This window comes from Bradyrhizobium sp. 25ACV, assembly GCF_054863005.1.
Map to the genome: position 1 here is coordinate 1 of NZ_JAVAYO010000026.1, position 81,431 is coordinate 81,431.

Below are 81,431 nucleotides of genomic sequence, written 5' to 3' on the forward strand. Positions count from 1 at the left end.
GATTCGGCGGTGGCCCCCTGCATGCCCGTGATATGCGAGGAAATCTCGTCCGTCGCCTTCGCGGTCTGGCTCGCCAGTGACTTCACTTCGCTGGCAACCACGGCGAAGCCACGCCCGGCTTCGCCCGCGCGCGCCGCCTCGATGGTGGCATTGAGCGCGAGAAGATTGGTCTGCTCGGCAATCGCCGTGATCAGTTTCACGACTTCGCCGATCTGCTGGGCGGCATGCGACAGCTTGCCGATGCGGCCATCAGTCTCCTTGGCCTGGACCACGGCAGCTTCCGCAATCCGGCTGGAGTCGCGGACCTGACGGCCGATCTCCTCGACCGAGGCGGAGAGCTCTTCCGTCGCGGTGGCGACCGACTGCATGTTGGAGGACGCCTGCTCGGAGACGCCTGCGACCTGGCTCGACAGGCTCTGGGTGGTCTCGGCAGTGCGGGTCAGCGTGGACGCGGCCGATTCCAGCTGCACGGCCGAGGCCGAAACGTTGGAGACGATGGCGCCGACCGCACTTTCGAAATCATCGGCGAAGCGGATCAGCTCGGAGCGGCGGGCAGCGCTCGTCTCCCTGTTCTGGGCTTCGCTGGCGGCAGCATCGCGCTCGGCTTTGGCCACGGCTTGAACCTTGAACTCCTCGACCGCACCGGCCATCTCGCCGATCTCATCCTTGCGGCCGAGACCGGGCAGCACCACGTCGAAATTGCCCGAGGCGAGCTCACGCATCGCCTTGCACATCGCGATCATCGGACGCGAGATGCCGGTGCCGAGCAGGAAGGCGAGGAACGCACCAAGCAGCGTACCGCCGATGGCGAGCATCAGCACCAGTTGCTCGGTCTGCCCGATGGTCGCTTCCGACTCCGTGTCCAGCCGCTGCTGTTCGGCGACGAGGTCCGCCTTCATGGCGGTCGCGCCTTGCAGGATCGCACTGGCCGAGCCGCTCATGTCGGTGACGAGCCCGTCGACCAACTTGGCGTTGGCGATCAGCTTCTCCAGCGCCTCGCGATAGGCGCCGAGGATGGTCTTGGCCTCCTTCAGGCCGGCGACGATCTTATCGTCCATGGAATAGACCGCGCCGAGCGAGTTCTCGACGAATTTCAGCCGCGCCAACGCGCTGGTCGCGATTGCCTGATCGGACGTCAGCACGAAATTGGTGGCTGCAGCACTCGCGGTTTGGAACTGGGCGTTGACCTGCTTGGTGCCGAACTCGATCGCCTGCGCCTCGGAATCGGACGCGTTGTTGCCGACGTCGTCGAGCTTGTACTTCAGGAGATTGGCTTGGCGCTGCAATTGGTTCTGCACCAGCAACGTGCTGTCACGCTTGGCCTGCAGAACCTTGCCGAAGGTTGCGGAGAAATTCGCGAACTCCTTGGCGAGCTTGTCGAGACTGTCCTTCCGCGCTGCGGTCTTGGCGCTCTTGACGGCCTGGTCGATGGCATTCTTCAGGCTGGCCTCGGCCTCGAGCGCCGCCTTGGCGTCATCTTCCTTGCCGGTCACGACGAAATATTTGACGGCCGAACGGTAGCCGAGCAGCTCGCGGTCGATGTTGCGGGCGAGGTCCGCCTCCGACACGCTGCTGCGGTAGGACCCGACCCCGGCCGAGACTCGCTCGAAGCCGAAATAGGAGAAGGCCATGCTGCCGGCGGAGATCGCCAGCACGACCGCGAAACCCAGGATGATCTTGGCGCGGAACCTCAGGGTGGGAAATATTGTGCGCTTTGACGGCGACGCGATACGCCCGGACATTCCCACCCCCATTATTTATTCCAAACAGCCGAGATCCGAAGGCGCCCCGCCTCCCCGACCGCATGCGCAAAACTAAGGCAGAATCGTCAAGGGGCGGTAAATTCCTCCGGCCCGCAATCCCGGGCTGCGCGAGCCAGACCGGCAACTTCCAGTCCGGACCGGACACCGCGCGACTTGTTGCGGCTAGAATGAAAAAGCCCTACTGTTTTCGGCACTTGGCGGCAGATCTTGGCGACAGACCAAGCCGGTCCTTGAGGAGAGAAACGAAGTGGGGCAGGCCGATCTTCGGTTTGGCGGTTCGTCCGGCGTTGCGGTCGCGAAATCGAAAGCTCCGACCGTCGACGAGGCCGTTGCCGAGCTGGTCGCCCAGCTTCCGTCGGACGAGCTGGCCCTAGTCCTGGTCTTCCTCTCTCCCCGCTACGATCCTCATCGGTTCATCGCCGAGATCACGACACACTTTGCGGACACGCCGGTCTGCGGTTGCACGACGGCAGGCGAGCTGGCGCCGGACGGCTGGGACGAGAACAGCGTTGTCGCGATGACGTTCAGCCAGGCCGACTTCAACGCCGTGGTCCGGCCGATCCTGAATCTCGCCAATTTCCACGTCGAGGACGGCCGCCGGATCGGCAGCGAGCTTCGCCACGAGCTGTTGCGGACGACCTCGGAGGTCGGCGGCCGCAACCCGTTCGGCCTGGTGCTGATCGACGGCATGTGCCGCCGCGAAGAAGCTGTGATGTCCGCCCTCTATGCCTCGCTCGACAATATCCCGATCGTCGGCGGGTCGGCCGGCGACGGCCTGCGCTTCGAAAGGACCTGGGTGTTCTTCGACGGCAAGGCCCACACCGACGCGGCTCTCCTCATTCTCCTCAACACGTCGCTGCCGTTCCGCGTGTTCAAATGCGACAATTTCGAGCCGACCGCACAGAAGTTGGTGGTCACCGAGGCCGATATCGAGCAGCGCGTCGTCAAGGAATTGAACGCCGAGCCTGCCGCCGCGGAATATTCCCGTGCAGTCGGAATCATCGACGCCAAGCTCGACCCGTTCTCCTTCGCATCTCATCCGGTGCTGGTCCGGGTCGGCGGCTCCTATTATGCGCGGTCGATCCAGCGCGTCGATCCCGACGGCTCGCTGCGCTTCTTCTGCGCGATCGATGAGGGCATGGTTCTGACGACGGCAACTTCGTGCAGCCTGGTCGGAGCCACTCGCGACGCCTTCGCGGAGACCCGTGACCAGATCGGTGACGTCTCTCTCTATATTGGCTTCGAATGCCTGCTACGCCGGCTGGATGCCGAGCAGCATCAGCTTTCCCGCGAAATGTCCGAGCTGTACCGGCAGAACCGCGTCGTCGGATTCCATACCTACGGCGAACAGTTCGGCTCGATGCACGTGAACCAGACCTTCACCGGCGTCGCCATCGGCAGGCGGCCGACGTAACGGAGCCGACGTGGCAGAGACCTGGCAGGATGCCGAAACGATCGAGCAGCTTCGGCGGGAGTCCGTCAAGCTGAAGAAGATCAATGCGGCGCTGATGTCCCGCGTCGAGCGGTCGATGGATCAGCAGCTCAATGCGTTCTCGCTGTTCGAAACCGCAATTGCGCTCGACCATCAGATTCGCGACCGGACGCATCAGTTGCGGGATGCTCTGCGTTCGGTCGAACGGGCCAATGAAGGCCTGTACCGCGCCAAGCAGCAGGCGGAAGCTGCAAGCTCGCTGAAATCGTCCGTGCTGATCTCGGTCACCCACGATCTCCTCCAGCCGCTGAACGCGGCGCGCCTGACCCTGTCGGCACTCACCGAGATGATGGAGTCGCAGGAAGCGGGCCTGCTCATCGACCAGGTCGACCGGTCCCTGGTCACGCTGGAAGACCTGCTGCGCTCGCTTCTGGAGATCGCGAAGCTCGATGCGGGCGCGCTCCGGCCCGACGTGCGGCCGACTGCGCTTGGGCCGCTGCTCGACCAGCTCCGCGACGAGTTCGAGCCTATCGCCTGGAGGCAGGGACTGTCCTTACGCGTCCGCACCTCGCCGCTCGCGGTCCTGTCCGACCCGATGATGCTCCGGAGGATCCTGCAAAACCTGCTTGCGAACGCGATCCGCTATACTCGCAGCGGCGGCGTCATCATGGGATGCAGACGTCGTGGCGATCGCATCGCGATCCAGATCTCCGATACCGGACCCGGAATTGCGCAGGCGCAGCAGGAGGCGATCTTCCGGGAGTTCCAGCGCGGCGACGCGAGCGCGACCGACCAGGCCGGCTTCGGTCTCGGTCTTTCGATCGTGCGCCGCTTCGCGACGGCGCTCGGGCACGAGGTGCGGCTGTCCTCGCATCTCGGCCGAGGATCGACCTTCGTACTCGACATGGAGCAGGCCGATCGCGCTGATGTCAGCGACGATCTCCAGGAAATGAAGCCCGCCGATCTGCACTATGGCGCTCTGGGAGGGGCCAAGATCCTGCTGATCGAGAACGACGCCTCGGGCGCGGAGGCGCTGGCCGCCTTGCTGGAGGGATGGGGCTGCGATGTCGCGACCACGAGATCCGCCGCGGACGCCGCCCAGCGTTTGAGTGAGCTAGGCGGCTCGCCGGACGCCATCATCGCCGATCTCCATCTCGATCACGGCGAAAGCGGATTGTCGGCCGTCGACGGAATCCGGCGCCAGTTGAACTCGGACGTGCCGGCGATGATCATCACCGCGGATTATTCCGAAAAGGCTGCGGCGGAAGCCAGCCGCTATGGGCTGGAGGTGCTGAAGAAGCCGATCAGGCCGGCGGAAATGCGCGCGCTGTTGTCGTTCCTGCTGAGCTAGTTCATCCCCTCGCGCCGCATCGACGGCGAAAGAGGGCTGCATCATGCCTGCGGATCGGTCCGGGCGCGGTCGCGCTTCGCGGCCGCTCCCGAGCCCGCCAGCGTCGCGAAATCGATCTTCGACATTTCGACGATCGCCTTGGTGCGGCTCAGCACGTTCAGCTTGCGCAGGATATCCGAGACGTGAACCTTCACGGTGGTCTCGGAGATCTTCAGCTCGAAGGCGATCTGCTTGTTCTGCAAGCCGCGTTTTAGCATTTCGAGGACGCGCAATTGCTGGGGTGTCAGATCGTGAAGGCGCTTCAGGAGCTCCTGGGCCGCGATCGGCGAACGCTGCGGGCGGGCCAGCGCGCGAAAGGCGGCCGGCAGACATACCGCGCCGCGGACGACTTCGCTGATCGAATGCGCCAGCTCCTGCTTGGACGAGGATTTCAGGATGTAGCCGGATACGCCGAGCGACAATGCGCCCGAGATGATCTGCGCGTCCTGGTGCCCCGACACGATGACGACGGGAATGCGCGGAAACGCCTTGCGGATGCGGATGATACCGGACAATCCGGTCGTCCCGGGTATCGACAGGTCGAGAAGAATGAGGTCGACATCGGATCTCGACGCCAATAACTCGAGCGCACCGTCGATCGAGGTGGCCTGAAGCATATCGGCATCCGGCGTCGCCATTTGCAGCGCCCCCTCGAGCGCCTCGCGAAACAGCGGATGATCCTCGACAATCAGAAACCGCATCAGATTTGGGCCGTTCCCAGCTCGTCACCGAAGTCAGCGATCCGAGCGGCGAGCATGCCGTTGCCGGAGCAATCCTGCTTGATCCAGATCAAGTCGGGCCAGCAGCTCATTGTGGCCTCCCGCGATCGATCCTCGCATGGGGCCGCTGCCGCGGATCCGGCAAGTCGACCTTGCCGATCTCGACGATCGCCTTGTTGCGGCTGAACAGTCCGAGCTTGCGCAGGATCTCGGTGATGTGCGCCTTCACGGTCGATTCGGCGAGTTGAAGCTCCTGCGCGATCTGCCGGTTCGGATAGCCGCGGCGAAGCAGATCGAGCACCCGAAGCTGCTGCGGCGTCAGTTCACGAAGCTTGACCCTCAGTGCCTTACTGCTGTCGGCGCGCTTCCGCTGCGGCTGCGCCACGAAATCCTTCGGCACGGACACCGATCCGCCGAGGACGCCTTCGATCGATTGCGCGAGCTCCCGCTTGGACGTGGATTTTGGCAGATAGCCGGCAGCACCCAGCGCCAGCGCCTCGCGGACCACATGCTGATCCTCCTCGCTCGAGACGATGGCAACCGGCAGGCGCGGATAGGTCTCGCGCAGCCTGAGAAAACCGGAGAAACCGGTTGCGTCGGGAAGCGAGAGATCGAGCAGCGCAAGGTCGATCCCCCGCTCGACCGAAAGAACCCGCAAGGCGTCCTCGATCGACATCGCCTCCAGAATGCGGGCCTCCGGCAGCGCCAACCGCACGGCATTGCCGAGCGCCTCGCGAAACAGCGGATGATCATCGATGATCAGGAAGCTGGTCATGGCACCTTCCCCGGGGTCCATCGCGCGGGCGCATCCATCGGACGTTGGTGCCGATGGATGCGAAACGGACCCTAGAACATCTCCGCGATGCCGTCCGGTCAAGTCCATTCAGTCGTTCGATTCGGTCTGAACCGTCAGCAGAAAGGCGTAGATGCTGTCGAACTGGCCGTCGGTGAAGACCTCTTTCCAGGACGGCATGCCCTTGGCCGGACGCCCCTCATGCACCGTGGTCAAGAATTTCTCTCGCATCTCGTCGCCGTAGCGGTGGCGCAGCAGCCTCAGATCGATCTTCCGCTCGCTCTGGATCGCGTCGGGACCATGGCAATGCGCACAGGTGCCGTTGAAGATCTCCTTGCCCTGACCGACAGCTTCGGCATTTGACGCCAGCGCGTCGCCCTTGGTCTCGGTCGCGACGACGTTGGCCACGTGCGCCACGCCGGTCCCGGCTCCGGTCGTGGTTCCCGCCGGCGTCTGCACGGCGCTGAGGCGGAGGGGCTGACCGGTCGGCAGGCCATACTTCACCTTGAGGTCGGCGATGGTCCGCTCGAGGTCTGGCAAGACCGCATCGATCTGGTCGCGCAGCTCTGTCGAGGCCTTCGCGAAGCCGATCGCCGCGTCCCACGACAAACCTTCGCCTTCGGTGAGCTGAACGCGATAGCGATCCTGGTAGACGGTCTTGTTCAGCCAGCCGGCCACGGGCCCCCAGATAAAGGCGACGTCGGCCTTGCCCCGATCGAGCGCCTGCATGCCTTCCTCGGACGACAGCACCGTCACCTTCTGGATCTCGTCACGCGTCGCCAGGAGGTTTTGCGGTGTGCTGGCGAACTGCACGGCGACCCGCTTGCCCCGGAGATCGTCGACCCCTGAGATCGTCCGGTCCTTTGCGGTCACGAGGGCGTAACCTTCACGCGCAACCGTGCTCGAGAAGATGACGGCTGGCCCCATGAAATCCTCGGAGCGCGGCAGGCCGATCATGGCGTCGCACTGCTTGCCGAGCAGAGTGACGCGGACGGTGCGCTTGCCGAAATACGACTTGTACCAATCGTAGGCGATCGGCCGGCCGAGTGCCCGCGCCAGCGCCTGCCCGATCTCGACATAGAAGCCGGGTTGCGAGGGGCTGTTGCTCGAGAACGGAAGATTGGTCGGATCGGCACAGAGCCGGAACGGCTGCACTTCGTCCGCTCGGCCTATGGCGGCCGGCACGATGAGCGCGGAGCCGGCAATGCATGCAAGTAAAGCTGCGATGGCGCGACATCTGCTATTGCCAAGGCCAGAACGAATTGGACGCATCTTCACCTCCCGTGGTTGGGCATCTTTGGCGTGACGTTGCGACAAGGCCTGGCCTCGGCCGCAACGACGCGATCACACTTTGGGAAAAGAGCGCGTGTATCCCGTCACCTCGGGATACACGCGCCAGTGGTCACTGGACGGAGAACACGAAGAGCGAGCCGCCCTCGGGAGCTGCAGCCGTCATCTTCTTGCCAACCTCGCCCAGGAACGCGGGCAGCGCTGCCGTACGGCCGACGACGATGGCGACGTATTGCTTGCCGTCGACCATGTAGGTCACAGGACCCGCACCGATGCCGGAGCCGAGATTCTTGCTCCAGAGCATTTTGCCGGATTTCGCATCGATGGCGCGGAAGTCGCCATGGATGTTGCCGGCGAACACCAGGCCCCCACCAGTGGTCAGCGTACCGCCATTGAAAGGCAGGTCTTCCTTGATGGACCAGACTTTCTTCTGATTGACGGGATCCCAGGCCACGAGTTCGCCGAGGAAGCCGCCGGGGCCTTCCTTGGTCGGAAATTCGGCGCCGAGATAGAACACGCCGCGCTTGTAGGCGACGTCACTGACCGACCAATCCATGCAGACATTGTTGGAGGGAATGTAGACGAGGCCGGTCTGCGGGTTGAACGACATCGGCTGCCAGTTCTTGCCGCCGATCAAATTGGGGCAGATGTCCTTGGCGGGATGACCGGGGCCCGGACGCTTGTCGGGATCCTCGACCGCGCGCATGGTGGCGAGATCGAATTTCTGCGCCCAGTTCGAGAAGACATACTTCTCCGCCGAAAGAACCTTGCCGGTCTCGCGGTTGGCGACGAAGAAGAACCCGTTGCGATCGGCCTTCATCAGCGCCGGAACGTTGCTGCCGCCGATGTTGAGGTCGGCGAGCACGGCCTCGTTCACGCCGTCATAGTCCCAGGCGTCGGCGGGTGTGGTCTGGATATGCCACTTGATCTTGCCGGTGTTGGGGTCGAGCGCGAGCGTCGAGGCCGTGTAGAGGTTGGTCAGCTTGCCGAAATCGCCGTTGCCGGTCGAGCGCACGGCAGTGTTCCACGGCCCGGGATTGCTGGTGCCCCAATACACGGTATCGGTCTTGGGATCGTAAGAGCCGACCAGCCAGGCCGCGCCGCCGCCATGCTGCGCGGAATCACCCTTCCAGGTATCGCCGCCGGGCTCCTCCGGCGTGGGAACGGTATAGGTCTGCCAAGCGAGCTTGCCGGTGTTGATGTCGAAGGCCTGAAGCGCGCCGCGCACGCCGTACTCACCACCGCCGAAGCCGGTGATGACCTTGTCGCGCACGACCAGCGGCGGTGAAGTGATGACCGAGCCCTGCTTGTAATCGACCACCTTCGCCGTCCACAGCGCCTTGCCCGTCGCAGCGTCGAGCGCGGTCAGCTTGCCGTCGAGCCGGCCGACGAAGATCTTGCCGTCGGCATAGGAGACGCCGCGATTGTTCACGTCGCAGCAGGCGTATTGCAGCACGTCGTCCGGAATCTCCGGCTCGTAGGTCCACTTGCGCGCGCCGGTCGCAGCGTCGAGCGCATAGACGTATTTCGGCCCCCATGAGGTCGATACGTACAACGTGTTGCCGATGACGATCGGCGAGGATTCGTTCGAGCGCAGCGATGCAAGCGAGAACGAATAGGCAAGCGACAGCTTGCCGGCGTTCTCGGCGTTGATCTGGTTGAGCGGGCTGAATCGCGTGTTGGCGTAGTCGTGGCCCGCGACCGCCCATTGATTGGAATCGGATTGCGCTTTGAGCAGTGAATCGTTGGCGCGAACGCCTACCGTGCCGGCGCCCAGCATCGCGATCATCGAAATGCCGGCCAAGAAGCCCCTCGTTCCAAAGGTCATTATTCCCTCCGTGATGTTGCTTTGCGCGCCACGTTGGGCGCCGATGCGCTTTGCGCATTTCGATACGCAGTTCACCTGCGAACCATCACGGAAATTACAGCATCGCCTTTTCGCGCTTAGTATAGGCGGAAGGTAGTAGTGCAAATCACTGTCAGGCTTGGCCACTCATCTCGTTGTCGGCACTCGCTTCTTGTCGCTCGTTGGCAGTTCGAAACCGCCGATCGGATTGCGGCAACATCGTGTAGCCATCCGCGCGTTCCGTCGAAAGGCATCAGCCACGACCGCAAATCACGACGGCGGTTCAACCGCGGCGGATGACCGCTGGGCGTTACGATATCCGTCAATGTCGCCGTGTGGTTGTCGCTCGCTGTGAGCGGCAGGCCTTCAGCACGACGGTGGCACTCGGTTCGCGAAGCCATCTCGAGAGTTCGGTTGGCTCTTCGCATCCACTGATCGCCAGGGAGTAGAGGCGGACTTGGGCAGTCCGCCTCTCGGCAGGCCCCGCCGGGTCTGGCCGGCCCTCATGAATCGATGAGCGCTTCAATAATATCAATGGCTTATCGCGCAAAATCCTACTACCAAGATCGCGATTACAAAGTTGCTCGGCCGTGCTCCTATTTGCGGAACGACGACAGGAGTCCCAAGGGAGAGACAATCGGCGGCGCTGGACCGACATCCGCGGGCGAGCAGCCTTCGCGCGATGGCAGAGGAGGACGCCGCGGAAGACGAGAGACCATCTGCCCGCAGGTTTCGGACAGGTCGCGCCATGCACTGGCTGCGGCACGGATCGCTGCTGTCTGATCGCGGCGCCTCGACGACCGTTTCGTGACGCCCGGCGAACCAAAATCCCAGTTGCAAAGTTTCATCGCGCTGTTTCTAATTGGAATAACTACAAACATTCTGGGAGGACGACACCGTGTCTACAGTCAAACTGACAGTGAACGGCAAGGCCGTTGCTGTCGACGTCGAGGACCGCACGCTGCTGGTCCAACTGCTGCGCGATCACCTCAATCTCACGGGGACCCATGTCGGCTGCGACACCAGCCAGTGCGGCGCCTGTGTCGTGCACATGGACGGCCGAGCGGTGAAATCCTGCACCATGCTGGCGGGCCAGGCCGACGGCGCCAGCATCACCACCATCGAAGGCATCGCCAAGGGCGACGAGCTGCACCCGATGCAGGCCGCTTTCCGCGACAATCACGGCCTGCAATGCGGCTATTGCACGCCGGGCATGATCATGTCGGCGATCGACATCGTGCACCGCCATGGTGGCGAGCTCGACGAAGCCACCGTCCGCACCGAGCTCGAAGGCAATATCTGCCGCTGCACCGGCTACCACAACATCGTCAAAGCCGTGCTGGATGCAGCCGGACGCATGAAGGTCTCGCAGGCGGCCGAGTAGAGCGGCACGCCTCGAACGAACAAAATCACCGCTGCCGCTCTCGAAGGAAGGCGCAGCCATAAAATTTCCGGTCGGGAGGACCAGACATGGGTGTTGAAGGCATCGGCGCGCGAGTCGTGCGCAAAGAAGACAAGCGTTTCATTACCGGCAAGGGCCGGTACGTGGACGACATCAAATTGCTGGGCATGACCCATGCCCATTTCATCCGCAGCCCGCACGCACACGCCAAGGTGAAGGGGATCGATTCCTCCGCCGCGCTGAAGATGCCGGGCGTGGTCGCGGTGCTCACGGGCCAGCAGATCGTCGACGACAAGGTCGGCAACCTCATTTGCGGCTGGGCCATCACCTCCAAAGACGGCAGCCCGATGAAGATGGGCGCATGGCCGGCGATGGCACCGGAGACGGTGCGCTTCGTCGGTCAGGCCGTCGCGGTCGTGATCGCCGACAGCAAGAATTTGGCGCGCGATGCGGCGGAAGCCGTCGTCGTCGATTACGAGGAGCTTCCCGCGGTCGCCGACATGCATGCAGCCATCAAGGCCGGCGCCCCGCAGCTTCACCCCGAAGCTCCCGGCAACCAGGTTTATGACTGGGTGATCGGCGACGAGGGCGCCACCGATGCAGCCTTCGCCAAGGCCGCCAATGTGGTCAAGCTCGACGTCACCAACAACCGCCTCGCCCCGAATGCGATGGAGCCGCGCGCGGCGATTGCCGATTACGACGCGGCCGAAGAGCATTTCACGCTCTATACGACCTCGCAGAACCCGCATGTCGCCCGCCTCGTGCTCTCGGCGTTCTACAACATCGCCCCCGAGCACAAGCTGCGCGTGATCGCGCCCGACGTCGGCGGCGGCTTCGGCTCCAAGATCTTCATCTATCCCGAAGAGATGGTGGCGCTGTGGGCCTCCAAGAAGATCGGCCGTCCCGTGAAATGGACCGGCGACCGCACCGAGGCCTTCCTCACCGACGCGCATGGCCGTGACCATGTGACCCATGCCGAGTTGGCGTTCGACGCCAATAACAAGATCACCGGCCTCAAGGTGAAGACTTACGCCAATTTCGGCGCCTACATGTCGCTGTTCTCGTCGTCGGTGCCGACCTATCTCTACGCGACGCTGCTGTCGGGCCAGTACAACATCCCGGCGATCCATGCCGAGGTGGTCGGGGTCTACACCAACACCACGCCGGTCGACGCCTATCGCGGCGCGGGCCGCCCCGAGGCGAGCTATCTGATCGAGCGGCTGATGGAGACGGCGGCGCGGCAGTTGAAAGTCGATCCGGCTCAGCTGCGCCGGACAAACTTCATCACCCAGTTCCCGCATCAGACGCCTGTCATCATGGCCTATGACACCGGGGACTTTAACGCCTCGCTCGACGCTGCCATGAAGGCGATCGACTATGCCGGCTTCCCCGCCCGCAAGGCCAAGGCGAAAGCCGACGGCAAGCTGCGCGGCATCGGCGTGTCCTGCTACATCGAGGCCTGCGGCATCGCGCCGTCGAAGGCGGTCGGAAGCCTGGGCGCCGGCGTCGGCCTGTGGGAATCGGCCGAGGTACGCGTCAACCCGGTCGGCACCATCGAGATCCTCACCGGATCGCACAGCCACGGCCAGGGTCACGAGACCACGTTCTGCCAGCTCGTCGCGGAGCGCCTCGGCGTCCCCATCAGCCAGGTCTCGATCGTCCATGGCGACACCGACAAGGTGCAGTTCGGCATGGGCACCTACGGCTCGCGCTCGGCGGCCGTCGGCCTCACCGCGATCCTGAAGGCGATGGAGAAGATGGAATCCAAGGCCAAGAAGATTGCGGCCCATGCGCTGGAAGCTTCCGAGGCCGACATCGTCATCGAGAACGGCGAGTTCAAGGTCACCGGCACCGACAAGGCGATTGCGCTGCCGATGGTCGCGCTCGCGGCTTACACCGCGCACAATCTGCCTGACGGGATGGAGCCGGGTCTGAAGGAGAGCGCCTTCTACGATCCGACCAACTTCACCTTCCCGGCCGGTACCTATATCTGCGAGCTCGAGGTCGATCCCGGCACCGGCAAGACCTCCTTCGTCGACTTCGTCGCAGCCGACGACTTCGGCCGGCTGATCAACCCGATGATCGTCGAGGGCCAGGTCCATGGCGGCCTCGTTCAAGGCATCGGACAGGCGCTGCTCGAGCACGCGATCTACGATGCCAACGGCCAGCCGGTCACGGCCTCGTTCATGGACTACGCCATGCCGCGCGCTGACGACGTGCCCTCCTTCAACCTCTCCCACACCACGACGCTCTGCCCGGGCAATCCCCTGGGCATCAAGGGTTGCGGTGAGGCCGGCGCGATCGGCGCCTCTGCGGCCGTGATCAACGCGATCACGGATGCGATCGGCAAGAACAATCTGGAAATGCCCGCAACCCCTGACCGGGTGTGGCGCACGATCCACGCGGCTTAAGAGGAGGAACGAAGATGTACCAGACCACCTATCATCGCGCATCCTCGGTCGACGAGGCCGCCAGCCTGTTCGCCAAGGGCAGCGACTCAAAGTTCCTTGCCGGCGGCCAGACGCTGCTTCCAGTCATGAAGCAGCGGCTCGCCAGCCCGTCCGACGTCATCGACCTCGGCAAGATCAAGGAGCTGCAGGGCGTCGAATTGTCGGGCGACACGCTGACCATCAAGGCCGCCACGATCTATTACGACATCATGACGAATGCCGATGTGAAGAAGGCGATTCCCGCGATCTCCTATCTCACCTCGGTACTCGGCGACCCCGCCGTGCGTTACCGCGGCACGATCGGCGGCTCGATCGCCAACAACGATCCCGCCGCGGATTTTCCCGCCGCGCTGCTCGCACTCGGTGCCACCGTGAAGACCAACAAGCGGTCGATCTCGGCCGAGGACTTCTTCCAGGGCCTGTTCACCACGGCGCTCGAAGACGGCGAGATCATCACCGCCGTGTCGTTCCCGGTGCCGGCGAAAGCAGGCTACGAGAAGATGCGGCATCCGGCCTCACGCTTTGCGTTGACCGGCGTGTTCGTCGCGCAGACCAAATCGGGCGACGTCCGCGTCGCCGCGACCGGTGCCTCGCAGAGCGGCGTGATGCGGGTGCCCGCGATTGAGGCCGCGCTGAAGGCAAACTGGTCGCCGGCGGCGATCGACGGCGTCAGCATTTCGGCGAACGGATTGCTGGCCGACATCCACGGCACTGCCGAGTACCGCGCCAACCTCGTTAAGGTGATGGCGCAGCGCGCGGTGGCCGCGGCGCGCTGATAGCGCCTCGACACAAATTTTCCGCGGCGCGCACTTCGGTGCGCGCCGTTTTATTTTGGCGGTGCGGCATCAAAAGCGCTTGCCTCGCTGGCATGAAGGCGAGAAAAGTTAATCAGCCGATTAACTCGCTCCAAGAAGAATGTCAGCGGCAATGGCCGAACCATCGGCATCCGCCCGCGACCCGAGGAAACAACAACGTGCTCGATAAATCAGCGCCCACCTCGACCGTCCGCGCCTCCGGCCCGCTCTCGGGCTTCCGCATCGTCGAATTCGCCGGCATCGGCCCCGGCCCGTTCGCCTGCATGATGCTGGCGGACATGGGCGCCGACGTCGTCACGCTCGACCGGGTGGGCGCGAAGAAGAGCATGAAGTCGGTGGCGGGGCGCGGCCGCAAGGTGATCGAGCTCGACCTGAAGGACAAGGCGGCGATCGCAGAGGTGCTCGACCTGCTTGCCAGCGCCGATGCGCTGGTCGAGGGCTTTCGTCCCGGCGTGATGGAGCGGCTCGGGCTCGGGCCGGACGTCGTCCTCGCACGCAATCCCAAACTGGTCTATGGCCGCATGACCGGCTGGGGCCAGGAAGGCCCGCTCGCGAATGCCGCCGGCCACGACATCAATTACATCTCCATCACCGGTGCGCTTGCCGCCATCGGCACGAAGGAAGCGCCGGTGCCGCCGCTCAATCTGGTCGGCGATTTCGGCGGCGGCGCGCTCTATCTCGTCGTCGGCGTGCTTGCAGCCCTGCTGGAAGCGCAGCGATCCGGCAAGGGCCAGGTCGTCGATGCCGCGATGTGCGACGGGGCGGCCTCGCTGATGTCGTTCTTCTTCGACATGACGACGCTGGGACGCTGGACCGAAGGGCGCAACCAGAACTTCCTCGACGGCGGCGCGCATTTCTATGGCGTCTATGAATGCGCCTGCGGGCACTTTGTCTCGATCGGCTCGATCGAGCCGCAGTTCTACGCGCTGCTGCGCGAGCATGCGGGCCTCACCGATGCCGACTTCGACGCGCAGATGAACCCCAAGGCCTGGCCGGCGCTGAAGGAGAAGCTGAAGGCCGTATTCAAGAGCAAGACGCGCGAGGACTGGTGCGAGATCATGGAAGGCACCGACATCTGCTTCGCGCCGGTGCTGACCATGTCGGAAGCAACCCAGCATCCGCACATGGTGGCCCGCAACGTGTTCGTCGAGCGCCACGGCGTGAAGCAGCCCGCGCCGGCGCCGCGGTTCTCGCGGACACCGTCGGCGGTGCGTGAGCCGGAGGCGGCGGAGATCGGCGCGGTGATGCAGGCGTGGAAGAGATAGACTCTCCGCTGCCTCAAATTCCCCCGTCGTCCCGGGCAAGCGAGCGTAGCGAGCGCTGATCCGGGACCCATAGCCACAGGGAGATGTTTGGCGAAGACTCGGAGTTATCTGCTCGCGTCGCAACTACTCCCTGTGGTTATGGGTCCCCGCCTTCGCGGGGACGACACCGACATTGTGGGTGCAACCCGCGTCTAACGCAGGTGCTTACGCCGCATCCACCTTCAACACCCCGCGCCGGATCTGGTCCTCCTCGATCGATTCGAACAGGGCCTTGAAGTTGCCCTCGCCGAATCCGTCGTCGCCCTTGCGCTGGATGAACTCGAAGAAGATCGGGCCGATTGCGTTGGCCGAGAAGATCTGGAGCAGCACCTTGGTCTGGCCGCCCTCCACCACGCCTTCGCCGTCGATCAGGATGCCGTTCTTCCGGAGACGCGCGAGGTCCTCGCCATGCTCAGGCAGGCGCGCGTCGATCCGCTCGAAATAGGTCTCGGGCGGCGACGGCATGAAGGGCAGGCCGGCGTCGCGCAGGTCTTCGATGGTGCGGTAGATGTCGCGGCAGCCGCAGGCGATGTGCTGGATGCCCTCGCCGCGATAGGTCTTCAGATATTCCTCGATCTGGCCGGAATCGCCGGCGTCCTCGTTGATCGGAATCCGGATCTTGCCGTCCGGGCTGGTCAACGCCCGCGAGAACAGGCCGGAGGCGCGGCCCTCGATGTCGAAGAAGCGGATCTGGCGGAAGTTGAACAGCTTCTCGTAGAAGCCGGCCCAGACATCCATGCGGCCGCGATGGACGTTGTGGGTGAGATGGTCGAGATAGAACAGGCCGGCGCCGGCAGGCCGCGGATCGCGCGCGCCGAGCCATTCGAACTCGGCGTCATAGGCCGAGCCCTTGGCACCGTAGCGATCGACCAGATAGAGCAGGCTGCCGCCGATGCCCTTGATCGCGGGCACGTCGAGCGTCTTCTGCGCCGACGACACATCGGCAGGCTCCGCACCGAGCGAAATGGCGCGGTCATAGGCCGCCTTCGCATCGACGACGCGGAACGCCATCGAGGGGGCGCAGGGCCCGTGCGTGGCAACGAACTCGTAACCGTGGCTACCGGGCTCCTCGTTGACGAGGTAGTTGATGTCGCCCTGGCGATAGACCGTGATCTTCTTGGTCTTGTGGCGCGCGACGGGCGCATAGCCCATCAGCTTGAACAGCGAATGCAGCTCTTGCGGATTGGGATGCGCATATTCGACGAACTCGAACCCGTCGGTGCCCATCGGATTGTCGGCACTGATAGTGGCCGGCGGTGCATCGTGCGGAAACGGTCCCATAGGCGGCTCTCCCAAATTGCTGCTGCGAGGAACTATCCTTCATGGGGCCCGCAATGAGCGTGCAAACGGGACGGTCTTTGGCTATCATATGCACGATCTGTGCATGAAATGGACAAATGACGCATGATTTCGGTTGACGCCTTCGACCTCAAGATCCTGGGCGCGCTCCAGGACGACGGCCGCCTCACCAATCAGGAGCTCGCCGACCTCGCGGGACTTTCGGCCTCGCAATGCTCGCGCCGGCGGATGCGGCTGGAGGAGGAGAAGGTGATCGCAGGCTATCACGCCGATCTCTCCAGCGAGGCGCTCGGCTTCGGCGTGATCGCCTTCATCCAGGTGACGCTTGCGACTCACTCGCCGGATAATTCGAAGCGGTTTCGCGCATTGGTTGGCCGTATCGACGAGATCCAGGAGGCCTATTCGCTCACCGGTGACGCCGACTACGTGCTGAAGGCGGTGCTGCGCGATCTCAAGGGTCTCTCCAACCTCGTCAACGACGTCTTGATGCCGCACCAGAGCGTGGCGCATGTGCGCTCCTCGATCGTGCTCGACAGGCTGAAGGAGAGCTCGCGATTGCCGCTGAGGGAGATCAGGGCCGGCTGAAATCGAGGGAACTACGTCATTCGCGCTTCCCGCGCGATCTGCGATGATCCCAGCCAATCCGGAGATTCAGCCATGGCCCTCCAGCTTCGACCGAACTGCGAATATTGCGACCGCGACCTGCCGCCCGATGCAACTGATGCGCGGATCTGCTCCTACGAATGCACGTTCTGCGCGGATTGCGTCGAGACCAAGCTGTCCAACGTCTGCCCGAACTGCGGCGGCGGTTTCGCGCCGCGCCCGATCAGGCCGACGCAGGAATGGCGGCCGGGCGTCTGCACCACAAAGCAGGCGCCGTCGGACAAGCGGGTGCATTTGAAATACAGCGTCGAGGACGTCGCGGCGCATTGCGCGCGGATCAGGGACGTGCCGCCGGAGAAGCGATAATTTAGGGGCCGTCGTTCCGGGGCGCGCAAAGCGCGAACTCGGAACCTCGAGATTCTCAGGTGCGTAAGTGCGCACCATAGTTCGATGCTCCGCATCGCCCCGGAATGATGGCAACTTCACTCCGCCGCCAAGATCGTCCCCTCGACCTCCCCGAAGCCGACGCGATAGCCGTTGCCCTGGCACCAGCCGCGCATCACGAGGCTGTCGCCATCCTCGAGGAACGAGCGCTTGGCGCCGCCGGGGATCTCGACCGGCTCGGTGCCGTTCCAGCTGATCTCGAGCAAGCTGCCGCGCTGGTTCTTCTCGGGACCGGAAATCGTACCGCTACCCAGGAGGTCGCCGACATTCATGGCGCAGCCGGAGGAGGCGTGGTGCATCAACTGCTGCACCGAGGACCAATACATGTATTTGAAATTGGTGCGGCTGATGCCGGCGGGCGCGTTGGCACCGGCGGCGCGCAATGAGACGTCGAGCTCGACATCGTAATTCTGCGGCTTGCCCTGCCTGAGATAGTCGAGCGGCACCGGCTCCTGCTCCGGCCCCTTCAGGCGGAACTGCTCCAGCGCCTCGCGCGTCACCACCCACGGGCTGATCGAGGTCGCGAAGGCTTTTGCGAGAAACGGGCCGAGCGGCACATATTCCCATTGCTGGATGTCGCGCGCGCTCCAGTCGTTGAGCAGCACGAAGCCGAAGATCATCTCTTCGGCCTGTTGCTCGCTCAGCATGCCGCCCATCGGCGAGGGTTGGCCGACCACGACGCCCATCTCCAGTTCGAAATCGAGCCGTTTGCACGGGCCGAAGCTCGGCACGTCCACATTCGGCGGCTTCAGCTGCCCGCGCGGGCGCTTCACCTTGGTGCCTGACACGACGACGGTCGAGGCGCGACCGTTATAGGCGATTGGCATATGCAGCCAGTTCGGCTGCAGCGCATTGTCCTTGCCACGGAACATCACGCCGACATTGGTGGCGTGCTCTTTCGAGGAATAGAAATCGGTATAGCCGGAGACCGCGAACGGCAGATGCAGTCTTGCATCGCGCATCGGCACGAGCGCGCGGCTGCGCAGCTCCTCATTGTCGCGCAGCTCCGGATGATCGGCCCGCAGCAGCTCGCTGATCCGCGCCCGCGTCTTGGTCCAGACTTTTGGCCCGAGCGCCATGAAGGGATTGAGCGAAGGCCCGGAGAACACGCCGAGCGGGCCGACATCGAGCCGGGAATCCTGCTCGAGCTCCCAGAGATCGAGCACGTAATTGCCGATGGCGACACCAACCCGCGGCGTCGGATTGGCCGCGGTCGAGAACACGCCATAGGGCAGGTTCTGGATCGGGAAGTCGGAAGAAGGATCGACGTCGATGAAGGAGCGGAGGTTGGGGTCGTTGGGGTGAGGCATGGGTTTCCCGTTGCGCAGCGGTGACGGTGTCACCCTCCCCTGGAGGGAGAGGGTCGGCTCATATTGAGCGCAGCGAAATATCAGACGGGGTGGGGTGATCTCTCAACACGGGCAGCGCTCCTCGCAGAGAGACCGTCACCCCACCCCGTTACGCATTCCGCTTCGCTGCATGCGTAACGACCCTCCCCCTCCAGGGGAGGGCAAGAGAGACTACGGCTTGTTCGGGTCGAACCGCTTCTCGAGTCCCTTCCAGCAATCCGCGTAATCGTCCTGCAGCGTCGAGGCATTCGCGGCATGCGCGGTGACGCGCTGCGGGTAGCGGGTCTCGAACATGAAGGCCATGGTCCCCGTCAGCTTCACCGGCTTCAATTCACCATTGCTGGCATGCTCGAAAGCGTCGCGGTCCGGGCCGTGCGGCAGCATGCAATTGTGCAAGGAGATGCCGCCGGGGACGAAGCCTTGCGGCTTGGCATCGTAGACGCCGTAGATCAGGCCCATGAACTCGCTCATGATGTTCATGTGATACCAGGGCGGCCGGAAGGTGTTGTCGGCGACCATCCAGCGCTCGGGGAAGATCACGAAGTCGATATTCGCGGTGCCCGCCGTCTCCGACGGTGAGGTGAGAACCGTGAAGATCGAGGGATCGGGATGATCGAAGCCGATCGCACCGACCGGCGAGAAGGTGCGCAGATCGTATTTGTAGGGCGCGTAATTGCCGTGCCAGGCGACGACGTCGATCGGCGAATGCGGCAAGGTCGTCTTGAACAACGAGCCGCCCCATTTCACGTAGAGCTCGGTCGGCGTGTCCTTGTCCTCGTAATGCGCAACCGGCGTCAGGAAGTCGCGGGCGTTGGCGAGGCAGTTGGCGCCGATCGGCCCGCGCTCCGGCAGCGTGAACGCGCCGCCATAGTTCTCGCAGAGATAGCCGCGCGCCGGCCCGTTCGGAATCTCGACGCGGAACTTGACGCCGCGCGGGATAACCACGATCTCGCCGGGCTCGGCATCGATGCGGCCAAACTCGGTGACGAGGCGCAAATTGCCCTGCTGGAGCACGAACATCAGCTCGCCGTCGGCATTGTAGAAATGCTGGTCCACCATCGATTTGGTGATGAGGTAGACGTGCGCGGCCATGCCGGCCTGTGTATTCACATCGCCCGCCGTCGTCATGGTCTGCACGCCCTGAACGAAGGTCACATCGTCCTTCGGAAGCGGCGTCGGGTCCCAGCGCATCTGCGCGATCGGCAGATCGTATTCGTGGCATGGCGCCGAACGCCACAGGCCGGCCTCGACTTTCTCGAAGCGGCCGGAATGCTTCACCGAGGGGCGGATGCGATAGAGCCAGGAGCGCTCATTGGTGCCGCGCGGCGCGGTGAAGGGCGAGCCGGACAATTGCTCGGCGTAGAGCCCGTAGGCGCAGCGCTGCGGCGAGTTGCGCCCGATCGGCAGCGCGCCCGGCAGCGCTTCGGTCTCAAAGCTGTTGCCGAAGCCGGACATGTAGCCCGGCGTCACCTGCGCCGAGCTGCGGATGATCTGATCGGGCGAGGTGTTGATGTTCATCACTATCCTCCTCCTTGCAGGGCTGCCCACATGTCCTGGTCGCGCTTGTCGGTCCAGATCACGGGGTCGTCGATCCCGGATGCCTCATCATAGGCGCGCGACACGTTGAACGGCAGGCAGTGCTCGTAGATGGCGAAGCTGTGGAATTTCGGATCCATCACCTCGCGGGTCGCCGCCATCGATTCCTTCAGCGTGCGCCCCTTGGCCACCGAGATTTCGGCCGCGCCATAGAGCGAGGTGACGAAATCGCGCGTCATCGCGATGGCTTCGCGCACCGTGGCCGTGCCGTTGAGCGCGTCGCCGCGGCCCGGCGCGATCGCCTTGGGATTGAAGTTGCGGATCTCGTTCAGCGTCAGCGGCCATTCGCGCAAATGCGCGTCGCCGCAATAGCAGGCCGAGTGATATTCGATGAGGTCGCCGGAGAACATCACTTCGGCATCAGGCACCCAGGCGACGATGTCACCGGAGGTGTGGCCGGCCCCGAGCTGCATCAGCCGCACTTCGCGCTTGCCGAGATAGATCGACATCTCGCCTTCGAAGGTCAGCGTCGGCCAGGTCAGACCGGGGATGCTCTGCGCGTCCTGGAACAGCCGCGGGAAGCGGCCGTACTCGGAATCCCAATCCTGCTTGCCGCGCTCCTCGATCAGCCGATAGGTCTCCTGCGAGGCGACGATGCCTTGCGCCTTGTAGGCGGAGGCCCCTAGCACGCGCACGGCATGATAGTGCGACAGCACCACATATTTGATCGGTTTGTCAGTCACAGTGCGGACGCGCTCGATCACCTTGTTCGCCATCGCCGGCGTCGCCTGCGCGTCGAACACCAGGCAACCGTCGTCGCCGACGATCACGGCAGTGTTCGGATCGCCCTCGGCGGTGAAGGCGTAGAGATCGGTGCCGATCTCGGAGAAGGTGATTTTCTTCTCGGAGAGATCGCCGGTGGATGCGAAGTTCTTCGCCATCAATTCGTCCTTTGAGTCTTTTGGGTTATTGTTGTTGCTGCTGTTGTTGCTGCTGACCGTCGATCATGCGGCGCTTGGCAAGCTCGATCGCCTCACGCAGCACATCGATGTCGCCGATATGGTTGGCGAGGATCAGCACCAGCGCCGCATCGAAATCGGCACTCTGCTCCTCGGTGAGCCCGCGGTGCACCTCGACGATGGCGCGAAAGGCATCGTCCGGCCGCGCAAAGTTGGAGCTGGTAGACAACGGCATGCGAAACCTCAATTCAACCCTTGAGCCTGCGACAACGCCGCCGCGATCGCGGCGCGCGTTGGATGGCGGAAGCGCGCGGCGACATAGCCATCGGGCCTGAGCAGATAGGCAGCGCCCGGCGCGGCGCCGTAGCGCTTTGCGACAAGGCCCGTGGGATCGGCAAGTCCGCCCTCGCCACCGATGCGAACATCCTTGACCCCGTTGGGCACATCAATCGCCGCGCCATTGTTGAACGAGAGCAGGGTGAAGTCCGTTCCACCCTTGCGGAAGGCGTCCGTCAGATAGGCCTGCTCGGCAATTGGCGCATCGAGCATGGAGCAGCCGGGAGACGGTCCGCCGCCCCACACATCTGCATCCGGCGACGACAGCGGCGAGGCGTAGCTGCACGGCACCGACAGGCGCCCGCCATTGACCATGCGTTTGCCGAACTCGGTCTCCTTGGCCAGCGACAGCACCGCCTTGCGCAGCCGCGCTTCCTGATGCGAGTTCGGCGCCATGAAATCGGTCGAGCGGGTGGATTCGCGGATGTTCTCGTCGGCCGCCATGCTGCGCTCGGCGTGATAGCTTTCGAGCAGGCTTGCGGGCGAGGTGCCCCGCAGCACGCGGTCGAGCTTCCAGGACAGGTTTTCGGCGTCCTCGAGTCCGGAATTGGCGCCGCGGGCACCGAACGGCGAAACCTGATGCGCGGAATCACCGGCAAAAATCACGCGGCCATGGATGAAACGATCCATCCGCCGGCACTGGAATTTGTAGAGCGAGATCCACTCGAACTCGAACTTGTCGTGGCCGAGCATGCGCGCGATCCGCGGCCGCACGTTCTCCGGCTTCTTCTCGACGACGGGATCGGCGTAGCGATTGAGCTGGAGGTCGATGCGCCAGACGTCGTCGGGCTGGCGGTGCAGCAGCGCCGAGCGGCCGGCATGGAACGGCGGATCGAACCAGAACCAGCGTTCGGTCGGGAATTCCGCCGTCATCTTGACGTCGGCGATCAGGAACTGGTCCTCGAACACCTGTCCCGCGAACTCGGCCCCGACCATCTGCCGCAGCGAGGAGCGCGCGCCATCGCAGGCGATCACATATTGCGCGTGCAGGCGATAGGCGCCCTCCGGCGTTTCGATCGTCAGCGCTACGGAATCGTTGCGCTGCTCCAGCGCCGTCACCTTATTGCGCCAGCGCAGGTCGATCTCGGGCAGATCCTGGATGCGATCGACCAGATAGGCTTCGGCGTAGTATTGCTGGAGATTGATGAAGGCGGGCCGCTTATGGCCGTCCTCGGGCAGGAGGTTGAACTGGTAGAGCAGGGACTCCCCGTGGAAGATCCGGCCGACGCTCCACACCACGCCCTTGGCGACCATGCGATCGCCGACGCCGAGCCGGTCCCAATATTCCAGCGACCGCTTCGAGAAGCAGATCGCGCGCGAGCCCTCGCCGATGCGATCGGCATCATCCAGAAGGACGACGCGCTGGCCGCGCTGGGCGAGGTCGATCGCGAGCGACAGCCCGACCGGGCCGGCGCCGACAACCACGACGGGATGCTCGGCCGGGCTTTGGCCGGCGCGGTCTTGATCGGCATGGCGGCGATAGCCGAACTGGGCTTTGGCCTGATGCGTCTTGACCTGAAGAGTCTTGGCCTGCGCCATACTCGAACCTCGGCTCTGGTCAGGAGAGGACTAATCTGCTAGATAGTCTCACGTGCAACTATTTTGGACCGGAGCCGGCCGGCCGTCAACTGGAATTCGGAGCGCGCTCCTTGGCGAGGACATCCAGCGACATCGCAGAGAAGGCACGCGAAGCCGAAGAGGCCTCCGTGCGGCCAAAGGCACGGCTCGACCTGTTCAAGTTCGTGCCGTTTCGTCTCAACCGGCTCGCAGCGGAAGTCAGTTCCGCACTCTCGGTCGAATATCAGGAACGGCATGGTCTCGACATTCCGGCCTGGCGCGTGATCGCCACGCTCGGGTTCCGCAACGATGCCTGTAGCGCGCAGTACATCGCCCAATGCACCCGCACGCACAAATCCACCATCAGCCGCGCGGTGACTGCGCTGCTCAACGAGGATCTGATCGAGCGGGTGGAGAACGAAGCCGACCGCCGCGAATTCCGCCTGCAACTGACGAAGAAGGGCCGCGCGCTCTACGAAGAGCTGTTCCCGCAGCTGCTGCGGCGGGAAGACGAAATCCTCGCCTGCCTAACCGCACAGGAGCGCAAGCGTCTCTCGACGCTGCTCGGCAAGATCGAGGAGAGTCTCGATCTGATCCAGACCAGCAAAGAGGCCGACGCGAAAGAGGCGTATTAGGACGCGCACTCATAGAGGCGCAGACGTCGGCTTTTGGGAGTCCGGTTGAGAAAGCTTGGTAGGCCCGTGACGGCAGTGGCGTATATAGCGATGCTACTTGTGGCCTTTGCTGCAACTCGCGCATACGCCGTTGACATGGGTTATCTGGCACCCCCCGGAGTGGCTGCAAACGAGTTTCCCTCACCGCAGCGCCCTGTCGCACGAATCGTCAGCCCGCGCCGCTCCGCCGAGGAGCGCCGCGACGCCCTCGATGAGGCCGGTCAAATCGCACGCGTTCTTGACCTGAAACCAGGTATGACAGTCGGTGACATTGGAGCAGGCAGTGGCTACCACACGATCAGGCTCTCGCACCTCGTCGGACCCGCCGGCTCTGTCGTTGCCCAGGACGTCACGCGGGATTACCTCGTCGAACTCGCCAGGCGAACAAAACTTCTGAAGTTGACGAACGTGCAATTCGCGCTCGGCGAACCACACGACGCGCGTCTGCCCGCTTCTTCACTGGATGCCGCAATCCTTGTGCATATGTACCACGAGATAGCCCAACCCTATGCCTTCCTCTACAATCTCGCGCCCGCCTTGAAGCAGGGCGCGCGGGTCGGAATTGTCGATCTTGAGCTTCCGACGTCGAAGCACGGCACGCCAATTGAGCTCTTGCGCTGCGAATTGACTGCCGTCGGCTATCGCGAGATCGTCACATATAAGCTCGCAGGGGACGGAGGATACCTGGCGGTATTCTCTCCCCCGGAGCTAAAGGCTCGAAGATCTCCCCGCGATATCGTTGCTTGTGTGGATCCTGCCGGCACTCGTTGAGTGCCATATCTGCCGCCCGAGGGTTCGCGCTTCGCGCGCCCCGGAATGACGGCTTCGCCCTCACTTCGCAAACGACCGCGACGGCGGCAGATGCAGCGCCCAGGCGTCGACCTTGTCGCTGGCGCGCGGATAGATTTCCGTGACGATCGGATCATGGCCCGGAATGAATCGATCAGGATGGCCGGCAAGACGCTCGATCGTCTCCCAACCTTGTGCCATGTCGCCGACATTGTAGACGATCGGGAACGGGCTCTTGCGCTGCAGATTGGCATAATAATGCGCGGCATCGGACGCCAGCACCACCGGCCCGCGCGCGGTTTCGACCTTGACCACCTGCAAGCCGTCGGAATGGCCGCCGACGCGATGCACGGTGACGCCGGGCGCGACCTCGCCGTCACCCGAATAGAAAGTGACGCGCTCGCCATAGACGTGGCGCACCATCTGCGTGACGTGCTCGACCGAGAACGGATGTCGCAGCAGTCCGTTGCACATGCAGCGCCCGGTCGCGTAGGCCATCTCGCGCTCCTGGAGGTGGAAGCGCGCCTTCGCAAAGCGATCGAGATTGCCGGCGTGGTCGTAATGCAGATGCGTCACGATGACGTCGCGAATGCTTGACGCCGCGACGCCAAAGCGCTCCAGCGCATCGACCGGATTGAGCGTCAGCTTGCGCGCCCGTGCGCTTGCCTCCTCGGCATTGAAGCCGGTGTCGACCAGGATGTCGCGGCCGCCGCCGCGGATCAGCCAGACGAAATAGTCGAGGTCCTGCGCCGCGCTGTCATGCGGATCGGGCTGAAGGAAGTTCATGCTGGGGGTGCGCGGCGACATCGTCGCATAGCGCAGGGCGTAGATCTCGTAGGCGTTTCCCATGGTTTTTGCTTTTCTGAGTGGATCTTCGGCACGATCCTGCGCACCAAGCCATTCTCCGCTGCAAAGGTCAAACGCCGCGCCGCATCACGGCGGCAGGCTTTCAATGTGAGACCAATCACATTTTCGTCGCCATGGAGGCCCTAACGTGCCGCCGGTAAGATCGAGCCGGATCACGTCGAGCACAAACATGACAGCCTGTTTATTCCCCCTGCGGCGCACCCAGGCGTTGCGGTCAATCGTCGCGATAACGCCGAATCTCCAAGCGGTTGACGCCTCCCGTCCCCGGTTTGATAATGCAGGATGCGTAAGTTAAGGTCGCCGCGGCGCAAGCTGGTAACGGCGCCTTTTTGGCTGGACCGCGCTGATTATGAAAATTCGCTTCCTTTTCCTTCTGCCCTTGCTCGTCTCGCTCGTCCCGACTGCCCCATCGCTCGCGGCCGGTGACCGCTTTGCGCTGGTCATCGGCAACGCCAAATATCCGGATGCGGATGCCCCGCTGAAGGAACCGATCAACGATGCCCGTGACGTCGCCGACGAGCTCAAGCGCGACGGCTTTTCGGTCGAGATCGGCGAGAATCTGACCGGCGACGGCATGCGCCGCGCCTTCGACAAGCTCTACGGCAAGATCAAGCCGGGATCGGTGGCGCTGGTATTCTTCAGCGGCTTCGGCATCCAGTCGGCGCGCCAGAGCTACATGTTGCCGATCGATGCGCAGATCTGGACCGAATCCGACGTGCGCCGCGACGGTTTCAGCCTCGAGACCGTCCTCGGCGAGCTCAACACCCGCGGCGCGGGCGTCAAGATCGCGCTGGTCGACGCTAGCAGGCGCAATCCGTTCGAGCGCCGGTTCCGCAGCTTCTCGGCCGGCCTGACCCCGGTCATCGCGCCGAACGGAACGCTGGTGATGTATTCGGCGGCGCTGGCCTCGGTGGTCTCCGACGCCGGCGGCGAGCACAGCCTGTTCGTCCAGGAGCTCCTGAAGGAAATCCGGGTCCCCGACCTGATGGCCGAGGAGACGCTGAACCGGACCAAGATGGGCGTCACCCGCGCTTCGCGCGGCGAGCAGGTGCCTTGGATATCCTCTTCATTGGCCGAAGATTTCTCGTTCAGCCCGGGAGCCGGCGGATCGCGTCCGGCGCCTAGCGCGCCGCCCGCGCCTCCCGCGCCGCCGCCGGTCGTCGCCAACAACCCGCCGCCGGCACCGCCTGCGCCGCCGACGCCGCCTCCTCCGCCGAAGCCGGCCGACACTGCAGCGGCACCCGCGCCGGCTTCTCCACCTGCGCCTGCGCCCGCGCCGGCCCCCACGCCGAAGCCGCAGGTCGAGGCCGCGCTGCCCCCGCCGCCACCGCCGGTAAAACCGATTGATCCCGCTCCGGCACCGAGCATGGACAGCGGGCCGAGCGCTGCCGCGCTGGCCGACGATCCCACGATCAAGAGCCTGACCTCCAAGATCGCCGCCAATCCTGATGACGTGAACGCGCTGTACCGGCGTGGCCAGGTCTATGCCAGCAAGGGCGCCTACAACCTTGCCATCAAGGATTTCGACGACACGCTCCGGATCAACACCAAGGATGTCGAGGCGCTGAACAACCGCTGCTGGACCCGCACCGTGGTCGGCGACCTCCAGGGCGCGCTGAAGGATTGCAACGAGGCGTTGCGGCTGCGGCCCAACTTCGTCGACGCGCTGGACAGCCGCGGGCTCGTCAACCTCAAATCGGGCGCGGTCAAGAATGCCATCGCCGATTTCGATGCGGCCCTGAGGATCAACCCGCGCCTGACTTCCTCGCTCTACGGACGCGGCCTCGCCAAGCAGCGCAATGGCTCCGCCCAGGAAGGCGCGCTTGATATCGCCAATGCCAAGGCGATGGATCCGAACATCGTTCAGGAGTTCGCAAGCTACGGAGTGCGCTAGTATTTTTTTGAATTGAGGCAGGCGGCGCCTCGAACCCCTGGTGGCCCAAGGAAGACTAACGAACGGATGCCGCAAGCAGCCTTCCCCGGGGGGCTCATTGCAGGAATTTTGGCAGGAATTTTGGAACCGCGCGAGCTGGCTGCGCAGGAGGGACTGGTTATGAAATCGGCTGCAAAGGGACTTACCGCGATCCTGTCCATCATCGCTCTTGGCGCTGCGCTGTCGCTGCCGGCCTCGCCTGCCTTCGCCGGCGACGACGGCAACAGCAAGAACGTCACCGAGGACGACATCGTCCGCGCGCTGGCGCCGCCAGCCAAGAAGCCCCTGACCCGCGGCCTCTCGATCGCCCCGCAGGCCGATCCCGCGCCGAACGCCGCTGAGACCAAGCTGATCCAGTCGGTGCGCGGCCGCTCGACGCGTTCGCTGTCCTCGACCGAGCGCGAGGAAATCGCATCGGTCGCCAAGGACAAGCCGAACATCGATCTCGAAATCACGTTCGACTACAACTCCGCCAATATCAGCGCCAAGTCGATGCCATCCGTGCAGGCGCTCGGTCGCGCGCTGACCAGTCCCGACCTGAAGGGCTCCACCTTCGTGGTCGCCGGCCACACCGATGCCGCCGGCGGCGAAACCTACAATCAGGACCTGTCGGAACGCCGCGCGGATGCGATCAAGCGCTACCTCGTCGACAAGTACAGCATCTCCGCCACCGACCTCGTCACCGTCGGCTACGGCAAGAGCAAGCTGAAGAATCCGAGCCAGCCCATGGCGGAGGCCAACCGCCGCGTCCAGGTCGTCAACATGGAAAACAAGACCACCGCATCGAAGTGAGCACGACGCAATCCTCTGAAGTGACAAGTCGTGATGTGGTGTAAAGTCTCGCTTCCAGAGCGCGTCCCGCGGCCTTGCGGGACGCCGCTTTGTTTCAGGGAAACGCTCTCGATGGGCCTCGCGCGGATGGCCGTGAGCCAGGCCAGGATGATCCGGCGATGAACCTCTCCGAATATCTCAAGCCTGCCGGAACGGTGGTGTTCGTCGTCGCGCTCGGCGTCGGCTATTACCTGTTCGAGCATCGCAAGCGCGCCGAGCCGAAGGAGACGCAGAGCGAGGCGCTCGTCATCGTGACGAAGTCGACCAATGCCTGCTTCTCCGACCTCGTGCGGGTGACCGGCTTCTTCGTGCCGCGCCGCGAGGCCGTGGTCATCGCCGACCAGGAGGGATCCAAGGTCACCGATCTCTTCGTCACCGAAGGCACCGTCGTTGCCGACAACCAGGAGTTGGCGCGCCTGACCGCGCCGCCGCAGATCCCGGGGCAGCCGCAGAGACCCGGTCCGCAAGGCCCGATCTCCCTGAAGGCACCTGCGCCGGGCCTCATCACCGAGGTCCGCACCATCGTCGGCGCGCCCGCTTCCCCGCAGGCTGGCCCGATGTTCCGCATCGCCGTCAACAACGAGATCGAGCTCGATGCTCAGGTCCCGGCGGTGCACATGCCCAAGCTCAGTTCGGGCGCCACCGTGCGGATCAGCCGCGACGACGCGCCCGATTTGATCGGCCGGGTCCGGCTGGTTGCGCCCGAGATCGACCGCGCCACGCAGCTCGGCCGCGTCCGCATCAGCGTCACCAACAATCCGTCGCTGAAGGTCGGCGTGTTCGCCCGTGCCTCGATCGACGCCAAGCGAAGCTGCGGCGTCTCGATCCCCAAGACCGCGATCGACCATCTCACCATTCAGGTCGTCAAGGGCAACACGATCGAGACGCGCAAGGTGCGGGTCGGGCTGTCGTCCGACAACGCGACGGAAATCCTGGAAGGCCTCGACGTCGGCGAAATCGTCGTGGCCGACGCCGGCTCTTCGCTCCATGACGGCGACCAGATCAAGACCATGTTCGCCGATGAACTCGATCGCACGCGGGTACGCTGATGGCTCTCAATATCTCGGCTTGGTCGATCCGGAATCCGCTGCCGTCGGTCGTCTTCTCGATCATCCTCTTGATTCTCGGCTGGGTGTCTTTCACCAAGCTCGCGGTGACGCGGCTGCCTTCGGCCGACATTCCCGTGATCTCGGTCGTGGTCTCGCAGTTCGGCGCAGCGCCCGCCGAACTCGAATCGCAGGTGACCAAGACGGTCGAAGACGCCGTCTCCGGCGTCGAGGGCGTGCGGCACATTACCTCACAGATCACCGACGGTGTGTCGGTCACCACCATCCAGTTCGCGCTGGAGACCAATACCGACCGCGCGCTCAACGACGTCAAGGACGCGGTGACGCGTGTGCGCTCGAACCTGCCGCAGAACGTCACCGAGCCGCTGATCCAGCGCGTCGACGTGATCGGCCTGCCGATCGTCACCTATGCCGCGATCTCCCCCGGCAAGACGCCCGAGCAGCTCTCCTACTTCGTCGACGACGTGGTCAAGCGCGCGCTGCAAGGTGTCCGCGGCGTCGCCCAGGTCGAGCGCATCGGCGGTGTCGAGCGCGAGATCCTGGTTTCGCTCGACCCGGACCGTTTGCAGGCAATGGGCCTGACCGCGGTCAACGTCAGCCAGAGCCTGCGCGGCACCAATGTCGACGTCGCCGGCGGCCGCGCCGAGATCGGCAAGAACGACCAGGCGATCCGCACGCTCGCCGGCGCCAAGACGCTGAGCGATCTCGCCGGCACCATGATCCCGCTGTTCGGCGGCGGCGAGGTCCGGCTCGACGATCTCGGTACCGTCACTGACACCATCGCCGACCGCCGCACCTTCGCCCGCTTCAACGGCGAGCCGATCGTTGCGCTCGGCATCAAGCGCTCCAAGGGCGCCAGCGACGTCAAGGTGGCCGAGGCCGTGCAGAAGCGCATCGACGTACTCAAGGCCGCCTATCCCGACGTCGACCTGAAGGTGATCGACACCTCGGTCGAATACACCAACGGCAATTACCACGCGGCGATCTCCACCCTGTTCGAAGGCGCCATCCTCGCCGTCGTCATCGTGCTCTTGTTCCTGCGCGACCTGCGCGCCACCATCATCGCCGCGATCTCGCTGCCATTGTCGATCTTCCCGGCGTTCTGGGCGATGGACCTGCTCGGCTTCTCGCTGAACCTCGTCAGCTTCCTCGCCATCACGCTATCGACAGGTATTCTGGTCGACGACGCCATCGTCGAGATCGAGAACATCGTGAGGCACATGAACATGGGCAAGTCGCCCTATCGTGCTGCCCTCGAAGCCGCCGACGAGATCGGCCTCGCGGTGATCGCGATCTCGCTCACCATCATCGCGATCTTCGCACCGGCGAGCTTCATGTCGGGCATCGCCGGACAGTTCTTCAAGCAGTTCGGCATCACCGTCTCGGTGCAGGTGTTCTTCTCGCTGCTCGCGGCGCGCTTCGTCACGCCGGTGCTCGCCGCCTACTTCCTCAAGCCTGGCACTCACGAAGAGCCGCCGCCCGGCCGCGTGCTGCGGTCCTATCACAGGATCGTGGCCTGGTCGGTAAAACACTATTTCATCACGGTGCTGGTCGGCTTCGGCGTCTTCGCCGCCTCGATCTGGAGCATTACGCTGTTGCCGCAGGGTTTTCTGCCGGCGCAGGACAGTTCGCGCTCACTGCTGGCCCTCGAGCTTCCGCCGGGCACCCAGCTTGCCTATACCGAAAAGGTCACCGAGGACATCGTCGCGCGCCTGCGCAAGCGGCCCGAGGTAAAGAGCATCTTCGTCGACGGCGGGCGCGTTCCACCGGGCACCCAGGAAGTCCGGCGCGCCGCACTGATCATCAACTACACGCCCAAGGATGCCCGCGACATCACCCAGCGCGAGCTCGAATTCTCGATCAGCCAGGAATTGGAGAACATTCCGGACATCCGTTTCTGGTTCCTCGACGAGAACGGCCTGCGCGCCATTTCCCTGGTCGTGACCGGTGTCGACGCCAACATCGTCAACAATTTCGCGAGCGAGCTCGCGACGCAGATGAAGCGGATTCCCACCATCTCCAACGTGATCTCGGAAACCACGCTGGAGCGGCCCGAGCTGCGCGTCGAGCCGCGCGCCGATCTTGCCGCGCGGCTCGGCGTCTCGACCGAAAGCCTGTCGCAGACCATCCGCGTCGCCACCATCGGCGATGTCGGACCCGCGCTGGCCAAGTTCGACGTCGGTGACCGTCTGGTGCCGATCCGTGTGCAGCTCGAGGATGCCGCACGCGGCAATCTGAAGACGCTGGAGCAGTTGCGCGTGCCGCTCGGCGAGCACGGCGAGAAGGGCGGCGTGCCGCTCTCGGTCATCGCCGACGTCAAGCTCGATCAGGGCCCGACCAGCATCAACCGCTACGATCGCGAGCGGCAGGCGACCGTCGCCGCCGACCTCGTCGGCTCCGCCGCGCTCGGCGACGCCACCAAGAAGATCTACGACCTGCCGGTGATGAAGAGCCGGCCGAAGGGCGTGAAGGTCTCTCCCTCCGGCGACGCCGAAAGCCTCAACGAGCTGTCCGACGGCTTCGCCACCGCGATCACGGCAGGCCTGATGATGGTCTACGCCGTGCTGGTGCTGCTGTTCGGCACCTTCCTGCAGCCGATCACCATCCTGTTCTCGCTGCCGCTCTCGATCGGCGGCGCCATCGCGGCCCTGCTCATCACCGGCAAGCAGCTCACCACGCCGGTGTGGATCGGCATTCTGATGCTGATGGGCATCGTCACCAAGAACGCGATCATGCTGGTGGAGTTCGCGATCGAGGCGATCCGCGACGGCAAGCCGCGCGAGGAAGCCATGATCGACGCCGGCATGAAGCGCGCCCGCCCAATCGTGATGACCACGATCGCGATGGCCGCGGGCATGATGCCGAGCGCGCTCGCGGTCGGCGCCGGCGGCGAATTCCGCTCGCCGATGGCGCTCGCGGTGATCGGCGGCCTGATCTTCTCCACCATCCTGTCGCTGGTGTTCGTGCCCGCGATGTTCATGGTGATGGACGATCTCGGCGCCCTGATCTGGCGCTTCGCCAAGCGGCTGATCGTGCACAGCGAGGACGCCGAGACGGACGGTCATCACGGCGCGGCACCCGCACCGAAAGACGTCGCCCACCGTGCTGCGGAGTAAGATTCCAGGCGAGCAGCTGGAGGGGCGCGTCAACGCAGGGCGCCTTCAAGGCGCTATGTTACCCCAATAGCTTTCACGCGAATCACGCTCGGCCCTGCGGTCTGCACCGGCAAGCCCTGCATCGCGGGCTGTGCGGCTGATCCCTACTCGTTCCGCGCGATCGCGGTCAGCTTGGTCATGTTCCTGAGCAGGATGCGGCCGCGCTGGAGATCGAGGATCGCTTCCTTGCGCCAGGCCTGCAGCTGGCGGTTGACGCTCTCGCGGGCGGCGCCGACGAAGACGCCGAGCTGCTCCTGCGAGATGTGCACCTCGGAACCGAAATCGGCGGCCAGCGCGCAGAGCCGCCGCGCGAGGCGCACCGGAAGCGGCTGCAGCATGGATTCCTCCATGCGCTCGCTCTGCCAGCGGATGCGCTGGCACAGCAGTGCGATGATCTTGATCGCGACCTTCGGCTCGCGCTCGAGGAAGCTGAGAAAATCTTCGCGCCGCAGCACGAACAATTCGCTGGCCTCGCCCGCGGTCGCATCCGCGGTCCGATTCTGGCCGTCCAGCACTGCGACTTCGCCGAACAGGTCGCCCGGGCCCATGAAATTGAGCGTCAGCCGGCTGCCGTCGGAGGCACCTGTCTCGATGCGGACCTGGCCGCGGCGCACGCCGAACAGCGCGTTGCCGGCATCGCCCTTCTGGAACAGCACCTCGCCGTTCCCCAGGTGCTGGGTGTGACAGAGATTGGACAGCCGCTGGAGCTCGTCTGCACCGAGATCCGCGAACATCGCGTTCATCTTCAAAATGACCGCAAATTCGGCCTGCTTGCTCATTTCAATGTCCTTGTGAAGTCCTGGTCAGTCATCTTGTCAGACGCTTGGCAAATCGCTTGAAACCATCACGATCAGGATCGCGTAAAACCGCGTCGGGGAAGTGTGTCATAAGTCACATAACTTTGCAGCACCCCCTGACTATTTTTACGCGCTTGGAGCCGCTTCCCGTCCGGGGATAAACTCGGCCGCGAAGGATGGATAACCGGCGGGATTCGACGCCGATTGTCCGTCAGTGGAAAGTCGAGATGAGAGCAGTAAAATTCGCCGGCGCGGCATTGGCCGCCGTCATCATCGTGATCGCAGTCCTGCTGGTGGTCGGAATCCCCTCGGGCTTCCTGACGTCGACGATCGCCTCGCGCGTCGAGAGCGCGACCGGCTATCGTCTGTCGATCGACGGCACCACCAAGATCAGCCTGTGGCCGACGCTGAACGTCACCCTGAACGACCTCTCGCTTGCCGACCCCCGGGATCGCAGCGGCATCACGCGCGTGACGGTCGACAGCGTGCAGGCCGACATGTCGCTCTCCAGCGTGTGGTCGGGCCGCCCTGAGATCCGCGAACTGATCGTCACCCATCCGGTGCTCTACCAGCCGCTGCTGCGTGAACGCCTGCCGAATGCGGGGAACTCGTCGAAGCCGCCCGCGCTCGATGTCGGCGGCGCATCCATCGACCGCGTCAAGGTCACCGACGGCGAAGTCGCATTCTCGCGCGTGCGCGATCGTGTCGAGGGCCGCATCAGTGCCATCAACGCGGAGGCGACCATCGGCCGTGACCGCAAGGTCAATGTCACCGGCACCGCGCGCGTCGGCGACCACCCGACCAAGTTCGACATCAAGGCGACCACGCCGGCGCCGCCGGCCGACCGGCCGACGATCCCGGTGGATTTCGCCATAGACATGCCCGACGTGTTGAAGTCTCAGCTCACGGGTCATGCCGAGATGCGAATGAACGGCGACGTCGTGATGATCAACAGCGTGAATGGCCGGCTCGGCGATGACACATTCAACGGCTGGGCTTCGGTCGACATTGCCAGCAAGCCGCTGGTCAAGCTCGACCTCGACTTCCAGCGGCTGGCGATTCCGCTGGCGAAAACGCCGGAGGGCGCAGCGGGGCAGCCCTGGAGCAATGCGCCGATCGACGTCTCCGGGCTCAATTATGTCGATGCGCAAGTGCGGATCTCCGCGAACGAAGCCGTGATCGGCGATGCCCGCATCGCGCCGCTGGCGCTCGATGCCAAGCTCGCCGGCGGCGTGCTGAAGGCCGGCACCGCCAATCTCGGCGCCTATGGCGGCCAGGTCTCCGGCGAGGTGATCCTCGATGCAACCACCGGCGCGCCGAGTTTTGCCATGCATTCCGATCTCGTCGGCGTGCGTGCGCTGCCGCTGCTTCAGGGCCTTGCCGAATTCGACCGCATCGACGGCAAGCTGCAGGCCAAGCTCGCTCTGCGCAGCGCGGGCACCAGCCAGCGCGCGCTGATGGCCAACATGCAAGGCACGGCCTTCGTCAATTTCCAGGATGGCGCCATCCGCGGCATCAATGTCGCGCAGATGATCCGCTCGCTGACATCGGGCACGCTGTCCGGCTGGCAGGACAACCAGAATGCCGGCCAGGAGCAAAGCACCGACCTGTCGCAGCTCTCGGCCTCGTTCCGCATCGACAAGGGCCAGGCGGTGACGACCGATCTCAACCTGATCGGGCCGCTGGTGCGCGTCACCGGCGCCGGCACCATCGCGCTCGACACCAAGATGATGGGCTTTCGCGTCGAACCGAAGCTGGTGATGACGACCGAAGGTCAGGGCCGCGCCAATGAGCCGGTCGGCTTCGGCATTCCCGTGATGATCCAGGGCAGCTGGTCGCAGCCCAAGATCTACCCGGACATGGCCGGCATGCTGGACAATCCGGATGCCGCCTATGCCAAGCTGCGCGAGATGGGCAAGGGCCTGTTCGGCCCTGATGGCGCCGGGCTCGGCAACATTCTGGGCAGCCTTGGAAGTAATCTTGGTCTCGGCGGCACGCCTGCGCCCGGCGGCAATGCGGCCGGCAATGCCAATCCGCAAGCCCAGCAGCCGGGCCAGAACAATCTGCTCGGCGGTCCCTTGGGCGAAGCCATCGGCAATTTGATTCAGCAGGGGCTGTCCAATGGCGCCGGAAGCAGCACCGGCGCCGCGCCAGGCACCGGCCGCAGCCGCAGCCTGCCGGCAACGCCCTCCACGCCGACGCCGCAGGCCTCGCCCGCGGCTCCGGCCCTTGAGGACCCGCCGGTCGCGCAGCAGGACAGTCAGCCAATGAACGACGTGCTGCGGCAACTTTTTAACCGGTGATTGGCGGGCTGGGCTCCACGGCAATCCCCTTACATCAGCTTCCCCGCCACCGGCTTCCTCCGAACGGATGAGGCTGCGGCAATTCGCCGGCCTTCCGCCGGTCCCCGCGTCCCCAGGGAGTAACCACGCGGGCCGGTCCCCGGCCCGCGCGGCGGTCCTTTGGCCCAAATTGTGATAGAACGGCCGGGAAGGGCCTGCACGGCCCGTGAGCGCCGGCGTCGATGGCGGCGCGAGAGGATCGGGATGGCAGGAGCGAACGACAAGACACGGTTTCTGCGCGAGGGCCTGTTCGCCAAATACGTCGTCTCCCTCGTCGGCCTCGTCGTGTTCGTGCTCGCCGTCAACGGCGCGATGGAGACCTGGATCTCCTACCGCGCCACCAAGACACAGCTGACCGACGGGCTGGAGGACAAGGCGCAAGCCGCCGCCCGGCGGATCGAGCAGTCGATCTCGGAGCTCGATCGCCAGATCAGCTGGGTGACGCGGGCGAGCCAGGACACCCTCGAAAAGCGCCGTGCCGACTACGCGTCGCTGCTGCACCAGGTCTCGGTCGTCAACCAGCTGTTCCAGCTCAACGGCGAAGGCCGCGAGGTGCTGCGCGTCTCGCGCCTGTCGACCACGACCGGCAGCAATGCCGACCTCTCCCGCGACATGCGCTTCACCGACACCGTCGCCCGCGGTGTCAGCTATGCGCCGGCCTGGTTCGCCGACCGGACGCCGTTCATGTCGATCTCGGTGGCGCATTCCGGCTTCAATGCCGGCGTCACCGTGGCCGAGATCGACCTCAGCTTTCTCTCCGACTTCCTGTCCGACGCGCAAGTAGGCAAGGCCGCCTTTGCCTATGTCGTCGATCCCCGCGGCCGCGTGCTGGCGACATCGTCGAAGGGGCCCGATGTCGGCAAGGATTTGTCGAAGCTGCCGCAGGTGGCGGCCGCGATCGCGCCTGGCCATGAGGGCGACAGTTCGGGCACCGACTTCAACGGCCATGCGGTGATGAGCGCCGCGAGCACGGTGCCGAGGCTCGGCTGGAGCGTGCTGTTCGAGCAGCCGACCACGCAGGCCCTGACGCCGATCCGCGACCAGCTGGTGCGCATCGCCCTTCTGATCGGCATGGGCCTCATGGTCGCGATCCTCGCCGGCACGCTGCTCGCCCGCCGCATGATCATTCCGATCACGGCGCTGCGCGACGGCGCCTACAGGCTCGGCGAGGGCGATTTCAATCACCGCATCGAAGTGCGCACCTCGGACGAGCTGGAAGATCTCGCCGGTCAGTTCAACCGCATGGCCGGCCAGATCCAGGAGACCTATTCGGACCTGGAGACCAAGGTCGAGGAGCGCACGCGCGATCTGGCGCAGTCGATCAACGAGCTGAAGGTGCTCGAGGAGGTCGGCCGCGCCGTCGCCTCCTCGCTCGATCTCAACGCCGTGCTGCCGACGATCGCCGCGCGCGCGATCGAGATCACCCATGCCGATGCGGTGCTGATCTACGGCTTCGATGCCGAGACGCGGCGCTTCAATCTGGTCGAGGCCAACGGCATCGACAAATCCGCCGACGGCGCCCATGTCACGATCGACGAAGGCGAGAACATCCTGAGCGATGCCGCCGAAAGCGGCGAGCCGATCGCGATTGCCGAACTTAGCGCGGCCGCCGAGCAGCCGCTGCGCGAGGTCGCCATCGCTGCCGGCTTCCACTCGGTGCTGGTGGTGCCGCTGGTCGACCAGCAGGGCACGCTCGGCTCGCTGGTGGTGCTGCGCCGCGCGAGCGGCGAGTTCGCCGCCAGCATCATCGGCCTGATGCGCACCTTCGCCAACCAGGCCGTGCTGGCGATGCGCAATGCGCGGCTGTTCACCGAGGTCGACCACAAGAGCCAGGCCCTGGAGACGGCGAACGAGACCGTGCGCGCCCAGGCCGACAAGCTGCGCGAGCAGACCGAGCAATTGAAGAACTGGAACAAGTCGCTCGAGGAGCGCGTCAAGACCCAGCTCGGCGAGATCGAGCGCATCCGCAAGCTGGAGCGTTTCCTGGCGCCGCAGGTGGCGCAGCTGATCGCCTCCTCCGACAGCCCCGAAGGGCTGCTCACCAGCCAGCGGCGCGAGGTGACCGTGGTGTTCTGCGATTTGCGCGGCTTCACCGCATTCACGGAAGCGACCGAGCCGGAAGAGGCGATGAATGTGCTGCGCGAATATCACGCCGCGCTCGGCAAGCTGATCTTCAAGTATGAGGGCACGCTCGACAAATATGCCGGCGACGGCGTGATGATCCTGTTCAACGCGCCGATACAGTTCGAGGACCACACCAAGCGCGCCGTGAAAATGGCGGTGGAGATGCGTGACACCATCGGCCCCCTGACCGAGCGCTGGCGCAACCGCGGACACAGCCTCGGCTTCGGCATCGGCATCGCGGTCGGCTATGCCACGCTCGGCCAGGTCGGCTTCGAGCAGCGGCTGGAATATGCCGCGATCGGCAGCGTCACCAACCTCGCCTCCCGCCTCTGCGGCGAGGCCAAGCCCAATCAGATCGTCGTCAGCCGCCGCGTCTACGGCATCGTCGAGCCCTGGGTCGAAGCGCGCGCCCTCGACGATCTCCAGCTCAAGGGTTTCAATCATCCCGTGCTCGCGATGGAGATTTTGAACTGGCGCGAGGAAGTCGAGAACGTGGTGGATGCCTCAGCGGTGCGGCGAAGGGGATAGCTTCCTTGCCTGCCTCAAATGGTGAGGCGTTGCTTGTTATCGCTCACCGACAGCGATTCGCGATCCCGCAGCGCTTAGCGCCCGGGTTTTGCTTGGTCTCGGCACCCTTCGAAGTGGAAGGGCGCAGGGAAGACCGGGCACCGGCTGGCACCCGCAAGACCCCTGTGCATGAGTGCGTGATAGTCGCTCACAGGGGAGAAACAGGTGCGGCCGAATGCCCGGCCTTCCCTGCGCAGTGGTTGAAACGGCTTATGTCGCGCTCTCGCCGGTGAGACGATCCCTTTGCCACCGTCGCCTTGCAGCTTTCAAGGGATGCGCCGGTCCGGTCGGACCAGCGCACCGCTGCAAGATTTGACGCCGGATATTCGGGCGTCACGACCACACGATTTTGCCGTACGCGAGCAACACCGTCGTACACGCGCCCGCTGATCGCTCACGGGGATATCCCGCCCTGCGACCGCATTTGGCGCCAACGCCGCCCGCGTCCACCGCCCCTCACCCCACGAACCCTGACGATCGCGATCCGTCCCTTACCATGGGATGAGTTGGAGGGAAGCATAGGGTGTTTCGTTTTTCTAGTAAAGCGAAATTTGGATTATTCGAAGGTGAGACGAGTGAAGGGCGCGAGGAAACTTGTAAGAATCTCTTACAAGTTGCCCACCCAAGGCGGGCATCCTGCTCAAATGTCGAAAACAACCCCATGCACAGTAGACGGGGCTAGCGAGATCAATGGGTTACGACAGGCGGTCGGATGCCACAATTCAACGCGGCGGATCTTCTCTTCGCTCGGACCGTCACCCGCGTCCTTGATCTCGGCAGCGGCCGCGCTTCCCCTAGTGGCGACGATTTCGAGTTCGCCACCTTCCTTGAGCGTAAGTCGGTCGATCAGCTCCTGGGGAAGAACCGCAGCCAGATCGTCATCCCATTTGAAAACCTTCATCGCGGCCTCCGCGGGAGCGGACTATGCTCGGGGCGAGTGCTGCTTCTCTGCGTCGAGGCGCTCGATGTCTTCCCTGAGGAGGGTGTTCACGAGGTCGTTCAGCGAGGTGCCTTGGGTCTCGGCGAGGTCCGAGAGGTACGTCAGAACCTCGGGTTCCAGGTGCACCGGCGGCACGAGGCGAGCGCCTTTGCGGAAGAATTTGCCGCGCGCAGCGGTCGAGAAATCGTATTCGTCCTTCATCGGATCACCGTTCAACCTTCATAAGACCTGATCTCGCGGCGGCTCGGGTAGCGCGCCGAGATGATGCGGATCGCGGCCCGGTCCGCTGTCAGCTCGACATAGGTATGAACGACCAGAAGCAAATTACCAGCCGGGCTCCGGCCCATGGTAACCCATCGCTCCTCCCCTTCGCCAGACTCATTGTCGAGTAGCGACAGGGCCAGCGGATCGCTGAAAACGCCCATCGCTGCCTCGAAGGCGACCCCATGCTTGCGCCGATTGCTATCCGCCTTGATCGGGTCCCAATCGAACTCGAACTGCATGGTCAGAGTGCCCGGAGAAGACGCGGTGCTGGAGGGAGGCGAAGAGGACATCAATCGTTGCCTCCTCGCAGAGCGTAGGAATAAGCCTTTCCGCAAGAACTTCCAAGCAGCCAGATCAGATAGGAGGAGTTAAAACCGCCTCAGCGTGCCCTCACCGGTCGTCCCGACCATACCGCGTGATCTATCGGTTGCGTGAGGTAGAAGTATCGAACACCTCATCTTCGCCAAACTTCTCCCTGTGGTTATGGGTCCCGGCGTTCGCCGGGACGACAGCGGAGAATCAGGAGACGCCGGTGCCAACAATCCTCCCGAACCACATCCCTGCTCCCCGCGACTAACCCTCGCCTCAACGGCGAGGCGATTCCAATGGAGACCACCTGTGGCGCTTGCCTTGCCTTCGCGTGCTTATGATCTGCAGATGCTGGACCGTCCCGCCGATCGCGCGCGTGACCACGGCTGGGTCTATGGGCTGCCGCCGGGCATCAGCAGCGAGCAATGGCCGCTCGATCCCGTCACCGGCTATCCGCTGATGCACGGCTTCACGCTGCTGCTGCCGGAGGATTATCGCGTCCATGGCGAGGACATCGTCGCAGTGTCGTTCTTTGCCACCGCGCCCGACCACAATGACGGCGGCGCGCCCGACGATCCCGAGATCCGCGAGGCCGTGCAGGCGTGCGCCTCGCATCCGCGGCTGTCGCGCATGACCGACATTCTCGACTACGAATATGCCGCGCTGCTGTTGACCAAAAGCGAATACGAGGGCCCGTTCGCGACACCGCCGGCGCCGCTTGCGCTGGCGACGGCCGACCGGCCGCGCTGGCTCGATGTCGGCGGCGCCAGTGCCTTCTTTGAGACGGCCGCGCCCTTCGCGCAGAAGATGTTCGCCGGCCCGCCGCGTGCCGAACTGGCCGCGAACCTCGCGATCGCGTTGACGCCGCGCGCTGATGATCCCAACGCCGGCAAGGCTCCCCAGGACCCGCACATCCCGCGCAACCCGCCGACCGGCTATCAGTCCTATTACTACTTTGCCGACAATATCCCGACCGCCGACAATTACCGCCTGCACGATTGGTGCAAGGACCACGCCCGCATCCATCTCGGCGGCACCATGCGACCGTGCCAGGCGGTGCCGGAGATGAGCCCGTTCTACATCGAGTTCGAGGAATATTTCGGCGGCTACAATTTCGGCAGCGGCAACGCCCAGCTCGACTTCAAAGATATGAAGTTCGACTGGGCGTGCGACTGATCACGCCCCCCGCTTCGGCCCGATCGCTTCGAAGCCGGCCTTCTGCTCGTCGCTTAAGTCGGCCTCGAAATCGTCGAGCGCATCAGCGACGCCGTTCACCGCTTGCAGCATCGTCTCCAGCCGCGCCTTTGCGACGGATAGGCGCGCCTGCGGAGTCGCGGCGGCTTCCGCCGGGCAGGCGCTCAGCGTCTGCATCGTACGCAGGGTGGTGTCCTGGAGCACCTCGAAGCGGGCGCTGGCGGTCTCGTCGAGGCGGAGCGTGTTGGCGATGTCGCCTGCCGGCCATTGCTGCTGCACGAGCTGCTCATACTGACGCTGCAGCTTTTCGTCATAGCGGGGATCGCTGTTGGGGTCGCAGGCGTTTGAGGCCTGCGCATCCTTGCTTGTATCCTTGCGCTGCATGGCCGCGAGCGCGGCACGGCGCTCATTGCCGAGAGCGTTGAGCCGGGCCTTCTGATCGTCATCGAGCGACCTAGTGAACTTCGCCAGCGGCGCCTCGATGGCGTCGGTTGCCTTGATCATGGCCTCGAGCCGCTCGCGCATCAGGCCGAGGCGTTCCGACGCCGTGGCAGGTGCCTGCGCCGGGCAGGCTGCACGAATTGTGTCGCGCGCATTGGTCCAGGCGGATGCGAGCTCGTCGAGCGCCACGCGCTGCAATTCGTTCGGCTGCAGGGCGGCGGCGATGCGGTCGACCGGCAAGCCGCCGGTGTCGCTGGCCTCGCACAGGGTCTCCGCGGTCGGGACTCGTCGTCCGCGCCGTCCTTGCGGTGCGGTGTAGGCCGCGAGCTCGGTCGCCGCATAGGGCGCGAAGATTGCGGCATAGATATCGCCATAGCCGTAAAGCGAGAGACTGGTCGCATCGCCGAAGACCACGGCATTGGTGAGATCGTCATGCGCGAACGGCCAGAACACCGGGCCGACCCAGCCGTAGCTGCCATCGGGATGGCGCCACCAGCCCTGCGGTCGGCGGCCGCCCTGCCAGCCCGACAGCGCCGCTTGCGCCGTGAGCGCCGCACGCAGGACGTAAGGATTGGACTGTTGTCCGCGCTCGGCCCCGCGCGGATCTTGACGTGGATCTTGCGACCTCAGCGCGGCGGAGCGGTATCGGCCGCCCCGCACCGCCATGCGGGAATGGCGCAAGCGCGACACGCCGATCATGTGGCCGACGGCGAAGCGTGCGACCCCAAGCGGACCGCCGCGCAATCCGAACTGCGCTTCGGCCTTACCAGGCAGCAGCACGGCCGCAATCATGAGGGTCGCGCCCGCCAGCGCCAGTCCCATGCGTCCTGACACGACCGCTGACCTGACCAATTCGGCCTCCTCCCGGCGCAAAGCGCGCACTGCGTCGCATCGAGATGACGCGCCGGGGAACCAAATGTTCCTTGGGGATACAGGGCAAAGCGTCGCGGGGCGATGACTTACCTATTTAGGAGCCCGCGCATGTGACGCTTTGGCGGCGCCCGAGCGCGCGCCTCGCCTTTGAGACGACCGCTCGCGGTCTCCTCAGGATGAGGCTAAGCGGCATCGGCGCGCGTCGAAATTGTCGCCACACACTTCGTCCTCATCCTGAGGGCCCGCCAAAGGCGGGCGTCTCGAAGGATGGCCGCAGGGCCCACTCGACTGTAGCCCTGCACCAAAGACACGAGGAAAGACCGCTCCCTCACTCCGCCTTTTGCGGCATCACAAACGTCTGGCCGGGATAGATCAGATTGGGATTGTGGATCTTGTCGCGGTTGGCCTTGAAGATCACGGCGTAGCGGGCGCCGTCGCCATAAGCGAGCCGGCTGAGCGCCCACAGGCTGTCGCCGCGGGAGATCACCCGGCTGCCGGTCTCCGCCGGCGCGGCGCTGAGGCCGTCCGCCGGCGAGGCCGATGCAACGGTCGTCGCCGCCGGCGCCCGCGCCATGACGCGGGGTTTCGGCGCGGCGATCAACCTCGGCCGGGCCGCGGACCTGTCGGCTGTTGAGGCCAGATGCGGCGAGGCCGACTGCAGGGAAGCCACGACATCCGATTTGTCGTCGGGCCTCTCGGCCTGCTTCACGTCTTGCTTCACATCTTGCCTCGCGACCGGTGCCGGACGCGCGGGCGGCGGCGCCGCCTCGGCGATGGTCACTTGCATGGTCCGGCTGGACTGCGTGACCGTGCCATCCGGCGCCCTGGCGCGGAGCGTCAATTCATAGGAGCCGGCGGGAAGCTGCGGCGGGGTCATGACGAACTGGCCCGACGCGTCGGCGACCACCGTATCGAGCGGCTTGCCGTCGCGCAGCAGCTCGACCTTTGCGCCCGGCGCGGCCTGGCCGGCAATCACCGCGGCCTCGCCGTGATCGTCGACCCGGGCGACGTCGAAACGGGGGCCGGTGTCGGCGACCGCCGGCGGCGGCTTGACCGGTGCCAGATCGGCGAGCGCGGCCGTGACCTGCTTCTGGGTCTCGGCCAGCGCGGCCACCTTCGGCTCAGGGGCCGGCGCGAGTGCAGGCGCAGGCGGCGCGATGGCGGCAAGCTTTGGCTGTTCCGGTTTCTGCTCGGGCTTGAGTTCGGCCTTGGCCTCCACCTTTGGTTCGACCTTGGGTTCCGGCTTGGCGGCGACGGCGGTCTTGGTCCCGTCCGGCAGCAGGCGGCGCAGCTCGGTCGGGCCGATCACCAGCACGGTGCCGACCAGCGCGAGCAGGCAAAGAGCAATGAAGGCCTTGGATGCGGTCATCATCGGAAAAGAACCTTGGATGGCAAATCAGCCGAGGGTGGCAAGGTGCGCCGAATTGGCTGCGGCAGCAAGACGTTCGATAGGATGAGACCGCCGTCCCGGGCACTCAGGGATGAACCGGCGCCACCCCGCCGGCGTCAAATCACGCGAGACCGCATCGCGGCATTTTTTGAGGAATTTTCCCGTGACCGCATTTTGCCGTCCCGCTCCAAGTCTGGCGCTCGGTCTAGCCCTTGGGCTGGCACTTGCCCTGACGCTCACAGCTTCCCCCGCGCTCGCAGCCTCCGGCCCGCCGCCGGGCTTCGTCCTCACCGACAATGCCGACCTCGCCTTCACCTCGCCTGACGGTGCCACCCGGCTCGAGCAATACATGAAGGACAGTGAAGACCTTTTCGGCGTCAAATGGCAGGTCTGGGCGCGACGCGGCGACCAGATGACGGAGCTGAAGCCGGAGCAGGGCTACGGCGCGGGTTTCCGGTTCACCAGCGACTCGCAATGGCTGGTGCGGATGCAGAAGACCGGCTCGGGCTCGCAGGATCTGTTTCTCTACCATGTCGAGAACGGCGCCTTCGTCAGCGCGACGAAGCAATCACTCAGCGATCTCGCCTGGGCCTATTTCCGCAGCCGTCCCGACACGAAGAAGATGAAGCTCGACTACCACATCTCCGCCAATCTGATGAAGGGCACCGAAACTGCGTATCGCTGGCTCGGCGTCGACTGGCCCGACAACCGCTACCTGCTGATCTCGCTGTCGGGCGCAATGGACAAGCATCCGAAGAACGTCGCCGTGAAGGGGCTCGCCGACTGGAAATGCCGCTATGACCTCAAGACCGGCCAGTTCGACGTCCCCAAGATGTTCGCCAAGGCTAACGCGGAAGCGCTGAACTGGGAGATCAAGCGGTGAGCGCACCGCAATCGCCGCGCGCGATGGAACCAACTCTCTGATTCCGTTCCGATTCATAGTTCCCTAACCCTCGCTGGTAACGGGGTCTTGTCGGTTTTGCTGCACCTTGCATCCCACGGGAGGGCTGCATGGGCACATCGATCGGATGGACCGCGCGCGTGCGCGCGCTGCTCCGCCGCTGGCGGGGAGCGCCACTGACATGGCTGATCGTCGGCGGCTTCGTGCTGATGGCCGCGACCGCAATCGGCACCGCGCTCACCGTCGACCGTTTCCGGCAGAATGCGATCGAGAGCGGCCGCGACAGCCTTGAAAACACCGTGCGCCTGCTGGCTCGGCATTTCGACCGCGAGTTCGAGGATTTCGCGGTGTTGCAGAAGAGCATCGTCACCGAGCTCGAGAGCCGCGGCATCGAATCCGCCGACGTCTTCCGCAGCGAGATGGGCACGCTCGCCGTGCACGAGGTGCTGCGTGCGAAAGCCAGCGGCTGGTCCGACGTTGCCGGCGCCAATGTGTTCGATGCCAGGGGCATGCTGATCAACTCGTCGCGGCGCTGGCCGGTCGCCGACGTCTCGGTCGCCGACCGCGGCTACTTCAATCGCCTCAAGAACGATCCGACAGCGCAGGAGGACGTAGAGGTGGTGAACGGCCGGCTCGGCAACGGACCGGCGATCGTGTTCGCGCGGCGCGTGTCCGGCCCGCATGGTGAATTCCTCGGGCTGGTCTCGCGGGCGATCGCGCCCGAGCAGTTCGAATCCTTCTTCGCCTCGACCGGGCTCGGCGAGGAATCCTCGATCGCGATGCACCACCAGAACGGCCAATTGCTGGCACGCGTTCCGCGTGTCGATGCGATGATCGGGCAGAACTTTCGCAAGGGCACGTCGGAGCAGATGGCGGTGTTCGATCGCACCTTCGTCTCGATGCAGATCGCGAGCCCGATCGACGGCAAGGACCGCATCGTCGCCTCGCGCCTGCTCGCCGGCGAGCCGCTGGTCGTGGTCGCGACCAAGTCGCTGGATGCGACGCTCGCGACCTGGCGCACGCAAACGAAGTTCTTCGTCACCGTCGCCGTGTTGTCGATTGGCCTGTTGGTGCTGACGCTGTTCCTGATCTTCCGCCAGGTGACGAACCGGCTCTCGCTCGAGAAGCAGCGGCTCGACACCGCGATGAACACGATGACGCAGGGGCTCCTGATGTTCGATCAGGACGAGCGGCTGATCGTCTGCAACCGGCGCTACATCGAGATGCACGGCTTGTCCCCTGAAGTGGTGAAGCCGGGCGCCACTTTCCGAGACGTGATCCGGCACCGCCATGACACCGGCTCGTTCCACGGCGACGTCGAGGCCTATTGCGACGACATTCTGAGCCATATCGGGCGCACCCAGAGCACCATCGTGGAGACCGCAGACGGCCGCCTGATCGAGATCAAGAACCAGCCCGGCGCTGCCGGCGGCTGGCTCGCGACCCATGACGACGTCACCGCGCGCATCCGCGCCGACGAGCGCATCGCGCATATGGCGCATTACGACGCGCTGACCGACCTGCCCAACCGCGTACTGCTGCGCGGGCATCTGGAGCGGCGCGTGGCGGAGCTCAGCCAGGGCAAGCCCTTCGCCATCCTCTATATCGACGTCGACGAGTTCAAGGGCGTCAACGATTCGCTGGGACACGAGGTCGGCGACGAATTGCTGCGGCAGGTGGCGAACCGCCTGCGCGCCTGCGTCAGCGGCAACGACCTCGTCGCGCGGCTGGGCGGCGACGAGTTTGCCATCGTCAAGGCTGAGACCTGCGATCCGGCCGAGCTGTCGGCGCTCGCGGAAGATATCCTCAAGGCGCTGCGTGCGCCGGTGGACTGCAAGGGCCAGGACATCCCGACCGATGCCAGCATCGGCATCGCGATCGCGCCTGATCACGGCGACAATCTCGACGATCTGCTCAAGCGCGCCGATCTTGCGATGTATGCGGCGAAGTCGGAGGGACGCCGCACCTACCGCGTCTTCACGCCGGAATACGACGCAAAGGCAAGGCTGCGCCGTCAGCTCGAGCTCGATCTGCGTCAGGCGCTGGCTCGCGGCGAGTTCGAAGTGCACTACCAGCCGCTGGTCGATCTCGCGGCCAATGTCGTGACCGGCTGCGAAGCGCTGCTGCGCTGGCGCCATCCCGAGCGCGGCATGGTCTCGCCGGCGGACTTCATTCCGGTGGCGGAAGACACCGGGCTGATCGGCGAGATCGGCGAATGGGTGCTGAAGCAGGCCTGCCGTGAGGCCGCCTCCTGGCCCGGCCAGATTCACATCGCCGTCAACGTCTCACCGGTGCAATTCCGATCGCGGACGCTGGCACTGAAGGTCGCGGCCGCGCTCGCGGAGTCCGGACTTGCACCAGGCCGGCTCGAGCTCGAGATCACCGAGACCGTGCTGATCCGCGACGACGAGGAGGCGCTGACGATCCTGCAGCAGCTGCGCGAGCTCGGCGTGCGCATCGCGCTCGACGATTTCGGCACCGGCTATTCCTCGCTGAGCTATCTGCACCGCTTCCCGTTCGACAAGATCAAGATCGACCGCAGCTTCATCAGCGACATCGGTCAGTCCGAAGATTCCTCGCCGATCGTGCAGGCCGTGGTGCACATGGCCGCGGCCCGCCAAATGGCGACGACCGCCGAAGGCGTCGAGACCGAAGCCCAGCGCGAGGTGCTGCGCCAACTCGGCTGCAGCCAGATGCAAGGCTGGCTGTTCAGCCCGGCGGTGCCGGCGGCGAAATTGAAGCAGTTGCTAGCAGCGCAGGCGGTGGCGGCTTAGCGCGGCGCTCCCTCGTCGGAGAGATGTCCGCGCCCCAAGGAAGCGGACGTCGGGGCCGACGTTGCGTTCTTTCAAAAGCTGAAGGCCGACGTTCCGCGTGATAGCGTCAGCGACGGGCTAAACGCAGACGTCGCCAGTAGTCGCGACAGTTAGCGCCATTCGATTCCGTATGCATCAATCGGCTGCTGAAAGCCTTTGAGATGGTGGGCACCCAAGCTTGACACTTGCACGCGATCCCGGATGCAATCCTGTACAGCCTTTGACACGAGAATGGCATCCGGTTCGGCCAACTGACACAAACGAGCGGCCAGTTGAACGGTCGCACCGAAAAGGTCGTTGCTGTCAGCAATCGGTTCACCGACATCGATGCCAATTCGCACCTGAAGCTTCTCCTTGCTCGCCAGATTGAAGGCTTCAAATGCGCGCTGGATGGCCCGGGCGCATTGCACGGAGGCAGAGGCGTCGGCAAAGGAAGCCATGATACCATCGCCGGTGTGCTTCACCACATGCCCGCCCTCGTCCTTCAAGGCCCGGCGCACCAGCGCGTCATGAGCCCGAACCATCTCCACTGAACGGGCATCGCCAAGGCGCTCCGTCATGCTGGTAGAGCCAACGATGTCGGTGAACATGATAGCTCGCAGCGCCGAATCGAATTTGACATCCTCTGCCGCGCTGCTCGGTGCCGGGTCGGACACCCTCCCCAGAAACGCCTGGACCGCCGAGAGGTCCACTTCGATGACATCTTTCGCTACGTCGCCGTGAGCTTCGTCATGAACCCTCATCGCCGTTCGGATGTCCGGCGCGTCAATGAGACAGAAGCCCGTACCGCGCGATTCATCAAACCAGTACGTTAGAAAACGAACGCCGTATCGATCTTGCACTTCCAAATCTTTGCGATGCGCCTCGGCGATATCGGCAGCGGTCAGCCCCGAGAGATCGTGCCGGTCAAGGAAAATTGGCATTGGCAGCACCTAATCTAATTCTTCGAAATATGGCCTGAAGTCTGCACCAAGCTCGGAGTTCCCGAAAGTGCCAACCCCTGCGTCCTGATGTCAGCTTCGGGTCACTTGCGGACTTTTGACCAAGCATCGATGGACGTCAGCTAGGGGGCCAGTAGCCGACTCATTCGCTACTTGAAGGCCCGCTTGACCAAGGCATCAGTGAACTAGTCGTCGCGTATATTCCTCCTCTTGATGCCAAGCCGAGAGCTCTGCAGACACTCCCACGGCCGGAACGGGACCGTGTACTCGGCACACGCCTGTTGGTGTCTACTGCTTCAGTAATCACCGCGTGTACCGTGGGTCATATTCGCCGGGCTGGATTCCCGATCCGATGGCACAACGACACTACACGAGGCCCGGCTGGCATGTGTCCGCCACTAAGGGCATGCACGGCGGCGGCAAACTCTGCATGCGAGATCGCCTACCTACGACAGAAGAACGAGAACAGGCCCGCGCTCGCTAGATGGCCTGCTCGGCTCACCCCCCGCAAGCGGACGTCGCGACCGTTTGAGCGTACGGCGGCCACGGGCCAGTATGCGACATGTTCATCAAGCAGAGACCGAGGGCGACCCGTAGCTTGGCCGACGGGCCAGCTACACGCGCTGCATTTTGGCAACACTCCACTGGAAATTACAACTCAAAGTACGGCATTCTGTCGCACCTCGAAAGTTCCATGCTATGGACTCTCTTGAAAGCATTGGGTTTTGGGGGGTGGGAATGCGTCGCTTCGCGATCGTGGGAGCTGGATTACTTTCGATTGCCTGGTTTACGGGGGCGGCATCGGGCGCTGACCTTGCATCGCGCCCATACGTCAAAGCACCCCCGATGCAGCAGGCGGTCTACGATTGGACGGGCTTCTACATCGGTGCCAATGGCGGTTACGGCTGGGCGTCATCTAAGCTGACTGCCCCCGGAAATCCTGACACCTCGTCCAGCCCGTCGGGCGGCTTGGCTGGGGGCCAACTCGGCTACAACTGGCAGACCGGAGCTGTCGTGCTCGGCGTCGAGGGGGATGCCGATTGGGCCAATATCCGCGGTTCAACAAGCTGCCCGGGCGCGGCGTTTGTCTGCGCATCGAACACTCGTGCGCTGGCAACACTTCGTGGGCGCATCGGTTGGGCCGCCGGTCCAGTGCTGCTCTACGGGACCGCCGGTGGCGCATACGCCAACGAGCACTACTCGGCGTTGACGCCGGCTGGCGGAGCCTTCGCCGGCACGACCGGAGTGAATGATGCAGACCGCTGGGGATACTCCGCTGGCGCAGGTGTCGAATATGGGTTCACGCCGAACTGGAGTGCCAAAGTCGAATACATGCATTATGGCTTCGGCACGACACGCGCTCCGCAAGGTACGCTGGCTCCGGGACCCGTTCCGGTGGACCTGCACCTGAGCATCGATACCGTCAAAGTTGGCGTGAATTATCGCTGGGGCGGGCCGATAATCGCGAAGTACTGATGTGTACTTCTCTTCGACGTTAAGCCCCGGGACGTCCGCGCTTGCGACTGGAAGATAGCGGGCTCAGAGCTTCTGTTTTGCCGCGGTGATCTCGACGAACTCCGCGTCGGGGTGGCTGACGATGGTGGCGACCATGATGCCGCTGATGATCAGCGACCAGGCGGTGTTCCAATAAATCCAAAACACGAGCCAGCCTCCGTTTTGATCTCTCACGCCCGCGGGACCGGGGTAACGGCACAGCGACGCTGCCGTTCCCAACGCGCGGCGCGGCACGACCATGCCGCGAGGCGCTATTTTGATTTGGTCGGCGGCGAGGCGTGATCGGTTTGACCGGTGTGGCGCTTTGCCACGACGTCCTCATCGTGTTCGCCATGATGCGGGCGCGGCGGCGACTTGGGCTGGCCGGCTTGACCGCCATGCTTGCCGCCCATGTCGGGCTTACCTTCGAGATCGTTTTCACGGGGCATGCCGGTTCAATGCGCTCGCGTGGCATTGGTTCGCCTTGCGCCAGCCGTTTTCGCCTGTGAACGAGTTCATAGGATTGCCGCGGTTTGCAGTGCACGATTCCGGTGCCCCGCGACTTCATGACAGCGACGGATTCGACCAGATGCGGAAACGACTCATCGCCTGGACCATCCTGACGTCCGCTCTGGTTGCGGTCGCCGTCTGGACCGTGCTCGGACCACCCGCGCATCCGTCCAGCCCGCATCTGCCCTCCCGGACCGCGGCGATGCGCTAGCCCCTCTCCGGCGACCGATACAATTTCGGCATCGATCAATCCCAACTGGAATTTGGTGCGGCGGCGCGCCGCCCGCTATCCTCGCCGGCAAAAGACAAGGCCGCGACCGGCCCTCAGGAGGAGCCCATGTTGAGATCGACCCGACGCATCGCATCCAAAAAAGCGCCACGCGCTGCGATCGCCACCACCCTGTTCGCAGCCCTCACTCTCATTTCTGGAGTCCACGCCGGCATGGCCGAGACCTTCGCCTATGTCGGCAACGCCGACAGCAACGACATCAGCGTGTTCAAGATGACCGAGAGCGGCGAGATGATTCCGGTGCAGACGGCCGCCTTCAAGGGCGTCGACAAACCCGGCTCCTCGACGCCGCTCGCGATCACGCCCGACCACCGCGTGCTGATCGCCGGCATCCGCTCGCAGCCATTCCAGGCGGTCAGCTTTGCGATCGATCCCAAGACGGGCCAGCTCAGTCCTATCGGCAACGGACCGCTCGCCGACAGCATGGCGAACATCGCCGTCGACCGCAGCGGAAAATTCCTGTTCAGCGCCTCCTATGGCGGCAACAAGGTCGCGCTGAATCCGCTGGTTGCAAACGGCGTCGCCGGCGAGCCGAAGCAGGTGATCCCGACCGGGCCGAACGCGCACGCCTTCCTGCCCTCGCCCGACAACCGCTTCGCGTTCGCGACCAATCTCGGCTCCGATCAGGTGCTGGGCTTCGCGTTCGATGCCACGGCCGGCACGCTGACGCCGAACGACCCTCCGGCCCACAAGGTGCCGGAGAAGTCCGGGCCGCGGCACTTCGTATTCCATCCCAATGGCAAGTTCGTCTATCTGATCCACGAGCTGAACGGCGACGTCGCGGCGTTCACCTATGAGGCCAGGAGCGGCGCATGGGACGAGATCCAGCGCACCACCGCACTGCCCGAGGGCTTCAACGGAAAAGAGTCTGATAAGAAGCCTTGGGCCGCCGACATCCACATCACTCCGGACGGCCGTTTCCTCTACGCCTCCGAGCGCACCACCAACACGCTCACCGCCTACAAGGTCGATGCAGCCAGCGGCAAGCTCACCACGATCGGCAGCGTGCCGACCGAGAAGCAGCCGCGCGGCTTCCACATCGATCCGACGGGGCGCTACCTCGCCGCGGTCGGCGAGCTCTCCGACAGCATGACGGTCTATGCGATCGACCAGGGCAGCGGCGCGCTGGCCAGGCTGAAATCCTACCCCACCGGCAAGAAGCCGAACTGGGTGGAGTTCCTGACCCTGCCGTGAGGGGGCGCCACCACCGACCTACGTAATCATCCGCAATTTCGGAAAGGCGCGCCTGCCGGCATATCATCGGTCATGGACCGTCATATCGTCTTCAAATGCCCGCAGACCGGCATGAACGTGCAGCATCGGCTCGGCGACGAGGCGGCCGACCGCACGCATGTGTCGGTGTCTTGTCCGGCCTGCACGCGCCTGCATTTGATCGACCGGGCCAACGGCAAGCTGCTGGGTGAGCGCCGCGGCTGACGGGCCGTTTACGGCCGCGCCGCGACCTGTGCCGTTGACAGATGAGAGGACCGTGATCGACGGCACTTTTGGCAGTCGTGCGCCGCCCGGCAGATGCGAACCTGTTCTCCAATCCTGCGACTAATCAAAGACTTGCTGCGACGGCCTGCGGCGGTGCGGCCTTCCTTTTTGGGGCAACGCTGCCATAGTCCGGACGGCTGCCATCTGCTATCGATTGGAGGCATAGCCCCGTGGAATTTCCGATGCGTCATTTGTCCCGTGCCGTTGCTCGAAGCCTGTATCCCGCAGCCGTCACCGGCATGCTCATCCTCGGTCCCTATCCGGCCGGAGCCGCCGATGACGACGCGCCCAAGGGGCCGGCTGTCACGGTGCTGAAAGTCGCAAAGTCCTGCTTCTCCGACATCGTCGAAGCCACCGGCACGATCATCGCGCGGGAGGAAACGTCGGTGCGGCCCGAGCGGCCGGGCCTGAAGGTCACCGACGTGCTGGCGGAGGCCGGCGACACCACCACCGCCGGCCAGGTGCTGGCGCGGCTGGCGCTCCCCGAGGGCGGCACGCTGCAGGTCACCGCGCCGGTGGCGGGCGTGATCGCGACGTCGACCGCGCAGATCGGAAATTTTGCCTCGGCCAAGGGCGAGGCCCTGTTCACGATCGTGGCGCGCAGTGAATACGATCTCGTCGGTCTGGTGGCGACCACCGACATGCGCAAGCTCGCGGTCAATCAGCCGGCGACCGTGCGGATCGCGGGCGCCGGCGACATCGACGGCAAGGTGCGCCGCATCGGCCCGACCGTGGAGCCGAACATCCAGCAGGGCATGGTCTATATCGGCATCTCCTCGCAGAAGCGGTTGCTGCTGAAGGCGAGCGGACGCGCGCTGATCAAGTCCGGGCAGAGCTGCAACGTCGCGGTGCCGCTGACCGCCGTGCAATACTCATCCGCCGGCACCGTCGTGCAGGTGATCCGCCGCAACCGCGTCGAGACCAAGCGTGTCGAGGTCGGATTGATGTCGGGCGGCAATATCGAGGTCCGCGACGGCCTCAACGACGGCGATGTCGTCGTCGCCCGCGCCGGCGCGCTCCTGCGCGAAGGCGATCCGGTGCGCCCGGTGATGGCCGCGGAAGCGGCGAAGTAGTCTCAGCCGCGATCGTGCGCATGCACGCATGCCGTAGGGTGGATTAGCCGAAGGCGTAATCCACCTCTTTGCTATCCGCGCGATGAAAAAGAAGTGGTGGATTACGCTTCGCTAATCCACCCTACAAGGCCAGCGAAAAAACTAGCCGCCGGCTTCGCCGAAGTGGACGTCTTCGAGCAGCGAGGAGGAGACGGTCGGGACCTGATCGCCTTCGCTGGCGCGGGAGATGGCGACGCGGGTCTTGTTGAAGACGCTTTCGGCGCTGCCCTTCGCACTGAGGTTGTTCAGGAACTCGCTGACCAGCACGCTGTGCTCGCCCTTGCCGTCGTCGACGACCTTGCCGGGCGAAGCGGAGGACAGGATCAGCGCGTTGTCGGACGCGCTGATCGGCGCGAGGCCGTGGCTGTAGGAGCGGAAGCGACGCTCGTAAGGATTGCGGCGGGAGGCATCGACGACGACGAGCTTGGCCTTGGCGCCCTGCTCCTTCATCATGTCGATCACGCCGTCGATCGAGACACCCTGGCGGCGGACGTCGCTTTCCTTCCAGATCACGGCATCGACCGGCAGCATGTAGCTCTCGCGTCCGGCCTGCACGCCGTAGCCGCCGAAGAACAGCATGACGACGGTGTCGCGCTTGATCCGGGACTTCAGGCGATTGACGGCGCGGACCATGTCGTCCTTGGTCGCGTCTTCCACCATGTCGACGTCAAAACCGTTCTTGCGCAGGGACGAGGACAGCGCGCGGGCGTCGTTGATCGACTGCGTCAGCGGCGCGCTGGCGTCGGGATAATGTCCATTGCCGATGACGAGGGCGAGGCGCGAGGTCTGGGCGATCGAGCCCGTGATCTGGTCGGTCGAGACGGCCTTGGCGGCGTCGATCGCGCGCATGTTGAGAGCAGCATGGGCGCCGATCACGAGCGACACCGTGCCGATGAGGGCCGCGGCCAACGCGATCGTGCGTCGGGAAATGTCGAGCTGCCTAACATTCATCTCGCTTCATTCCTGTCAGTGCCAAAGACCAGCCAAGCGCGCGCACACTGTTTGAGTAGCGCGATAGCGTCTTTAGGTTTGAGGGATTGGCCGGGGATGTGCCCCCGAATTGCGCGCAATTTGCGGCGCCGCACCAAACAAACCCTTAACCGGATATCGCCTCCCCGGCAATAGATTGCCCAAAAATTGAACTAAGTGGCTGAAGATGTTCGTTAATTCTCCAGGCCAGATTTGTGCGGTTTTGCCCCCGGCACCCCTTTTCGAGCCTCCATCATGCAGCCTTCGTGCCGGCTTTTTCCGTGACCTTCATCACATTTGTATTTCCTGCGAATCCGGGTAGCCTTTTCAACGACTTGGCAGGGGGCGTCGCGCAGATGGGAGCGTGCCGGCCCCCGACCAAGGCCCCGCGACCAGGTATTTCATGAGCCTTCATTATTTTGCCGGCGCCGCCTGCCGGGCGCTGACCGCCCGGAAGGACGGACCCTCGCTTTACGATGTGTGCGACCCCGTATTGTCTGTTACGGCCAGCGGCGATCCGCACCTGGCCAAATTCTACAAGACCGCGCTCGGCAATCCCGCGTTGCGGGTGCTGCTGCGGCGGGCTGGACTGCCCGAGCTGCGCGACGAGGCCAAGCTGACGGCGTTGCGCGAGGCGCTGGCGCGCGCCCGCGACGAGGCCGAGCCCGATTGGGCAGCGGTCGGCCAGCCGGTCGCCGATCTCGTCGACAGCATCGCGCTCGACCATCCCAAGCCGCCGCCGGCGATGTTCACCGGCTCCGCGCCGCCAGAGGCGCAGATCGACGGCGTGATCCGAGACTGCGCGCAGCATCTGCTCGGCTCGTACCGCAAGAACGGTTTCCTGCCGACCTACGCCGCCTTCAACCTGATCGGCGATCCTGATTTCCGCGGCCGCGAGCTGATCATGGCGCTCACGGGCCTCAATGCGCGCGGCTACAAGAATTCCTCGCTGCTGTTCAACCTCGCCCGTGTCTTCATCGCGCGCACGCCAGCGCGTGCCGTCGTCAATCCGCCCTGGCGAGGGGTCGCCGAGCCGATGTGGGAACCGGTGCAGATCCGCCACCGCTCGGCCTATTACGATGCGTTCTTCATCGAGGCACTGCTGAGCTATGGCGAGACCGGACTCGCCTCGCCGGCCGACAAGATCGCGGCCCAGCGCGCCATCGCCGACATGGTGGATTTCTGCGTGAACATCAGCCGCGAGGAGGTCGAAGGCATCGACGGCGCGCGCTTCAACGTCGTCACCGCCTTGGCGCCCCCACCGCATCCGCGCTTTTCCCGCTACTTCGCGCAGATCAAGCAGGATCTCGGTTTCGGCGTTTACGTGCCGGACTGTGACACCACGGCCTGCTCGATCTCCGCTGCGACGCAGGCCGGCTGCCTTGATGAGATCATCAATCAGCCGCTGCTGGATTTCTACGCCGGCTACCAGGTGCGCGCCGGCGTCAACGAACCGCGCGTGACCGTGCCGCTCAACGACAATATCGACTATGAGGGCGGCGTCGCGACCTGGATCGACAACCTCAAGGGCGAGCGTCCCTACGGCAACGATCTCGATCCGACGCTCAATCTCGACATTCTCGAGGTGAGCTTTCGTAACCTCGCGCGCTGGAAAGTCCTGGAGACGCCGTCGCGGCTCGCCACGGTGCATCGCATCATCGGCTTCCAGAAGCGGCTGGCGGCGAGCGGCGCCTTCGCCAACCCGCGCTCGCACATCTATTATCTGCCTGAGCTTTACAGCGCCTATTTCGGCCGCTGCTATGCGGCGTTCCTGGCGCTGCCGCTGGCGGCGCAGGCCGCGATCGATCCCGCCGGCGATTTCGACTTCATCCGCCATCGCGTGCTGTCCTACGTCAAGGGCGAGCTGATGGCGGCGGAGATGAACGTGTTCGACGCGGCACTGGCGCTGATCGCGCTCGGCCATCTCGGCGCCGACCCGCGCGCCTTCGCGCCGGCGCTGAACGTGATCGTCGCTAGTCTGGGCGAAGGCGGCCGCCGCGGCCCGTTCCGCGCCTATGAGTGGAACAAGATGAAGACGCCGACGCGGATCCTGGTGGGCGGGCCGGAGGTGACGTCGGCGTTCGTGCTGATGGGGCTGGCGGTGGCGAAGCGGGCGATGTCGCGGGGGTGAGGGGACACTGTATCCGTGCCCCGGACGCAGCGCAGCGCCCCTTCGGCGGTGCGCTGCAGAGCCGGGGCCTATGCCTCTGCGAGATGTGTCTGTAAATTTCTGGGTCCCGGCTCTGCGGAGCGGCGTTGCACGCCGCACCGCGTCCGGGACACGAGCCGAGTGACCTTCCACGATGACGGGAAGTTGAAAGCCCGTTTGTTAGGCATACGCTGGCCGGGCGGCCAAAAGCCGACCACAATTGCGCGATCTATCGAGATTTTCATCACACGCGGAACGGCATGCTGCGAAAGATCCTGATTGCGCTGTCCTTGCTCGCTCTCCCGTCGCTGGCCGAGGCCGCCGACATCACCGGCACCGCAAAAGTCCGCGCCGGCGATGCCGTCGTGATCGGCAACACGCGGATCCGGCTCGGCGGCATCGACGCGCCTGCGGTCGACCAGCTCTGCCTCAACACCAAGAGCGAGCGCTGGACCTGCGGCGTCGCGGCGCGCGACGAGCTCGCCAAATACGCCGAGGGCAAGAGCTGGGTCTGCCACACCCGTTCGATCGACCGGCGCGGCCGCACTGTGGCGCGCTGCGAGGTCGGCGGCGAGGACATCCAGAAATGGCTGGTGCGCAGCGGCTGGGCGCTGGCCTACACCCGCATCTCCAAGGACTACGAGCCCGACGAGGCCGCTGCGCGTGAGGCTAAAGCCGGGATGTGGCAGGGCGCCTTCATCGCGCCCTGGGACTGGCGCGTCCGCAACAAGAAGACCGCCATCCTCGGCGCCACCAAGCCGCCCGACGGGGCGCATGCGGTGCTGCTCGCCTCGGCCTCGGGACCGGTGGCGCCTTCCCCCGACTGCACCATCAAGGGCAACGTCAACAGCGCCGGCGAATGCATCTTTCACCAGCCGACCAGCCGCTGGTACACCCAGATCAAGATGAAGATCAGCAAGGGCACCCGCTGGTTCTGCTCGGTCGAGGAGGCGGAAGCCGCCGGCTGCCGCGAGACCAAGAGATGAGAGCCCCAGACCTGCGTTTTGCGTGCTTTTCTTGGGGGTTCACGGCGCGTAAAACGTGAATCAGCAAACCCACCAGTCCGTTCTCAAGCAACAAGGACCAACAGCAATGACCGTTCGCGCGGGCCGGGAATTTCTGGCCATCCCCGGGCCCACCACGATGCCCGACGAGGTGCTGCGGGCGATGCATCGTCCGGCGATCGACATCTACTCCAAGGAGATGCTCGACCTGACCGAGAGCCTGCTCAGTGACATCTCGAAACTGTTTGCGACCAAGGGCAAGTCCTACATCTATATCGCCAACGGCCACGGCGCCTGGGAAGCGGCACTGAGCAACGTGCTGTCGCGCGGCGACAAGGTGCTGGTGCTGGAGAGCGGGCGCTTCGCGATCGGCTGGGGCAATGCGGCAGCCCTGATGGGCGCCGAGGTCGAGGTGCTCAAGGGCGACTGGCGCCGCGCGGTGCGGCCGCACGAAGTCGAGGAGCGCCTGCGCCGCGACAAGGAGCACACCATCAAGGCCGTCGTCGTCGTCCAGGTCGACACCGCCTCGGGCGTGCAGAACGACATCGAGGCGATCGGCAAGGCGATCAAGGCGAGCGGCCATCCCGCGCTTTACATGGTCGACACCGTCGCTTCGCTCGGCTGCATGCCGTTCGAGATGGACAAATGGGGCATCGATGTTGCGATGTCCGGCTCGCAGAAGGGGCTGATGACGCCCCCCGGCCTCGGCTTCGTCGCTGCCAATGCGCGCGCGCTCGAGGTGCACAAGAAGGCCAACATGTCGACGCCCTATTGGAGCTGGAGCGAGCGCGAGGGCACCGAGAATTATCGCAAATACGCCGGCACCGCGCCGGTGCATCTCTTGTTCGCCTTGCGCAAGGCGATCGACATGCTGCACGAGGAAGGCCTGGAGAACGCCTTCCGCCGCCACAGCCTGCTCGGCGAAGCCGCACGCCGCGCGGTTGGCGCATGGTCGGAAGGCCAGGTGCTCGGCTTCAACGTGGCGGAGGCCAACGAGCGCTCCAACACCGTGACCACGGTGACCATGAGCAACGGCCACGACCCCGCGGTGCTGCAACGCTATTGCAAGGACAAGTGCGGCGTCGTGCTCGGCACCGGCATCGGCGATCTCTCGGGCCAGGCCTTCCGTATCGCCCATATGGGCCACGTCAACGCGCCGATGCTGCTCGGCACGTTAGGGGTGATCGAGATCGGCCTGAACGCCCTGAAGATCCCGCACGGCAAGGGCGGCCTGGAAGCGGCGGTCGCGTATCTCGGCGACGAGGTGGCGGTGTAGAGGCGCCGCCGCGCCTCACACTCCGCTGTCGTCCCTGCGAACGCAGGGACCCATACCGCGTGATCTCGCGATAAGGCGCGATCACGGTACCGCGCAAGGTTCCTTCACTACTTGCCTTCGCCAAACTCCTCCCTGTGGTTATGGGTCCCTGCGTTCGCAGGGACGACAGCGGAGTGGTTTGCTAAGGCTTCGCCACGCAATAGGCCTCGACCTGCGCCTTCAACTCCTCCAGTGACGCAAGCGGCTGCTTCGGATCGACCCGATGCTCCCCGCTCGCCAGCCACTGCAGCACCATCGCATCGACCACAGGCGAATGGTGGATGACGTCGCCGTAATTATCGAGATCGTGCGTCACCGCCTTGATCGCGCGGAAATCGTGCAGGCGGACGTTGGGTAGCTGCGTCAGGCGCTGCGCCATCAGTGCCGTCAGATCGGTGACGATCTTCAGCGTCTCGGGCGAGGCATCGCGCATCGCGACGAATTGCAGGATCGAATAGGGCGGGAAGTAGATGTCGAAGGTCACGTCGGGGTGACGCGCGATCAGGCCGATGGCATCGCGCTCGAAATGCCTGGCCATGGCCTCATAGCCGTAGCCTTCGCCGAGAAAGCGGCTGCGTACGGGGCTGGTGATGTAGGCGAAGGCGGCGAGCGTCCTCTTCGCATTGTACTCGCGCGCGACGTCGAAATCACGCGGCAGCGCGTAAATGTCGTCGACATCAGCCAGCGCGAACTTGACGGGCAGAAACGGCGCCGCGCGGGTCAGCGGCCCCTGCAACGGCGGGACCGACCGCAGCAGCGTGAACAGGGACTCTTTCGCCATCGCGGCGCTGAACAGATAGGCCGCGATGCCCTTGGCCGTCCCGCGATAGAGATCGACGGACAGATAAGGATCGGCCTCGATGTCGGCCGCATCGACGAAGATGAAATCGTCCATCGCCCAGATTACGCGCCTTGCGCCGCGGTCGATCGCCTGCTCCAGCACGAAACCCTGCTGGCGCGAGTTGGAGCCGGTCATCGCCAGCTTGAGCGAGCGACCGCCGAGCGCGCGGTCGATGTCGCTCTGGCGGAAATGGATCGCGAGCGAGGTGCCCATGAAAACGGTGTCGAAAGACTGGCTGCGGATCAGACCAGCATTCTGCACGCGCGTATCGTCGGAATAGAAGGCGGCGCGCGAGGAGCGGAACAGCTGCAGGGGATCGACGAAATAGGTGAGCACGGCCGCACCAAGCACGAATGCGATGCTCGCGAGCAGAAGGCGATTGAGACTGGTGAACGGCCTGTGCATCAGAACCGGAAATAGATGAATTCGCTGTGGCTCTGGATGCCAAGGATCCCAAATGCAAGCACCAGCGACGCGCCGTAGAGAAACAGCGGCCGCATGCGCCCTGCCCGCAAATTCTCGCCGACCCGGCGGTTGGCATGATCGTATCCCAAGATGCCTTGCGTGTTCGGCGCCAGCCACACCAACGCGGCGTAGATGGAGATCAGCACCAGCGCCGCGATCTCCTCGCGGCCGAAAACGATGTTCGAGGGATCGGCCATGGCGTGGAGCACACGCAGCGCCCAGGCGACGCTCTCGGCGCGGAAGAACACCCAGGCGACGACGACGGCGAGGAACGTCAGCGCTGCTCCGGCGATGCGAGCCGGGCGCGCAAGGGCCGACGGAATGGTTGGCATCAGGGCGTTGAAGGCGTGATTGACGCAGAGATAGGCCCCGTGCAGTGCGCCCCAAATGACAAAAGTCCAGGCGGCGCCGTGCCAGAGCCCGCCGAGCAGCATCGTGACCATCAGATTGACATAGCGCAGCAGGCGGCCGTGGCGGTTGCCCCCGAGCGGGATGTAGAGATAGTCGCGCAGGAATTGCGACAGCGTCATGTGCCAGCGACGCCAGAACTCGACAATGCTGGTCGCCTTGTAGGGCGAGTCGAAGTTGATTGGCAGGAAGATGCCGAACATCAGCGAGATCCCGATCGCCATGTCGGAATAGCCGGAGAAATCGAAATAGAGCTGGAACGTATAGGCGAGCGCACCACACCAGGCCTGGTCGAAGCTCGGCGAGCGCGCCTCGAAGGCGAGCGCGACCAGCGGCTGGATGCCGTCGGCGAGACATGTCTTCTTGAACAGGCCGATGGCAAAGATGATGACACCGCACAACATCAGATGTCCGTCCGGATGCTTCGTCTCCTTCCGCTCGAATTGCGGGATCATGTCCTTGTGGTGGAGAATGGGCCCGGCGATCAGATGCGGGAAATAGGTCACGAACAGCGCGTAATGCGGCAGCGCATAAGCCGCGACCTGCCCGCGATAGGCGTCCACCAGGAACGCGATCTGCGTGAAGGTGTAGAAGGAGATGCCGACCGGCAGCAGGATGTGAGCCGCAAGATGCGAGCCGAACAGCGTGTTGATGTTCTCGGCAGCAAAGCCGGCATATTTGAAGATGCCGAGCACCAGCAGATCGCCGACGACACCAAGCGCGAGCGCCGCCTTGCGGTGCGACGGGCCGAGCTCCGCGACGATCAGGAGATGGCCGACGCCGTAGTTGAAGGCGATCGACAGCAGCAACAGCGCCACGAACTGCCAGTTGCCGATGGCGTAAAAGGTGAGCGAGGCCAGCGCCAGCCAGATCACCGGGGTGAGATTGCTGCGCCGCCCGAGCCAGAAATAGCCGGCCAGCACGACCGGCAGGAACAACAGGATGAACGGGTAGGAGTTGAACAGCATCAGGCTGGACCGGCGGCGGGGATTTTGGTCCGTAAAGCATACAAGGGGCCGGTCAACAACCCGGCAGGCTTGGCGGAGTCGTGCTGGCAATTCGTGGAAGCGGGACGATATAAGATGGAACACGTATTGAGATGAGGACCGAGTGACCCAGGCCAAAACCCCTTCCCAGCCCCCCGTCGCCCCGCGCCGGCCGCATTCCTTCACGCGGCACGGAATCACCGTGACCGACGACTATGCCTGGCTGAAGGACGCGAAATGGCAGGAGGTGCTGCGCGATCCCAAGGTGCTCGATCCCGACATCCGCAAATATCTGGATGAGGAGAACGTCTACACCGAGAGCTTGCTCGGCCACACCGCATCCCTGCAGAAGACGCTGGTGCGGGAGATGCGCGGGCGGATCAAGGAGGACGATTCCAGCGTGCCCTCGCCCGACGGCCCGTTCGCCTATTTCCGCAGGTTTCGCGAGGGGGGACAGCACGAGCTGTTCGGGCGCATGCCGCGCGACGGCGGCGACGGCGAGATCGTGCTCGACGGCGATGCGCTCGCCAAGGACCACAAATATTTCAGGTTCGGCGGCAGCCGGCACTCCTACGATCACAAGCTGCAGGCCTGGAGCGCCGACACCAAGGGCTCGGAATATTTTTCGATCCGCGTGCGCGACTGGGCAACGGCCAGGGATCTCGACGACGTGGTCGAGGAGACCGATGGCGGCGTGGTCTGGGCCGCGGACTGCAAGAGCTTCTTCTATATGAAGCTCGACGACAATCATCGGCCGATGCAGGTGTGGCGGCACAGGCTCGGCACCAAGCAGGCCGACGACACGCTGGTCTATGAAGAGCAGGATGCCGGCTGGTTCACCCATCTGCACGAGAGCACCAGCGGCCGCTTCTGCGTGATCGCCGGCGGCGATCACGAGACTTCAGAACAGCGCCTGATCGATCTCGCCAACCCCGAGGCGCCGCCGCGCCTGGTCGCGGCGCGCGAGGAAGGCGTGCAATATTCGCTGGCCGATCGCGGCGACCAGCTCTTCATCCTCACCAATGCCGACGACGCCATCGACTTCAAGATCGTCACCGCGCCGCTTGCTTCGCCCGAGCGCAAGAACTGGCGCGATCTGATCCCGTATCGTCCCGGCATCTACCTCATCGACCTCGATCTCTATGCCGGCCATCTGGTGCGGCTGGAGCGCGCCAATGCGCTGCCGGCGATCGTGATCCGCGATCTCGCCTCGAACGAGGAGCATGCCATCGCCTTCGATGAGGCCGCCTATTCGCTGGATACGATGGGCTCCTACGAATTCGAGACGACGAATTTGCGCTTTGCCTATTCGTCGATGACGACGCCGTCGGAAGTCTATGACTACGACATGGTCAAGCGCACGCGCACCTTGCGCAAGCGCCAGGAGATTCCGTCGGGCCACGATGCGGCCGATTACGTTACCACGCGCATCACGGCGAAATCGCATGACGGCGCCGAGGTGCCGGTGTCGATCCTCTACCGCCGCGGGCTCAAGCTCGACGGCACGGCGCCGCTGCTGCTCTACGGCTACGGCTCCTACGGCATGGCGATGCCGGCGTCCTTCAACGCCAACCGCCTGTCGCTGGTCGACCGCGGCTTCGTCTACGCCATCGCCCATATCCGCGGCGGCGCCGACAAGGGCTGGGGCTGGTATCTCGACGGCAAGCGCGAGAAGAAGACGAATTCGTTCGACGATTTCGCCGCCAGCGCGCAGGCGCTGATCGCCGCGAAGTACACCAGCGCAAAACGCATCGTCGGACATGGTGGCTCGGCCGGCGGCATGCTGATGGGCGCGGTCGCCAACCGTGCCGGGGAATTGTTCGCCGGCATCGTCGCCGAAGTGCCGTTCGTCGACGTGCTCAACACCATGCTCGACGACACCCTGCCGCTGACGCCGCCGGAATGGCCGGAATGGGGCAACCCGATCGAGAGCGAGCAGGATTTTCGAACGATCCTGTCCTACTCGCCTTATGACAATGTCGCGGCGAAGGACTATCCAGCGATCCTGGCGATGGGCGGCTTGACCGATCCGCGCGTCACCTATTGGGAGCCGGCGAAATGGATTGCGCGCCTGCGCGCCACCATGAAGGGCGGCGGCCCGGTCCTGCTCCGCACCAACATGGGCGCCGGTCATGGCGGCGCCTCGGGCCGGTTCGACCGGCTGGATGAGGTCGCGATCGTCTATGCGTTCGCGCTGTGGGCGGCGGGGATGGCGGAGGCCGGAGTGTAGCCACACCCACAGCCGTCGTCCCGGCGAACGCCGGGACCCATACCGCGTGATATATCTAGATTAGACGGTGCACGTACCGGCGAAGACTTCTGAACTGCAAGTCTTCGCCAAACTGCTCCCTGTGGTTATGGGTCCCTGCGTTCGCAGGGACGACGACTTGAGTGGGGCGAGTTACTGCCCCACAAACACCTCACACCGCCCCGTGCGCCTCGACATACAGCGCATACACCGAATGGCTGCTCGCCATATAAAGCCGGTTGTTCTTCGGGCCGCCGAAGCAGAGATTGGCGCAGCGTTCGGGCAGCTTGATGAAGGCGAGCGGCTTGCCGTCCGCGTTGAACACCATGACGCCGTCGAGATCTTCCGGCTTGGCCCTGAGCTGAAACACCTTGCGGCCGCCGACATCGGTCGGCTCGCCCTGCAGCGCGCCGTTGGAGCCCCAGCCGCACCAGAGATTGCCGTCGCGGTCGACGCGGAAGCCGTCGAGCGAGCCCTGGTCGGCGGCGTCGATCAGCTTGGTCTTGCCGCTGAGCGCGCCGTCGTCGCCGACATTGTAGCTCCAGATGCTGCGATTGGGCGTGCCCTTCCATTCGACGATATAGAGCTTCTTCTCGTCCGGCGAAAAGGCGAGGCCGTTGGGATTGACGAGGTCGGTGAGGACGGCGGTGATCTTGCCGTCCTTGGCGATGCGGTAGACGTTGGTGGTGGCCTGCTCAGCCTTTTCCTTCTTGCCCTCCCACTCGCCGTTGATGCCGAACAAGGGATCTGTGAACCAGACGCTGTCGTCGGACTTCACCACGATGTCGTTCGGCGCGTTCAGACGCTTGCCCTCGAACTTGTCGGCGAGCACGGTGATCTTGCCGTCCTTCTCGGTGCGGGTGATGCGGCGGGTGACGGAATGCTCGCAGGTGACGAGGCGGCCCTGGCGGTCGCGCGCATTGCCGTTGGCGTAATTGGCATTGGCGCGGAACACGCTGGTCTGGCCGGTCTTCTCGTCGAACTTCATGATCCGGTTGTTGGGAATGTCGGAGACCAGCAGATAGCCGCCCTCGGGGAAATAGGCGGGGCCTTCGGCCCAGCGCATGCCTGATGCGACCTGCTCGACCGTCGAGGAGTAGAGCCGATATTTTGTGAAGCTGGGATCGAGGATCTGGACGGCGGGGTCGGGGTAGCGCTGGTTCGGCGTGAACGGGAACGACTGGGCGCCGGCGGCGCGGGCCAGAAGCGTGGACGCCATTGCTGCGCCAGCGCCGGCCACGAGATTGCGTCGCGTGAAATTCATAAAATCCTCCCTGGGTGATAAAAGGCCGGCGCTTGATGTGGCCGGCCTGTTTCTTGACGTCGTTTAGCGCTGGCCTTACCGGCCGTTTTTCTTCCGCCACTCCGCAAAATCGGTGAGCGTCTGCGGATCCGTAGCCGGATAGAGACCGAAGATACCGCGGCCCTTGCCGACTTCCTCGGTGACGAAATCCTCGAACGCCGTCATCTCGAAGGTCTCGTTGGCGATCTCATCAGCGAGATGCGCGGGGATCACGATCACGCCGTCGGCATCGCCGAGGATGATGTCGCCGGGAAATACCGGAGCGTCACCGCAGCCGATGGGAACGTTGATCTCGATCGCCTGGTGCAGCGTGAGGTTGGTCGGTGCCGACGGGCGATGGTGATAGGCGGGGATGCCGAGCCTGGCGATCTCGGCGGAGTCGCGAAAGCCGCCGTCGGTGACGACGCCGGCGACGCCGCGTTTCATCAGCCGCTTCACCAGGATCGCGCCGGCCGAAGCCGCGCGTGCGTCCTTGCGGCTGTCCATCACCAGCACGCTGCCTGCCGGGCAATCCTCCACCGCCTTGCGCTGCGGATGCGAGCGGTCCTTGAACACGTCGATGGTGTTGAGATCCTCGCGCGCCGGCATGTAGCGCAGCGTGAAGGCCTCGCCGACCATGGTCGGCTGGTCCGCACCGAGCGGATGCACGTCCTGGATCATCTGGATGCGCAGGCCGCGCTTGAACAGCGCGGTGGCGACGGTGGCGGTGGAGACGGATTTGAGCTTTGTGCGGGTGGCTTCGGAAAGTTTGGACATCTCACTCTCTCTATTTCGTCATTCCGGGGCGGCGAAGCCGAACTGCGGTGCGCAATTGCGCACCTGAGAATCTCGAGGTTCCGGGTCTGGTCCTTCGGACCATCCCGGAACGACGGTGGGTGGGACTAATAAATCGACGGCTCGCCGATCGGCGCGCCGAAATCGGTCTCGAGGAAGTCGAAGTCGCAGCCGTCATTGGCCTGCTTGATGTGCTTGGTGAACATCCAGCCATAGCCGCGCTCGAAGCGGCGCTCGGGCTGCTTCCAGGTCGCGCGGCGTTTTTCCAGCTCGGCTTCGGGGACGTCGAGATTGATGGTGCGCGCGGCGACGTCGAGCGTGATGCGGTCGCCATTCTGCACCAGCGCCAGCGGGCCGCCGATGTAGGATTCCGGCGAGACGTGCAGGATGCAGGCGCCGTAGCTGGTGCCGCTCATGCGCGCATCCGAGATGCGCACCATGTCGCGCACACCCTGCTTCACCAGTTTCGTCGGGATCGGCAGCATGCCCCATTCCGGCATGCCCGGCCCGCCCTGCGGCCCCGCATTGCGCAGGATCAGAATGTGGTCCTCGGTGACATCCAGATTGGGATCGTCGACCGCCTTCTTCATCGACGGATAATCGTCGAACACCAGCGCCGGCCCGGTGTGCTTGAGGAAGCGCGGCGCGCAGGCGCTCGGCTTGATCACGCAGCCGTCGGGCGCGAGATTGCCCTTGAGCACGGCCAGCGCGCCCTCCTTGTAGATGGGGTTGTCGATTCCGCGGATCACGTCGTCGTTGTGGACTTCGGCGCCTTCGATATTCTCGCCGACGGTCTTTCCTGTCACCGTGATGCAGTCGAGATGCAGATGCGGCTTGATCTGGCCCATCAGCGCCGGCAGGCCGCCGGCATAGAAGAAGTCTTCCATCAGATAGGCATCGCCGCTCGGCCGCACGTTGGCGATCACGGGCACCTTGCGGCTGGCCTTCTCGAAATCGTCGAGGCCGATGTCGAGGCCGGCGCGGCGGGCTTGCGCGATCAGATGGATGATCGCGTTGGTCGAGCAGCCCATCGCCATCGCCACCGCAATGGCATTTTCGAACGCCTTGCGGGTCTGGATCAGTTTCGGCGTCAGATCCTCCCACACCATCTCGACGATGCGGCGGCCGCATTCACTGGCCATGCGGATGTGATTGGCGTCGGCGGCGGGAATCGAGGAGGCGCCGGGCAGCGTCATGCCGATCGCTTCGGCAATCGCCGTCATGGTCGAGGCCGTGCCCATGGTCATGCAGGTGCCGTAGCTGCGGGCGATGCCCGCCTCGATGTCGAGCCAGTCCTTGTCGGAAATCTTTCCGGCGCGGCGTTCGTCCCAATATTTCCAGCCGTCGGAGCCGGAGCCGAGCGTCTTGCCCTTCCAGTTGCCGCGCAGCATCGGGCCGGCCGGCAAATAGATCGCCGGGATGTTCATCGAGGTCGCGCCCAGCAGCAGCGCCGGCGTGGTCTTGTCGCAGCCGCCCATCAGCACCACGCCGTCGACGGGATGGCTGCGCAGCAACTCTTCCGCGTCCATCGCCAGCAGATTGCGATAGAGCATGGTGGTCGGCTTCAGCAGCGATTCCGACAGTGACAGCGCCGGCAGCTCGATCGGCAGGCCGCCCGCCATCAGGATGCCGCGCTTGACGTCGTCGACGCGCGACTTGAAGTGCATGTGGCACGGCTGCGCATCCGACCAGGTGTTGAGGATCGCGATGATCGGGCGGTCCTTCCACTCCTCCGGCGCGTATCCCATCTGCATGGTGCGGGAGCGGTGGCCGAACGAGCGGAGATCGTCGGGCGCGAACCAGCGCGCGCTGCGGAGCTGGTCGGGCGTTATTTTCTTCTTGGTCATGATTGGGTGCCCCATTTCTGCACGGTATTCCGCTCGATGGCGCGGAAGATCAGGTTCTCGACAAAGAGCCCAATGATGATCACCGTCAAGAGGCCCGCGAACACCGCGGGTATGTCGAGCAGATTGCGGTTCTCGAAGATGAACCAGCCAAGGCCGCCCTGCCCCGAGGACACGCCGAACACCAGCTCGGCCGCGATCAGCGTGCGCCAGGCAAAGGCCCAGCCGATCTTGAGACCGGTCAGGATCGAGCCGAACGCCGCGGGGATCAGGATCTTTGCCACGTAAGGCAATCCGCGCAGGCCGTAATTGCGGCCGACCATGCGCAGCGTGTTGGACACGCTCTTGAAGCCGGAATGGGTGTTGAGCGCGACCGGCCACAGCACCGAATGAATCAGCACGAAGACGAGGCTGCCATTGCCGAGTCCGAACCAGATCAAAGCGAGCGGCAACAGCGCGATCGCCGGCAACGGATTGAACATCGCCGTGACAGTCTCGAGGAAGTCGGTGCCGATGCGGGTCGAGATGGCAAGCACCGTGAAGATCGCGGCGAGCGCGATGCCGGCCGAATAGCCCATGAACAGCACTTTCAGCGACGTCCAGGCCCGCATCGGAATGGTGCCGTCCTTGACGCGGTCGAACAGCGTGATGGCGGTATCGTGCAGCGTCGGGAACAACAGCGGATTGTCGAGAGCGACGCCGTAGGCTTCCCAAACCGCCGCCAGGAACAGGATGATCACCGACTTGCGGACGAAGCCGTCGTTCCACAACAGCTCGAGCACGCTCAGCTTGCGCTCGACCTCGCCCGCGGCTGAACTGGCGGCGGCAGGCTCGGCCCGCAGCAATATCTTGGCTTCGCCCATCAGAGGCTCCTCAATGCGCGGTGGCTTCGCCGGCGAACAGGAGATCGTGGATCTCCTTCTCCAGCCGGCCGGCGCTGCCGTCTTCGTTCGAGACCTTGTCGACGTCGATTACCTCAGCCTTGACCCGGCCGGGATGCGGCGACAGCAGCAGGATGCGGTTGCCGATGCGGATCGCTTCCGCGATCGAATGGGTCACGAACAGCACGGTGAATTTGGTCTCGCTCCAGAGCTGGAGCAGCTCGTCCTGGCAGGTCCGGCGCGTCAGGGCGTCGAGCGCCGCGAACGGCTCGTCCATCAAGAGGATGTCGGGCTCCATCGCCATGCCGCGCGCGATCGCGACGCGCTGCTTCATGCCCCCGGACAGCGTGTGCGGATAGGCATCGACCACGCGGGTGAGGCCGACCTTCTCGATATAGGCCCGTGCCTTCGCCTCGGCGTCCCTGCGCGACAGCTTTCGCGCGGTCAGCAGCGGAAACATGACGTTGGCGAGCACGCTCTTCCAGGGCAGGAGCTGGTCGAACTCCTGGAAGATCATCATGCGGTCGGCGCCGGGACCGTGGATCTCGCGATCGCCGATGGTCATGCGGCCCTCGCTCGGGGTCATGTAGCCGCCGACGGCCTTGAGCAGGGTCGACTTGCCGCAGCCGGAGGGACCGAGCAGCACGAAGCGGTCGGATTTGTCGACCGTGAAACTCACCCTCTCGGTGGCGGTGACGACTGCGCTGGAGGTCTTGTAGCGCAGCGTCACGGAGCTGACGTCGAGCAGCGCCATCAGTTGCCCTTCAGATCGTGCGCGACGGGCAGATAGTAGTCCGTCCAGGCCTTGGGCTGGCTCTTCAGCGTGCCAGTCTTGAACAGATGCGCAGCGAACTTCATCGTGCCCTGCGGCTCGAGATTCCACTCCATCATGCCGGGCTCCTTGAGCAGATCGAGCAGTTCCTCGACCGAGGTCTTGTCGCCGGTGATCTCCTTGTAGATCTCGACCGCCTGCTTGGTGTCGCTGCGGATCAGGGCCTGCGCTTCCTTGGTGGCGTCGCGCACGGCCTGGATGATCTTCGGATTGGCCTCGGCGAATTTGGTGGTGGTGAAGAACTGCGCCTGGCTGAGCGGCCCGCCCATCACGTCCGGCGACGACAGCACGATATGCGCGCCCGGCACGTTCTTCAGTTCCAGGAAGGTGAACGGCGGGATCGAGAAGTGGTTGTGCACCTCGTGCTTGGGATTGGACAGCGCCGCATAGGCGTCGGGATGACCGAGTTGAACTGTGTTGGCGTCCAGCTTCGACCATTGATCGGCGCCGAAGGCCTCGGCGGCCGCGATCTGAAGCACGATCGCCTGGGTCGAGACCTTGACGGTCGGCACCGCGATCTTGTCCGCCGGGCCAAAGTCCTTGATCGACTTGATGTTGGCGTCGCGGCTGATCAGCGTCATCGGCTGCGCCGAGGTCGCGACGATGCCCTTCACCCCACCGCGGGTGCGGTCCCACAGCAGCAGAAGATTGCCGGTGCCGGTGTTGAGGATGTCGACGCCGCCCGCGAGCAGCGCATCGGTCTGCGCGCCGCCGCCCGAGAAGGTGATCCATTTGGTGGTGATGCCTGCGAGGCCGAGTGAAGCTGCGTGTTTCTCGATCAGCTTCAGCTTCTCCATGATGTGGCTCGGCATGTAGAAAATGCCGGGCTGGCGCGACAGCGCGATCTCGGACTTCTGCTGCGCACGCGCCGGCGAAGCCGCCAGCACGGTTGCGACGATCAGGGCGATGGCGGCAGCGCCACGCTGGAATTGCTTGATCATAATTGTTCGTTTCCTCCGGCCGCCATTGACGAGCGATCCTGCTGATGCACTAATGCATTAGTGCACCAAAGGCAAGCCTCCCGGAGCTCCTCGCATGGAAACCGCCCATTCCGCGTCCCGCGCGACCGCCCGCCGGGGGGCGCCGCTCGACCGGGCTCGGCAGGCCGCGCCGCAGGTGTTCGAGCGGCTGCGCAACGCCATTCTCGCGCTCGAACTGCCCCCGGGCTCGCCGCTGTCGCGCACCGATCTCGCCGCGCAATTCGGCGTCAGCTCGACGCCGATCCGCGACGCCCTGATGCGGCTCGAGGAAGAAGGGCTGGTGGACGTGTTTCCGCAGCACGCGACCGTGGTCAGCCGGGTCGATGTCGGCCGCGCCGAACAGGCCCATTTCCTGCGCCAGGCGCTCGAGCTCGAAATCGTCCGGCTGCTCGCAGAGCAGCATGACCAGGCCCTGGTCCTCCGCCTCGACCATGTGATCGCGCTTCAGCAGCAATTCGCGAAAGCCGGGGACTTCGAGAGCTTCATCGCCGCCGACAATGATTTTCACGCGCAGCTTTATGCCGCGGCCGGCAAGCAGGAGCTGTGGACGCTGGTGCGCAGCCGCAGCGGACATATCGACCGGCTGCGCCGGCTGCATTTGCCCTCGCCCGGCAAGGCCCAGAACATCGTCCGTCACCACAAGCTGATCACCCGCGCGATCGAGGCCGGCGACGCCGACGCCGCGCAACAGCATCTGCGCAAGCATCTGTCAGGCACGCTGAGCGAGCTCGACAAGATCCGGAGCCATTATCCGGAATATCTGACCGATTGAATCAGGCCGCGTCGCGGCTGCTGCGCCGTTCCGTCGGACCGGTGCGCAGCCGGACGAAGAAGGCCTGGACCTCGGTAGCGAGGTGCTCGGCCGCCCCCGAAACCTGGTTCGCGGCCCCCATCACATCGTCGGCCGAGCGGTTAGTTTCCGCAATGGCGCCGGAGACGGTGCCGATGCTGGTTGCCAGCGTCTGCGTTCCCGATGCCGCCATCTGGACGTTCTGCGAGATCTCCCGCGTCGCCGCGCCCTGCTCCTCCACGGCGCTGGCAATCGCCGCGGTCACCTCGTCGATCCGGCGCATGGCGGTTGCGACCTCCTTGACGGAGGCGACCGCGCTGCCGGTCGAGTTCTGGATCGCGGCAATGTGCTGGGCGATCTCTTGCGTCGCATTGCGGGTCTGGTCGGCCAGCGCCTTGACCTCGGACGCGACCACGGCAAAGCCGCGACCGGCCTCGCCGGCGCGGGCGGCCTCGATGGTGGCGTTGAGCGCCAGCAGGTTGGTCTGGGCCGCAATCGCCTGGATCAAATCGACCACCGAGCTGATGCTTTGCGCGGCGTGCGCGAGCCCCTCGATCTCGCTCTCCGAGCGCGCGGTCACCTCGCCCGCGGAGCGCACGGTCTTGTTGGACAGTTCGATCTGCCGGCCGATCTCGACGATGGAACCCGCGAGCTGCTCGGCCGGCGCGGCGACGGTCTGGACGTTGACCGCGGTCTGTTCGGAGGCGGTCGCTGCGGACGCGGCTTGGCTCGTCGCATGATTGGCGATGCCGCCGAGGCTCTCCGCGGTCTGCCGCATGGTGCCCGCGTTCTCGCCGACCAGCGCGAGCAGGTCGCGCGAGGTCGCGCGAAAATCCTCGACCGCGTCCTCCATGTTGCGGTTGGCGGCTTCGCGCGCTTCCGCTTCGCGCGCGAGAGACGCCGCCGCCTGCTGCTGGGCGATCACATTGTCGCGGAATTTGGCCACCGCCTGCGAGACCACGCCGATCTCGTCACCGCGCTCGGCGGTCCTGAATTCGACACTTGTGTCGCCGCCGGACAGGCGCGCGGAATCGCTCACCAGCTCGACGATCGGACGGGTGATGGAGCGCGCAACCAGGATCGCAATCACCGTGGCGAGCGCAAGCCCCGCGGCGAGCAGGATCCATTGCAGCAGCAGCAACCGCTCGACCGCGTCGGCCACATTGCGGGCGTCGTCGGCGAGCTTCGACTGCTGGTCACTCTTCAGACCGCCCGAGCGCTTGCCGTCGGCATCCTTGCGGCCGTCGAGCAGATCGAGGATGCGGGCGGCGCGCGGCGCGGCTTCGGTCGACAGGATGAAGACCGGCATGTTCCATTGCGGCGTCTGGCGGAGCGCGAAGATCTTCTGCGGCAGCGGGGTGAAGGCCTCATTCGCCTTGACGATGGCCCGGTAAGCGGTCGCCTGCCGTTCGGTGAGCAGATCCGCCTGGGTGCCGACCGATGCGAGCGCGGCCCTGAAGGTCGCCAGCGGCTTTTCGAACTTGTCACGATCGGCGGCCTCGCCCGAGGCCACGTACAGGCGCAATTGCGATCCCGCGGCGGCAAGATTGCCGCGCACATCGGCAAAAGTCTTGAGCAGACGCTTGCGCTGCGGCGTCGCCTCCAGCGCCTCCTCCTCGTCGATCATCGCGGTGATCTCGGCGAACATGGTCGCGATCAGCGGCGCGGCCTCCTTCGCCAGGAGCTCGCTCGCCGGATAGGCCGATGGGGTGAAGGCAGCCAGCTCGGCCTTGTCCTGGGCCTGGCGGAATTCCGCCATCAGCGCCCTGGCTTCGCTCCAGTTGGTCTTGTTCTGCGGATTGGAAAAGCCCTCCGCCATGCGGTCGACCGCGGCGGCCGTGCGATCGAGCTCGGCCCAGACGGCGGCCCGGTCGCGCTTGCCCTGCGCGTCGCCCGTCAGCAGGTAGCCGCGCAGCGTCGAAAGCGTGGAATAGAGATTGCCGACGAGCTCTGTGCTCGCGATCGCGACCGGCGCGCGCTGGTCCACCACCGCCCTGATCCGCGACGAAATGTCCGAGACGGCGGCAACGGTGTAGATCACGGTCGCCGCGAGCAGGCCACAGATCAACGCAAAGCCGCCGAGCAGCCGGGTGCGAATTCCGGTGTTCGCGATCGATTTGAACATGAGAGGTCTCGTGCTGATGGCCGGTTGGGGGAGACGGCTTCGTCGGTTGCCAGAATGCGGAAATGAAATGCGCGAAATACGTTCGGAAACTATCGTAGATTGTAATCCACGGCCTTTAATCCATCGTGAAGGCCGAGGTTACGTACAACTACGGCGAGAGTAATATCTCTCGTTTCCGAAATGGGTTACGGTATTCGGAGCCGAAATTTGAACTCATATGCACGCAAGAGTGCGTATGGTGTTCGACGGCATTGGCTTCCCGGCACGCCATGGAAAGGCAATCGCGGCAGACGCGAGGCGCTTGCGGCGCAGCCAGAATCCGCGCAACAATTTCGCATTTGTTGCTTTGATTTGAGGTCGCGGGAACGTGCCATGCGACCCGGAGGAATTGACGTGGCCAACATCCTGATCGTGGATGACGACCCGGCCGTCCAACTCACGATCCGGCTGCTCCTGGAGAGGGCCGGTCATCACGTCACCGTCGCGGGCGATGGCCACAAGGGACTTGCGCTGTTCGAGGCCAGCCGGTTCGACCTCCTGTTTCTCGACATCTTCATGCCCGGCATGGACGGGCTGGAGACGATGCGTCACATCCGGGTGCTGGCTCCGGCCATTCCGATCATCGTCATTTCCGGCCGTTCGATCACGCCGGATGCCTATGCGGAGCCGGACTTCCTGAAGATGGCGACCAAGCTCGGCGCGGTGGCGAGTTTGCAAAAGCCGTTCCGGCCCGACGCCCTGCTCGCCGCGGTCGATGGCTGCCTGAAAGCAGGCGAGCCGGAGGGGTCCGATGTCAGCTCCGGCCACCGATGACGGCGCCGCTGCTCCAGGCCAGACCAGGCGCGGTCATCCGGGAAGCCCTGCGAGCATCCGCTTGACCCTCGCAACACGGCTGGCGATCGCGATGATCCTGCTGGTGGCGGTCACCGTGGCCGCCGTCGGATGGCTCGGCTTTCGCAACACCACGCAAGCGGTGATTCCGCGCGTCCTGGAGCGGGTCGGGGCCCAGTCACGCCTGCTCGCGGCCAATCTGGAATCCTATGTTGCCGGGGCCCGCGGCGATTTGATCGGCTATCGCTCTGCCGCGGCGATCAATGGCCTGATCCGCGCTCACGTGGCCGGAGGAATTGACCCTTCAGACGGCGTCTCGGAGCAAACCTGGCGCGGGCGTATCGCCACGCGGCTCGCGGCCGAGATCGAGGCCAAACCCATCTACGGGCAGTTTCGAATCATCGGTCTCGACGACGATCAGCGCGAGCTGGTCCGCGTCGACCGCTCTGGCCCGAATGGAACGGCACGGATCGTCCCCAGCGGCGAACTGGAGCGCAAGGGCGAACGAACGTACTTTGAGGACACGATACGCCTAGCGCCGGGCGAGATTTACGTTTCACCCATCGATCTCGCGACCCGCCAGGGAGGCACCACCGCCCTGCACGTTCCAACGCTGCGGGTCGCAACGCCGCTGTTCACGCCGGATGGCAAGCCGTTCGGGATCATCATCGCCAATATCGACATGCGTCCGGCGCTCGACCGCGTCCGCGCGACATCGACGTCGGGGGGCGAGATCTACGTCGTGAATTCGCGCGGCGACTATCTCATTCATCCGGATCGCACGCGAGAATTCGGCGCATTGCATGATCGTCCCAACGACTGGCGCAAGGACTTTCCGTATTTTGGTGCCTTGACCGGTACGCTGGAGGGATCCACGCGCCTCATGACCGACGGGTCGGGCCGGCCGAGCGGGGCGGCGATCGCGCCGGCGCTGCTCGTGGGCAAAGAATGGGTCGCAATCATCGAGACGATCCCCGCGCCGGTGTTCGGCCTCGTACCGGCGGCGATTCAAAGAACGTCCTTACTGGTCGGTATCCTCGCTGTCCTCGCCGCGGCCTTACTCGCGGTGCTGCTTGCGCGCTCGCTAACTCGTCCGATCGGTCGCCTGACCGCGGCGGTGGAGGCCATCGGCAACGGACGGCCAGCCGAAATTCCCGTCGATGCGAGCGGCGAGACGGGCGTGCTGGCGCGGGCTTTCGCCCAGATGGTCGAAGAGACGCGGGCGAAAACGGCAGCGCTCCAACGCGAGATCGAGGAGCATCGCCGCACCGAGGCCGCGCGAAGCCATCATGCGGCACGCGAGCAATTGTTCAGCGCTGCCGTCGAATCATCCGACGATGCGATCGTGATGCAGACGCTCGACGCCATCATCACGGGCTGGAATCCGGCCGCCGAACGGCTCTATGGCTATTCGGCGAGTGAGGCGATCGGAAAATCCACCGCGATCATCGTGCCGCCCGACCGGCGCGAGCATGGTAAGGGCTATCTGGCGCGGATCGCGCGGGGCGAGCCGATCGAGCGGTTCGAGACGGTGCGCCTGCGCAAGGATGGCACGCCGGTCGAAATCTCGCTCAGCCTCTCGCCGATCAGGGGGCCGTCCGGCGAGATCATCGGCGTCTCCGGGACCGCGCACAGCCTCACCGAGGCGCGGCGGGCCGAGCGGCAGTTGCAGCAGCAGCTCGAAGAGCGCCGGCAGATCTTCGACACCTCGCAGGATCTGATCATGGTCATGGACCCGCGGGGCCATGTCGCGCAGATCAGCCCGAGCAGCGAGACCATTCTCGGCTACCGGCCGGACGAGATGATCGGCCGCAGCGGCGCCGACTTCGTTCACCCCGACCATCTGGCGCAATCGCGCGAGGACATGCGCGCGCTGCGGCGCGGCGAGCGCCCCAAGCTCGCCGACACCCGCTGCTTCCACAAGAGCGGGCACGAGGTCTGGCTGTCCTGGCTCGGCAACTGGTCCGAGCAGGCGCAGCGCTTCTTCTTCGTCGGGCGCGACATGACGGAAGCGCGGCTCGCGCAGGAATCGCTGCGCGAGAGCGAGCGACTCGCCCGAAACATCGTCGAGACCTCGCTCGACGCCTTCATCCAGACCGACGAGACCAGCAGCATCCTGAACTGGAACTCACAGGCCGAGCAGCTGTTCGGCTGGCGCCGCGACGAGGTGCTCGGCAAGAGCACGATCGACCTGATCGTCGCCGAGAGCGAACGCGACAGGGTCAGGGCCGGCCTGAAGCAATTCCTGGAGAACGAGGACGGCAGGACACTGAACCGCCGCCGCGAGCTGATGTGCCGCCGCCGCGACGGCAAGGAATTCAAGGCCGAGCTGAGCGTCACCGCGCTGAAGCGCCGCGAAGGCCTGCTGTTCAACGTCTTCTACCGCGACCTCACCGACAAGATCGCCGCCGAGGAGCGCATCCGCCATGCCGAGAAGATGGAGGCGGTCGGCCAGCTCACCGGCGGCGTGGCGCACGATTTCAACAACATCCTCACCGTCATCACCGGAACGATCGAGATCCTCGCAGAAGCCGTCGAGAAGGAGCCGCAGCTTGCGGCCATCACGAAGATGATCGACGAGGCCGCCGCGCGCGGCGCAGATCTGACCCAGCACCTGCTGGCCTTCGCGCGCAAGCAGCCGCTCCAGCCGCGCGAGATCGACATCAACTCGCTGGTGGTCGACACCGCGAAGCTGTTGCGGCCGACGCTGGGCGAGCAGATCCAGATCGAATCGGTGTTCGAGGACGAGAATTGCGTTGCGATCGTCGATCCCAACCAGCTCACCACTGCGATCCTCAATCTCGCGCTCAATGCCCGCGACGCCATGCCCGGCGGCGGCAAGCTGATCGTGGAGACCGGCGCCGCTTATCTCGACGAGGTCTATGCCAGCGGCAACGACGTCCGTCCCGGCCATTACGTGCTGATTGCCGTGAGCGACACCGGCACCGGGATCCCTGCGAACATGCTGGCCAGGGTGTTCGACCCCTTCTTCACTTCGAAGGGACCGGGCAAGGGCACCGGGCTCGGGCTGTCGATGGTCTACGGCTTCATCAAGCAGTCCGCAGGCCACATCAAGATCTACAGCGAGGAAGGCCACGGCACCACGATCAAGATGTACCTGCCGCCCGGCACGACGCCGACTGCCATCGGCGAGGGCGTGACGCCGGCGACGATCGAGGGCGGACACGAGACGATCCTGGTGGTCGAGGACGACCGGCTGGTGCGCGATTACGTGCTGGCGCAGCTGCATGCGCTGGGTTACGTCACCCTGCAGGCCGCGAACGCGGCGGAGGCGCTGGCGATCGTTGCCGCCGGCAAGCCGTTCGACCTGCTGTTCACCGACGTCATCATGCCCGGCAAGATGAACGGACGGCAGCTCGCCGACGAACTGATGAAGACACGCCCCGATCTCAGGGTGGTCTACACGTCAGGCTATACCGAGAATGCGATCATCCATCACGGCCGGCTGGATTCCGGCGTCCTGCTGCTGGCCAAGCCCTATCGCAAATCGGATCTCGCGCGGATCATCCGCAAGGCGCTGAGCGCTTGATTGCTCTTGTGTCCCGGACAAGGCGCAGCGTGCAACGCTGCGACGCAGAGCCGGGCCCCAGAACTATCAGCGGTGAAATTTGAGAGATGGGCCCCGGCTCAGCAGCGCATCATTGCATGATGCGCTGCGTCCGGGGCACGAGACCATTTTACGACGCGCGCTGCGCCGCGGTCATCACGATGCGGATCAGATCGGCGGCGTTGCGCGCGCCGAGCTTCTTCATGATGTTGGCGCGGTGATCCTCGATGGTGCGCGGGCTGATGCCGAGGGTGCGGCCGGCTTCCTTGTTGGACGCACCGGAGGCGAACTGCTCGAGCACTTCGCGCTCCCTGCGCGTCAGCGGCTCACGTCCAGGGAAGTGCAGCGAGCCGAATTTCGGTGAGGCGTTCTCCGCCTGCCTGCGCGCATAGGCGCCGATCGCCTCGTCGAGTCGGCCGACGATCTCGCTGCCGCGGAACGGCTTCTCGATGAAGTCCAGCGCGCCGCTCTTGATCGCGCCCACCGCCATTGCGATGTCGCCCTGCCCGGAGATCATGAAGATCGGCGCCGGATAATCCTCGCCGTGCAGCTCCTTCAGAATGTCGAGGCCCGACTTTCCGGGAATGTTCACGTCGAGCAGGATCGCAGCCGGTGTGCGGTTTCGCGCGACGGAGAGCAGCGCTGCGCCGTCCGCAAAACAGATCACCTCATAGCCCGCCGCCTTCAACACCATCGACAGGGTGTCGCGAACGGCAGGGTCGTCGTCGACCACGAAGATTTCACCGCGAGAGCTTTGTTCGGCCATGTGCCACATCCAGTTGGCATTAAGGACTCGCGTCCGCGCCAAACCGTTATGGCGTTCGGCGCGGATTCGGCCCACCCGTATTTGTACGGGACATGGACTTAACGCACAAGTAGCGGCAGGGTGCCTAATTGCGGGGTACGGAGAATATCCATGCTAAATTTCGCTGGCACACCCCCGCTCATCGCGATGCCTGAAACGGACAGCCGTCAGTTGATCGCTGCCGATCTTCGCGCCCTGATCACACGGATCGAGAGCAGCATGCGCCTGATCGACGCAGCCATGATGGAAGCTGGCCTGTTCGAAATGGGCCTGGCGCACGACGATAACGGCGATCCGGCCGGTTCCGCCGACATTTTCGTGCTCGACGACGTCACGCCGCGCTATGCGACGGCGAGCGCCGCTCTCAACGCCTGCCGGGCGGGCCTTGGCCACGCCCTGCAATGCCTCTCGGAATCCGGCAGCCCGGCATAGATCGCGATCAGCGCGGCGCAGCGGCCGCATGGCAGCTCCGCGGCCTAGGCGCGGTGCCGTTCCACGATCGCGTCAGTGGCGACACCACCCCAGGTGTGGATCGCCGGAAGGCCCATCGCGGTCTTGCCGAGATTGGCGAGGCTGATGCGCAAGGCCGCGAGGTCGAGCGGCTTCGGCAGGCTCTGGAGCTCGATCCCGACGGACCGGGCGAAGCTGCGGGCGGCACTGCGGCGCTTGCCGTCCATGCCGCTGATGACGATCACTGCGCCACCGAACTTCGCCGCCGCCATCTCGCGCAGCACGTCGATGCCGTCGCCATCCTCCAGCACGAGATCGAGCGTCACGCAGTCGAAGCGCGCGGCGCGGAGCTTCTCGATCGCATCCGCCACTGACGGCGCCACGGTGACTTCGTGGCCGGCCTGCTTGGCGGCGACCGTGATCAGGCTGCGCTGCGTGGCGTCGTCATCGACCACAAGGAGCTGAAGCGCACGCCGCTCGGCGCCGTCGGGCAGGTTTGAGGTGATGGGGGAAAGAGAACTTCTGGGCATTTCAGTATCCTGAGATTGGGACCAACAATGGATACACGCTTCGCGCTTAGGCCACGTAAAGTTCCTGGCGCGAATTCATTCGGATGTTTTCAGAAAATGTGAAGCAACGGGCCGGAAAGACGGCGACGGATGGGCAGATCACGCCGCTTCGTCGCGGCCGCCGGCTGCGCCGCGCTTCTTCCTGTTCTTGCCGCGCAGGAACTGAATGTCCATCTCGGCGCCGTTGACGCGGACCAGCTCGCAGCGGCGGTAGGCGAGGCCCGTGGACGACAACAGCAGAAAGAACTCTTTCAGGTTCAATCCCTGGATCGAGCCTTCCACCGTGAGGATGGCGTCGGTATCCGAGATCGCGTTGAGCTTGCAGTCGCGGCGCCAGGTGCCGTCGATGGCCATGATGCAGACATCGTAGCCGCGACTGAAAGTCACGCGTTCCGTACCCTTGCCATCCTCGGCCATGTCTATCGTCCTGCCATGGCCGCCATGCGAGGCGCCGCGCCGGCGAGAGCCGGCTTGGCGGCTGCGGCACGCGGATCGTTCGGCTTGTAGAGGCCGCGCCGCTCCGGAATCGGCCGGAACGTATCGGTCAGGCCGACCACGGTTTCGGCCGCACCCAACACCAGGAAGCCGTCGGGCTCGATCTGGCGCGCCAGCCGGTTGAAGATGTTGATCTTGGTGTCCTGATCGAAATAGATCAGCACGTTGCGGCAGAAGATGACGTCGAAGGTGCCGAGCTGCGCGAAATCGTGCAGCAGGTTGAGCTGCCGGTGCTGGATCATCGCCCGCAATTCGGGATTGACCTGCCAGGTCTCGCCGGTCTGCTTGAAATATTTCATCAGCATCTGGATCGGCAGGCCGCGCTGCACCTCGAACTGGCTGTAGATTCCGGCCTTGGCCTTCTCCAGCACCTCCTGCGACAGATCGGTCGCGATGATCTCGATGCGCCAGCCGGTGAGAGCCGCGCTCATCTCCTTCAGGCACATCGCCAGCGAATAGGGCTCCTGCCCGGTCGAGCCGGCGGCGCACCAGATCCGTATGCTGCGGCGGGCGGCCCGCGCCTTGATGATCTCGGGCATGATGGTGTCGCGGAAATGATCGAACGGGACCTTGTCGCGGAAGAAGAAGGTCTCGTTGGTGGTCATGGCCTCGACCACGTCGGTGATCACCGTGCGCGAGCCGCCTTGCAGCTTCTGCACGAGCTCGCCGATGCCGGAGAGTCCGGCCTTGCGGGCCAGCGGCAGCAGGCGGCTTTCGATCAGATATTGCTTGTCTGCGGAAAGATCGAGACCGGAATTGTCCTTTAGGAACTTACGCAGATACTCATACTCGGTCGGGGTCACGGATGGCCTCTTCGAAGCTGTACTGGAACACTCTGGCCTAAATACGCGGGCCAGACACACTCAGACCATGGCTTGTCCGACCGGGATCAAACCTACTTCAGCGAACTTGTCGGCGATGATGTCTTTGTCGAAAGGCTTCATGATGTACTCGTTGGCGCCGCCGCTGAGCGCCTGGGCGATATGAGCCACGTTGTTCTCGGTGGTGCAGAACACCACCTTGGGCTGGTCGCCGCCGGGCAGGCGGCGCATGTGGCCCATGAATTCGAAGCCGTCCATCACGGGCATGTTCCAGTCGAGCAGCACCGCATCGGGCAGCTGCCGCTGACAGATCTCGAGCGCCTTCGAGCCGTCCTCGGCCTCGGTAACTTCGAATTCCAGGCCTTCCAGGATCCGGCGGGCGATCTTGCGAACGACGCTGGAATCATCAACCACCAAGCAGGTCTTCATTTTGGTTCTCCGGCTTCGATGTTTCGTTGGCTCACGCAGCCATCTGCACTTTGGTTTCGAGATCGAGGACGCGATCGACGTCGAGGACGACCATGAGCTGTCCCTCGAGGCGATGGACGCCGCCGGCGAGCTTGGCCATGCGGGGGTC

General features: G+C 64.6%; 68 protein-coding genes and 1 pseudogene. 33 read left to right on the plus strand and 36 right to left on the minus strand.

The genetic code is table 11. The features are described from left to right. The coding region (locus RAD04_RS36820) for a methyl-accepting chemotaxis protein (RefSeq protein ID WP_461627695.1) at positions 1-1,742 on the minus strand (1,742 nt) is incomplete at its 3' end. Positions 1,743-2,010: 268 nt separating this feature from the next. Between RAD04_RS36820 and RAD04_RS36825 the strand changes: the two genes are divergently transcribed. Together RAD04_RS36825 and RAD04_RS36830 are read left to right on the plus strand one after the other, a co-directional pair. Further along, complete coding sequence (locus RAD04_RS36825) at positions 2,011-3,177, plus strand: FIST N-terminal domain-containing protein (protein WP_461621465.1); 1,167 nt, start codon at positions 2,011-2,013, stop codon at positions 3,175-3,177. Positions 3,178-3,187: 10 nt separating this feature from the next. Beyond that, positions 3,188-4,546, plus strand: coding sequence for a hybrid sensor histidine kinase/response regulator (locus tag RAD04_RS36830; RefSeq protein WP_461627696.1), 1,359 nt, complete (start codon positions 3,188-3,190; stop codon positions 4,544-4,546). A gap of 41 nt (positions 4,547-4,587) precedes the next feature. Here the strand turns inward: RAD04_RS36830 and RAD04_RS36835 are convergent, their stop codons facing one another. The 4 genes from RAD04_RS36835 to RAD04_RS36850 all read right to left on the minus strand — a co-directional run bounded on the left by RAD04_RS36835 (position 4,588) and on the right by RAD04_RS36850 (position 9,215). Continuing rightward, positions 4,588-5,286: a response regulator gene (locus RAD04_RS36835; protein ID WP_461627697.1), complete on the minus strand. Its 699-nt coding sequence runs from the start codon at positions 5,284-5,286 to the stop codon at positions 4,588-4,590. 106 nt (positions 5,287-5,392) lie between these two features. Further along, positions 5,393-6,079, minus strand: coding sequence for a response regulator (locus RAD04_RS36840; RefSeq protein WP_091966513.1), 687 nt, complete (start codon positions 6,077-6,079; stop codon positions 5,393-5,395). Between the two features lie 108 nt (positions 6,080-6,187). Further along, positions 6,188-7,369: a c-type cytochrome gene (locus RAD04_RS36845; RefSeq protein WP_461627698.1), complete on the minus strand. Its 1,182-nt coding sequence runs from the start codon at positions 7,367-7,369 to the stop codon at positions 6,188-6,190. A 130-nt stretch (positions 7,370-7,499) separates the two neighbouring features. Further along, the gene (locus tag RAD04_RS36850; RefSeq protein ID WP_063707628.1) at positions 7,500-9,215 is read right to left on the minus strand and encodes a PQQ-dependent methanol/ethanol family dehydrogenase; all 1,716 of its coding nucleotides are present in this window, start codon (positions 9,213-9,215) and stop codon (positions 7,500-7,502) included. Positions 9,216-10,131: 916 nt separating this feature from the next. On the opposite strand from RAD04_RS36850, the gene RAD04_RS36855 reads away from it, so the two are divergent. The 4 genes from RAD04_RS36855 (at position 10,132) to RAD04_RS36870 (ending at position 15,165) form a co-directional block, all read left to right on the plus strand. Then, positions 10,132-10,617, plus strand: a complete 486-nt coding sequence (locus RAD04_RS36855; protein ID WP_461627699.1) for a (2Fe-2S)-binding protein — start codon at positions 10,132-10,134, stop codon at positions 10,615-10,617. An 86-nt stretch (positions 10,618-10,703) separates the two neighbouring features. After that, positions 10,704-13,046 carry a xanthine dehydrogenase family protein molybdopterin-binding subunit gene (locus tag RAD04_RS36860; protein ID WP_461627700.1) on the plus strand — a complete coding sequence of 781 codons (2,343 nt, stop codon included), beginning with the start codon at positions 10,704-10,706 and terminating at the stop codon, positions 13,044-13,046. Positions 13,047-13,060: 14 nt separating this feature from the next. Further along, positions 13,061-13,861 (plus strand): FAD binding domain-containing protein, encoded by an 801-nt coding sequence (locus RAD04_RS36865; protein ID WP_461627701.1) that lies wholly within the window; start codon positions 13,061-13,063, stop codon positions 13,859-13,861. A gap of 197 nt (positions 13,862-14,058) precedes the next feature. Further along, positions 14,059-15,165 (plus strand): CaiB/BaiF CoA transferase family protein, encoded by a 1,107-nt coding sequence (locus tag RAD04_RS36870; RefSeq protein WP_461627702.1) that lies wholly within the window; start codon positions 14,059-14,061, stop codon positions 15,163-15,165. Positions 15,166-15,369: 204 nt separating this feature from the next. Here RAD04_RS36870 and hppD read toward each other — a convergent pair whose 3' ends face one another. Continuing rightward, complete coding sequence (gene hppD / locus RAD04_RS36875; RefSeq protein ID WP_461627703.1) at positions 15,370-16,485, minus strand: 4-hydroxyphenylpyruvate dioxygenase; 1,116 nt, start codon at positions 16,483-16,485, stop codon at positions 15,370-15,372. Positions 16,486-16,608: 123 nt separating this feature from the next. Here hppD and RAD04_RS36880 point away from each other — a divergent pair, with 123 nt between their 5' ends. Then, a complete protein-coding gene (locus tag RAD04_RS36880) occupies positions 16,609-17,088 on the plus strand; it encodes an Lrp/AsnC family transcriptional regulator (protein WP_461627704.1) in 480 nt (159 codons plus the stop codon). A 72-nt stretch (positions 17,089-17,160) separates the two neighbouring features. Further along, the gene (locus RAD04_RS36885) at positions 17,161-17,472 is read left to right on the plus strand and encodes a DUF1272 domain-containing protein (RefSeq protein ID WP_461627705.1); all 312 of its coding nucleotides are present in this window, start codon (positions 17,161-17,163) and stop codon (positions 17,470-17,472) included. 116 nt (positions 17,473-17,588) lie between these two features. Here the strand turns inward: RAD04_RS36885 and fahA are convergent, their stop codons facing one another. From fahA to RAD04_RS36910, 5 genes are all read right to left on the minus strand, one after another. Next, positions 17,589-18,860: a fumarylacetoacetase gene (gene fahA, locus RAD04_RS36890; protein WP_461627706.1), complete on the minus strand. Its 1,272-nt coding sequence runs from the start codon at positions 18,858-18,860 to the stop codon at positions 17,589-17,591. Positions 18,861-19,070: 210 nt separating this feature from the next. Then, positions 19,071-20,417, minus strand: coding sequence for a homogentisate 1,2-dioxygenase (gene hmgA, locus RAD04_RS36895; RefSeq protein ID WP_461627707.1), 1,347 nt, complete (start codon positions 20,415-20,417; stop codon positions 19,071-19,073). Positions 20,418-20,419: 2 nt separating this feature from the next. After that, complete coding sequence (locus RAD04_RS36900) at positions 20,420-21,376, minus strand: MBL fold metallo-hydrolase (RefSeq protein ID WP_092261373.1); 957 nt, start codon at positions 21,374-21,376, stop codon at positions 20,420-20,422. 25 nt (positions 21,377-21,401) lie between these two features. Continuing rightward, on the minus strand, positions 21,402-21,629 hold the full coding sequence (locus tag RAD04_RS36905) for a DUF2783 domain-containing protein (RefSeq protein ID WP_461627708.1): 228 nt from the start codon (positions 21,627-21,629) through the stop codon (positions 21,402-21,404). An 8-nt stretch (positions 21,630-21,637) separates the two neighbouring features. Next, on the minus strand, positions 21,638-23,269 hold the full coding sequence (locus RAD04_RS36910) for an FAD-dependent oxidoreductase (protein WP_461627709.1): 1,632 nt from the start codon (positions 23,267-23,269) through the stop codon (positions 21,638-21,640). 110 nt (positions 23,270-23,379) lie between these two features. Here RAD04_RS36910 and RAD04_RS36915 point away from each other — a divergent pair, with 110 nt between their 5' ends. After that, positions 23,380-23,922, plus strand: coding sequence for a MarR family winged helix-turn-helix transcriptional regulator (locus RAD04_RS36915; protein WP_461627710.1), 543 nt, complete (start codon positions 23,380-23,382; stop codon positions 23,920-23,922). A gap of 90 nt (positions 23,923-24,012) precedes the next feature. After that, entirely contained in the window at positions 24,013-24,732 is a 720-nt protein-coding gene (locus tag RAD04_RS36920) for a methyltransferase domain-containing protein (RefSeq protein WP_461627711.1), read from the plus strand. Positions 24,733-24,792: 60 nt separating this feature from the next. Here RAD04_RS36920 and RAD04_RS36925 read toward each other — a convergent pair whose 3' ends face one another. Then, a complete protein-coding gene (locus RAD04_RS36925) occupies positions 24,793-25,599 on the minus strand; it encodes an N-acyl homoserine lactonase family protein (protein WP_461627712.1) in 807 nt (268 codons plus the stop codon). 367 nt (positions 25,600-25,966) lie between these two features. Between RAD04_RS36925 and RAD04_RS36930 the strand changes: the two genes are divergently transcribed. The 4 genes from RAD04_RS36930 (at position 25,967) to RAD04_RS36945 (ending at position 32,564) form a co-directional block, all read left to right on the plus strand. Next, positions 25,967-27,511: a caspase family protein gene (locus RAD04_RS36930; RefSeq protein WP_461627713.1), complete on the plus strand. Its 1,545-nt coding sequence runs from the start codon at positions 25,967-25,969 to the stop codon at positions 27,509-27,511. 159 nt (positions 27,512-27,670) lie between these two features. Continuing rightward, positions 27,671-28,342 carry an OmpA family protein gene (locus RAD04_RS36935; protein ID WP_461627714.1) on the plus strand — a complete coding sequence of 224 codons (672 nt, stop codon included), beginning with the start codon at positions 27,671-27,673 and terminating at the stop codon, positions 28,340-28,342. A 158-nt stretch (positions 28,343-28,500) separates the two neighbouring features. Next, a complete protein-coding gene (locus RAD04_RS36940; RefSeq protein WP_028143894.1) occupies positions 28,501-29,430 on the plus strand; it encodes an efflux RND transporter periplasmic adaptor subunit in 930 nt (309 codons plus the stop codon). Then, complete coding sequence (locus RAD04_RS36945; protein WP_461627715.1) at positions 29,430-32,564, plus strand: efflux RND transporter permease subunit; 3,135 nt, start codon at positions 29,430-29,432, stop codon at positions 32,562-32,564. The genes RAD04_RS36940 and RAD04_RS36945 overlap by 1 nt, the downstream gene beginning before the upstream one ends. Positions 32,565-32,707: 143 nt before the next feature. Here RAD04_RS36945 and RAD04_RS36950 read toward each other — a convergent pair whose 3' ends face one another. Beyond that, complete coding sequence (locus RAD04_RS36950; protein ID WP_028143892.1) at positions 32,708-33,382, minus strand: Crp/Fnr family transcriptional regulator; 675 nt, start codon at positions 33,380-33,382, stop codon at positions 32,708-32,710. A gap of 245 nt (positions 33,383-33,627) precedes the next feature. Here RAD04_RS36950 and RAD04_RS36955 point away from each other — a divergent pair, with 245 nt between their 5' ends. Together RAD04_RS36955 and RAD04_RS36960 are read left to right on the plus strand one after the other, a co-directional pair. Next, a complete protein-coding gene (locus RAD04_RS36955; RefSeq protein ID WP_461627716.1) occupies positions 33,628-35,703 on the plus strand; it encodes an AsmA family protein in 2,076 nt (691 codons plus the stop codon). 243 nt (positions 35,704-35,946) lie between these two features. Then, on the plus strand, positions 35,947-38,394 hold the full coding sequence (locus RAD04_RS36960; RefSeq protein ID WP_461627717.1) for an adenylate/guanylate cyclase domain-containing protein: 2,448 nt from the start codon (positions 35,947-35,949) through the stop codon (positions 38,392-38,394). A gap of 679 nt (positions 38,395-39,073) precedes the next feature. Here RAD04_RS36960 and RAD04_RS36965 read toward each other — a convergent pair. Genes RAD04_RS36965 through RAD04_RS36975 form a run of 3 tightly spaced genes read right to left on the minus strand, consistent with a single transcriptional unit; the run spans position 39,074 to position 39,876 of the window. Continuing rightward, positions 39,074-39,334, minus strand: a complete 261-nt coding sequence (locus RAD04_RS36965) for an AbrB/MazE/SpoVT family DNA-binding domain-containing protein (protein ID WP_461627718.1) — start codon at positions 39,332-39,334, stop codon at positions 39,074-39,076. Between the two features lie 21 nt (positions 39,335-39,355). Next, positions 39,356-39,574, minus strand: a complete 219-nt coding sequence (locus RAD04_RS36970) for a hypothetical protein (protein ID WP_461627719.1) — start codon at positions 39,572-39,574, stop codon at positions 39,356-39,358. Positions 39,575-39,585: 11 nt separating this feature from the next. Next, positions 39,586-39,876, minus strand: coding sequence for a BrnT family toxin (locus tag RAD04_RS36975; RefSeq protein ID WP_461627720.1), 291 nt, complete (start codon positions 39,874-39,876; stop codon positions 39,586-39,588). 418 nt (positions 39,877-40,294) lie between these two features. Between RAD04_RS36975 and RAD04_RS36980 the strand changes: the two genes are divergently transcribed. Continuing rightward, positions 40,295-41,122 carry a hypothetical protein gene (locus RAD04_RS36980; RefSeq protein WP_461627721.1) on the plus strand — a complete coding sequence of 276 codons (828 nt, stop codon included), beginning with the start codon at positions 40,295-40,297 and terminating at the stop codon, positions 41,120-41,122. On the opposite strand, the gene RAD04_RS36985 is transcribed toward RAD04_RS36980, so the two are convergent. Together RAD04_RS36985 and RAD04_RS36990 are read right to left on the minus strand one after the other, a co-directional pair. Next, positions 41,123-42,403 (minus strand): Spy/CpxP family protein refolding chaperone, encoded by a 1,281-nt coding sequence (locus RAD04_RS36985; protein ID WP_461627746.1) that lies wholly within the window; start codon positions 42,401-42,403, stop codon positions 41,123-41,125. It abuts the gene before it with no gap. A 379-nt stretch (positions 42,404-42,782) separates the two neighbouring features. Continuing rightward, positions 42,783-43,826, minus strand: a complete 1,044-nt coding sequence (locus RAD04_RS36990; protein ID WP_461627722.1) for a LysM peptidoglycan-binding domain-containing protein — start codon at positions 43,824-43,826, stop codon at positions 42,783-42,785. Between the two features lie 181 nt (positions 43,827-44,007). Here RAD04_RS36990 and RAD04_RS36995 point away from each other — a divergent pair, with 181 nt between their 5' ends. Then, a complete protein-coding gene (locus RAD04_RS36995) occupies positions 44,008-44,727 on the plus strand; it encodes a hypothetical protein (RefSeq protein WP_461627723.1) in 720 nt (239 codons plus the stop codon). Positions 44,728-44,855: 128 nt separating this feature from the next. Beyond that, positions 44,856-47,519 carry a bifunctional diguanylate cyclase/phosphodiesterase gene (locus RAD04_RS37000; protein WP_461627724.1) on the plus strand — a complete coding sequence of 888 codons (2,664 nt, stop codon included), beginning with the start codon at positions 44,856-44,858 and terminating at the stop codon, positions 47,517-47,519. 149 nt (positions 47,520-47,668) lie between these two features. On the opposite strand, the gene RAD04_RS37005 is transcribed toward RAD04_RS37000, so the two are convergent. Continuing rightward, positions 47,669-48,481: a nickel-binding protein gene (locus RAD04_RS37005; RefSeq protein ID WP_461627725.1), complete on the minus strand. Its 813-nt coding sequence runs from the start codon at positions 48,479-48,481 to the stop codon at positions 47,669-47,671. 864 nt (positions 48,482-49,345) lie between these two features. Here RAD04_RS37005 and RAD04_RS37010 point away from each other — a divergent pair. Then, on the plus strand, positions 49,346-49,975 hold the full coding sequence (locus tag RAD04_RS37010; protein ID WP_461627726.1) for an outer membrane protein: 630 nt from the start codon (positions 49,346-49,348) through the stop codon (positions 49,973-49,975). 63 nt (positions 49,976-50,038) lie between these two features. On the opposite strand, the gene RAD04_RS37015 is transcribed toward RAD04_RS37010, so the two are convergent. Beyond that, the gene (locus RAD04_RS37015; protein WP_256375112.1) at positions 50,039-50,161 is read right to left on the minus strand and encodes a hypothetical protein; all 123 of its coding nucleotides are present in this window, start codon (positions 50,159-50,161) and stop codon (positions 50,039-50,041) included. Between the two features lie 131 nt (positions 50,162-50,292). Between RAD04_RS37015 and RAD04_RS37020 the strand changes: the two genes are divergently transcribed. From RAD04_RS37020 to RAD04_RS37040, 5 genes are all read left to right on the plus strand, one after another. Beyond that, entirely contained in the window at positions 50,293-50,502 is a 210-nt protein-coding gene (locus RAD04_RS37020) for a hypothetical protein (protein ID WP_461627727.1), read from the plus strand. An 80-nt stretch (positions 50,503-50,582) separates the two neighbouring features. Then, positions 50,583-50,714, plus strand: coding sequence for a hypothetical protein (locus RAD04_RS37025; protein WP_256379454.1), 132 nt, complete (start codon positions 50,583-50,585; stop codon positions 50,712-50,714). Positions 50,715-50,840: 126 nt separating this feature from the next. After that, positions 50,841-51,986 carry a lactonase family protein gene (locus tag RAD04_RS37030; RefSeq protein WP_461627728.1) on the plus strand — a complete coding sequence of 382 codons (1,146 nt, stop codon included), beginning with the start codon at positions 50,841-50,843 and terminating at the stop codon, positions 51,984-51,986. 72 nt (positions 51,987-52,058) lie between these two features. Next, a complete protein-coding gene (locus RAD04_RS37035; RefSeq protein ID WP_461627729.1) occupies positions 52,059-52,229 on the plus strand; it encodes a hypothetical protein in 171 nt (56 codons plus the stop codon). A 242-nt stretch (positions 52,230-52,471) separates the two neighbouring features. Next, a complete protein-coding gene (locus RAD04_RS37040; protein ID WP_461627730.1) occupies positions 52,472-53,362 on the plus strand; it encodes an efflux RND transporter periplasmic adaptor subunit in 891 nt (296 codons plus the stop codon). Between the two features lie 141 nt (positions 53,363-53,503). On the opposite strand, the gene RAD04_RS37045 is transcribed toward RAD04_RS37040, so the two are convergent. Next, positions 53,504-54,352 carry a caspase family protein gene (locus RAD04_RS37045; RefSeq protein ID WP_091966504.1) on the minus strand — a complete coding sequence of 283 codons (849 nt, stop codon included), beginning with the start codon at positions 54,350-54,352 and terminating at the stop codon, positions 53,504-53,506. A gap of 421 nt (positions 54,353-54,773) precedes the next feature. Between RAD04_RS37045 and RAD04_RS37050 the strand changes: the two genes are divergently transcribed. The 3 genes from RAD04_RS37050 (at position 54,774) to RAD04_RS37060 (ending at position 58,799) form a co-directional block, all read left to right on the plus strand. After that, positions 54,774-56,501 carry a hypothetical protein gene (locus tag RAD04_RS37050; protein ID WP_461627731.1) on the plus strand — a complete coding sequence of 576 codons (1,728 nt, stop codon included), beginning with the start codon at positions 54,774-54,776 and terminating at the stop codon, positions 56,499-56,501. Positions 56,502-56,779: 278 nt separating this feature from the next. Then, positions 56,780-57,505, plus strand: a complete 726-nt coding sequence (locus RAD04_RS37055; RefSeq protein ID WP_461627732.1) for a thermonuclease family protein — start codon at positions 56,780-56,782, stop codon at positions 57,503-57,505. Positions 57,506-57,611: 106 nt separating this feature from the next. Beyond that, on the plus strand, positions 57,612-58,799 hold the full coding sequence (locus tag RAD04_RS37060) for a pyridoxal-phosphate-dependent aminotransferase family protein (protein ID WP_461627733.1): 1,188 nt from the start codon (positions 57,612-57,614) through the stop codon (positions 58,797-58,799). A 181-nt stretch (positions 58,800-58,980) separates the two neighbouring features. On the opposite strand, the gene RAD04_RS37065 is transcribed toward RAD04_RS37060, so the two are convergent. Together RAD04_RS37065 and RAD04_RS37070 are read right to left on the minus strand one after the other, a co-directional pair. Beyond that, a complete protein-coding gene (locus tag RAD04_RS37065) occupies positions 58,981-60,084 on the minus strand; it encodes a hypothetical protein (protein WP_461627734.1) in 1,104 nt (367 codons plus the stop codon). Next, positions 60,084-61,520, minus strand: a complete 1,437-nt coding sequence (locus RAD04_RS37070; protein WP_461627735.1) for an MBOAT family O-acyltransferase — start codon at positions 61,518-61,520, stop codon at positions 60,084-60,086. The genes RAD04_RS37065 and RAD04_RS37070 overlap by 1 nt, the downstream gene beginning before the upstream one ends. A gap of 142 nt (positions 61,521-61,662) precedes the next feature. Here RAD04_RS37070 and RAD04_RS37075 point away from each other — a divergent pair, with 142 nt between their 5' ends. Further along, positions 61,663-63,768 carry a S9 family peptidase gene (locus tag RAD04_RS37075; RefSeq protein WP_461627736.1) on the plus strand — a complete coding sequence of 702 codons (2,106 nt, stop codon included), beginning with the start codon at positions 61,663-61,665 and terminating at the stop codon, positions 63,766-63,768. A gap of 190 nt (positions 63,769-63,958) precedes the next feature. On the opposite strand, the gene RAD04_RS37080 is transcribed toward RAD04_RS37075, so the two are convergent. The 6 genes from RAD04_RS37080 to RAD04_RS37105 all read right to left on the minus strand — a co-directional run bounded on the left by RAD04_RS37080 (position 63,959) and on the right by RAD04_RS37105 (position 70,361). After that, the gene (locus RAD04_RS37080; protein WP_461627737.1) at positions 63,959-65,050 is read right to left on the minus strand and encodes an SMP-30/gluconolactonase/LRE family protein; all 1,092 of its coding nucleotides are present in this window, start codon (positions 65,048-65,050) and stop codon (positions 63,959-63,961) included. 75 nt (positions 65,051-65,125) lie between these two features. Then, positions 65,126-65,845, minus strand: coding sequence for a ribonuclease activity regulator RraA (locus tag RAD04_RS37085; RefSeq protein WP_461627738.1), 720 nt, complete (start codon positions 65,843-65,845; stop codon positions 65,126-65,128). A 125-nt stretch (positions 65,846-65,970) separates the two neighbouring features. Further along, on the minus strand, positions 65,971-67,710 hold the full coding sequence (gene araD, locus RAD04_RS37090; protein ID WP_461627739.1) for an L-arabinonate dehydratase: 1,740 nt from the start codon (positions 67,708-67,710) through the stop codon (positions 65,971-65,973). Next, a complete protein-coding gene (locus tag RAD04_RS37095) occupies positions 67,707-68,570 on the minus strand; it encodes an ABC transporter permease (RefSeq protein WP_104463974.1) in 864 nt (287 codons plus the stop codon). The genes araD and RAD04_RS37095 overlap by 4 nt, the downstream gene beginning before the upstream one ends. Positions 68,571-68,580: 10 nt before the next feature. Continuing rightward, the gene (locus RAD04_RS37100; protein ID WP_018321609.1) at positions 68,581-69,342 is read right to left on the minus strand and encodes an ABC transporter ATP-binding protein; all 762 of its coding nucleotides are present in this window, start codon (positions 69,340-69,342) and stop codon (positions 68,581-68,583) included. Further along, positions 69,342-70,361, minus strand: a complete 1,020-nt coding sequence (locus RAD04_RS37105; protein ID WP_092263098.1) for an ABC transporter substrate-binding protein — start codon at positions 70,359-70,361, stop codon at positions 69,342-69,344. The genes RAD04_RS37100 and RAD04_RS37105 overlap by 1 nt, the downstream gene beginning before the upstream one ends. Before the next feature lie 94 nt (positions 70,362-70,455). Here RAD04_RS37105 and RAD04_RS37110 point away from each other — a divergent pair, with 94 nt between their 5' ends. Next, complete coding sequence (locus RAD04_RS37110) at positions 70,456-71,172, plus strand: GntR family transcriptional regulator (protein ID WP_461627740.1); 717 nt, start codon at positions 70,456-70,458, stop codon at positions 71,170-71,172. Position 71,173: 1 nt separating this feature from the next. Here the strand turns inward: RAD04_RS37110 and RAD04_RS37115 are convergent, their stop codons facing one another. Further along, positions 71,174-73,315, minus strand: a complete 2,142-nt coding sequence (locus tag RAD04_RS37115) for a methyl-accepting chemotaxis protein (protein WP_461627741.1) — start codon at positions 73,313-73,315, stop codon at positions 71,174-71,176. A gap of 393 nt (positions 73,316-73,708) precedes the next feature. Between RAD04_RS37115 and RAD04_RS37120 the strand changes: the two genes are divergently transcribed. Together RAD04_RS37120 and RAD04_RS37125 are read left to right on the plus strand one after the other, a co-directional pair. Then, a complete protein-coding gene (locus RAD04_RS37120) occupies positions 73,709-74,128 on the plus strand; it encodes a response regulator (protein ID WP_461627742.1) in 420 nt (139 codons plus the stop codon). Continuing rightward, entirely contained in the window at positions 74,106-77,696 is a 3,591-nt protein-coding gene (locus RAD04_RS37125) for a PAS domain S-box protein (RefSeq protein ID WP_461627743.1), read from the plus strand. The genes RAD04_RS37120 and RAD04_RS37125 overlap by 23 nt, the downstream gene beginning before the upstream one ends. 148 nt (positions 77,697-77,844) lie before the next feature. Here the strand turns inward: RAD04_RS37125 and RAD04_RS37130 are convergent, their stop codons facing one another. Next, complete coding sequence (locus RAD04_RS37130) at positions 77,845-78,480, minus strand: response regulator transcription factor (protein ID WP_026202588.1); 636 nt, start codon at positions 78,478-78,480, stop codon at positions 77,845-77,847. A gap of 150 nt (positions 78,481-78,630) precedes the next feature. Here RAD04_RS37130 and RAD04_RS37135 point away from each other — a divergent pair, with 150 nt between their 5' ends. Continuing rightward, a complete protein-coding gene (locus tag RAD04_RS37135; RefSeq protein ID WP_461627744.1) occupies positions 78,631-78,951 on the plus strand; it encodes a hypothetical protein in 321 nt (106 codons plus the stop codon). A 44-nt stretch (positions 78,952-78,995) separates the two neighbouring features. Here the strand turns inward: RAD04_RS37135 and RAD04_RS37140 are convergent, their stop codons facing one another. From RAD04_RS37140 to RAD04_RS37160, 5 genes and pseudogenes are all read right to left on the minus strand, one after another. Next, positions 78,996-79,499 carry a response regulator gene (locus RAD04_RS37140; protein ID WP_461621418.1) on the minus strand — a complete coding sequence of 168 codons (504 nt, stop codon included), beginning with the start codon at positions 79,497-79,499 and terminating at the stop codon, positions 78,996-78,998. Positions 79,500-79,637: 138 nt separating this feature from the next. Then, positions 79,638-79,955, minus strand: coding sequence for a hypothetical protein (locus RAD04_RS37145; RefSeq protein ID WP_018321617.1), 318 nt, complete (start codon positions 79,953-79,955; stop codon positions 79,638-79,640). Between the two features lie 2 nt (positions 79,956-79,957). Continuing rightward, entirely contained in the window at positions 79,958-80,836 is an 879-nt protein-coding gene (locus RAD04_RS37150) for a CheR family methyltransferase (protein ID WP_461627745.1), read from the minus strand. A 60-nt stretch (positions 80,837-80,896) separates the two neighbouring features. After that, the gene (locus tag RAD04_RS37155) at positions 80,897-81,283 is read right to left on the minus strand and encodes a response regulator (RefSeq protein WP_018321619.1); all 387 of its coding nucleotides are present in this window, start codon (positions 81,281-81,283) and stop codon (positions 80,897-80,899) included. Between the two features lie 31 nt (positions 81,284-81,314). Then, positions 81,315-81,431, minus strand: a pseudogene (locus tag RAD04_RS37160) (chemotaxis protein CheW); the annotation flags it as partial.

What these genes read in the sequence shown, in the direction of transcription:
- RAD04_RS36835 (WP_461627697.1), bottom strand. Translation starts at nt 5,286, where the DNA reads ATGCGGTTTCTGATTGTCGAGGATCATCCGCTGTTTCGCGAGGCGCTC.
- RAD04_RS36840 (WP_091966513.1), bottom strand. Translation starts at nt 6,079, where the DNA reads ATGACCAGCTTCCTGATCATCGATGATCATCCGCTGTTTCGCGAGGCG.
- RAD04_RS36845 (WP_461627698.1), bottom strand. Translation starts at nt 7,369, where the DNA reads ATGCGTCCAATTCGTTCTGGCCTTGGCAATAGCAGATGTCGCGCCATC.
- RAD04_RS36850 (WP_063707628.1), bottom strand. Translation starts at nt 9,215, where the DNA reads ATGACCTTTGGAACGAGGGGCTTCTTGGCCGGCATTTCGATGATCGCG.
- RAD04_RS36860 (WP_461627700.1), top strand. Translation starts at nt 10,704, where the DNA reads ATGGGTGTTGAAGGCATCGGCGCGCGAGTCGTGCGCAAAGAAGACAAG.
- RAD04_RS36865 (WP_461627701.1), top strand. Translation starts at nt 13,061, where the DNA reads ATGTACCAGACCACCTATCATCGCGCATCCTCGGTCGACGAGGCCGCC.
- hppD (WP_461627703.1), bottom strand. Translation starts at nt 16,485, where the DNA reads ATGGGACCGTTTCCGCACGATGCACCGCCGGCCACTATCAGTGCCGAC.
- RAD04_RS36880 (WP_461627704.1), top strand. Translation starts at nt 16,609, where the DNA reads ATGATTTCGGTTGACGCCTTCGACCTCAAGATCCTGGGCGCGCTCCAG.
- RAD04_RS36885 (WP_461627705.1), top strand. Translation starts at nt 17,161, where the DNA reads ATGGCCCTCCAGCTTCGACCGAACTGCGAATATTGCGACCGCGACCTG.
- fahA (WP_461627706.1), bottom strand. Translation starts at nt 18,860, where the DNA reads ATGCCTCACCCCAACGACCCCAACCTCCGCTCCTTCATCGACGTCGAT.
- hmgA (WP_461627707.1), bottom strand. Translation starts at nt 20,417, where the DNA reads ATGAACATCAACACCTCGCCCGATCAGATCATCCGCAGCTCGGCGCAG.
- RAD04_RS36900 (WP_092261373.1), bottom strand. Translation starts at nt 21,376, where the DNA reads ATGGCGAAGAACTTCGCATCCACCGGCGATCTCTCCGAGAAGAAAATC.
- RAD04_RS36905 (WP_461627708.1), bottom strand. Translation starts at nt 21,629, where the DNA reads ATGCCGTTGTCTACCAGCTCCAACTTTGCGCGGCCGGACGATGCCTTT.
- RAD04_RS36910 (WP_461627709.1), bottom strand. Translation starts at nt 23,269, where the DNA reads ATGGCGCAGGCCAAGACTCTTCAGGTCAAGACGCATCAGGCCAAAGCC.
- RAD04_RS36920 (WP_461627711.1), top strand. Translation starts at nt 24,013, where the DNA reads ATGCTACTTGTGGCCTTTGCTGCAACTCGCGCATACGCCGTTGACATG.
- RAD04_RS36925 (WP_461627712.1), bottom strand. Translation starts at nt 25,599, where the DNA reads ATGGGAAACGCCTACGAGATCTACGCCCTGCGCTATGCGACGATGTCG.
- RAD04_RS36930 (WP_461627713.1), top strand. Translation starts at nt 25,967, where the DNA reads ATGAAAATTCGCTTCCTTTTCCTTCTGCCCTTGCTCGTCTCGCTCGTC.
- RAD04_RS36935 (WP_461627714.1), top strand. Translation starts at nt 27,671, where the DNA reads ATGAAATCGGCTGCAAAGGGACTTACCGCGATCCTGTCCATCATCGCT.
- RAD04_RS36940 (WP_028143894.1), top strand. Translation starts at nt 28,501, where the DNA reads ATGAACCTCTCCGAATATCTCAAGCCTGCCGGAACGGTGGTGTTCGTC.
- RAD04_RS36945 (WP_461627715.1), top strand. Translation starts at nt 29,430, where the DNA reads ATGGCTCTCAATATCTCGGCTTGGTCGATCCGGAATCCGCTGCCGTCG.
- RAD04_RS36950 (WP_028143892.1), bottom strand. Translation starts at nt 33,382, where the DNA reads ATGAGCAAGCAGGCCGAATTTGCGGTCATTTTGAAGATGAACGCGATG.
- RAD04_RS36955 (WP_461627716.1), top strand. Translation starts at nt 33,628, where the DNA reads ATGAGAGCAGTAAAATTCGCCGGCGCGGCATTGGCCGCCGTCATCATC.
- RAD04_RS36960 (WP_461627717.1), top strand. Translation starts at nt 35,947, where the DNA reads ATGGCAGGAGCGAACGACAAGACACGGTTTCTGCGCGAGGGCCTGTTC.
- RAD04_RS36965 (WP_461627718.1), bottom strand. Translation starts at nt 39,334, where the DNA reads ATGAAGGTTTTCAAATGGGATGACGATCTGGCTGCGGTTCTTCCCCAG.
- RAD04_RS36970 (WP_461627719.1), bottom strand. Translation starts at nt 39,574, where the DNA reads ATGAAGGACGAATACGATTTCTCGACCGCTGCGCGCGGCAAATTCTTC.
- RAD04_RS36975 (WP_461627720.1), bottom strand. Translation starts at nt 39,876, where the DNA reads ATGCAGTTCGAGTTCGATTGGGACCCGATCAAGGCGGATAGCAATCGG.
- RAD04_RS36980 (WP_461627721.1), top strand. Translation starts at nt 40,295, where the DNA reads ATGCTGGACCGTCCCGCCGATCGCGCGCGTGACCACGGCTGGGTCTAT.
- RAD04_RS36985 (WP_461627746.1), bottom strand. Translation starts at nt 42,403, where the DNA reads ATGGGACTGGCGCTGGCGGGCGCGACCCTCATGATTGCGGCCGTGCTG.
- RAD04_RS36990 (WP_461627722.1), bottom strand. Translation starts at nt 43,826, where the DNA reads ATGATGACCGCATCCAAGGCCTTCATTGCTCTTTGCCTGCTCGCGCTG.
- RAD04_RS37000 (WP_461627724.1), top strand. Translation starts at nt 44,856, where the DNA reads ATGGGCACATCGATCGGATGGACCGCGCGCGTGCGCGCGCTGCTCCGC.
- RAD04_RS37005 (WP_461627725.1), bottom strand. Translation starts at nt 48,481, where the DNA reads ATGCCAATTTTCCTTGACCGGCACGATCTCTCGGGGCTGACCGCTGCC.
- RAD04_RS37010 (WP_461627726.1), top strand. Translation starts at nt 49,346, where the DNA reads ATGCAGCAGGCGGTCTACGATTGGACGGGCTTCTACATCGGTGCCAAT.
- RAD04_RS37025 (WP_256379454.1), top strand. Translation starts at nt 50,583, where the DNA reads ATGCGGAAACGACTCATCGCCTGGACCATCCTGACGTCCGCTCTGGTT.
- RAD04_RS37030 (WP_461627728.1), top strand. Translation starts at nt 50,841, where the DNA reads ATGTTGAGATCGACCCGACGCATCGCATCCAAAAAAGCGCCACGCGCT.
- RAD04_RS37035 (WP_461627729.1), top strand. Translation starts at nt 52,059, where the DNA reads ATGGACCGTCATATCGTCTTCAAATGCCCGCAGACCGGCATGAACGTG.
- RAD04_RS37040 (WP_461627730.1), top strand. Translation starts at nt 52,472, where the DNA reads ATGCGTCATTTGTCCCGTGCCGTTGCTCGAAGCCTGTATCCCGCAGCC.
- RAD04_RS37045 (WP_091966504.1), bottom strand. Translation starts at nt 54,352, where the DNA reads ATGAATGTTAGGCAGCTCGACATTTCCCGACGCACGATCGCGTTGGCC.
- RAD04_RS37050 (WP_461627731.1), top strand. Translation starts at nt 54,774, where the DNA reads ATGAGCCTTCATTATTTTGCCGGCGCCGCCTGCCGGGCGCTGACCGCC.
- RAD04_RS37055 (WP_461627732.1), top strand. Translation starts at nt 56,780, where the DNA reads ATGCTGCGAAAGATCCTGATTGCGCTGTCCTTGCTCGCTCTCCCGTCG.
- RAD04_RS37060 (WP_461627733.1), top strand. Translation starts at nt 57,612, where the DNA reads ATGACCGTTCGCGCGGGCCGGGAATTTCTGGCCATCCCCGGGCCCACC.
- RAD04_RS37065 (WP_461627734.1), bottom strand. Translation starts at nt 60,084, where the DNA reads ATGCACAGGCCGTTCACCAGTCTCAATCGCCTTCTGCTCGCGAGCATC.
- RAD04_RS37070 (WP_461627735.1), bottom strand. Translation starts at nt 61,520, where the DNA reads ATGCTGTTCAACTCCTACCCGTTCATCCTGTTGTTCCTGCCGGTCGTG.
- RAD04_RS37080 (WP_461627737.1), bottom strand. Translation starts at nt 65,050, where the DNA reads ATGAATTTCACGCGACGCAATCTCGTGGCCGGCGCTGGCGCAGCAATG.
- RAD04_RS37085 (WP_461627738.1), bottom strand. Translation starts at nt 65,845, where the DNA reads ATGTCCAAACTTTCCGAAGCCACCCGCACAAAGCTCAAATCCGTCTCC.
- araD (WP_461627739.1), bottom strand. Translation starts at nt 67,710, where the DNA reads ATGACCAAGAAGAAAATAACGCCCGACCAGCTCCGCAGCGCGCGCTGG.
- RAD04_RS37095 (WP_104463974.1), bottom strand. Translation starts at nt 68,570, where the DNA reads ATGGGCGAAGCCAAGATATTGCTGCGGGCCGAGCCTGCCGCCGCCAGT.
- RAD04_RS37100 (WP_018321609.1), bottom strand. Translation starts at nt 69,342, where the DNA reads ATGGCGCTGCTCGACGTCAGCTCCGTGACGCTGCGCTACAAGACCTCC.
- RAD04_RS37105 (WP_092263098.1), bottom strand. Translation starts at nt 70,361, where the DNA reads ATGATCAAGCAATTCCAGCGTGGCGCTGCCGCCATCGCCCTGATCGTC.
- RAD04_RS37110 (WP_461627740.1), top strand. Translation starts at nt 70,456, where the DNA reads ATGGAAACCGCCCATTCCGCGTCCCGCGCGACCGCCCGCCGGGGGGCG.
- RAD04_RS37115 (WP_461627741.1), bottom strand. Translation starts at nt 73,315, where the DNA reads ATGTTCAAATCGATCGCGAACACCGGAATTCGCACCCGGCTGCTCGGC.
- RAD04_RS37125 (WP_461627743.1), top strand. Translation starts at nt 74,106, where the DNA reads ATGTCAGCTCCGGCCACCGATGACGGCGCCGCTGCTCCAGGCCAGACC.
- RAD04_RS37130 (WP_026202588.1), bottom strand. Translation starts at nt 78,480, where the DNA reads ATGGCCGAACAAAGCTCTCGCGGTGAAATCTTCGTGGTCGACGACGAC.
- RAD04_RS37135 (WP_461627744.1), top strand. Translation starts at nt 78,631, where the DNA reads ATGCTAAATTTCGCTGGCACACCCCCGCTCATCGCGATGCCTGAAACG.
- RAD04_RS37140 (WP_461621418.1), bottom strand. Translation starts at nt 79,499, where the DNA reads ATGCCCAGAAGTTCTCTTTCCCCCATCACCTCAAACCTGCCCGACGGC.
- RAD04_RS37145 (WP_018321617.1), bottom strand. Translation starts at nt 79,955, where the DNA reads ATGGCCGAGGATGGCAAGGGTACGGAACGCGTGACTTTCAGTCGCGGC.
- RAD04_RS37155 (WP_018321619.1), bottom strand. Translation starts at nt 81,283, where the DNA reads ATGAAGACCTGCTTGGTGGTTGATGATTCCAGCGTCGTTCGCAAGATC.